Annotated in this window: 117 protein-coding genes and 1 tRNA gene (2 of these 118 running past the window's edge); 50 read left to right on the top strand and 68 right to left on the bottom strand. The window is 67.7% G+C overall.

The window, feature by feature from the left end:
• On the top strand, positions 1-1521 hold the 3' portion of the coding sequence (locus tag EAX62_RS07100; protein ID WP_121900865.1) for an HD domain-containing phosphohydrolase. The gene continues 69 nt to the left of window position 1, outside the view; 1521 of the gene's 1590 nt are visible here — the last part of the coding sequence; its start codon lies beyond the left edge, outside the window; the stop codon is at positions 1519-1521.
• Positions 1522-1792: 271 nt separating this feature from the next.
• On the opposite strand, the gene EAX62_RS07095 is transcribed toward EAX62_RS07100, so the two are convergent.
• Positions 1793-2905: an ROK family protein gene (locus tag EAX62_RS07095; RefSeq protein WP_121900864.1), complete on the bottom strand. Its 1113-nt coding sequence runs from the start codon at positions 2903-2905 to the stop codon at positions 1793-1795.
• A gap of 64 nt (positions 2906-2969) precedes the next feature.
• Here EAX62_RS07095 and EAX62_RS07090 point away from each other — a divergent pair, with 64 nt between their 5' ends.
• From EAX62_RS07090 to EAX62_RS17500, 3 genes are all read left to right on the top strand, one after another.
• On the top strand, positions 2970-5144 hold the full coding sequence (locus tag EAX62_RS07090; RefSeq protein WP_121900863.1) for an alpha-galactosidase: 2175 nt from the start codon (positions 2970-2972) through the stop codon (positions 5142-5144).
• A gap of 466 nt (positions 5145-5610) precedes the next feature.
• Positions 5611-6399: a site-specific integrase gene (locus EAX62_RS07085; protein ID WP_121900862.1), complete on the top strand. Its 789-nt coding sequence runs from the start codon at positions 5611-5613 to the stop codon at positions 6397-6399.
• A gap of 12 nt (positions 6400-6411) precedes the next feature.
• The gene (locus tag EAX62_RS17500; protein WP_121900861.1) at positions 6412-6768 is read left to right on the top strand and encodes a tyrosine-type recombinase/integrase; all 357 of its coding nucleotides are present in this window, start codon (positions 6412-6414) and stop codon (positions 6766-6768) included.
• A 558-nt stretch (positions 6769-7326) separates the two neighbouring features.
• Here the strand turns inward: EAX62_RS17500 and EAX62_RS07075 are convergent.
• The gene (locus tag EAX62_RS07075) at positions 7327-7584 is read right to left on the bottom strand and encodes a hypothetical protein (protein ID WP_121900860.1); all 258 of its coding nucleotides are present in this window, start codon (positions 7582-7584) and stop codon (positions 7327-7329) included.
• A 332-nt stretch (positions 7585-7916) separates the two neighbouring features.
• On the opposite strand from EAX62_RS07075, the gene EAX62_RS07070 reads away from it, so the two are divergent.
• Positions 7917-9260: a hypothetical protein gene (locus EAX62_RS07070; RefSeq protein WP_121900859.1), complete on the top strand. Its 1344-nt coding sequence runs from the start codon at positions 7917-7919 to the stop codon at positions 9258-9260.
• 89 nt (positions 9261-9349) lie between these two features.
• The gene (locus EAX62_RS07065; protein ID WP_147454044.1) at positions 9350-9862 is read left to right on the top strand and encodes a hypothetical protein; all 513 of its coding nucleotides are present in this window, start codon (positions 9350-9352) and stop codon (positions 9860-9862) included.
• Positions 9863-10098: 236 nt separating this feature from the next.
• Here EAX62_RS07065 and EAX62_RS07060 read toward each other — a convergent pair.
• Positions 10099-10180 (bottom strand) — tRNA-Leu (locus tag EAX62_RS07060).
• 529 nt (positions 10181-10709) lie between these two features.
• Between EAX62_RS07060 and EAX62_RS07055 the strand changes: the two genes are divergently transcribed.
• The gene (locus tag EAX62_RS07055) at positions 10710-11333 is read left to right on the top strand and encodes a hypothetical protein (protein ID WP_147454043.1); all 624 of its coding nucleotides are present in this window, start codon (positions 10710-10712) and stop codon (positions 11331-11333) included.
• On the opposite strand, the gene EAX62_RS07050 is transcribed toward EAX62_RS07055, so the two are convergent.
• From EAX62_RS07050 to clpS, 11 genes are all read right to left on the bottom strand, one after another.
• Positions 11330-12640, bottom strand: coding sequence for a DNA polymerase IV (locus EAX62_RS07050; RefSeq protein WP_121900856.1), 1311 nt, complete (start codon positions 12638-12640; stop codon positions 11330-11332). The genes EAX62_RS07055 and EAX62_RS07050 overlap by 4 nt on opposite strands.
• Positions 12641-12650: 10 nt before the next feature.
• Complete coding sequence (locus EAX62_RS07045) at positions 12651-13742, bottom strand: LOG family protein (RefSeq protein ID WP_121901066.1); 1092 nt, start codon at positions 13740-13742, stop codon at positions 12651-12653.
• A gap of 17 nt (positions 13743-13759) precedes the next feature.
• A complete protein-coding gene (locus EAX62_RS07040; RefSeq protein ID WP_121900855.1) occupies positions 13760-14236 on the bottom strand; it encodes a dihydrofolate reductase in 477 nt (158 codons plus the stop codon).
• Between the two features lie 10 nt (positions 14237-14246).
• Positions 14247-15056: a thymidylate synthase gene (locus tag EAX62_RS07035; RefSeq protein ID WP_121900854.1), complete on the bottom strand. Its 810-nt coding sequence runs from the start codon at positions 15054-15056 to the stop codon at positions 14247-14249.
• Position 15057: 1 nt separating this feature from the next.
• Entirely contained in the window at positions 15058-15657 is a 600-nt protein-coding gene (rdgB, locus tag EAX62_RS07030) for an RdgB/HAM1 family non-canonical purine NTP pyrophosphatase (protein WP_121900853.1), read from the bottom strand.
• A complete protein-coding gene (gene rph, locus EAX62_RS07025; protein WP_121900852.1) occupies positions 15654-16394 on the bottom strand; it encodes a ribonuclease PH in 741 nt (246 codons plus the stop codon). Before rph ends, rdgB begins: the two co-directional genes overlap by 4 nt.
• A gap of 146 nt (positions 16395-16540) precedes the next feature.
• Positions 16541-16708 carry a hypothetical protein gene (locus tag EAX62_RS16875; protein WP_199711144.1) on the bottom strand — a complete coding sequence of 56 codons (168 nt, stop codon included), beginning with the start codon at positions 16706-16708 and terminating at the stop codon, positions 16541-16543.
• Between the two features lie 22 nt (positions 16709-16730).
• A complete protein-coding gene (gene murI / locus EAX62_RS07020; RefSeq protein WP_267897967.1) occupies positions 16731-17537 on the bottom strand; it encodes a glutamate racemase in 807 nt (268 codons plus the stop codon).
• 21 nt (positions 17538-17558) lie between these two features.
• Positions 17559-18038 carry a hypothetical protein gene (locus EAX62_RS07015; protein WP_121900851.1) on the bottom strand — a complete coding sequence of 160 codons (480 nt, stop codon included), beginning with the start codon at positions 18036-18038 and terminating at the stop codon, positions 17559-17561.
• Between the two features lie 87 nt (positions 18039-18125).
• Entirely contained in the window at positions 18126-18683 is a 558-nt protein-coding gene (locus EAX62_RS07010) for a DUF2017 family protein (RefSeq protein WP_121900850.1), read from the bottom strand.
• Positions 18680-18940, bottom strand: a complete 261-nt coding sequence (gene clpS / locus EAX62_RS07005; protein ID WP_407703310.1) for an ATP-dependent Clp protease adapter ClpS — start codon at positions 18938-18940, stop codon at positions 18680-18682. The genes EAX62_RS07010 and clpS overlap by 4 nt, the downstream gene beginning before the upstream one ends.
• 121 nt (positions 18941-19061) lie before the next feature.
• Here clpS and EAX62_RS07000 point away from each other — a divergent pair, with 121 nt between their 5' ends.
• The gene (locus EAX62_RS07000; protein WP_121900848.1) at positions 19062-20414 is read left to right on the top strand and encodes a nicotinate phosphoribosyltransferase; all 1353 of its coding nucleotides are present in this window, start codon (positions 19062-19064) and stop codon (positions 20412-20414) included.
• A gap of 14 nt (positions 20415-20428) precedes the next feature.
• On the opposite strand, the gene EAX62_RS06995 is transcribed toward EAX62_RS07000, so the two are convergent.
• The 3 genes from EAX62_RS06995 to EAX62_RS06985 are packed head-to-tail and all read right to left on the bottom strand — an operon-like array spanning position 20429 to position 22209.
• Positions 20429-21313, bottom strand: coding sequence for a hypothetical protein (locus EAX62_RS06995; protein ID WP_121900847.1), 885 nt, complete (start codon positions 21311-21313; stop codon positions 20429-20431).
• A gap of 1 nt (position 21314) precedes the next feature.
• Positions 21315-21635 carry a hypothetical protein gene (locus EAX62_RS06990; RefSeq protein ID WP_147454042.1) on the bottom strand — a complete coding sequence of 107 codons (321 nt, stop codon included), beginning with the start codon at positions 21633-21635 and terminating at the stop codon, positions 21315-21317.
• 58 nt (positions 21636-21693) lie between these two features.
• Positions 21694-22209, bottom strand: a complete 516-nt coding sequence (locus tag EAX62_RS06985) for a hypothetical protein (protein WP_121900845.1) — start codon at positions 22207-22209, stop codon at positions 21694-21696.
• 56 nt (positions 22210-22265) lie between these two features.
• On the opposite strand from EAX62_RS06985, the gene EAX62_RS06980 reads away from it, so the two are divergent.
• On the top strand, positions 22266-22910 hold the full coding sequence (locus EAX62_RS06980; protein WP_121900844.1) for a hypothetical protein: 645 nt from the start codon (positions 22266-22268) through the stop codon (positions 22908-22910).
• A gap of 7 nt (positions 22911-22917) precedes the next feature.
• On the opposite strand, the gene malQ is transcribed toward EAX62_RS06980, so the two are convergent.
• A complete protein-coding gene (gene malQ, locus EAX62_RS06975; RefSeq protein WP_121900843.1) occupies positions 22918-25047 on the bottom strand; it encodes a 4-alpha-glucanotransferase in 2130 nt (709 codons plus the stop codon).
• A 19-nt stretch (positions 25048-25066) separates the two neighbouring features.
• Entirely contained in the window at positions 25067-25771 is a 705-nt protein-coding gene (locus EAX62_RS06970; RefSeq protein ID WP_158600584.1) for an RDD family protein, read from the bottom strand.
• 71 nt (positions 25772-25842) lie between these two features.
• On the opposite strand from EAX62_RS06970, the gene EAX62_RS06965 reads away from it, so the two are divergent.
• Complete coding sequence (locus EAX62_RS06965) at positions 25843-26961, top strand: serine/threonine-protein kinase (protein ID WP_121900841.1); 1119 nt, start codon at positions 25843-25845, stop codon at positions 26959-26961.
• Here EAX62_RS06965 and EAX62_RS06960 read toward each other — a convergent pair.
• A complete protein-coding gene (locus tag EAX62_RS06960) occupies positions 26951-28321 on the bottom strand; it encodes an MFS transporter (RefSeq protein WP_158600581.1) in 1371 nt (456 codons plus the stop codon). The genes EAX62_RS06965 and EAX62_RS06960 overlap by 11 nt on opposite strands.
• Before the next feature lie 26 nt (positions 28322-28347).
• Between EAX62_RS06960 and EAX62_RS06955 the strand changes: the two genes are divergently transcribed.
• Positions 28348-28596: a DUF3039 domain-containing protein gene (locus tag EAX62_RS06955; protein WP_121900839.1), complete on the top strand. Its 249-nt coding sequence runs from the start codon at positions 28348-28350 to the stop codon at positions 28594-28596.
• A 172-nt stretch (positions 28597-28768) separates the two neighbouring features.
• On the opposite strand, the gene ahcY is transcribed toward EAX62_RS06955, so the two are convergent.
• From ahcY to EAX62_RS06920, 7 genes are all read right to left on the bottom strand, one after another.
• The gene (ahcY, locus tag EAX62_RS06950) at positions 28769-30193 is read right to left on the bottom strand and encodes an adenosylhomocysteinase (protein WP_121900838.1); all 1425 of its coding nucleotides are present in this window, start codon (positions 30191-30193) and stop codon (positions 28769-28771) included.
• Between the two features lie 64 nt (positions 30194-30257).
• The gene (aroQ, locus tag EAX62_RS06945) at positions 30258-30692 is read right to left on the bottom strand and encodes a type II 3-dehydroquinate dehydratase (RefSeq protein ID WP_121900837.1); all 435 of its coding nucleotides are present in this window, start codon (positions 30690-30692) and stop codon (positions 30258-30260) included.
• Positions 30689-31669: a cation diffusion facilitator family transporter gene (locus EAX62_RS06940; protein WP_121900836.1), complete on the bottom strand. Its 981-nt coding sequence runs from the start codon at positions 31667-31669 to the stop codon at positions 30689-30691. Before EAX62_RS06940 ends, aroQ begins: the two co-directional genes overlap by 4 nt.
• Positions 31666-32682 (bottom strand): SIS domain-containing protein, encoded by a 1017-nt coding sequence (locus EAX62_RS06935; RefSeq protein WP_121900835.1) that lies wholly within the window; start codon positions 32680-32682, stop codon positions 31666-31668. Before EAX62_RS06935 ends, EAX62_RS06940 begins: the two co-directional genes overlap by 4 nt.
• Before the next feature lie 35 nt (positions 32683-32717).
• Entirely contained in the window at positions 32718-32909 is a 192-nt protein-coding gene (locus tag EAX62_RS06930; RefSeq protein ID WP_121900834.1) for a Trm112 family protein, read from the bottom strand.
• Positions 32906-34288 (bottom strand): phosphohexomutase domain-containing protein, encoded by a 1383-nt coding sequence (gene manB, locus EAX62_RS06925; protein ID WP_233557831.1) that lies wholly within the window; start codon positions 34286-34288, stop codon positions 32906-32908. Before manB ends, EAX62_RS06930 begins: the two co-directional genes overlap by 4 nt.
• A 10-nt stretch (positions 34289-34298) precedes the next feature.
• Positions 34299-34661: a DUF3499 domain-containing protein gene (locus EAX62_RS06920; protein WP_267897966.1), complete on the bottom strand. Its 363-nt coding sequence runs from the start codon at positions 34659-34661 to the stop codon at positions 34299-34301.
• Positions 34662-34699: 38 nt separating this feature from the next.
• On the opposite strand from EAX62_RS06920, the gene EAX62_RS06915 reads away from it, so the two are divergent.
• Positions 34700-35137, top strand: coding sequence for a metallopeptidase family protein (locus EAX62_RS06915; protein WP_121900831.1), 438 nt, complete (start codon positions 34700-34702; stop codon positions 35135-35137).
• A 9-nt stretch (positions 35138-35146) separates the two neighbouring features.
• Here EAX62_RS06915 and EAX62_RS06910 read toward each other — a convergent pair whose 3' ends face one another.
• The 6 genes from EAX62_RS06910 to EAX62_RS06885 all read right to left on the bottom strand — a co-directional run bounded on the left by EAX62_RS06910 (position 35147) and on the right by EAX62_RS06885 (position 42413).
• Positions 35147-35884 (bottom strand): DUF554 domain-containing protein, encoded by a 738-nt coding sequence (locus EAX62_RS06910; RefSeq protein WP_121900830.1) that lies wholly within the window; start codon positions 35882-35884, stop codon positions 35147-35149.
• An 18-nt stretch (positions 35885-35902) separates the two neighbouring features.
• Positions 35903-37168: a DUF5719 family protein gene (locus tag EAX62_RS06905; protein WP_121900829.1), complete on the bottom strand. Its 1266-nt coding sequence runs from the start codon at positions 37166-37168 to the stop codon at positions 35903-35905.
• Positions 37168-40212: a glycosyltransferase family 2 protein gene (locus EAX62_RS06900; RefSeq protein ID WP_121900828.1), complete on the bottom strand. Its 3045-nt coding sequence runs from the start codon at positions 40210-40212 to the stop codon at positions 37168-37170. The genes EAX62_RS06905 and EAX62_RS06900 overlap by 1 nt, the downstream gene beginning before the upstream one ends.
• Positions 40213-40266: 54 nt before the next feature.
• Positions 40267-40524 (bottom strand): WhiB family transcriptional regulator, encoded by a 258-nt coding sequence (locus EAX62_RS06895; RefSeq protein ID WP_121900827.1) that lies wholly within the window; start codon positions 40522-40524, stop codon positions 40267-40269.
• Between the two features lie 102 nt (positions 40525-40626).
• Complete coding sequence (locus tag EAX62_RS06890; RefSeq protein WP_121900826.1) at positions 40627-41286, bottom strand: hypothetical protein; 660 nt, start codon at positions 41284-41286, stop codon at positions 40627-40629.
• A 47-nt stretch (positions 41287-41333) separates the two neighbouring features.
• Positions 41334-42413, bottom strand: a complete 1080-nt coding sequence (locus EAX62_RS06885; RefSeq protein WP_121900825.1) for a mannose-1-phosphate guanylyltransferase — start codon at positions 42411-42413, stop codon at positions 41334-41336.
• Between the two features lie 66 nt (positions 42414-42479).
• Here EAX62_RS06885 and EAX62_RS06880 point away from each other — a divergent pair, with 66 nt between their 5' ends.
• On the top strand, positions 42480-43145 hold the full coding sequence (locus EAX62_RS06880; RefSeq protein WP_121900824.1) for a TIGR03089 family protein: 666 nt from the start codon (positions 42480-42482) through the stop codon (positions 43143-43145).
• A 29-nt stretch (positions 43146-43174) separates the two neighbouring features.
• Here the strand turns inward: EAX62_RS06880 and EAX62_RS06875 are convergent, their stop codons facing one another.
• The gene (locus EAX62_RS06875) at positions 43175-44161 is read right to left on the bottom strand and encodes a glycosyltransferase family 2 protein (protein ID WP_233557830.1); all 987 of its coding nucleotides are present in this window, start codon (positions 44159-44161) and stop codon (positions 43175-43177) included.
• Positions 44162-44198: 37 nt separating this feature from the next.
• Complete coding sequence (locus EAX62_RS17115) at positions 44199-45722, bottom strand: LCP family protein (protein WP_121900822.1); 1524 nt, start codon at positions 45720-45722, stop codon at positions 44199-44201.
• A 131-nt stretch (positions 45723-45853) separates the two neighbouring features.
• Here EAX62_RS17115 and EAX62_RS06865 point away from each other — a divergent pair, with 131 nt between their 5' ends.
• On the top strand, positions 45854-47050 hold the full coding sequence (locus tag EAX62_RS06865) for an LCP family protein (protein ID WP_121900821.1): 1197 nt from the start codon (positions 45854-45856) through the stop codon (positions 47048-47050).
• 61 nt (positions 47051-47111) lie between these two features.
• A complete protein-coding gene (locus tag EAX62_RS16870; protein WP_121900820.1) occupies positions 47112-48827 on the top strand; it encodes a DUF3352 domain-containing protein in 1716 nt (571 codons plus the stop codon).
• Positions 48828-48903: 76 nt separating this feature from the next.
• Here the strand turns inward: EAX62_RS16870 and purE are convergent, their stop codons facing one another.
• Genes purE through EAX62_RS06840 form a run of 4 tightly spaced genes read right to left on the bottom strand, consistent with a single transcriptional unit; the run spans position 48904 to position 51949 of the window.
• Positions 48904-49407, bottom strand: a complete 504-nt coding sequence (purE, locus tag EAX62_RS06855) for a 5-(carboxyamino)imidazole ribonucleotide mutase (protein ID WP_121900819.1) — start codon at positions 49405-49407, stop codon at positions 48904-48906.
• A complete protein-coding gene (locus EAX62_RS06850) occupies positions 49400-50560 on the bottom strand; it encodes a 5-(carboxyamino)imidazole ribonucleotide synthase (protein ID WP_199711196.1) in 1161 nt (386 codons plus the stop codon). Before EAX62_RS06850 ends, purE begins: the two co-directional genes overlap by 8 nt.
• A 26-nt stretch (positions 50561-50586) precedes the next feature.
• Positions 50587-51111 (bottom strand): PH domain-containing protein, encoded by a 525-nt coding sequence (locus tag EAX62_RS06845; RefSeq protein WP_199711143.1) that lies wholly within the window; start codon positions 51109-51111, stop codon positions 50587-50589.
• A 46-nt stretch (positions 51112-51157) separates the two neighbouring features.
• On the bottom strand, positions 51158-51949 hold the full coding sequence (locus EAX62_RS06840) for a biotin--[acetyl-CoA-carboxylase] ligase (protein ID WP_158600580.1): 792 nt from the start codon (positions 51947-51949) through the stop codon (positions 51158-51160).
• Between the two features lie 40 nt (positions 51950-51989).
• Between EAX62_RS06840 and EAX62_RS06835 the strand changes: the two genes are divergently transcribed.
• The 3 genes from EAX62_RS06835 to EAX62_RS06825 are packed head-to-tail and all read left to right on the top strand — an operon-like array spanning position 51990 to position 54414.
• Positions 51990-53564, top strand: coding sequence for an acyl-CoA carboxylase subunit beta (locus EAX62_RS06835; protein ID WP_121900817.1), 1575 nt, complete (start codon positions 51990-51992; stop codon positions 53562-53564).
• Positions 53561-53779, top strand: a complete 219-nt coding sequence (locus EAX62_RS06830; protein WP_121900816.1) for an acyl-CoA carboxylase subunit epsilon — start codon at positions 53561-53563, stop codon at positions 53777-53779. The genes EAX62_RS06835 and EAX62_RS06830 overlap by 4 nt, the downstream gene beginning before the upstream one ends.
• 17 nt (positions 53780-53796) lie before the next feature.
• Positions 53797-54414 (top strand): Maf family protein, encoded by a 618-nt coding sequence (locus EAX62_RS06825; protein ID WP_121900815.1) that lies wholly within the window; start codon positions 53797-53799, stop codon positions 54412-54414.
• Here EAX62_RS06825 and EAX62_RS06820 read toward each other — a convergent pair.
• Positions 54401-55588, bottom strand: coding sequence for a flavin-containing monooxygenase (locus tag EAX62_RS06820; protein WP_233557829.1), 1188 nt, complete (start codon positions 55586-55588; stop codon positions 54401-54403). The genes EAX62_RS06825 and EAX62_RS06820 overlap by 14 nt on opposite strands.
• A 59-nt stretch (positions 55589-55647) precedes the next feature.
• Positions 55648-56196, bottom strand: coding sequence for a type 1 glutamine amidotransferase domain-containing protein (locus EAX62_RS06815; protein WP_121900813.1), 549 nt, complete (start codon positions 56194-56196; stop codon positions 55648-55650).
• Positions 56197-56278: 82 nt separating this feature from the next.
• On the opposite strand from EAX62_RS06815, the gene EAX62_RS06810 reads away from it, so the two are divergent.
• From EAX62_RS06810 to EAX62_RS06795, 4 genes are all read left to right on the top strand, one after another.
• A complete protein-coding gene (locus tag EAX62_RS06810; protein ID WP_121900812.1) occupies positions 56279-56803 on the top strand; it encodes an RNA polymerase sigma factor in 525 nt (174 codons plus the stop codon).
• The gene (locus EAX62_RS16530; RefSeq protein WP_147454040.1) at positions 56796-57845 is read left to right on the top strand and encodes a hypothetical protein; all 1050 of its coding nucleotides are present in this window, start codon (positions 56796-56798) and stop codon (positions 57843-57845) included. The genes EAX62_RS06810 and EAX62_RS16530 overlap by 8 nt, the downstream gene beginning before the upstream one ends.
• 89 nt (positions 57846-57934) lie before the next feature.
• Positions 57935-59131, top strand: coding sequence for a cation:proton antiporter (locus EAX62_RS06800; protein ID WP_121900810.1), 1197 nt, complete (start codon positions 57935-57937; stop codon positions 59129-59131).
• Between the two features lie 4 nt (positions 59132-59135).
• Positions 59136-59684: a hypothetical protein gene (locus EAX62_RS06795; RefSeq protein WP_121900809.1), complete on the top strand. Its 549-nt coding sequence runs from the start codon at positions 59136-59138 to the stop codon at positions 59682-59684.
• Between the two features lie 9 nt (positions 59685-59693).
• Here the strand turns inward: EAX62_RS06795 and EAX62_RS06790 are convergent, their stop codons facing one another.
• Positions 59694-60119 carry a hypothetical protein gene (locus EAX62_RS06790; RefSeq protein WP_121900808.1) on the bottom strand — a complete coding sequence of 142 codons (426 nt, stop codon included), beginning with the start codon at positions 60117-60119 and terminating at the stop codon, positions 59694-59696.
• 34 nt (positions 60120-60153) lie between these two features.
• On the bottom strand, positions 60154-60639 hold the full coding sequence (locus EAX62_RS06785; RefSeq protein ID WP_121900807.1) for an NUDIX hydrolase: 486 nt from the start codon (positions 60637-60639) through the stop codon (positions 60154-60156).
• Between the two features lie 96 nt (positions 60640-60735).
• Between EAX62_RS06785 and EAX62_RS06780 the strand changes: the two genes are divergently transcribed.
• Entirely contained in the window at positions 60736-62505 is a 1770-nt protein-coding gene (locus EAX62_RS06780; RefSeq protein ID WP_199711142.1) for an ATP-binding protein, read from the top strand.
• A 56-nt stretch (positions 62506-62561) separates the two neighbouring features.
• Complete coding sequence (locus EAX62_RS06775; RefSeq protein WP_147454039.1) at positions 62562-63356, top strand: hypothetical protein; 795 nt, start codon at positions 62562-62564, stop codon at positions 63354-63356.
• 15 nt (positions 63357-63371) lie between these two features.
• On the opposite strand, the gene EAX62_RS06770 is transcribed toward EAX62_RS06775, so the two are convergent.
• Positions 63372-64775, bottom strand: coding sequence for an NAD(P)H-quinone dehydrogenase (locus EAX62_RS06770; protein WP_121900805.1), 1404 nt, complete (start codon positions 64773-64775; stop codon positions 63372-63374).
• 104 nt (positions 64776-64879) lie between these two features.
• Between EAX62_RS06770 and EAX62_RS06765 the strand changes: the two genes are divergently transcribed.
• From EAX62_RS06765 to EAX62_RS06750, 4 genes are all read left to right on the top strand, one after another.
• Entirely contained in the window at positions 64880-65680 is an 801-nt protein-coding gene (locus EAX62_RS06765) for a purine-nucleoside phosphorylase (RefSeq protein WP_121900804.1), read from the top strand.
• 14 nt (positions 65681-65694) lie between these two features.
• The gene (locus EAX62_RS06760; protein WP_121900803.1) at positions 65695-67353 is read left to right on the top strand and encodes a phospho-sugar mutase; all 1659 of its coding nucleotides are present in this window, start codon (positions 65695-65697) and stop codon (positions 67351-67353) included.
• 62 nt (positions 67354-67415) lie between these two features.
• The gene (locus tag EAX62_RS06755; protein ID WP_233557828.1) at positions 67416-69248 is read left to right on the top strand and encodes a DUF2207 domain-containing protein; all 1833 of its coding nucleotides are present in this window, start codon (positions 67416-67418) and stop codon (positions 69246-69248) included.
• Between the two features lie 47 nt (positions 69249-69295).
• Entirely contained in the window at positions 69296-69937 is a 642-nt protein-coding gene (locus EAX62_RS06750) for a uridine kinase family protein (RefSeq protein ID WP_121900801.1), read from the top strand.
• A 179-nt stretch (positions 69938-70116) separates the two neighbouring features.
• Here EAX62_RS06750 and metG read toward each other — a convergent pair whose 3' ends face one another.
• From metG to EAX62_RS06725, 5 genes are all read right to left on the bottom strand, one after another.
• Positions 70117-71907, bottom strand: coding sequence for a methionine--tRNA ligase (metG, locus tag EAX62_RS06745; RefSeq protein ID WP_121900800.1), 1791 nt, complete (start codon positions 71905-71907; stop codon positions 70117-70119).
• A 207-nt stretch (positions 71908-72114) separates the two neighbouring features.
• Positions 72115-72660, bottom strand: coding sequence for a hypothetical protein (locus EAX62_RS06740; RefSeq protein ID WP_121900799.1), 546 nt, complete (start codon positions 72658-72660; stop codon positions 72115-72117).
• Positions 72661-72700: 40 nt separating this feature from the next.
• Entirely contained in the window at positions 72701-73603 is a 903-nt protein-coding gene (locus EAX62_RS06735; protein WP_121900798.1) for a ribonuclease H family protein, read from the bottom strand.
• Positions 73604-73633: 30 nt separating this feature from the next.
• A complete protein-coding gene (locus EAX62_RS06730; RefSeq protein ID WP_121900797.1) occupies positions 73634-73969 on the bottom strand; it encodes a hypothetical protein in 336 nt (111 codons plus the stop codon).
• Complete coding sequence (locus EAX62_RS06725) at positions 73966-74181, bottom strand: hypothetical protein (RefSeq protein ID WP_121900796.1); 216 nt, start codon at positions 74179-74181, stop codon at positions 73966-73968. Before EAX62_RS06725 ends, EAX62_RS06730 begins: the two co-directional genes overlap by 4 nt.
• A 114-nt stretch (positions 74182-74295) precedes the next feature.
• Between EAX62_RS06725 and EAX62_RS06720 the strand changes: the two genes are divergently transcribed.
• Together EAX62_RS06720 and EAX62_RS06715 are read left to right on the top strand one after the other, a co-directional pair.
• A complete protein-coding gene (locus tag EAX62_RS06720; RefSeq protein WP_147454038.1) occupies positions 74296-74751 on the top strand; it encodes a hypothetical protein in 456 nt (151 codons plus the stop codon).
• Between the two features lie 50 nt (positions 74752-74801).
• Positions 74802-77327, top strand: coding sequence for a DEAD/DEAH box helicase (locus tag EAX62_RS06715; protein WP_121900794.1), 2526 nt, complete (start codon positions 74802-74804; stop codon positions 77325-77327).
• Positions 77328-77372: 45 nt separating this feature from the next.
• On the opposite strand, the gene EAX62_RS06710 is transcribed toward EAX62_RS06715, so the two are convergent.
• The 3 genes from EAX62_RS06710 to EAX62_RS06700 form a co-directional block, all read right to left on the bottom strand.
• On the bottom strand, positions 77373-77933 hold the full coding sequence (locus EAX62_RS06710; protein WP_121900793.1) for a hypothetical protein: 561 nt from the start codon (positions 77931-77933) through the stop codon (positions 77373-77375).
• Between the two features lie 73 nt (positions 77934-78006).
• The gene (locus EAX62_RS06705; RefSeq protein WP_121901062.1) at positions 78007-78858 is read right to left on the bottom strand and encodes a phosphotransferase; all 852 of its coding nucleotides are present in this window, start codon (positions 78856-78858) and stop codon (positions 78007-78009) included.
• Between the two features lie 57 nt (positions 78859-78915).
• The gene (locus EAX62_RS06700; RefSeq protein ID WP_121900792.1) at positions 78916-79206 is read right to left on the bottom strand and encodes a DUF1905 domain-containing protein; all 291 of its coding nucleotides are present in this window, start codon (positions 79204-79206) and stop codon (positions 78916-78918) included.
• A 95-nt stretch (positions 79207-79301) separates the two neighbouring features.
• Here EAX62_RS06700 and EAX62_RS06695 point away from each other — a divergent pair, with 95 nt between their 5' ends.
• Positions 79302-81218 carry a cation:proton antiporter gene (locus EAX62_RS06695; RefSeq protein ID WP_199711141.1) on the top strand — a complete coding sequence of 639 codons (1917 nt, stop codon included), beginning with the start codon at positions 79302-79304 and terminating at the stop codon, positions 81216-81218.
• Between the two features lie 25 nt (positions 81219-81243).
• Complete coding sequence (locus EAX62_RS06690; RefSeq protein ID WP_158600579.1) at positions 81244-81699, top strand: methyltransferase family protein; 456 nt, start codon at positions 81244-81246, stop codon at positions 81697-81699.
• A gap of 10 nt (positions 81700-81709) precedes the next feature.
• Here the strand turns inward: EAX62_RS06690 and EAX62_RS06685 are convergent, their stop codons facing one another.
• From EAX62_RS06685 to EAX62_RS06675, 3 genes are all read right to left on the bottom strand, one after another.
• Positions 81710-82171: a GNAT family N-acetyltransferase gene (locus tag EAX62_RS06685; protein ID WP_121900790.1), complete on the bottom strand. Its 462-nt coding sequence runs from the start codon at positions 82169-82171 to the stop codon at positions 81710-81712.
• Positions 82168-82458, bottom strand: coding sequence for an antibiotic biosynthesis monooxygenase family protein (locus EAX62_RS06680; protein WP_147454037.1), 291 nt, complete (start codon positions 82456-82458; stop codon positions 82168-82170). The genes EAX62_RS06685 and EAX62_RS06680 overlap by 4 nt, the downstream gene beginning before the upstream one ends.
• Before the next feature lie 168 nt (positions 82459-82626).
• Positions 82627-83493, bottom strand: a complete 867-nt coding sequence (locus EAX62_RS06675; protein WP_121901060.1) for an SDR family NAD(P)-dependent oxidoreductase — start codon at positions 83491-83493, stop codon at positions 82627-82629.
• A gap of 221 nt (positions 83494-83714) precedes the next feature.
• Between EAX62_RS06675 and EAX62_RS06670 the strand changes: the two genes are divergently transcribed.
• From EAX62_RS06670 to arfB, 5 genes are all read left to right on the top strand, one after another.
• A complete protein-coding gene (locus tag EAX62_RS06670) occupies positions 83715-84416 on the top strand; it encodes an SMI1/KNR4 family protein (protein WP_147454036.1) in 702 nt (233 codons plus the stop codon).
• A gap of 84 nt (positions 84417-84500) precedes the next feature.
• On the top strand, positions 84501-84998 hold the full coding sequence (locus EAX62_RS06665; protein ID WP_158600578.1) for a GNAT family N-acetyltransferase: 498 nt from the start codon (positions 84501-84503) through the stop codon (positions 84996-84998).
• A gap of 79 nt (positions 84999-85077) precedes the next feature.
• Positions 85078-85350 carry a hypothetical protein gene (locus EAX62_RS06660; RefSeq protein ID WP_147454035.1) on the top strand — a complete coding sequence of 91 codons (273 nt, stop codon included), beginning with the start codon at positions 85078-85080 and terminating at the stop codon, positions 85348-85350.
• Positions 85347-85844 carry a hypothetical protein gene (locus EAX62_RS06655; protein WP_121900785.1) on the top strand — a complete coding sequence of 166 codons (498 nt, stop codon included), beginning with the start codon at positions 85347-85349 and terminating at the stop codon, positions 85842-85844. The genes EAX62_RS06660 and EAX62_RS06655 overlap by 4 nt, the downstream gene beginning before the upstream one ends.
• Positions 85845-85848: 4 nt before the next feature.
• The gene (gene arfB, locus EAX62_RS06650) at positions 85849-86289 is read left to right on the top strand and encodes an alternative ribosome rescue aminoacyl-tRNA hydrolase ArfB (RefSeq protein WP_121900784.1); all 441 of its coding nucleotides are present in this window, start codon (positions 85849-85851) and stop codon (positions 86287-86289) included.
• A 193-nt stretch (positions 86290-86482) separates the two neighbouring features.
• Here arfB and EAX62_RS06645 read toward each other — a convergent pair whose 3' ends face one another.
• Positions 86483-87157, bottom strand: a complete 675-nt coding sequence (locus tag EAX62_RS06645; RefSeq protein WP_121900783.1) for an SDR family NAD(P)-dependent oxidoreductase — start codon at positions 87155-87157, stop codon at positions 86483-86485.
• Between the two features lie 337 nt (positions 87158-87494).
• Positions 87495-88568, bottom strand: coding sequence for a redox-regulated ATPase YchF (gene ychF, locus EAX62_RS06635; RefSeq protein WP_121900782.1), 1074 nt, complete (start codon positions 88566-88568; stop codon positions 87495-87497).
• Between the two features lie 119 nt (positions 88569-88687).
• On the opposite strand from ychF, the gene EAX62_RS06630 reads away from it, so the two are divergent.
• From EAX62_RS06630 to EAX62_RS06615, 4 genes are read left to right on the top strand one after another with little or no spacing between them, the layout of a single operon-like run.
• Complete coding sequence (locus EAX62_RS06630) at positions 88688-89656, top strand: siderophore ABC transporter substrate-binding protein (protein ID WP_121900781.1); 969 nt, start codon at positions 88688-88690, stop codon at positions 89654-89656.
• Between the two features lie 7 nt (positions 89657-89663).
• The gene (locus EAX62_RS06625; RefSeq protein WP_199711140.1) at positions 89664-90692 is read left to right on the top strand and encodes an ABC transporter permease; all 1029 of its coding nucleotides are present in this window, start codon (positions 89664-89666) and stop codon (positions 90690-90692) included.
• Positions 90689-91687: an iron chelate uptake ABC transporter family permease subunit gene (locus EAX62_RS06620; protein ID WP_121900780.1), complete on the top strand. Its 999-nt coding sequence runs from the start codon at positions 90689-90691 to the stop codon at positions 91685-91687. Before EAX62_RS06625 ends, EAX62_RS06620 begins: the two co-directional genes overlap by 4 nt.
• Entirely contained in the window at positions 91684-92547 is an 864-nt protein-coding gene (locus EAX62_RS06615; RefSeq protein WP_121900779.1) for an iron ABC transporter ATP-binding protein, read from the top strand. Before EAX62_RS06620 ends, EAX62_RS06615 begins: the two co-directional genes overlap by 4 nt.
• A 29-nt stretch (positions 92548-92576) precedes the next feature.
• Here the strand turns inward: EAX62_RS06615 and EAX62_RS06610 are convergent, their stop codons facing one another.
• The 3 genes from EAX62_RS06610 to EAX62_RS06600 form a co-directional block, all read right to left on the bottom strand.
• Complete coding sequence (locus EAX62_RS06610; protein WP_121900778.1) at positions 92577-93419, bottom strand: SDR family oxidoreductase; 843 nt, start codon at positions 93417-93419, stop codon at positions 92577-92579.
• A 3-nt stretch (positions 93420-93422) separates the two neighbouring features.
• The gene (locus EAX62_RS06605) at positions 93423-94229 is read right to left on the bottom strand and encodes an enoyl-CoA hydratase/isomerase family protein (RefSeq protein ID WP_121900777.1); all 807 of its coding nucleotides are present in this window, start codon (positions 94227-94229) and stop codon (positions 93423-93425) included.
• A 75-nt stretch (positions 94230-94304) separates the two neighbouring features.
• Positions 94305-95576 carry a M18 family aminopeptidase gene (locus tag EAX62_RS06600; RefSeq protein WP_407703309.1) on the bottom strand — a complete coding sequence of 424 codons (1272 nt, stop codon included), beginning with the start codon at positions 95574-95576 and terminating at the stop codon, positions 94305-94307.
• Here EAX62_RS06600 and EAX62_RS06595 point away from each other — a divergent pair.
• Together EAX62_RS06595 and rmuC are read left to right on the top strand one after the other, a co-directional pair.
• Positions 95566-96462, top strand: coding sequence for a rhomboid family intramembrane serine protease (locus EAX62_RS06595; protein WP_121900775.1), 897 nt, complete (start codon positions 95566-95568; stop codon positions 96460-96462). The genes EAX62_RS06600 and EAX62_RS06595 overlap by 11 nt on opposite strands.
• 55 nt (positions 96463-96517) lie before the next feature.
• Positions 96518-98053: a DNA recombination protein RmuC gene (rmuC, locus tag EAX62_RS06590; protein WP_121900774.1), complete on the top strand. Its 1536-nt coding sequence runs from the start codon at positions 96518-96520 to the stop codon at positions 98051-98053.
• Positions 98054-98056: 3 nt separating this feature from the next.
• On the opposite strand, the gene EAX62_RS06585 is transcribed toward rmuC, so the two are convergent.
• Genes EAX62_RS06585 through EAX62_RS06575 form a run of 3 tightly spaced genes read right to left on the bottom strand, consistent with a single transcriptional unit; the run spans position 98057 to position 101352 of the window.
• A complete protein-coding gene (locus tag EAX62_RS06585; RefSeq protein ID WP_121900773.1) occupies positions 98057-99424 on the bottom strand; it encodes an ABC transporter permease in 1368 nt (455 codons plus the stop codon).
• 3 nt (positions 99425-99427) lie between these two features.
• Positions 99428-100582: a COG1361 S-layer family protein gene (locus tag EAX62_RS06580; RefSeq protein ID WP_121900772.1), complete on the bottom strand. Its 1155-nt coding sequence runs from the start codon at positions 100580-100582 to the stop codon at positions 99428-99430.
• The gene (locus tag EAX62_RS06575; protein ID WP_121901058.1) at positions 100579-101352 is read right to left on the bottom strand and encodes an ABC transporter ATP-binding protein; all 774 of its coding nucleotides are present in this window, start codon (positions 101350-101352) and stop codon (positions 100579-100581) included. The genes EAX62_RS06580 and EAX62_RS06575 overlap by 4 nt, the downstream gene beginning before the upstream one ends.
• A gap of 216 nt (positions 101353-101568) precedes the next feature.
• On the opposite strand from EAX62_RS06575, the gene ilvA reads away from it, so the two are divergent.
• On the top strand, positions 101569-102837 hold the full coding sequence (ilvA, locus tag EAX62_RS06570) for a threonine ammonia-lyase IlvA (protein ID WP_121900771.1): 1269 nt from the start codon (positions 101569-101571) through the stop codon (positions 102835-102837).
• Positions 102838-102856: 19 nt separating this feature from the next.
• On the opposite strand, the gene EAX62_RS06565 is transcribed toward ilvA, so the two are convergent.
• Entirely contained in the window at positions 102857-103837 is a 981-nt protein-coding gene (locus tag EAX62_RS06565; protein ID WP_121900770.1) for a 4-hydroxy-3-methylbut-2-enyl diphosphate reductase, read from the bottom strand.
• Positions 103838-103872: 35 nt separating this feature from the next.
• A complete protein-coding gene (locus EAX62_RS06560; protein WP_121900769.1) occupies positions 103873-104673 on the bottom strand; it encodes a YwiC-like family protein in 801 nt (266 codons plus the stop codon).
• 50 nt (positions 104674-104723) lie between these two features.
• Here EAX62_RS06560 and xseA point away from each other — a divergent pair, with 50 nt between their 5' ends.
• A complete protein-coding gene (xseA, locus tag EAX62_RS06555) occupies positions 104724-105944 on the top strand; it encodes an exodeoxyribonuclease VII large subunit (protein ID WP_121900768.1) in 1221 nt (406 codons plus the stop codon).
• Complete coding sequence (locus EAX62_RS06550; protein ID WP_121900767.1) at positions 105937-106143, top strand: exodeoxyribonuclease VII small subunit; 207 nt, start codon at positions 105937-105939, stop codon at positions 106141-106143. The genes xseA and EAX62_RS06550 overlap by 8 nt, the downstream gene beginning before the upstream one ends.
• Here the strand turns inward: EAX62_RS06550 and EAX62_RS06545 are convergent, their stop codons facing one another.
• Entirely contained in the window at positions 106144-106695 is a 552-nt protein-coding gene (locus EAX62_RS06545; protein ID WP_158600577.1) for a DUF4245 domain-containing protein, read from the bottom strand.
• A 142-nt stretch (positions 106696-106837) separates the two neighbouring features.
• Between EAX62_RS06545 and EAX62_RS06540 the strand changes: the two genes are divergently transcribed.
• The 4 genes from EAX62_RS06540 (at position 106838) to EAX62_RS16865 (ending at position 109149) form a co-directional block, all read left to right on the top strand.
• Positions 106838-107638: an isoprenyl transferase gene (locus tag EAX62_RS06540; RefSeq protein ID WP_121900765.1), complete on the top strand. Its 801-nt coding sequence runs from the start codon at positions 106838-106840 to the stop codon at positions 107636-107638.
• Between the two features lie 116 nt (positions 107639-107754).
• The gene (trhA, locus tag EAX62_RS06535) at positions 107755-108456 is read left to right on the top strand and encodes a PAQR family membrane homeostasis protein TrhA (RefSeq protein ID WP_233557827.1); all 702 of its coding nucleotides are present in this window, start codon (positions 107755-107757) and stop codon (positions 108454-108456) included.
• Positions 108348-108905 (top strand): PIG-L deacetylase family protein, encoded by a 558-nt coding sequence (locus EAX62_RS17495; protein ID WP_199711138.1) that lies wholly within the window; start codon positions 108348-108350, stop codon positions 108903-108905. Before trhA ends, EAX62_RS17495 begins: the two co-directional genes overlap by 109 nt.
• A complete protein-coding gene (locus EAX62_RS16865) occupies positions 108859-109149 on the top strand; it encodes a hypothetical protein (protein ID WP_121900763.1) in 291 nt (96 codons plus the stop codon). Before EAX62_RS17495 ends, EAX62_RS16865 begins: the two co-directional genes overlap by 47 nt.
• Before the next feature lie 597 nt (positions 109150-109746).
• Here the strand turns inward: EAX62_RS16865 and EAX62_RS06515 are convergent.
• Positions 109747-111168 (bottom strand): sulfatase family protein, encoded by a 1422-nt coding sequence (locus tag EAX62_RS06515; protein ID WP_121900761.1) that lies wholly within the window; start codon positions 111166-111168, stop codon positions 109747-109749.
• On the bottom strand, positions 111165-111756 hold the 3' portion of the coding sequence (locus EAX62_RS06510) for a sulfatase-like hydrolase/transferase (RefSeq protein WP_199711137.1). Its footprint extends 923 nt past the window's final position; the window shows 592 of its 1515 coding nt (coding positions 924-1515); its start codon lies beyond the right edge, outside the window — the gene reads right to left on this strand; the stop codon is at positions 111165-111167. The genes EAX62_RS06515 and EAX62_RS06510 overlap by 4 nt, the downstream gene beginning before the upstream one ends.

Below are 111756 nucleotides of genomic sequence, written 5' to 3'. Positions count from 1 at the left end.
GTCGCGATTGACCTCGGACTCGGTCAACCTGCGGAGCACATGCTCCGATCAGCCACGCTGGCCTGCCGGCTCGCTGATCGTCTCGACCTCAGCTCCGAGCAGCGCGGCACCATCTACTACGCCACCCTGGTGATGTGGATCGGCTGCCACGCAGACTCCCAGGAGTACGCCCGCTGGTTCGGCGACGACATCGCGGTGCGACGGGAGGCCTTCCTGGTGGATTGGAGCGGGGTCCCCTACCTGCGGTTCCTGCTGGGTCACGTCGCCAAGGGCGAACCTCTGCCACATCGGCTGAAGGTGATGACCACGCTGTTCAGGGACGCCCGCGGTCAACTCGGCCACATGATCCATTCCCACTGTGCATCGGCGGCAGCGCTGGCGCACCACATCGGGCTGCCATCAGAGGTGGCGCACGTGTTGGCGTTCACCTTCGAACGCCACGACGGCCAGGGCCTACCCGTTGGTGTGTCCGGGGACAGCATCCCCATCGAGATGCGGGTGGCGCAGCTCGCGGACGTTGCGGAGGTGCACCACAGAATGTTCGGGCTCGACGCAGCCGTCACAATGATCACGAGCAGGCGCGGAGGCCAGTTCGACCCAGCGGTGGTCGACGCGGTGCTGGCCTCCCCCGAGGAAATCTTCGCCCCCGCACGCGATGGGGATGCCTGGAGGGAAGCTCTCGAGAAGGCGCCTGACCACCACGTCCGACTCACCAACGAGAGCTTCGACCACCTGGTCTGCGCGATCGGCGACTTCGTTGACCTCAAGTGCCCGTTCACGCTCGGCCACTCACGGGCCGTGGCGGCACTTGCGTCAGCAGCTGGCGAGTCCCTGGGCGTGGCCGAAGGGGACGTCGACATACTGCGTCGGGCGGGGCACCTGCACGACCTCGGCCGTCTCGGCGTTTCCAATCAGGTGTGGTCCAACCCGGCAGGCTTGAACTCATCAGACTGGGAGCGCGTCCGGATGCATCCCTACCTGACCGAGCGCGTCTTGGACCGCATCCCCGGGCTGGGCGCGGTACGCACCGTAGCCCGTGCCCACCACGAGCACCTCGACGGCACCGGGTACCCGCTCGGCCTCAGCGGATCAATGCTCGGCCGAAGCGAACGCATTCTTGCGGCGGCGGTCGCCTACCAGTCGGCATTGGAACCACGGCCCTACCGTGCGGAACTGGATCCCGAGCAGGCCACGGTGCGGCTGCGAAGCAGGAGCGGTTCCGGGGCACTGGACCCTGAGTGCGTGGAAGCGGTACTCAGCGCCGCCGGACATCGGACGCTGCGCCATCGGCGCGAGGATCTCCTCACACCACGTGAGCGCGAAATCCTCTGCCTGGTCGCTCGAGGACTCACCAACCGGCAGATCGCAGGGCAGCTGGTCCTGAGCGAAAAGACCGTGCGCAACCATGTGGAGCGCACCTACGTGAAGATCGGGGCCTCCAACCGCGTCGGGGCCAGCCTCTACGCCCTCGAGCATGGGTTGGCCTCACCTCCGGTGACCGCGCCGGAAGCTCCTCAGTAGGCATGGGGCCCGCGAGCCGGATCACAGGCCCCACCGTGGCCGGGTCCAACGAAGACCAACGACGGCGGGGTTGAAGGCGTGCCCGTCGCCATGACCTCCGACGACATGGGCGGCAAGCTCCGGCTCGACGTCAACGGGTCGATCATCATGGACGCCGATCGGACTCGCTGATGGCACGTCCCCTCGTGAGGTGAGTTGGGGGGGAATCCGACTGCGTGACAATCGCCCCGGCGGGGAGACCGGGACCCCTGTGGGCAGGCGACACGGTACGTCAGTGCAAGGTGAGGCGCCTGAGCGAGGTCTGGATCGCGACGGCTGCGGCCCCTCGTGCCCACGCCCGGAAGCCGGATCGATCGATGTGCAGGGCCACGGGGCTCGCGAGTGGATCACGGTGGGAGGAAACGGCTCGACGCACGGTCTCCTCCGTGAGGTCGAACAGCGCTATCCCTTCTCCAGCGAGGATGACATCGGACTGCAATGACAGGTTCGCGGCCAGCGCGACAAGCCTTCCAAGCGCTTCGCCGCTGGCATCCATCACGGCGCGTGCCGGTGGCTCATCCTGGGCCACGTGGACGGCTTCCGCCCACGTGAGAGTGCGGCCGATGGCCGACGACACCGACGCGGCGATGAACTCGCTGGTGAGCATCGCCTGCGCACACCCGATGTGTCCCTCGTGGCACGTTGGCCCCATCGATGACAGCGGGATGTGGGCTGCCACACCAATTCCGGAGTCGTGGGAGCGCGACACTGTGCCGTTGCTCACCAGCGCATACCCGACACCCGCGCCCACCGTGACGACCGCAAAACCTTGAAGTCCCTTCCCCAGTCCGAACCACCGTTGAGCCTCGGCCAGCGCCACGAGGTCGTTCTCGAGGGTGACCGGGATGCGCACCACATTCTCCAGCAGTGCGACAAAGGGCAGATTGGTCCATCCAAGGAACGGCGCACGGGCGACAATGCCATCGGCGACCGAGCCGCCCAAGCTGACTCCGAGCCCCGCAATACCGGTGACCCCCAGCCGGTCCACTGCCTCGGCGATGACCGAGATCACCTCGGACGGCGAGGTGTCACGCAGCGGCATCTCGCAGTTGGCGATCTCGTTCACCCGTACGTCGGTGGCCACGACGTGCACCAAGTCCCCGGTGACCTTGACGCCCGCGTAGAAGGGCAGATTGGGGGCTATGTCCAAGGGCTTGGTGGGGCGGCCCACCAAGCCGTCCGGCACCTCCTCGAGCTCAACGAAGAGCCCGCGGGCGAGGAAGGGCTTGGCCAGACGCGTCAGGCTCGCCGCGGACAATCCCAAGCGGCTGGTGAGGGATCGCCGTGAGAGCGGACCGTGCAGGAGCACGGCCTCGGCCAAGGCAGCCTCGCTGTCGGTCAGCATCCTGGTACCTCCTCACAGGGCTGCACCCTTTGCCCCACCATTACTTCCGTGGTAACACTATTACATGCGCACTGAGACCACAGAGACCACGGCGTCGCGACCCACCCCGACACCTTCGTCCCACCCCGTGGTGCATCTCCGCCGCGGCGGCACGAGCGTGGTTGTGGATGTCGATGCGCCGGACGGGCCGGTGATTGTGCACTGGGGCGAGGAACTGGAGCGTGCCAGTGACACAACGCTGTCCTCTCTAGTGGCGGCAACGACCCCGCAGCGGGTCAGCGGGGGGCTGGATCGCACAGGCCGGCTGGGGGTGTTGTCAACACCCGCCCGTGGCTGGCTGGGTACCCCGGGTATCGAGGGTCACGGTGCGCGGGGGTCGAGCCTGAGTTTCCGTGTCACAGGCCTGGAGGTGAGCGAGCACGAGGCGAGTCTGCGCCTCACCGATGAGGAGTCGGGGCTCACAGCGGACCTCGAACTGCGCGTCGGTGCCTCCGGACTGTTCCACCAGCGCATCACCGTGCACAACGCCTCCGAGGACAACTTCACACTCACATCGCTCCACGCCGCGTTCCCCGTCCCGTGGGACGGCTCAGAACTGGTGGAAACCACCGGCCGTCACCTGAGGGAACGCTCCGCGGTCCGCCACGAGTTCTCCTTCGGGACCCACCTGCGTGAGAGCCGACGCGGACGTCCCGGGGCCGACGCGACCTTGCTGCTCGCAACCGGCCGCCCCGGATTCGGGTTCGAGCGGGGTCGTGTTCACGGCATCCACGTGGCGTGGAGCGGGAACCACCGCGTCATCGCCGAGCGGGTCACCACCGGCGAGGCCTTCCTGGCAGGCGGCGAACTGCTGTTGCCGGGCGAGGGCACCCTCGCCCCGGGCGAGTCGCTGTCCACACCGTGGGTCATGGGGTCGTGGGGTGATGGGCTCAGCGAACTCTCACACCGATTCCACGACGAATGGCGTGCTCGCCCCCAGCATCCCCGACGTCCCCGCCCTGTCACTCTCAACACGTGGGAGGCCGTCTACTTCGAGCACGATCTCGACAGGCTGACCGAGTTGGCGGACGTTGCCGCCGCGGTGGGTGTCGAGCGTTTCGTCCTCGACGATGGCTGGTTCACGGGGCGTCGCGACGACACCGCCGGCCTCGGCGACTGGTTCGTCGACGAGCAGGTGTGGCCCGGCGGCCTCCACCCGCTCGTGGAGCATGTGCACACGCTCGGCATGGAGTTCGGTCTGTGGGTGGAACCAGAAATGGTGAACCCGAACAGCAACCTGGCCCGCGACCACCCGCACTGGCTCCTCCAGGGCAGGCAGGACCTTCCCCCCTCCGGCCGCCAGCAGCAGGTACTCAACCTCGCACACCCCGACGCCTACGCATTCATCGCCGGGCGGCTCCACGCCCTCCTCGACGACTACCCCATCAGCTATCTCAAGTGGGACCACAACAGGGACCTCGTCGACGCCGGATCCGGCCCGGGCGGCCGCTCCATGGTCCACGAGCACACCCTGGCCCTCTACGGCCTCCTCGACGAACTCACACAGGCCCACCCCGGGCTGGAGATCGAGAGCTGCGCATCCGGTGGGGCACGGGTCGACCTCGGCATCCTGGATCGCACCGACCGGATCTGGACCAGCGACTGCCTGGACCCCATCGAGCGCCTCGAGAACCAGAAGTACACCAGCCTCGTGGTGCCCCCCGAGATGATGGGCATGCACCTGACCAGCCCTGTGGTGCACTCCACCGGCCGCACCGTCTCGCTGAACCTCAGCGCCGCCGTCGCCCTGTTCGGACACTTCGGCATCGAATGGGACCTCACCCGGGCCAACGACGCCACCCGTGCCCGCATCACCGACTGGGTCACCTTCGCCAAGGACATCCGCGACCTCGTCGCCACCGGCCACATCGTCTTCACCGACGGCACCGACACAGGCCTCGACGTCCGCGGCATCGTCGCGGCCAACCGCTCGCGAGCCATCTACACCGTGACCCAGGCCACCACCACCATCACCTACCCCCCGGCCCCCATCACCCTCCCCGGACTCGACCCGCACACGCACTACCAGGTGCGACTCCTCCACCCGGGCGGGCAGGACCCCCAGCCCGGCCAGTCACCCCTGATCTGGCCCCACCAGGAGACGGTCCTGACCGGACGAGAACTCTCCACCATCGGACTGCGCCCACCAGTGCAGTACCCGCAGCAGGCCACGATCATCGAGGTCCTGCACGCCAGTTGATATACAGCGGGACGCCCGAGCACATGCAGGATTCACACACCGGCGGGGCACCCTGCTGGCCCCCCTTGAATCTCGCGTCATGCGGGTTGTGGCCGGCCCGGGATTGGGTGCAGGGCCGCCTCGAGTCGCCGGTTCACAGGCGACGCTCCCGGCGACGGCGTCAGGAACGGCCGGGTGTTCTCACCGGTGCACGGGCGTCTGGCCCACATGTCGCCCGTGTGACGCGCGGAGCGTGTTCAGAGCAACATCGTGGAGCACACCTTGGAGTCACAGCCCTGTGGGAGGGGTGCCGAAGAAGGGACTTGAACCCTTCCGCATTCGACTCCCAAGTGTCCACTCAGGTCCTCAAAAGTCTTCCTGAGTAGGGCTTTAACGCATCCCCCTTGACCCTTCACGCGTACGTAGAGCCCCCCAAAGGGACTACGATGGGCACGTATTGGGCACGTATTGGGCACGACGGAGGATCATGGCAGGCAAGCGCGGATTCGGATCAATCAGAAGGCTGCCGTCCAAGCGTTATCAGGCCAGATACATGGGGCCAGACGGCAACAGACACCAAGCTACAGTCACCTTCACCAACAAAGCGGATGCCGAGGGATGGCTCGCTCGCGAGCGTGAACTGGTGGAGCGCGGTCTTTGGGCATCCCCTTGGGAACGAGAGCAGGCAGTAGCGGCCAGCCCTTGTGGCGGAGACGGTCCGCTGGCGGGAGGGCCGGTGACGGTCTCGCTGTTCATCAGTGGCTGGCTGCCTTCTGTCGAACTGCGCCCGACCACCCGGCGCGACTATGAGTCACTGCTTCGCAACCATATCGAGCCGCAACTTGGTGAAGTGGTTCTGCAGGAACTGTCCAAGTTGCATGTGAGGACTTGGTGGGAAGCCCTCGATCCGACAAAGCCAAGAGCTAGATCAAAAGCCTTTCAGTTTTTACACACAGCCTTGAACGGTGCAGTTGAACTGGATCTATTGCCGAGTAACCCGGCTGCACTTCCCCGGCGCACACGGATCCGCACGAAGACGGCCCGCAGGATAGAACCACTTTCAGTCGTCGAACTGGAAGCGCTGGCAGACAAGATGCCTGCTCATCTACGTCTGTCCGTCCTGATCGGTGGCTGGTGTGGTCTCCGCTACGGAGAGCTTGCCGAGCTTCGACGAAGGGACATGGACGCTGAAGACGGAACGATCCGGGTCCAGCGGGCCGTGATCAAGGTACCCGGGGGTTTCGAAGTTGGTGCACCCAAGACCGACGCCGGCTAACGTACCGTTCACATGCCACTCAGCCTGCTTCTGGAGCTGCGGCTTCATCTCGATCTGTATGCTTTGCCAGGACCTGACGGCCTACTGATCCATGCGCCTGACGGCCGACACCTTCACTCCTCGGTATTCGCTCGCGCCTTTGCCAAAGCCGCCCGAGCCGTAGGCCGGCCGGATGCGACTCCCCATGTGCTACGACACACCCACGCTTCCTTGGCGGCTGACCTCAGCGCTCCCACACCCGTCACCATGCGCCGCCTCGGGCACACGACTGCCGGGATGACCATGCGATACACTCACGCCCTCGCAGATGCAGACAGGCGACTGGCCGCTGCTTTGGACTGTGTGAGGCGACCATCATCCTCGGATTGACGACCAATAGGCCACGGCCAGCACGCTTCTCACCTTCTTCCGAGAGATTAACAAAAGCGGCGCCATAGGTTCCGAGACATGGTTCTGCAATTATCGGATCGGGCGAGGCATGGTGGCGCGGCGTCACGCTTGGAACCGCAGAGGTAAGTGGCCTCCCGTGACACGTCCAGTGAGACGAACTCTCCACCTTCGATGTGATCAACGGTCAGGAACCGGGCAGCGCTGCCACGGCGAGCGCGCCACATCCGGCTGCTGCCGCGGTTGGTGGCGCTGGCGCCTGATAGATGTCACGCGATCGTTCTGCCTCATGAACCCTGAGAAGCATGATGGCTGAGACGTTCTTTGGCAAGATGACTTTTTACGACAGTTCGTTGTTGTAGACCTAGCGAGGTCCGGTGCGGCCTCGCTAGCAAGCGAAGACGTCTCATCCATCTGTAGATAAACGAGACGCCGCAAAAAGCGGGTGATTAGCTACTTGAGGCGGATGGGTGCGCTTTGACGGCGCTCATCGAATATCCCCGGAGTTGCTCATCGAAGTTCCCGGGTCGCGGGGTCAGGTCAGCGGGTGTTGGTACCGGTTGTGATGCGGCGGAGTTCGTTTGCTTGGGCGTGGTGGTTGCGGAGTCGGTAGGAGGGTCCGTCGGGGATGTCGGGTGCTGCGGTGGCCGAGTACGAAGTGCACCGGTTGTGGAACATCGTGTTCAACGGGAAGGGTGCGTTCCGTCGGATGGCCACCTGTCGCCCGTAGACGAAGCCGTGGCGGTTGTAGCCCTCTTCCGACGGCCGGGCGATCTGTGCCAGCCCGAGTCGCTCCATCGCAAGCACCGGACTCCACGGCTTCGGCGCGCCTTTGGGTGACGGACGCGCGAGGTCGGTCCAGTCGTCACATTCGGAAATCGGCTGGCTGAGCGTCGGCCAGCTCCACAGCACGCGCAGGGACTTTCCTTGGTCCTGTAGCCGCTGTGACACTGGAGTGGTGGCGGGGTCGATGAGAGCTCGGATACATCATGTCGACGAGCGTCGGGCCGGACGCGCATGACCACGTGACGGAAAAGTGGCAACACATTGGCTGGGCCGGGCTGAGCGCTAATGCCTCCGACTCGGACGGATTTCAACGATTGTGTCGGCAAAGATGCGAGAATCCCCGAGTGAAGTTTCCCATCCGCGGCTCGACTGCATCACCACCGACGTGGGATCGGTACAAGAGCGCGGTCCGCAGGGTCGACCGCGACAGTCTCCTCGTCCAGGCTGCAGCAGTTACCGCTCAGATCGCCCTCGAGGAGCTGCCGAAAGAACTGACCCGGATGGGGCTCACTCCCTGGTGCGTCGCTGACGTCGCTCGTACGGCGCTTTCCTGGAGCAGTTTCGAGCGACCGGAAGCCGACCGGCGCACGCTCCTCCGCCTGTGCAACCAGTGCGTCCAACTCGCCGATGAGGGCCTCGTCCGTGATCCGACCTCCACCGAGGGGCTCGGGCAAGTGCTCGCGAGGCACTTCTTCGAACAGTTTCCTAGCCAGCACTCCAACCCCGGCCAGATCGCGCGCACGATCCTTCTGTTCGGGTCCGCAGTCGAGATGCCTCCTGGCTTCGCCCCGGAGGCCATGACACCGGGCTGGTTCGAGACCATCACGGATGGGCTGACGCTGGAGGATTATGTCGAGAGTCTGTTCCTGATCTCCACCATGACGGAGCAACACAACGGTGGCTTCTCCCTCGACTTGTTCAATGGGCCGGGCTGGGACGACCTCATTGAAGCAATCCCTTACGATGCCATCCGCCGCACGTTCACCGAGTATCTCGTCACCACCGCGGCTGACTTCAAGGAGGCGAACCGGCGCTTTCAGGATCCACTGCCGAAGGCGCAGAAGAAGTACGCGTTCAATCCCCTCGACGACAAGCCCTTCATCGATGACGTCGCACCCATCCCGATCGCGCCGTGGGTACAGGCGATCATGCGAAAAGCGGTACCACCGTCGATATACCACATGGGGACTCGCGCGCTGGGCGACAGCTTCACGCGCGACCTTGGTCCGGTCTTCCAACACTACGTCGGACGACAACTCGACCTCGTCGCCGGCGACCGCCAGGTCATCCCAGAACTCCGGTACGGCCCTCGGAAGTCGCAGACCGACTCTTGCGACTGGTTTCTGGACCTTCCGGGAGTGCTGGTGCTCATCGAGTGCAAGGCTCGGCAGCCGGTGGAATCACTGAGGGTAGGGAGCGGCGACTGGATCGACTCGGTCGAAAGCAGCATCGGGAAGGGGATCAGGCAACTCAATCGGTCGCATCGCGATATTGAAGCCATCGCCGAACGCGAACCGTCGATCGGTCCGGCGAAGCCCCGGGTCGGACTGGTCGTGACGCTTGAGCCGTTCTACGCCGATCAGAACTGGATTCTTGCCGAGCGGCTCCCGCAGCGAGATCTGCCGATCGCCGTCATATCAGTCGGCGAACTTGAATCGCTCCGTACAACTGAGGAGGGTATGGCATGACGATGTCGACACGGTTGCAGTTCCATGCGCCTGCCAGTGAAGTCGGAACTCTCCTACGCCGCTGGCTAGCAGGATTGGACTGCCAAGGGGTGGCGCTGACGTTTGATGACCGCAGGATCGTCATGGAGAGGGACAGATGGGACGTGACCCTGTCAAGGGCCAACGTGTACCTAGCCCTCTTCAGGACTGAACCTTTCCTCGACGACCGCCGGTGGACGAACCTAGAGTTCATGGACCAGAACCCGGGTTTCTTGAGCGTCATGATCATGCATCCGTCAGACGGACATCTCAATGAAATGATGATAGGTGCTGTTGCGTCCGAACCGGAAGGATTCAAATGCTGGCAGCGTGTCGTGGCCCGAGCGCGCCGCAGCCTGCTGCGGGGAGCGACTCTTGTGGGAGTAACGGGGGTCGCAAGAGATGATCGCTCGCACAGGTACTCGGCAGGGGCTCTCGCTCTCGCGGAGGAGGGTGTTCTTATGACGACCACCGGCAGGGACGGTCCCGTCTGGATCCTGGATGGGGTAGAAGGTGCTTCATCGCTAGTCTCCGAACTGGGTGCGGAGCGAAGGGCCGCGGCCCAGTCACACGAATTCTACTAGGTGAACGCCCCGAGCTAGGGGCGGCACACTCGAGCGTCGGCTCACGAGGACCCACCTCCGCTCGCTGCAATCGGGTTCGCCATGCCGCTCGCTCTATTCGGGTGAGTCCCCTAGCGTGGTGTCAATTCCTGTGAGGGGGCCCAAACGCCATGCCATTGGGCACGTATTGGGCACACCATGACGCCTCGGTGGATTGCCTGGAAGGAAAACCCCTAGCCAAAGGGCCATAGGTGTCGTGCCGAAGAAGGGACTTGAACCCTCACGCCCGAAGGCACAGGATCCTAAATCCTGCGTGTCTACCAATTCCACCACTTCGGCTGGCTGGCGCAGCGATTCTAGCAGCGGGTCCACCGGCAGCCCCGCGCCTGATGGCCGTGCCCGCCCTTCGGCGCGAATACCAATCAACTTTGGGGGTTTTTGCATCAACTGTTGGCGTCCCGGTTGATTTGCCGCTATGGTTTTGCCAACAGGAACAATCCGGCGAATTGTCGGAAAAGTCTTGAAGCAAATCGTTCCGGCCGGCCAGGTCGGTCCTTCTGGGGGGAAGGTCGACATGGGGTCACTGGCTCGTTTGTCCGGGGGGACGCACTCAGTGCGTCGCCGTGCGGCCTTGGTCGCAGCCGGGACGGTGTTCATCACGGTGAACGGCATGCCGTCGGGGGTGGCTGAAGAGCCCACCCCGGCGGCTCCCGTTTTTCCCACCGAGAGTGCAACATCTGGCAATTTGCCAAAAATATTGAGTACCATTACAGGCTCCCATGTCACCACCAATGCGTGGTCCATCAGGTCCGAGCCAAAGAATGCGCGCGTTGATCTGCGGGGCACAGGCCCCACCAGCGTGGGCTACATGGTGGAGGTTACCCACACGGGTCGTACGCTCACATCATCCGACGTCCGCGGCACCATCAGCGTGACCAACCCGGCGACCACGTCGCGCCTCGCAACCATCAGTGACACCTTCGCCGGGATCACCTGTGTGGTGGCCGACGGCCTGGGGAGGGTCATTCCCGCCGCGAGCAGCACGGACTTCACCTTCACCTGCGACACGGGCACCAACTTCCAGCCCCGAACAACCGACAGCAACGTGGCTGCCGTGACCTGGTCCGACGGCGGGGTGGAGCACACCCTCACCACACCGGCCGAGGAGATCAGCTGGGACGGCCTGTATCTGGACAACACCGTGGACGTCCAGGACATCGACGGTGCCGAACTCTCCGTCCTGGGCTCGTTGACCGTGGGCACCGACGGCTCCCTGCGACTGATGACCCCGGAATCCGGCACGCTCCAGGGCTCCACCGCCCGGTTCGCCTACCGGGTGCAACTCGACGGCCGGGCCGGGAAATGCACCCCGTACAACACGACGGCGGTCGTCGCCGGCGACGAGGGCAAGAACGTCGCCTCCGATGCTGCATCGGTGCAGGTGTGCGCCGCCGCATCCGCCGGCCCGGGCCTGCCCCACACCGGCCACTAGGGCAGCGCCGGCAGCTCCTGGGTGGGCTGCAGCGCGGGATCCTCGGTGGAGAACGTCCGCACCGGGCCCGGTCCTGAATCCCGCGTCTCGAATCGCACTGTCACCCGGCCCAGACCCGACCCCCACACCCATCCCCGGCCGAACTCGGGGTGCTCCACATCCGCGCCGGGGAACCACCCCCGACCGCGCACCCCGGAGGTGTCCACCTCGCTCGTGGTCAGGGTCTCGGCCGGCGGCGGCGCCTCATCCTCGAAGAGTTGTTCCTGTGCCGACTGCACGAAGTTGGATGCCGCCACCCCCAGGAGTCGCACTCCCGCCCGCACGTCCACCTCCGACAGCAGGTCAATGGCGATGGCGGAGATCGCTTCCTCCCGGTCGGTGGCGCCGCCCACGGATCGCGCCTTGGACACCGTGGTGAAGTCTCCCATCCGCACCTTGATGCCGACGGTGCGGGCGAACACACCCGTGGCCCGGATCCGCTTGGCCACGTGTGCTGCGTCCCGCCGGAGGATGACCTCCAGTTCAGCCCGCTCCTTGATGTCGGTGGGGAAGGTGTCCTCCGTCGAGATGGATTTGGCCTCGCGTTCGGCCTGCACGCTCCTGTCGTCCCTGGCGAAGGCCAGCCCCGACAGCCCCTCCCCCGAGGCCTTCCCCAGCTCACGGACGAGTTCGTCCCGGCTCGAGCGCCTCAGGTCTGCGACGGTGTGCATGCCGATGGCCTGCAACCTGGTCTCCGTGACCGGCCCCACCCCGGGGATCGCCCGCACGGGCAGGTCGACGATGAAGTCCAGCTCCTCACCGGGTGCAATGATCCTGGCCCCGTCGGGCTTGGCCGCCTCGGAGGCCACTTTCGCCACGAACTTGCTGGTTCCCACCCCCACGGATGCCGTCAGCCCGCCGGTGCGTCGGGTCAGCTCCGCCCTCAGCTCGGCAACGTTGTGAGCAAGGCGGGCCGGGTCCCAGTGGCTCAGTGCGAGGTCGACGAACGCCTCATCGAGACTCAGGGGCTCGACGGCGGGCGACACCTCCGCCAGAAGCGCCATCACCACCTGCGAGGATTGCCTGTAAGCCTCGAATCGTCCGCCGAGGAACGCTGCATGGGGACACTTGCGTCGTGCCTCCGTGCCCGGCATGGCGGACCTCACCCCGAAGACCCGTGCCTCGTAGCTGGCGGTGGCCACCACGCCGCGTGGGCCTCCACCGCCCACCACCACGGGCTTGCCCCGGAGGCTCGGCTTGTCCCGCTGTTCGACGGCGGCGAAGAATGCGTCGAGGTCCAGGTGCAAAATGGTGGCCGCGGAACGCATGCAGCAGAGGCTACCTCGCAGCCAGCCAGGCGCCAGCCTCCTCGATGGTGTCCACCAGTGCGATGGCATCCCCCATCGCCCTGCCGGTACCCAGCGAGCGCAGCAACGGCCAGGCCGGCAGCACACCACCCCACTGCTGGATGCCGACGAGCACCAGCGGCGTGATGGTGGACGGGTCCGTGGCGTAGTAGTTGGCCGTGACGGCCTGGAACAGCTCCTGGACGGTGCCCGCTGCCCCGGGCAGGAAGATGAGCCCACCCCGGCACAGCTCCAGCAGGGTGGCCTCCCTCACGGCGTTGGAGCAGTACTTCGCGATGCGGGTGGCAAATACGTTCGGCGGCTCGTGCCCGTAGAACCAGGTGGGGACGCCGAGGGTGTCGGCGCCGCCGGCGAAGCGCGCCTTCACATCGAAGGCCACCCTGACCCAGTCGTCGATCGACGGTCTGAAGCTGGGCACGCTGGCCAACATCCCCAGCGCCTCCCCCAGTGCCTCCGGCCCGTGGGGCGAGAGTCGGGCGCCCAGGTTGGCCGCCTCCATGGCGCCCGGTCCGCCGCCGGAGGCCACGAGGAAACCCTCCTGTGCCAGGGTCATTCCCAGGGCCGCCGTGGTTGCATACCCCGACGATCCACGCTCCACGGCGTGGCCTCCCATGACCCCCACCACCTGCTGCTGGCCAAGATCATCGAGGTACTCCTCGAGCGCGTCGGAGATGGCATGGTCGTGGAGTGCCGCCACCAGCGTCTTCTGCAGCGACGGCATGCCGCCGCCCGCCCGCGTCCAGGCGTAGGCGAGAGCGTCGAAGCTGTCGGCGTAGCTGCCTGCCGGCATCGTGTCGTACAGGTTGACAGCCCTGTACAACGACGCCCTGTACGGGTTGAGGGGGGAGTCGGGGATTTTTGGGAACAGCAGGGCGCCCCGGGCGCGGAGGTCCTCCTCGGCCGCGCCCACATCGCAGCCCATGAACAGGGTCGCATCCACGGTGCAGCGCGCCAGCGCATCCTCCCGTGCACGCAGGTCCAACGACTGCACGACGCAATGGTCCAGGCCGTGACCAGCTGCGACCACCTCGTCGAACTGTGCGAGCGTCTCGATCTCGTGCATCACGGGGTCCCGGCCGATCACTGCGGGGTGGGGCGGTACTGCACGAAGTCGAAGCCACCCCTGGGCTCCCGGGAGATTTCCGTCCACTCCCGCACGCGGATGAGCGGGAACGTGGTGTCCCCCTCCGGGGACTGGTGCACGTGCGTGATGTCCAGCTCGGTGAGGTACGGCCACGCCGCCCTGTAGATCTCGCCGCCGCCGCCGACGTAGCACACGCGTTCAGGTGTCTGGGCGGCCATCTCCAGTGCCTCCTCGATGGTGTGTGCCACCTCGACACCGTCGTCGCTCCACGCAGGGTCGCGGGTGACGACGATGACGCGCCTGTTCGGCAGGACGCGGCCAATGCCCTCGTGGGTGCGGCGGCCGAAGATCAGGGTGTTGCCGGTCGTCAGTGCCTTGAACCGTTTGAAGTCCTCGGGGATGTGCCACACCATGTCGCATGCGTCACCGATGACACCGTTGTCGGCCACGCCCGCGATCGCCACGATCCTCATGCCTTGCTCCTCAGACCGCAACGGGTGCCTTGATGGGCGGGGCGGGATGGTAGTCCCGCACGGCGATGTCGTCGAGGCCGAAGGCGTCGATGGCCCTGACCTCGGGGTTGACCCACAGGCTCGGCAGCGCGCCGGGCGTGCGCGAGAGCTGCTCGGCCACCTGGTGGCGGTGGTTGGAGTAGATGTGCGCGTCGCCGAGGGTGTGGACGAAGTCGCCCACGTCGAGGTCGCAGACCTGGGCCACCAGGTGCGTCAGCAGGGCGTAGCTGGCGATGTTGAACGGCACCCCCAGGAACACATCAGCGGAGCGCTGGTAGAGCTGACAGCTCAGCCGCCCCCTGCCCCCCTCCACGGGGGTGACGTAGAACTGGAACAGCGTGTGGCACGGTGGCAGCGCCATGTCCTCGATGTCGGCCACGTTCCATGCTGAGACGATGTGGCGGCGGGAATCCGGGTTGCTGCGCAGGGCAGCGACGACGTCGGCCAACTGGTCGACGTGTCGACCGTCGGGGGTGGGCCAGGACCGCCACTGGTGCCCGTAGATGGGGCCGAGGTCACCGTTCTCGTCCGCCCACTCGTCCCAGATGGAGATCCGGTTCTCGTGCAGCCACGCAATGTTGGTGTCGCCGCGCAGGAACCACAGCAGCTCACCGAAGACGCTGCGGGTGTGGACCTTCTTGGTGGTCAGCAGGGGGAAGCCCTCACGGAGGTCGAAGCGCATCTGGTGGCCGAAGATGCTGCGGGTCCCTGTGCCGGTGCGGTCCGGCTTGTCCACGCCCTCGTCGAGGATCTTGGTGAGGAGGTCAAGGTACTGCTGCACGTCAACCCTCCTTCAACCACTCGACGAAAGTCCGCACCGCGTGGCCGCGGTGGCTGATGGCGTCCTTCTCGTCGGCACCCATCTCCGCGGTGGTCCTGATGCTGCCCTCGGGGATGAAGATGGGGTCGTAGCCGAAGCCGTTCTCCCCACGCGGCGCCGTGGCGACGTGGCCGGACATCTCGCCGCGGAAGACTCGCCGCTTGCCGCCGGGAGTGACGTGCGCGAGAGCGCAGACGAACTGGCCCCCACGGCGGTCGGCGGGGACGCCGTCGAGTTGGGCAAGCAGGAGTTCCAGGTTGGCGACGTCGTCGCAGGCCGGGCCGGCCCAGCGTGCGGAGCGCACCCCCGGCATGCCGTTCAGTTCGTCCACGGCGATGCCGGAATCATCGGCGATTGCCTCCAGCCCCGTGTGGGAGGCCGCGGCAGCCGCCTTGATGAAAGCGTTGCCCTCGAACGTCTTCTCGGTCTCCTCCGGCTCGGGCTGCGGCGGGAAGTCCTCCAGTCCGAGGATCTCGACGTCGACGTCTGCGGCCTCCACGACGCGGCGCAGCTCCAGAAGCTTCTTCGGGTTCCGGGTGGCCAGGACGATGCGGCGCGTCATCGAAGGAGTGCCTTGTTCTGGATCTCGGTGAGGTCCCGGCAGCCCTGGGCCCCCAGCTCGAGCAGCACGTCGAGCTCTGCACGACTGAACGGTTTGCCCTCGGCGGTGCCCTGCACCTCGATGTAGTCACCGGAGCCCGTCATGACGATGTTCATGTCGGTGCCCGCCGTGGAATCCTCCTCATACGCGAGATCCAGCAGCGGGACGCCGCCCACGAATCCGGCGGAGATGGCGGAGACCGAGTCCATGAGCGGCTCGCCCTTGAGACGACCGAGGCCGCGCAGGTGGGAAACGGCGTCGGCCAGCGCCACGTAGGCGCCGGTGATGGCAGCGGTGCGGGTGCCGCCGTCGGCCTGCAGGACGTCGCAGTCCAGCACGATGGTGTTCTCCCCCAGTGCCTTGAAGTCAACGACGGCGCGCAGCGACCGGCCGATGAGGCGTGAGATCTCGTGGGTGCGGCCGCCGATGCGCCCTCGCACGGATTCGCGGTCGGAGCGGGTGTGTGTGGCGCGCGGCAGCATCGCGTACTCGGCCGTGACCCACCCGAGCCCCGAGTCCTTGCGCCAGCGCGGCACACCCGTGGTGACGCTTGCCGCGACGAGCACGCGGGTCCTGCCGTACTCCACGAGGACGGAGCCCTCGGCGTGGTCGAGCCAGCCGCGGGTGATGCCGATGGGGCGGAGCTGGTCGGGCGCGCGGCCATCAATGCGGCTGCCGGGGGTCGAGGGGGTCGTCATGCCGAACAACCTAGCGCGCCCCTGACAGCTGCCTGTCACCGGTTCTCTTTGCGGACCGTGACCCGAATCGCGGCGGCGGGTGCTCACCATGGAGCCGGGCTCCCCGGCAGCCAGCGCGCGGGGCGTCTCCGGTCAGCCGCGGAGGCTCACCAGGAGGAGACGCTGGGCCCCTTGGCCGGCTCGTCGGTGCCCTGGTAGGCCTTGCAGTGGCATCGCTCATCGACGGGAACGCCGGTCAGTGCATGCTCGATGTGGTCGCCGCAGCCTTCCCAGGTGGGCTTGCCGCAGACGTCGCAGGTGACCTTGTGGCACATGGTGGGTTCTCCTTCGTCGATTTCAGTCGAGTGCAACTGTAGTGGCGCCGGTGACGAACTCCCCCAGCAACCGGCGGCCGATCCCATTGAAATCGACGGCGTCGCCGGTGGTGAGGAAGGTGCGGGTGGCCTGCCGGGGCTGGTCGTGCAGGAGGCCTCGCGTGGTCATGCCGGAGTAGACGGACTGCGCGCACGTCTCAGCACTGGAGACCAGTGTGACCTCGTCGCCCATCACGTAGTTGATGACCCCGGCGAGCAGCGGGTAGTGCGTGCACCCGAGGATGAGCGTGTCGATGTCCGCGTCGATGAGCGGACGCAGGTACTCCTCCGCCACGCCCAGCAGTTCCTTGCCGCCGGTGATGCCCTGTTCGACGAACTCCACAAACCGGGGACAGGCCCGGGTGGTCAGCGACAGGTCACCGGCGACGGCGAAGGCGTCGTTGTAGGACCCCGACGTGGCCGTGGCCTGCGTGCACACCACCCCGACGCGGCCGTTGCGCGTGGCTGCGACAGCGCGCTTGGCGGCAGGCAGGATGACCTCGTGGATGGGTATGGAGTACCGCTCACGGGCGTCGCGCAGCACGGCCGCCGACGCCGAGTTGCACGCGATGACCAGCGCCTTCACTCCCATGCCGGCCAGATGGTCGAGCCCCTGCAGCGCATATTCGCGGACCTGGGCGATGGGCAGCGGACCGTAGGGGGCACGGGCAGTGTCGCCCAGGTAGAGAAAGTCCTCGTTCGGGAGCTGGTCCACGAGTGCCCGCATGACGGTCAGGCCTCCGAAGCCGGAGTCGAAGATGCCGATGGGCCTGTTGACGATGTCCTCCACGGGGCGCGAGTCTACGCCGGGTCAGCGGCTCAGTCGCCCCACGAAGGCCAGCGCGACCATGGCAGCACCCACCGCCATGGTGCCCGTCACGATGTTGGAGAGGGCCTGCACGAGGATGGAGGCCGGCATCTGCTGTTGTGCCTGCCACATGAGCGTGAGCGCGACCAGTCCGGCCTGGAGCACCACGGACAGCGCAAGCGCACCAACCCCCCAGAGGGCGAGCGCCTTCGCGCCGCGAGTGCTCACGTGCGCCTGCAGCATCCGGGTGCCCACCAGCATGCCGATCACGCTGCCGGCCGCCAGCATGAGGACGAAGCCCAGCGAGCTGAGGACCCCCAGCACCGCGAGCGGGGCGTCGGCGAACAGGTCCGTGCTCGTGACCGATCCCAGCAGAAGGGCCAGCGCAACGAGGATCAGGGCTGCGAGCACGACCACTCCATTGTGCATGCCCCACTCGTTGCGCACTTCGGGCTGGGTCTCGAATTCAAGGTCGTTCGACACGATGAACCTCCGGTCACTGCCCGCGCGATGCGGATGCCTCCAGAGTAGGCCGCCAAAGGACTGGCCGCCGGGACGAATGCGTGGTGGTCAGGACTGGAACATGTGCGCCTGGAGCGCGTCCTCCAGCACCGCGCCCAGCCAGTCGCAGATCGTGGCGGCCGTGGGGTTGGCCCGGATGTTGGACCGCGACACGGACACCTGCCGCTCGGCGCTGCCCGTCAACTCCACGTTCCACGCGGCACGCAGACCCGCCAGCGTGGTGACCCAGGCATCCACGTGGTCCTTCCTGACCGCCACCATCCCGTCGTCGACACCGTCGTCGACGGCGCAGTCCGCCAGCACCGTGCGTCCGGCCGTCCGGCGGGCACGTGCCTGCTGCCCGATGGCGTCGCGACGGAACTGCTCAGCCTCCTTCGCATCCGCCAGTGCTGGCGGGAAGAGCCTGGCAAGGGCGGGGTTGGAGTCCAGCAGTTCCACGGGACGCTCCGAGAGTTCAGCTGCCAGCCGGGCCATGGGGTCGTCCTCATCCTCCCCCTCGGGCAGGAGGGAGTCCAGGGCGTTGAGCTGCTGCACCACCAGCGCCATGAGCACGTCGGTGCGGCCGTCGCCGCCGTCGAACTCCCAGACGATGTCGTCGTCGCTCATGCGCGCTCCATGGTGGCCCACAGTGTGTAGTTCTGCATGGCCATGACGTCGCGCTCCATGGACTCCCGGTTCCCGGTGGAGACCACCGCCTTGCCGTGCGTGTGCACCTGGAGCATCAGCTTCTCCGCCTTCATGCGCGGGTACTTGAAGTACTCCATGAAGACGTAGGCCACGTAACTCATGAGGTTCACGGGGTCGTCCCACACGATCGTCACCCACTGTGACGCGAGGTCGGTGGCTGCCTCCGGTGCGTCCATCACCGCCACGCCCGTGCCGGTTGACGGCCTGCCCTGCTCGCTCATGCCCCCATTGTTCCAAAGCCTGACAACAATGTGCACACCCCCGCCACGGGGGTCCGGGCGGCTACGCTTGCGGACCATGACGACGGCGCTCCTGACGGACCATTACGAACTCACCATGGTGCAGGCCGCCATGGATGCCGGCACCGCGGACCGGCACAGCCTTTTCGACCTCTTCACGCGGCGCCTGCCCGAGGGTCGTCGCTACGGCGTGCTGGCCGGTCTGGGCCGCGCCCTGCGGGGAATCGAGGCATTCCGGTTCGACGAGGCAGAGGTTGAGTACCTGGCAGGTGCCGGGATCATCAAGGACAATCTCGCCACCTGGCTGGCCAACTACCGCTTCTCCGGTGACATCTGGGGCTACCCGGAGGGGGAGGTCTTCTTCCCCGGCTCCCCCGTGCTGTCCGTCGAGGGCTCGTTCGCGGAGTGCTGTGTGCTGGAGACACTCCTGCTCAGCATCTTCAACCATGACTGCGCCATCGCTTCGGCCGCGTCCCGTATGACGTCGATGGCCGAGGGGCGCCCCTGCTCCGAGATGGGGTCACGCCGGACGCACGAGTGGGCCGCCGTCGGTGCCGCCCGTGCCGCCTACGTGGCCGGGTTCGCCGCGACGTCGAACCTGGAGGCGGGCCGCAGTTGGGGCATCCCCACCATGGGGACCGCCGCCCACTCATTCACTCTCCTGCACGACAGCGAAGAGGACGCCTTCCGCGCCCAGATCGCGGCCTTCGGCACCGGCACGACCCTGTTGGTGGACACCTACGACGAGGAGGCCGCCATCCGCAAGGGCGTTGAACTGACCGATGGGAAGCTGGGTGCCATCCGGCTGGACTCAGGCGACCTCGCCAGCGCCGCCCGCCGCGCCCGCGACCTGCTGGATGACCTGGGGGCCACCGACACCCGCATCGTCGTCACCTCCGACCTGGACGAGTGGCAGATCGCCGCGCTGCGGGGCACACCGGTGGACGGCTACGGCGTGGGCACCTCGCTGGTCACCGGTTCCGGCCACCCCACCGTCGGTTTCGTGTACAAGCTGGTGGCGCGGGCCGAATCCGCCGATCGGAGCGCCCCCATGACCGCGGTGGGCAAGAAGTCGAAGGGGAAGAACACCCTGGGCGGGCGCAAGTTCGCCATGCGGCGCCTCGACGACAACGGCCGGGCGGAGGCCGAGGTCATCGGTCTGGGCACTGCGCCCGCCACAGACGGCAACGACCGCTACCTGCTCGTGGACATCGTCAAGGATGGCGAGGTGGTGGACCACTCAACGCTGGAGGATGCCCGGCAGCGGCACCTGGACTCGCTGGCCGAACTGCCGCCGTCCGCCCTGCGGATCAGCAAGGGCGATCCCGCCATCGAAACCATCATCCTGGACTCGGGCGGCCTGGAGACGACGAACCCCTACCAGGCGGCGCCGAACCCGGCCAACATCTGAGCTACGGGCCGGCGTCAGTCCAGACTGACGCCGGTGTTGGCTCGCGTGGCGCGGTTCGAGGCGCTCACCGCGTCCCAGGCGTCCTCACCCGCCTGGATGACTTCACCCCCACCCCCGGGCATCGACAGACCCGGTATCCCCGTGACGCCGCTCACACCACCAAGTCCGGCATCGGCAGCGAGCTTGATGGGCGTGCGAGCCAGCCCCGTCGCGACGGTGACAACCCCCTTGCCGACCAGGCCCACCTCCTTCTTGAGCTCCGCCAGGAGCTTCAGAAGGGCGCGAAGCTCCTTCAGGACTTCTGCGACCTTCTTCATGATGGTGGCGAGCTTCTCCAGAAGGCTCGCGATCCGCGTCAGGACCTGCGCCACCCGCGCCAGCCCCTGGGAGATCTTGGCGAGTGCGTGCGCGCCCTTGGCGAGATTGGCCGCGACCCAGGCCCCCATGGAGGCGCCGAAGGTGAAGACCGCCAGCGCCCCGGCGATGGCCAGCGATGTCAGCAGGAACTCGATGACGGAACGGATGATCGAGAGGATCATGTTCGCGGCCTCGACGGAGGTCTCGGCTGCAGCCTGCAGGATCTGCTGGGTCTGCTGGATGGCAGGGCCCAGCTTGTCGAAGTTGCCCCGGACCAGCCCCATCTTGGCCATGAAGGCTTCGTGGGCTGCGCCCTCCCACAGCGAGATCCCGTTGGCCGTGTCGCTCAGCTGCTGGCCCACCTGCAGTACCTGCTGGCCCAGCGTCTGGTAGGTGGCGCACTGCCCAGCCACGGTGTTGGGTTCCCCGGTCACCCACTGCAGCCAGCCGGAGACGATGGTGTAGGGGCCATGCAGGACGCTCTGCACCGGCGATGGGCACGACTGGTACCAGGTGTCGAGGGTGTTGTTGTACTCGGCCACCTCAGATCACCTGCCCGTAGAACGCGGAGCTGGCCTGCGCAGCATTCGTCTCGAAGTCCTCGTAGGCGTCGGCGGTGGCGTCAAGCCCCTCGTGGATCTTGCCGAGGGTCTCCGCCAACTCCTGCAGTGCGTCGGCGCAGTCCGCGGTGTGCTCGCAATAGGCCTCCCACACGCGGGTCTGCAGCCAGGGAATACGACCGAAGTCCGACTGCACCAGCGGCACACCCTCCAGTCGGGTCACCAGGCGCTCCCCTGTGGTCTGCATGTTCTCGAACTGGTCCCCGGCACCCCTCAGCTCGGGGTAGCTCACCGTGAAATCCACCAGCACTCCTATCGCAGCGACGTAACCGCATTCTTGAACAGGCTACTTTCCGGGGGGCTCAGCGGCTGGCGGTGCTGACGAACGACGCGACGAAACGGCGTGCCGCCCAGGGCAGCACCCCACACCAGAGCCGGACCATCGATCCATCGGCGCAGTTGACGCGGATCCGACACAGTTCAAGGGGAAAACGTGGGTCGTGGGTGATGGCCTCGATGCTGCTCAGAGGTCCCTCCCAGGCAACCTCGGGCGTCGTGTCCGACGACACGTGCCCGATGACCAGCAGGCGCCGCGTCGTGAGCACCAGGTTGGATCCCGTCATGAACGCACGGGCCAGGCCGACCGCCTGATGTCCCCTGCGCGTGTCAAGCGTCAGGCCACCGACGAGCTGCTCGGCAGAGTCGTTCCACGAGGACACGTTCAGCCCGTTGATGGGATCGAACGTGACGGTGTTCGACTCGTCGGGCTCCCGCTCGAGTCCGGGATGGTACTGGGCGGAAATGACGTCGACGACTTCTTCACCGGCAGGGCAGAGGCGGCCCAGCTCGTCAGCAAAGATCTTGCGGAAGCTGATCATGACCACCCAGTCTGCCAGTGCCCGGCGCCCTCCCGGCGCATGGTTGACTTTGGTGCATGAACGATTCGCCGGACACCCACCCCATCACGGATCCCGCCACGCGCCGGATGGCGGAGGTGGCGGCCACGGAGTTCGACGGTGCATCCGGGGACGGGATCGCGCGGGCCGTGGCGCTGGGTGACCTGACGGTCGCGCGCATCGAGGTCCACGACACCACGTCGGCCCCCGGCATCGTGGGGCAGCGTCTGACGGAGGCACTCAATGCGGCGCTGGCCGCTGCCCGCGTGGGTTCCCGGGCCACCTTCCTGTCCATTCCCGGGCTGGATCCCGCCCTGCGCGCGATGCTGGCGGGCGACGCGGACGTGGAGGTCGGCCAGGGGGAGTCCCCCGTGGATCCCACCTCCCTGGACCGTGATTTCACCGGCACGGACGGTGAGGTCCACGTCACCGTCGCTGGCCGCACCCATGAGGTGCGCAGCGTCCACCTCCCCGACCTCAGCGGGGGCACGCTGGCGCTGGTGCCACGCGCCGCCAATCGTGCGCTGGCCGCGGCGCAGACGGGGCAGGACGGCGCCACGCCCCTGGAGGAGAAGACCGACGACGTCCTGGCAGCGCTCGACGAGAAAATGTCGGCCATCGAGTCACAACTCGACGGCGTCGAGGACACGCTCAACGCCCTGGCCCGCGATCTGGGGTTGTGAGCTCCCCTCAGCGGTCCTCGAGGCCGTTCATCACGGCGGCCAACCGCGTGGGCAACTCCGCTTCGAACACGTCCTCCAGCGTCACGGCCCGCCCCGTGGCGTCCCCCAGCGGCACCCGCCAGTTGGGGTACTCGTTGATGGTGCCGGGCTGGTTCTGCGTCCGCCTCTCGCCGACGGCGTCCCCGAGGCTGGCCAGCAGCACCCGTGAGGGGGTCAGCAGCAGGTAGCGGTGCAGGGCGAGCATCACCTCGACGGGGTCGTCCCGGTGTCCCGCGTCCAGCACCCCGTCGTCGACGAGCTTCGTGAGCCACCCCGACTGCTCGTTGCGCGCCGCCTCCAGTTCCTCCTCCAGCGGCTCGGTCAGGAGCCCCAGCGCGTCGCGCAACCGGACGTGGTCGCCGGCCAGGTAGCCCAGGGTCGGCGGGAGGTCGTGCGTGGTGACCGAGGCAAGGCAGTACTCGCGCCACCGGTGCGCCTCCAACGGGCGGCCGTCGTCGTGCTCGAACCACAGGACGGAGGTCCCGAGGATGCCGCGACGCGACAGGTACTGCCGCACCCATGGCTCGACGGTGCCGAGGTCCTCCCCCACCACCAGTGCCTGGGCGCGGTGCGCCTCCAGCGCCAGGATGCCGATGAGGGCCTCGTGGTTGTTGCGGACGTAGGTGCCGTGGCGCGGCCCCAGCCCCTCGGGTACCCACCAGAGACGGAACAGGCCGATGATGTGGTCGATCCGCACACCGCCGACGCGGCGCATGGCGGCGGCCACCATCTCCCGGAACGGGGCGTAGGCCACCTCCTCGAGCTTGTCGGGGCGCCACGGGGGCTGCCCCCAGTCCTGACCTGCCTGGTTGTAGTCGTCCGGCGGGGCGCCGACGGTGACGCCGTCGGCGAACAGGTCGGGCATGGTCCAGGTCTCGGCGCTGCTGCCGCTGACACCGACGGCCAGGTCGGTGAGGATGCCCACGGGCATGCCCACCTCCTCCGCCACGGTCTGGGCCGCGGAGACCTGCAGACTGGCCACCCACTGCAGCCAGGTGTGGAACGAGACGGAGTCGGCGTTCTCCGCCGCGAAGTCCTTGACGGCGGGCCCGTCGACCCGTTGGTACTCCCGTGGCCACTGCCGCCAGTCGTCGCCCAGTTCCTCCGACAAGGCGCACCACGTGGCGAAGTCCCGCAGCGCGTCGCCCTCGCGTCGGGTGAAGTGCTCCAGGGCGATCTCGCGGGCGGGACGGCGTCCCGCCTCGAACACCAGGCGCAACGCCTCACGCTTGACCCGCCAGGCGCCGTCGCGGTCGATGGCGCGAGCCTCCCCGGCCACGGGGTGCAGCGACTTGCGCAGCCGGCGGACCCGGCTGCGGGTGTGGCGGTCCAGCCCGGCGAACTCCTGAATGGATTCGGGGCGGATGTAGAGGGGGTTGATGAACCGGCGGCTGGCCGGGAGGTACGGCGACGGTTCCATGGGTGCGGTGGGCTGCGCCGCATGGAGCGGGTTGATGAGCACGTGACCGGCGCCCTGCCCGGCTCCGGACCAGGCGACGAGGTCGGCGAGGTCCACGAGGTCCCCCACCCCCCACGACTTCTTCGAGGTGACGCTGTAGAGCTGGGTGGCGTAGCCCCACGTTCGGGCATCGCGCATGGCTGCCGGGAACCCCAGGTGCGGCGGTGTCACCACCAACGTGGCCTCTGAGCGACCCTCCGCCGAGTTCGCCACGAGTTGGTGGTAGCCCAGCGGCAGTTCTCCCCCGAACCAGAAGGTGGCCTCGCCGCGCATGGCGCCGCTGATCCAGCGGTCGGGCTCCCAGTTGTCGATCTGCTGGGCGTCGACCCGCTCCCCCGACTCCAGCACCATCGACAGTTCCACCACCGTGCCGGCCGGCACGTGCACGTCGATGCTGACACCGCTGCCGTGCTCCACGACGGTGCAGGGCGGCAGCACCCGACGCCAGCCACGCTCAGCGACGTCGGCCAGCGCAGCGGCCCTGGCGTCGTCGGTGGAGGCATCCACCCCCAGGGCGTGGAGGACCGCGATCACGGATTCCCGGGATATTTCCAGGTCTCGACCCTTCCAGTCACGGAATTCCAGTGCGATGCCGAAATGCTCGGCAAGCCTGGTGAGGTCGTCGGGGAGCTGGGACACAGGCTCGTCCTTCTTGTGGTTACTTCTTGATGACGACGGTGTGGGCGATCTTGTCGTGCAGCGTCTGCTTCTTGGCAGTGAACAGCATCGACAACGGGTCAATGAGGTTCAGCAACGGAACCTGACCAAACACTACGGCGGTGGCGGCCCGGATGCCGGAGGTGCCCCAGCTCGGGGTGGTCTCGAGCCCACTGCCGTCGGGGACGACCCTCAACCCCGTGATGAGTTGCCCCAGCGTGCCGCCGCGCGTCGCGACCAACACGGTGCGATAGATGATGAGCAGCACCACGGAGACGAACAGGTACAGGTACAGGGGCGGGATCGCGCCCTCCGGCAGGGGTGGGGGTGTCAGACCCTGAGTGACGGCCAGCGTCCAGTCGGCCAACCACAGGCTCAGGGCGTCGATGGCGTCGCCCGCCACCAGACGCTGCACGAGGCCCAGCGGAATGGTGAGAATGATGTTGTCCAGGATGGCCGCCAGCACGCGCCACCAGAAGCCCGCCAGCATCGGCTGGCGCATCACGCCCGCCCCGTAGTAGCCCTGGGAGGCCGGCGTCGCGCCGTAGGGCGACGGCTGCGCCTGCTGCGGCGCCTGCGGGGCACCCAGCCCGCCGGCGGGGCGGGTCACCTGCGACCAGTTGCCGCCGTCCCAGTAGCGTTCGCCACCGGAGCCGGCCGGGTCGGGGTACCAGCCTGGGGGCGGGGATTCTGCGGAAAAACTCATGGCGCACAGCATGCCACGTCGTGGCGCAGGTGATTTCCCGCACGGCACGAGATGGGCAACAATGTTCGGCAATGGAAATGATGGGGCGCTACAGGATCACCGGACGCATAGGTGCCGGATCGTTCGCGACCGTCTACCACGGTCAGGACGACTCCCTCGAGGTCCCCGTGGCCATCAAGGTGCTGGCTGACAACTGGTCCGCCAACGACGACGTGCGCGCCCGCTTCCTCGCGGAGGCGCGCCTCCTGCGCCGACTCAATGACGAACGCATCGTGCGGGTCTACGACATCGGCACCACCGACCGCGGCCAGCCGTACTTCGTGATGGACCTGGCCGACGGGGGCTCGCTGGACCACCTTCGCAAGCATCCCGTCGCCCCCGGGCTGGCGCTGCGGCTGTGCGCCGAGGCCTGCCGTGCACTGGACGTGCTGCACCGCAACCAGCTGGTGCACCGCGATGTGACCCCCGGCAACATTTTGCTGTCCACCAGTTCCACCGGGGTGCGTGTCATGCTGGCGGACCTGGGGGTGGCGAAGTCCCTCCTCGACGAGCAGCGCGACACCATGACGGCAGGCACCCCCGCCTACATGGCCCCGGAGCAGGGCCGCTCCACACAGCTCGACCAGCGCTCCGATGTCTACTCCATGGCGTGCGTCGCCTACGCACTTTTGACGGGTCGGCCACCGTTCCCGGCGCGCACCCTCACAGAACTCGTGGAACGCAACCCCGCCATTGGGCCGGCCCCCGTGGCGCACCTCGTCGACGCGCCCCTGCTGCTGGACGAGGTGTTCGCCTCGGCGCTGGCATGGGACCCGAACCGTCGCCCCCAGACGGCGCTGCAGCTGGCCGCCGCGCTGGACCGGCTGGCGGACGTGATGGTGGGGGGAGACCAGTACCAGCCCCGCCAGTCGTACCACGCACCGGTGACATCGGGTCCCATGGCACCGAGCGCCCCGACGGCGCCCACGCCGTCGGTGATCCTCACCAGCGGCGGTCGGCACGACGCCAGCCTGCGACCCGACGGGCAGAGCCCCCGGGGAATGCTGGACAACTACATTGGCGCCGGCCGGTACCGCCCCGCGGCCACCCGCGAGCGCCAGTCGCCGTGGCTGTGGGTGTGGGTGACCCTGTCGGCGGCCGCGCTGCTCGGCCTGACCATGTGGGCGACCGTGTACTTCCTCAGCCCGTGACCGTCACCAGCGACTCGTTGTCGATGGGCCCGATCCGACGGCTCACCACGAATGCCAACAGGCACACCACGGTGAGGACGGAGAACAACCAGACGAAGCTGGTCTGGGAGGAGACCTGACGCACGGCGCCCGCGTAGATGGCGCCGGCCAGACCGGTCATGAGCGCGTTGCCGAGCCCCTCGGCCACCTGCAGCGCCGAGTTGTTGCGGCCCTGCTCCTGCGCACTGGAGAGCCCCATGATGGCGACGGCGGTGCTGGGCATCATGACCCCCATGCCGAGTCCGGCGATGACCCAGCCGAGCACGCCCAGCCACAGGGGTGACCCGGTCCAGGCGATGAACCCGACCATGGTGACGAGGCCCACGGCGCAGAGCACCGAGCCGAGCGTGATGATCTGGTCGCGGCGCAGCTTCACCCACGGCCTGGCCTGGCTCCACGACCCTGCGGACCAGCCCACGCTGCCGATGGTCAGGGAGATCCCCGCCTCGAACACCGTCAGTCCACGCAGGTTCTGCAGCACGAGCAGGACGAACGCCTCGGCCGCGAAGAAGCACCCGGCCATGAGTCCACGGGTCAGCACGACCGGCCCCAGCCCGGAGCCGAACAGTTTGATGGCCCGCGGCATCACCCGCGGCAGCCCGACGACGAGCGCTACGAGCCCCACCACCCCGGCGACAACACTCCACGCGCCCAGCGGCTCACCGGCCAGTTGCACGAGTGCCGGGGACACCGCCACCAGCACGACAGCCCACCACTGAATCGTCTCGCTCTCCTCCGCGGGGTCGAAGATGGCCTGCACCTGCCGCATGGCCGGCAGCGCGAGCGCTGCGGCCACCACCAGCAGCGGCAACATGGCGCTGAACACCAGGCGCCAGGAGATCAGCGTCATCCAGGCGGCGATGGGTGGGCCGATGAACGCGGGCAGCAGCCAGACGAAACTGAGGGCGCCCAGGACAGTGGCGCGCTGGGCGCCGTCGAACACCAGCGCGATCGTGACGAACAGCGCCAGGCTCAACGCACCCGCGCCGAGCCCCTGCACGAAACGCGCGGCCAGCAACACCCAGACGGTGGGGGCGAGCGCTCCCGCGACCAGCCCCACGGAGAACATCACGTAACCGGCGACCATGGGCGTCAGCGGCCCCACCCTGTCGGTCAACCGGCCGGCGAGCAGCGTGGCCAGGAGCATCCCGGTCACCATGGTGGAGAACGCCCACGCGTACAGGTGCGGGGCGTCGAGATCGCGCATGACGGTGGGCATGGCGGTGGCGACGCCGATGGTCTCGAACGCGATCCCGAAGATGCTCAGGATCAGCCCGATGAGCAGCCGGGAACGTCCCGCTACGTGGCGCCTCGTGCCCACTGTTCCTCCGAAGTTAGAATCAACCCATGAGCGAACTTGCCCCAGGCTCCCAGACAGTCATCGACGAGCGCACGTCCCAGGTGGAGGACGGCGACCACGAACGTTTCTCCCACTACGTCCCCAAGGACAAGCTGATGAAGGCCATGGTGACGGGCACCCCCGTCGTGGCCCTCTGCGGGAAAGTCTGGGTGCCGACACGCAACCCGGAGAAGTTCCCGGTGTGCCCGGAGTGCAAGGAGATCTGGCAGTCCATGAACCCCGGCGACAAGAAGTAGACGGTCAGACTACCTCCTGACCACAGCTCCGCGACGCCACCCGTCGCGGAGCTTGGTGGCCGCACCGCCCACAAGCCACGAGCAGTGGAGTCCGCCACCGATGTATCGGTGGCGGACTCCTCTGGCGGTGGCTCCGTGACGCAGCGGTGGCGCGAGCAGGTCGCGCGGCGGCTCAGTAGCGGTAGTGGTCCGACTTGTAGGGACCCTCGACGGGGATGCCCAGGTAGCCGGCCTGGACCGGTGTCAGCTGCGTCAGGTTCACGCCGAGCGCGGAGAGATGCAGCCGCGCCACTTCCTCGTCGAGGTGCTTGGGCAGCGTGTGGACGCCGATGGGGTACTCACCGGGCTTGGTGACGAGTTCGATCTGGGCCAGCACCTGGTTGGTGAACGAGTTGCTCATGACGAACGACGGGTGGCCCGTGGCGTTGCCGAGGTTCAGCAGGCGCCCCTCGCTGAGGACGATGATGGAGTGGCCGTCAGCGAACTTCCACTCGTCGACCTGCGGCTTGATGTTGTTGCGGACGATGCCCTCGGTGCCCATGAGCCCGGCCATGTCGATCTCGTTGTCGAAGTGGCCGATGTTGCCCACGATGGCCTGGTGCTTCATCTGCGCCATCTGGGCTGCCGTGATGACGTTGAAGCAGCCCGTCGCAGTGATGAAGATGTCGGCGTAGGCGACGACGTCATCCAGCGTGGTGACCTGGTAGCCGTCCATGGCCGCCTGCAGCGCGCAGATGGGGTCGATCTCGGTGACGATGACCCGCGCACCCTGCCCGCGGAGCGACTCGGCGCACCCCTTGCCGACGTCGCCGTAGCCGCACACCACGGCCACCTTGCCGCCGATGAGCACGTCGGTGGCGCGGTTGATGCCGTCGATGAGCGAGTGGCGGCAGCCGTACTTGTTGTCGAACTTGGACTTGGTGACCGCGTCGTTCACGTTGATGGCCGGGAACAGCAGCGAACCGTCGCGGGCCATCTCGTAGAGGCGGTGCACGCCCGTGGTGGTCTCCTCGGTGACGCCGATGAGGGCGTCGGCGATGGCCTCCCAGTCGACCTTGCCGTGCGCCTCGCGCAGCGCAGCCTTGACCACGAGGGACTCCTCGGAGTCCGACGCGTCATCGGCGGGCACCTCGCCTGCGCGCTGGGCAGCGAGACCCTGGTGCACGAGCAGGGTGGCGTCGCCGCCGTCGTCGAGGATGGTGGTGGCGAACTGGCCGTCGGGCCACTGCAGGATCTGACGGGTGCACCACCAGTACTCCTCCAGCGATTCACCCTTCCACGCGAACACCGGCACGCCGGCCGGGTTCTCGGGGGTGCCCTCGGGCCCCACGGCCATGGCGGCGGCCGCGTGGTCCTGGGTGGAGAAGATGTTGCAGGAGGCCCATCGCACCTCGGCGCCCAGCGCCACGAGGGTCTCGATGAGGACGGCGGTCTGCACGGTCATGTGCAGGGAACCGGCGATGCGGGCGCCGGTCAGGGGCTTGGAGACGCCGTAGCGCTCCCGCATGGCCATGAGGCCCGGCATCTCATGTTCGGCAAGGATGATCTCCTTGCGTCCGAACTCGGCCAGGGACAGGTCTGCTACACGGAAATCCACACTGACAGCGTACCCGCCGAAAAAGCGGTTCGTCGCCCACACTCCCCGGGAGGTGGCGCGCGGGTCAGGTCGCTGCGACGGCGGCGATGTGGGTCAGGGCGAGGTCGTAGCCGCCGAGGCCCAGGCCGGCGATGACGCCAGTGGCGTACGGGGAGACCACGAGATGCTTGCGGAACTCCTCGCGTGCGTGGACGTTGCTGATGTGCACCTCCACCACCACGTCCACCTGTGCGACGGCGTCGGCGATGGCAATCGACGTGTGGGACCAGGCGGCCGGGTTCAGCACCACGGGGATGCCCCCGTCGGCGGCCTCGCCGAGCCAGTCGAGCATCTCGCCCTCGTGGTTGGTCTGCCGGACGTCGACGTCGAGGCCCAGCGCACGACCCGTGTCGCGCAGGTGCTGCGCGAGCTCCTCATGGGTGGTGGACCCGTAGATCTCCGGCTGGCGGACACCGAGGCGCCCGAGGTTGGGGCCGTTGAGGACGAGGACTCGGGTCATGGGGTCTCCTGCGCGGGGGGCTGGCGGGGCGTGTGGTGGGGATCGTAGATGTCGGGTTCGATGTAGGACACCGTCACGTGCGGCACCGCGGTGCGCACGGCTGCCTCGGCCCGGTTGATGAGGTCGGCCACCTCGGCGGCGGAGTCGGCGACGTCGACGCCCACCTTCGCGGCCAGCAGGATCTGCTCGGGTCCCAGGTGGAGGGTGCGGAAGTGGATGACGCGCTCCACGCCGTCGGTGGCTTCCAGCGCTTCGCGGATCTTCTGCCGGTCCTCAGGGGAGGCCGACTCCCCCAGCAGCAGGGATCGGGTCTCGATGGCCAGGATGATGGCCACCACCACCAGCAGCACCCCGATCATTGCCGTGCCGAGCACATCGAACAGCAACTGGCCCGTGATGAGCGTGAGTCCCACGCCGGCGAGCGCGAACGTCAGACCCAGGAGGGCGGCGACGTCCTCGAGCATGATGACGGGCAGTTCCGGGGCCTTCGAGGTCCTCACGAAGCTGAACCACCCCTGCGTGCCCTTGATCTTCCCGACCTCCTTGAGGGCGGTCCTCAGGCTCATGCCCTCGGCGCCCATGGCGAACACGAGCACCACGATGGGCACCCACCACCACTGCGAATCGAGGATGCTGCCGGCGGCATGGGATGGGTCGGAGAGGTCCTGGAACTTGTGCCACGCCTCGTACAGGGCGAACAGGCCACCCAGCGAGAACAGCACCACCGACACCAGGAAGCCGGCGAGGTAGCGGGAGCGGCCGTAGCCGAAAGGATGCTCCGGGTCCGCGGCCTTCGACGCGTTGCGCCCCCCGATGAGGAGCAGCGCCTGGTTGCCGGTGTCGGCGATGGAGTGGATGCCTTCGGCCAGCATCGAGGAGGACCCTGTCAGCAGCCACGCGCCAAACTTGGTGATGGCGATGAAGCCGTTGGCAGTGGCGGCGGCGATGACGGCTTTGTTGCCGCCCTCGACGCTCACGGGGTCAGCCCCAGCCGCAGGTACGCGGCTGCGTAGCGCCCGTACTGCAGGAGTGTGACGTAGCGTTCCACGTCGCTGCTCGTCAGGGAGGCCTCCCCCGAGCTGATGCGGCACACCCTCACCCCGACGGCGTCCGCGAGCGACGACAGCCGACGCGGCACCTCCGCCAACCGGGCGGGCACCTTGTCCTCGTCCAGCATCACGAGCACGGGGAAGGAGTCGCCGTCGGACTCGAAGGGATCGCTGAACGGGTCGCGTGGTGTCACGGCCCGCAGCAGGGTGTCCAGTTCGTCGGCATCGGCGGCCAGGGCCGGCCGTCCGCTGGCGCGGCGCAGGGCTTCGGCGATCCGGCGCGACGCCCGCATGGCCAGCGTGGTGCCACCCCACACCAGAGGCACCGCCTCCGCGAGGCCGATGGCAAGATTCTTGGCCGGGTTCTCAGCGAGATTCCTGGCGGGCGAGCACGCCTGCGCCACCAGGTCGGCGGCGTCCGCCACGTGCCCGGGGTTCACCTGGGGCCCCAGCTCGAGGCGCCCCAACAGCTCCAGCACCGCCACGGCCGCCGCCATGGAGTCACCCTGGGGCACCGGCACCAGCGTCGTGGCGTGGGACGACCCGGCCGCGGCCAGCTGCGACGCCTCCGGCGCGGCCACGATGAGCGTGGCCCCGCGACGCGCCGCCTCGTGGGTGCACGCCACCTCCCACTCGTGGGCGTCGTAGCCACCCAGCGACACCACCAGGTCCAGCGGACCCACCCAGGCGGGGAGGGCGGGGCCCGGCCACGCCAGGAACGGCACGGGGCAGACGGGTTCCAGCACCGCCCGCACGAGGCGGGCCTCGGCACCCAGCACCAGGACCCCGCGCGGCCGGTCCGCCCGCTCGAGGCTGCCGACGGGCTCCGACAGGCAGGCACGACGGATGCGCGCCCCCGTCTCCGCCAGCGTGCGCAGCTGCTCGTCGTTGACCACGTCCGCATGGTCGAGTCTGGCGTCGTCGAACTCCGGGGTCCTCATGGGCAATCCGTCCTTGTGATCACAGGGTGCTGTTCCTACAGGGTGCTGCGGGCCTGGTCGATAAGCAGGACGGGGATGCGGTCCTTGACCGGATACGCCAGTCCGCACGCCTGGCTGGTGCACACCAGTTCCGCCGCGTCGTAGTCGACGGCGAACTTGGCGTGGCACGCCGGGCAGGCCGCGATGGCCAGGAATTCCGGGGACAGGTCCATCTGCTGTTCACTCATTGAGCGCTCCTGTTGTCGATCGTTGCTCGTGTCTCGTTCACGATGGCCAGTACCTCGTCGCGCAGGGCTGCCATGGTGTCGGCGTCGCGGGCCTCCACATTGAGCCGCAACAGCGGCTCTGTGTTGCTGGCACGCAGGTTCACCCACCACTCCTGCTCGTGGTTGGCCACGGTCAGGCCGTCCATCCGGTCCTGCACGCCACGGCCCTCGAATGCGGCGGCGACCGCGTCCTGGCAGGCGGCAGCGTCCGCCACCTCGGAGTTCAGTTCCCCGGAGCGGTGGTACGTGTCGTACTGGGCGGCGAGCTGGGACAGCGGCTTCCCGGCGGCGCGGACCATTTCCAGGATGTGCAGCGCCGCCAGCATCCCCGTGTCAGCGAACCAGAAGTCGCGGAAGTAGTAATGGGCGGAGTGTTCGCCGCCGAAGATGGCGTTGTGCTGCGCCATGAGGGCCTTCACGAACGTGTGGCCCACGCGTGAGGTGATGACCTCGCCGGCGTCGCCGACGGCATCGGTGACGCCCCAGGAGGTGATCTTGTTGATGACGATCGTGGCGCCGGGCTCCTTGGCCAGTTCCGCCAGCGCGATCATGGCGGTCACCACGGAGGGGTCCACCACCTCGCCGCGCTCGTCGATGATGAAGCAGCGGTCGGCGTCGCCGTCGAACACCAGGCCCAGGTCGGCGTCGTGGCCCATGACGGCGGCGCGCGCGTCCAGAAGGTTCTCCGGCACCAGAGGGTTGGCGGGATGGTTGGGGAAGGTGCCGTCGAGGTCCATGTAGAGGCCGATGACCTCGAGCCCCCGGCCCGCGAGCGCCTGGGCGGCGGTGTGCCCGGCCATGCCGTTGCCGGCGTCGATCACCACCTTGAGGTCCCGCCCCGCACCCACGGGGACGAGGTCGGACAGCTTGGCGGCGTACGCCTCCAGTGTGTCGAGGATGCGCAGCGACCCGGTCGCGGTCTGACCCAGTTCGATGGTGCCGGCCAGGTCGCGGATGCGGGCCGTGAAGTCGGGCGCGACGGGACGGGCATCGGCCAGACAGAATTTGATGCCGTTGTACTCGGCCGGGTTGTGGCTGGCAGTGAACTGCACGCCCGGCAGGGACAGCCAACCGGAGGCGAACCACAACTGGTCCGTGGAGGTCAGGCCGACCTCCACCACGTTGGCGCCGGCCCTTCGTGCGCCGTCGGCGAAGGCCTGGGAGAGCTCCTCACCACCCGAGCGCATGTCGCGGCCCATCACGAACTCGCGGCCGCCCAGGTCCAGAAGCTCCACGAAGGCTGCACCGAGGTGCCGGGCGCCGTCGGTGTCCCATTCGGGCGAGTCGCCCGTGACGACACCACGGATGTCGTTGGCCTTGAAAATTCCGGGTGTGAGCACGTGTGTGAGCCTAGTCGACAGTCCCCAGCAGGCGCAGGTGTCCGGCCGTGCGCAGGACCGCCGGTTCGTGGGGCAGGTGGACGGCGGCGGGCTCGGGATCGTCATGCCGCAGACCGATCTCCCGGACGGCGTCAGCGAGCGCCAGCAGGTCATCCGAGGGCATGCGCACGGGGGCCGCATCCTCCAGTGGAAGGCGGATCACTTCCCAGCCGCGAGGGACGCTGGTACGCCGCGCGTGTTCGATGCACAGGTGGAGTGCGCCGGGAATGTGGACGATGGCAAGCGGACCCAGCACCGCGGTGGAGTCCGCATAGTCATAGGTCATCGTTGCCATGGCAGGTGACAGGCAGGCTGTCCGGGTACATCGACGCACGCGATGAGGTTACCCCCCTTCTTGGCTAGAGTTGTGGCATGCCACGCAGCAGGGATCGACACGGCCGCGGGATCCGCGGACCCCTGGCGCTCCCCCACACCTGGTCCTCGCGACCGGTGCCGCTGCGCCACCCGAGCCGGACCGACTTCTTCACCGACTGCGTCACCGACGCCATGAGTGCCATCGCCGCCGTGAACCCTACGGCGCTCGACGGGGTTCTCGTGGGTGTGGAGGACGTACCGCAGTGGTCCCCCACATGGTCGGCGGACCGCGTCCCCATGTCCGCGGCGCTCGAGGGAACGGGCGATTCCAAGGCGCAGGTGGTCCTCTATGAACGCCCCCTGGAGCACCGCGCCGTCACACGTGCCCAACTGCGACGACTCGTGTACCGCACCATCGTGGAGCAGTTGAGTGCGTTGACCGGTACCCCTTTGGCGGAGCTCACCGGCATCGACGACGCGGACTGGGACCTCTGAGCCCAGCCGCTACCCCAGTACTGGCGCCAGCACCCAGGTGAGCACGGGCGCGATGACCAGGGCAGGCAGCATGTCCGCCACCCGGATCTTCCGCAGGTCCAGCAGGCGCAGGCCCAGCCCGATGAGGATGACACCGCCGGTGGCCTCCAGCAGGTCCACCTGGGCGGGGGCCAGGAAACCGCCGAGCAGGAACGCGGCCAGCGTCATCCCACCCTGGATGACGCCGACGGCGCCCGCGGAGAACAGCACACCCACGCCGAGGCTTGCGGCGAAGGCGATGGAGGCGAAGCCGTCGAGGACGGATTTCACGAGCAACTGCTGCGAGCCCAGGCCGAGGCCGTCGGAAATGGAGCCCATGATGGTGAGAGGGCCGACGCAGAACACCAGGACTGGTGTGATGATGCCCTCCACGAAGTGCTGCGAACCGGTGGCGGCGAACCGGCCACGAAGCTTCTCAGCGCCCCCTTCGAGCCGTTCCGTGAGCCGCAGCCACGACCCCAGCAGCGCGCCCGGCAGCAGGGAACCCAGCACCACGAGCAGGCCCACCCCGGCACCCAGCTGCGCGGTCACGGCGTCGCTGGTCATGGAGAGGCAGGCGAAGATGCCAATGACGATGGTGACAAGGCCCAGGCAGTCGGTCACCAGCGTGCGCGTGCGCTCGGGCAGTCGGTTGCCGATGAGCAGGCCCAGGGAGGCACCGGCCAGCACGGTGAGCACGTTGACGACCGTGCCGAATCCAATGAACACGTGGCTGCTCTCAGATCCTCATCGCAGGGTGGGCACGATCTCGGCGTCCACGGGCGAGACCTCCGGTGCCGCCCTGGATGACAACGGAACGATGCTGACACCGGTGTCGGACCCGACGACGGCACCGAACAGCGGCCTGTTGGCGGTGATGGTCACCACCTGCCCGCGCGGGGCGCTGGATTCCAGGGGCAGGGCCAGGGTGCTGCCCGCCGGCACCGTGTGCTCCGTGGTGGTACTCCGGCCGTCGACGACATCGTCCACGAGGGAGACCTCCAGGTCCGTCTCACCGGGGTTGGACACTTGCAGCACCCCGCCGGCGGGGGCGTAGGCGCCCAATCGGTTCGACGTCGTCACGGGAGCGGTGAAGGCGAGGTCCGACCCGTTTCCGGTGGAGAGGCTGACCGCCACGTCGATGTCGGCGGTGACGTGCAGGCCCGTGGCCTCGCCCGCCAGCGACGGGGCGAGGTCGACGGCGATGCTGCTGTGCGCCGGCACCGACACCCCGGCACCACCCTCGGGCTGGTAGGCCACGGAGGCACCGTGGGCTGTGACGTCGACGACGGCGCGTTCATTGCCGGGGTTGGTCACCAGCAGGCTGGCGACGGTGGCACCGGCCTGCACGCCCGGGAGCCAGTGATCGGTGCCCTGGGTGGAGGCCGTGGCGGTCTCGAGCACGCCGCGCGCGGTGGTGGTGCGGGCCACGACGGTGGCGCGTCCCCGGCTGGCGCTGAAGCTGACGCCGATGGGCCCGTCCTGCTCCACGAGCACCGACAGCGCGATGGCGCGGGTGGAGTGAGGCCCGAGCGCGATGCCGCGTGCCCCGAGCGCCACGATTTCTCCGTTGGTGCCGTACAGGGACAGGTCCACGACGGCCTCGGAGGAATCGGGGTTGACCACCAGCAGGTCGGTGTCGGCGGCGCCGGGCACCACGATGGTGCCCTGGGAGGTGGGCGCGGTGCACGGCGTCCAACCGCCGGTGCCGTCGCCGAGCGTGAGCATCCCTCCCACCAGGGCCGACCCTCCGAGGATCACGGACGCTCCGCTCTGGTCCGGGACCTGGGTGGGCCCCACCGCCACAATGCCGTCGCCACCGAGGGGCGTGATGGTGTCCGCCCCGTCGACGAAGAGCGTCCCCGCCTGCGCCATGGGTGCGCAGACGAGCTTCGTCGTCGCGGGCGGCACCACCTCGATGGTGCGTGGCAGGGGTGTGGGGCGCAGCAGGGAGAGCCCCAGCCCGGCACCCACGAGGACCAGGAGGGTCACGAGCGTGATCACGTTGCGCATCACTCACGCACCCTTCGTGCCGACGTGGTGGAACCCAGTGTGGGTGCCATCAGGACGAGGATGAGCACTGCCAGGGCGCCCTGCCAGCCCAGCGCAGCCCAGGAGGGCTTCATGCCCCACTCCAGGTGACCGCCGGCACCCCCGGGCACCGTGAAGGTGACGGGCGGCCGGTCGGGGCTGCGCTGCAGTGCGGTGCCACCCACGCTGGCCTGCCAGCGCGGGTCGTCGTCCTCGGCGAGCACGATGTGGCGGGTGGCGTCGGAGGGCGCGATGGTGCCGTCGACCACGGGTTCGCTGGTCTGCGACGCCACGAGCCGGATGCGGCTGGGCAGTGCCGCCACCGTCCAGACCACGGCGTCGTCCGTGACGGCGGCCCGGGTCAGGCCGGGCGCGTTGCCGACGCTGGCCAGGGACTCCTCGCTGAACCCGCCCATGTAGATGTGGCTGACACCCAGGGCCGTGAGGGTGCTCGCCAGGTCCTCGGGGACCACGGCGACACCCAGTGACTGCACGAGCGTGCCGAACTCGTCCGCATACGCGCCGGCCGGGTTCCGTTCTCCCGTCCCCCATTGCGGCTGGGAGGCATCCACGGCGTTCCAGTCCAGTGTGCCGTCGGGGCGCTGCTGCAGCATCAGCACGCGACTCTGGCGCTCCGAGGTCATGACGTCGCGCACGTATCCGGGCAGCACGCTCGGAGAGGGTCCCACCGGGCCCTGGAAACCCACCCAGGCCCACGCACCGGCCGCGAGCACGCCGAGCAGCGCCAGAACCGACGTCGCTGCGCGGCTACGGCGCCCGGCGGGGGCGTCACCATGGCCGGTGCGGCGCAGCCCCACCATGACGGGCACCAGCAGTGCCGCCACCACCAGCAGGGCCCACCCGGACAGCAGCGCCCGCGCCTGGCCGCCGTGGGTGGCCAGTGCCACCTTCGAGGACAGTGCCCCGGCGAGCAGCGGCACTGCCACGCCTGCGAGCACCAGCATGCGATGGCGCTGGCGGGGCATGGCCAGTAGTCCTGCGGCCGCCGCTACGGCCAGGCCGGCGAAGAACACCATGTTGACCCACGGCGGGATGCCCGAGGGCAGGATGCGGCCGGCCAGAAGGGCAAAGGTGGCGGGCGGGAAGTCGGGCCACGCCAGCGGGTCCGCACCCATCAGCGCCCGGGCCGGCCAGCGCACCAGCGTGGGGAGCCACGGCGCCAGGAAAAGCCACGGCAGACCCACGCCGATGGCGACGTCGCCCCAGCGTCGCCGGTCCAGGACCATCCACACGAGGGCGGCAATGCTCAGCAGGGGCAGCACCACGGGCCATGCAGCCGCGCTCAGGAGGAGCCAGAGAGCAACGCCTGCAGGGCTGCGGAGTCGCTCCGCGCCCACGGACTCGTCGAGCGCCACGCGGTGAATGCTGCGGGCCAGCATGGGCCCGGTGATGGACAGCGCCATGCCGGAGAGGTCGCCGGCACCCACGATCCCCAGCAGCAGGACCGCCCCCGCCCAGAGGGCCGCGCCGGCTGCGGCTGCACCGATCCTGAGCCCCAGCCGCCGCAGGAGGAGCAGCGCGGCGCCCGCGGCCAACGCCGGTGCCAGCACCAGGGCGGCGACGGCGAACGCCTCCGGTGAGGCGAAGACGAAGGTGGAGAAGAATGCGGCCAGCAGCAGCCATGGGGCGTTGGCGCCGCCCACCCCGACGTCGGGCTGCAGGTAGGCCTGCCAGGCGGCCGACAACGACGGCGGGGCCGGGAGCATGCCACCGCCGGCGACACCCACGGCACCCAGCAGGGATCGGCCCGCCACGAGACCCACGATCACGAGCCCCACAAGCACCAGCAGGGCTGGTGACAGCCACGTGCGTCGCCTGGTCTGGCCCCCGGCGAAGTCATCACCGGTCATCTCATCGATGCTGGTGCTGCTGTCGGTGACGACGAGGTCGCGGTAGCGATCGGCGACGCCTGCCCCGAATCGGTCCACACCGTCGCGCACCGACCAGAAGCGTGCCGGCAGCAGTGGAGTGACCCGTGCGCTCGCGTCGGGGGCGGGGGTGGTGCGGGCAGCGAGCGCCGTGGTGGCCTCAGGTGTGGCGGCGAAGGTACGTGCGGCTCCGAGTTCTGCCCGGGCCAGTGCCGGTGACTTGCCCAGAAGGAATCCCAGGGCGCGCAGACCGCTGCCACCGAGCAGGGCAAGTGTGCCGGTGGGACGGTTGCCCCGAGCGGCGACGACACGCAGCGCTGCCAGACGGTCGGAGCGGTGCCACGGCACGGGGGGTGAGGACACCCGTTCGCCGGTGCGGCCCGCCTGCCGGTGCGTGAGTGCCGCCCGGGGCCACGTGGTGACCAGGTGCCCCGCCTCGTTGGCTCGCCAGCCGAGGTCGACGCCGTCGCGGTGGAGGGGGATCTCGGGCGCGAGACCGCCCAGCTCCTGCCAGGCGTGGCCGGCCACGAGCATCCCGGCCGTGGATCCGCCCAGGACGGGCTCAGGTGTCAGTTGCTGCTGGTCGATGTCCCCCTCGTCCACGAACGACATGCGGCGCCCGCTGCGGGTGATCGACGCCCCCGCCTCGGACAGCGTCTCGGGGTAGTTGCGGCGTCGGGGCTGCAGCAACGTGGGAACGACCACGGCGGCCCCGGTCTGCGCGGCGCCGTCGAGGAGTGAGCCGAGGGTGTCGGGGAAGGGGGCGGAGTCGTCGTGCAGGAGCCAGATCCACTCCGGTGCAGCGCCGGCCAATCCCGCCTCCACGGCCGCGCCGAAGCCCTTGTTGTGGGACTGGGTGACCACCGCGTCGAGGACACCCTCATCGGCGGCGCGCGCCAGGAGGGCGGGGCTGTCATCGGTGGAGGCGTTGTCCACGGCCACGATGCGGCCCGGGCGCGGATCGAGCCTGGCCAATGACAGCAGCTGTCGTGCCAGCCAGGCCCGGGAGTTGTGGACCACCATGACGGCGGTCACAGTTCCCGGGTCGATGGCACGGTGGTCGCTCTCGGGGGTCTCGGGGTCGAGCCATGCCCAGAGATCGTCGACGGGTCGCGCCTCTTGCGGTTCCTCCGTCAACGTGGGGCCCTCCTGTGCTTCGCCGGTGCAGTGTCCGACGATATCGCTAAGGCGTCAGATGGCCGCTTGCCGCAGCTTTCGCCGCTCGCGTTCCGACAGACCGCCCCAGATGCCGAACCGCTCATCGTTGCCGAGTGCGTACTCCAGGCACTCGGTCCTGACGCTGCACCCCTGGCAGACGCGCTTGGCCTCGCGGGTGGAGCCCCCCTTTTCGGGGAAGAAAGCCTCCGGGTCGGTCTGGGCGCACAGCGCTTCTTCCTGCCACGCGAACGCGCCGTCGAGTTCCGAGATCAGTGTCCAGCTGTTGTCCATGCCGCCTCCCTTCTGCAGGGAATTACACACGTGCAATTCATCTGACGTCAAGCCCCACGGCGAGTCGGACTCATTTTGTCGGTGGTATGTGCTCTGGATGGGCTAACTGTGCTGTCCGTGCCGAAGAGGCGGACGGATGAGTGTCCCGTCCGGGTCGGCCTCGTCGCGTCGCGGCCACGGGGTCGACACCGATTGCCACACGGGTGGCTGTCGAACCGGCATGACAGGCTCCCCGCCGGCGAGGGGCGCGGTGGGTGAGGTGGGCCGCGCCGGCGTGGTGGGCGAGCCCGGCAGCGTGGTATCGGCAACCCTGGCCGTCTGGGCCGTGGCGGGCATAGCGGTCGACGGGGTGGCGGTGGTCTCCGCGAGGGCCCCACGTGTGGCGAGCGCATCGACGATGGCCCACACGGTGAGTGCGGCCCCCATCGCACTACCCGCGAGTGCCAGGGTGCCCGTGCTCCACCCCATGCCGGGCGAGTCACGCCACCAGAGCGTCGTCAGCCCCACCCTGGCCGCGGCGAACAGGACGGCACCCGCCGCCGTGGCGGCCTTCACGGCAAGGGCGAACCCGCTGGGCGGCAGCAGTGCAGCCCACACCACGGCAAGCGACAACGGCAGGAAGGAACTGGGGCCGAGCATGGCGGCCGTGCCGCCGACGTCGAGCGTGTCGAACGCCACGGGGATGAGCGCCGCCAACTCCAGGAAGCCGACGGCCAGCAAAATGATGGGCAGCAGGTGTTGCAGTGTTCGGGCGATGCGCACTGGTGTGTCCCCTCGAGGTCCGGCCTCCGTGGGGGCAGGCTGGGTGGTCAGGCGAATTCTGCCCCATGGGTGGTTCGCACCAGGTCGACGAGTTCCTTGACCCGCTCGGTGGCGTGCAGCGGCGCCACCAGTGTGGAGGTGTCGGTGTGCACCACCAGCGTGTCCCGCAGACCGAGTCCCGCCACCAGGTGGTTGTCGTCGGCCATGTTGATGAGGATGCAGCCCTGCGAGTCCAGCGCCATGGCCAGACCCTCCACCGCGTTGCCGTCGGCGTCCCTGCTGAACTGTTCGGCCAGGCTGAGGTAGCCGCCCACGTCACGCCAGTCGACGTCGAGCCCCACGGACACCACCCGTGCATCCGTGCGCCCCGCCGAGACCGGCTCCATGATGGCGTAGTCCACAGACGTCTTCTCCAACGTCGGGAACACAGCATCCAGCGTGGTGGGGTCCTCGACGATCCGGGCGATCTTGGCGGCGGTGTCCGGGACGAGTATCGCCAGCTGGTCCAGCAGGGTCTGGGCCCGCCACACGAACATGCCGGCGTTCCACCAGTACTCGCCGCTGGCGAGGTAGCGCTCCGCCACCTCGAGGGCTGGCTTCTCCTTGAACTCGGCGAGCGCGTGCACCCCCTCGAAGTCGTCGAGTTCCTCGGCCCGGTGGAGGTAGCCGTAGCCGGTGTGCGCTGAGGTGGGCACCACACCCAGGGTGACGAGCGCATCGGGGTGCGCCTCCACCACGTCGAAGGCCCGGGCCAGGCTGCGCTGGAACTCGTCGATGGGTTCGATGACCTGGTCGGCCGTGACCATGGCCACCACGGCGTCCGGGTCCCGGTCCGCCAGCACCCCCGCGGACCAGGCGACCGCGTTGAGCGAGTCCCGTCCCACGGGCTCGCCGAGGATGTTCTCCAGCGGCAGCTCGGGTAGCTGCGACGCGACGACGTCAGCGTAGGCGCGGGAGGTGCAGGTCAGGATCTGGGCATCCGGGAACATTCCTGCCACCCGTTCGTAGGCCAACCGCAGGAGGCTGCGGCCGCCGAAGATCTCCAGCAACTGCTTGGGGGTGCCCTGTCGGGACAACGGCCACAACCTGGTGCCGGACCCGCCGGCCATGATGACGACGTAACGCATGGCAGACACCGTATCCCGCCGCCCGCCCTGTGGGTGGTGCCCGCCCCGGAAGCCTAGGATCGGGGGATGGCCATCTCCGCACTCCGCCGTCGTCTGGACGCGCTGCCGTCGCAGCCCTTCTACACCCACTACGAGGGGGACGCCCGGATTGAGCTGTCGGCCGTCACGTTCGCCAACTGGGTGGACAAGACGTGCAACATGCTGGAGGACATGGGGGTGGACCCCACCGAGGTGGTGCAGCTCGACCTCGCCCGTTCACATCCCGGCCACTGGGTCACCATGGTGTGGGTGGCTGCCTGCTGGCAGCGGGGATGCACCGTGTCCCTCGATGCCGACCCCACCGCCGTGATGGTTGTGACCGGTCCCGACGCCGTCGCCGACACCAGGATGACGGTGGCCTGCTCGCTCCATCCCCTGGGCCTGGGTTTCCCCGTGGCACCCGTGGGCTGCACCGATTACGCAGAGGTCCTGTCCCAGCCCGACTCCCACGTGGCCGAGCCCCTGTCGCCCCATGACGTGGCCGTGGCCCCGGACACGACGTTCCAGCATCTCCGTGAGGTTGCGCCCAGATCCGGGCGCCTGCTGGCCGCCGACCCCGTCCCGGGGTGGGAGAGCATTCGAGACCTTCTCGTGGCCCCGCTGCTGGGCAACGGCTCGACGGTGGTCGTGGTGGGCGCCGACGAGGACGCCGTGGAGCGGATCCGCACGCAGGAGCGCGTCGAGGCTGGCTGAGTCAGGCGTCCGCAACACCCGGAGGGGTCTCAGCCCTCCGGCTTGCCCTTGATGAATCCGGCGCCCCAGCAGAGGTGCATGACGGCCAGCACCAGCGGGAACCGCAGGCGGGCGGCGGGCGGCAGGTTGCGCATGCTGGCGGTGGCGCCCAGCAGGAACACCATGTAGATGGCGGGCGCCAGCAGCAGGAAGCTCAGGAGCCTGCTGCGCAGCAGCAGACCGAGCAGTCCCCCGGCCGTACCGACGGCCAGGCCGGCCACCGCGACCGGCGGTGCCAGGTAGCGCAGCGACAACGTCTCCGGGTGGCGGCGCGCCACCTCCCGGCGCCAGCGCCCCGTCAGGTGGAACTGGCTGGCCAGCGCCCGGATCGAGGAGCGTGGCCTGTAGACCACGCGCAGGTCGGGGGTGAACCACACCATGTGGCCCGCCAGGCGCAGGCGGTGGTTGAGTTCCCAGTCCTGGGCGCGGTGCAGGGTCTCGTCGAAGCCCCCCACGGAGGCGAGCGCGTCGCGGCGGAACACTCCCAGGAAGACGGTCTTCGCGGGGCCGGCAGGCGTGTCGGACAGATGGAAGCCGCCACCCCCCAGCCCCACGCGGGAGTTGTAGGCGGTGGCGATGGCCTGCTCGAGGGGCGTGGACCCCTGGGCGTCCATGAGCCCTCCCACGTTCGCGGCGCCCGTGCTCTCGAGGAGGTCGACGGCGCGTGTGATGTAGCCGGGGCTGAGCTCGCCGTGCCCGTCGACGCGGACGATGATGTCGTGGCTGGCCACGGCGATGGCAATGTTCAGCCCGGCCGGTGTGTACCCCGTGGGATTGTCCACCACCGTGATGCGCAGATCCTCCTCGGCGAGCCCGTGGGCCACGGCGAGGGTGGCGTCCTGGCTGGGTGCGACGCTCAGCACCACCTCGAGTTCACCGGGGTAGTGCTGCTCGAGCACGCGTTCCACGGCCGCGCGGAGGTGTCGTTCCTCGTTGCGGATGGGCATGACGACGCTCACGCTCGGGTGACCTGCCACCTGGGGGCTCCTCTCGGCCGAAACTGTGTCCGCCAACCTAGCTGACGGTGCAGATGGGCGGCGCCTCGGCAGTCTCTGCACTGACCTCGACGCCCTCCGTCGGCGCGGACTCCGCCGCGGTGGGGACCGTGGGGCTGCTGGCGGAGTCGGACGGTTCCGGGCCTGCGCTCCTGTCGGCCTGCGGGGACGCTGCGGACACCTCGGGTGTGGAGTCGGGATGATCCAGTGCCTCGGCTGCGTTGATGGCATCCACCACCGTGGAGCGGATCAACGGCAGGTCAGGGTGGGCCGTCACGATGAGTGGCGGTGTGAAATCCACGCTCGTCAGTTCCAGGGCCTTGGCCTTCAGCGCCAACTCGGCCAACTCCGCGACGTGGCCGGCGCCGACGTCGGTGAGGACAATGTCCTTGCCTGCCTCGGAGAGTTCCACGAATTTCGTGGCCACCACGGCGGGGTCCAACTGCTTGGCCATGGCCGACATCACGCACTTCTGCCGGTTCATGCGTTCGTAGTCACTGGAGCCGTGGCGTGACCGTGCGAACCACAGGGCGTGGTAGCCGTCGAGGTGGACGCCCTCCCCCGCCTCGATGTAGCCGCTCACGGCGCTGCCGCCGCCGCCGATGGCGACGTCGCGCCCCACGTTGAGAGTGATGCCGCCCATGGCGTTGATGAGGGACTGGAAGCCGCCCATGTCCACCATGGCGTAGTAGTTGATGTCCAGCCCCAGCGTCTCCGACACCACCTCACGGGTGGCCATCAGACCGGCATTCCCGGAGGGGTACAGCTCGGCATTGCCCTCCGCCAGCGTGTACACGCCGTTCAGCATGCACGCAGCGTCCTCGCAGCGGAAGCCGTCGGGGTACTGCTCGTGCAGCGGCGAACTGGCGGGGAACGGGGCTCCCTGCAGGTTGCGGGGTAGGCCGAACACCACGGTGCGTCCCGTCCTGGCGTCGATGGAGGCCACATTGATGGAGTCGGGACGGACGCCGTCGCGACTCGCCGCAGCATCCACACCCAGCAGCAGGATGTTGTAGCGCCCGTCCTTCTGACTGCTGTCACCGCCGCCGCGCAACACCTCGGAGACGTTGTTGGCCGCAGTGAAGGCGCTGGCTGCCACGCTGGTGGCGAATCCGGCCGCGATGACGAGGACGAGGGTGGACGCCGTGAGGGTCAACCGTGTGGGGCGCAGCAGCCGGGTGGGACGCGCCAGCCGCCACGCGTCGAGCAGCAGTATTGCCCATCCGGCGAACGCCAACCATGCACCCACCCGCAGTCCCGAGGTGACCGGCCCGTTCAACAGCACTGCCAGCGTGGGTCCGCGCAGGAGCCACAGGCCCAGCAGCACCACCAGCGCCACCGCCCAGATGGCCGCCCAGGCGCGCATGGCGAGGCGACCCACGGCCCGGTTCCCTGCGACGAACTGCGCCGAGCCGGGCACGGCCGCCGACATGAGCAGCAAACCCAGCGCCCGTCTGGTGCGGACACTGCGCGCCTCTGTCGAACGGTCAACCTTCACGGGCGAATCTCCTGCAAGTCGGTGGTCCTCCAGCGTGCCTGCCATCGACGCGAATATTGGAGGTGACGCGCCGACGAACCCTGATTTCTCCCGGACCCGAGTGCTTCGACGGCCCTGCTGGGCGAGCTCCCAGGACGCCCGCAGGTAGCATTACCCGCTCACGACGAGGGAGACACATGTCGAACGGACGCCGGGACGACGACCTGGAATGGCTGTACCGACGCGAGGAGGAAAGCTCGGAACAGACCCGCGTTCTCCCCGCGGACGAGGTGGCAGCCCTGCAGGGCGCACCCCGCTCCGGCCGGGGGCGCCCGGCAAGGCCGACCCAGTCCGCTCCACCCCCACCCCCACCCCCCCGGCAGCCGGAGCGCACCAGGGGACGCGATGATGGCGTCCCACCGCCCAACCGTCGCCGCAAGCGGCGTCACCCGCTCCGCAGGATCGTGCTGGTCCTGGCGCTGGCCTGGGTGGTCTTCATGGTGGGCACCCCCGTCTTCGCGCTCGTCCGCGGCACCGTCGTCGACGCGGCACCCTCGGGCGACCGGCCGGCGGAGCAGCCGGGCCGCACCATCCTGCTGGTGGGCTCGGACGCCCGCGAGGACATGACGCCGGAGGAACGCTCCAAGCTGAGGACCGGCAGCACTGAGGGCCGTCGCACCGACACCATGCTGCTGCTGTACGTGCCCCCCTCGGGCAACTCGGCGCTGGTGTCCCTGCCCCGCGATTCACTGGTGTCCATCCCCGGACACGGGAAGAACAAACTGAACGCTGCCTACTCCTTCGGAGGGGCGCCCCTTCTGGTGGAGACCGTGGAACAGAACACCGGCGTCCGCGTGGACGGGTACCTGGAGATCGGTTTCCTCGGACTCGTGGATATGGTGGATGCCGTCGGGGGTATCGAGGTGTGCCCCACCAAGCCCATGAAGGACAAGGACGCCCACATCGACATCGCTGCAGGTTGCCAGAACCTCGACGGTGTCACGGCGCTGGGCTACGTCCGCATGCGCAAGGCGGATCCCCGCGGCGACCTCGGGCGGATCGAGCGCCAGCGCGAAGTCATCGGCAAGGTCATGAAAAAGGCCGTCAGCCCGCTCAGCATCCTCAACCCCATCACCTACTGGAAGCTCAACATGGCCGTCTCCCGGTCCGTGGCACGCAGCGACGAGACCGGCCCGGCCGCTCTGGCGTCGATCGTCTCGGGGCTGTTCCAGAGCGCCACGGGCGCCGGGCTCAGCCTCACGGTTCCGATCGGGAACGCGAACTACAACAGCAGCGTCGGCTCTGCGGTCCTGTGGGACGAGAAGGCCAGTCGCGAGATGTTCACGGCCATCGCCACAGGGGATGTCAAGGCACTGGAGAAGTTCCAGGGTTAGGGGGTGGCCTGCGGCCCCGATAGCCTTGCCGCTCACTCGTGAACACTTTTGTGGAGGGCCCGTGAGCCAGAACGACCAGACGCCCCCCTGGGGCAACAACCCCAATGGACCCCAGGGACAGGGACCCAACCCCGGAGGCTCGGGACCGGCCGGGCAGCAGGGATACCCCCAGCAGGGCCAGCCGTACCCCCAGCAGGGCCAGCCGTACCCCCAGCAGGGATACCAGCAGCAGGGCCAGCCGTACCCCCAGCAGGGCCAGCCGTACCCCCAGCAGGGACAGCCGTACCCCCAGCAGGGATACCAGCAGCAGGGCCAGCCGTACCCCCAGCAGGGTTACGCCCAGCAGGGACAGACGCAGCAGATGGCCCCCGGCACCAAGAAGAAGTCCAAGGCCCCCGTGATCGTCGCAGGCGCGCTGGCGCTGGCGTTGGTGGTGGGCGGCATCGTCTTCGCCATGAACTTCCTGGGCGGCGCCACCCCGGCTGCATCCCAGGGCATCCCCGCCAACGCGCTCGCCGTCCTTGAGGTGAACCTGAACCCGTCCGTGGCCGACAAGCTGGCGGTGAAGGGCTTCGCCGAGAAGTTCCCCGCCATGGCCGAGAGTGTCACAGACGTCGACGGCGACTACAAGAAGGCCATGTACCAGGCCATCTTCTCCGACGTCGACGAGGCGCCCGACTACAGCGAACTTGAGCCATGGCTGGGAGACTCCATGGCCATCGCCGTGCTGTCGTCCCCCACCGCCTCGGAGGACATCCTCAGCTCGGATCCTGACGTGCTCATGTCCATCCAGGTCACCGACGCCGGCAAGGCGGAAGCCTTCATGTCCAAGCACGGCGACGGCGCGCAGGTGTCGTTCCTCGACGACCTGATGCTGGTCACGGACAAGGACAAGCCCGCCCCCGACGTCGCTGCCATCAAGGACTCGTCGTTGGCCGAGAACGAGGACTACAAGGCTGACATGGCCAAGCTCGGCGGCTCCTGGCTCGCCACGGGCTGGGTCGGCACCGAACTGTTCAAGCAGGCAGTGGACGCAAGCTCAGAGTCCACAGGCGTGAACGCCGATGTGCCCAACGCCCGCGTCGCCATGGGCCTGAAGATCGAGGACGGGTCAGCCGTCATGCGCGCCGTCTCCTGGAGCGACCAGGTCGTCACGGAGGGTCCCGCCACCACGTTCCTCGGATCACTGCCCTCCAGTGCGCTCGGCGCCATGAGCTTCTCCCTGTCCGACTCCGTCCACGACCTGCTCTGGGAGCAGCTGGAGCCGCTGATCGCCGACAGCCCTGAGTTCGGGGACCAGCTGGGCATCACGTCCAAGGACGACCTCAAGGCCATCCTTGGCTCCGAGATGGCCATCGCCGTGGGCATGGACGAGTTCAACTCGCCCATCGTCGGACTCAAGGTGCGCACCGACGACGTGGCCAAGCACGAGTCGTTCATGGACACCATCGGCTCGACCATGGGTCTCGAGGGGATCGCGCACGTCGCAAACGGCGACGTGGTCACCACCACCTTCGGCCAGTCCCCTGACGAGTTCGCGAACCCGGCGGGCACGCTGGGCGACAACGAGACCGCGCAGAAGCTGACGAAGGGCAGCGGCGACCCACAGGCCGTGATGTGGGTGGACCTGCCCGCCATCCTTGCCATCCCCGACCTCGGTCTGGGCAGCGATGACGAGATGATGCAGAACCTGGAGCCGCTCAGCGGCATCGGGATGTCCAGCTCGATCCTCGGCGACGACTACGCCGAAACCTTCATCCGGGTGGGCACCAAGTAGCTCACCCTCCCACCACAGACGACAGCTCCCCGCCCGGTTGGGCGGGGAGCTGTTGTCGTTGTACTGGCTGGTCGCGTCAGTCGCGGCGGGCGGCGTCGCGGACCACGGCACCCTTGGCGTGAGCGGCGTCGCGCAGGGAGTCCTGGAACGCCAGCATGCGGTCGCGCAGCTTCTCGTCGGAGGCTGCCAGGATTCTCACGGCCAGCAGGCCGGCGTTGCGTGCGTTGTCGATGGCGACGGTGGCCACCGGCACACCAGCGGGCATCTGCACGATCGACAGCAGCGAGTCCAGGCCGTCCAGGCGCTTCAGCGCCACGGGGACGCCGATCACGGGCAGCGGGGTCAGGGCTGCCAGCATGCCCGGCAGGTGCGCGGCGCCGCCGGCGCCCGCGATGATCACCCGGATGCCGCGAGCGTGGGCGCCGTGGCCGAAGTCCACCATCTCCTGCGGCATGCGGTGCGCGGAGACGACGTCGGCCTCGAAGGCGACGTCGAACTCGGCGAGCGCGTCGGCGGCGGCCTGCATGACGGGCCAGTCGGAGTCCGACCCCATCACGATCGACACGAGTGGTTCAGGCATTCGGGTCCCCCATCAGGTAACGGGCAGCATGCCGGGCGCGGCGCAGGGCTGCCTCAAGGTCGTTGTCGCAGGCGGTGACGTGACCCACCTTCCGGCCGGCGCGCACCTCCTTGCCGTACAGGTGCACGCGGATGGCACGGTCGCGCGCGAAAACGTGCTGCAGGGCACCCGTCAGATCCGGTTCCGCACCACCCAGGACGTTGGTCATGACCACGTGGGGGGCGCGGAGATCCGGTGCTCCGAGCGGCAGGTCAAGCACCGCCCGCAGGTGGTTCTCGAACTGGCTGGTGAGGGCGCCGTCGATGCTCCAGTGGCCGGTGTTGTGGGGGCGCATGGCGAGCTCATTGACCACCACGCGGCCCGAATCCTCGGCCATCAACTCCACGGCCAACACGCCGACCACGCCCAACTCCCCCGCGATCCGCAGCGCCATGGCCTGCAGTTCCGCGGCCGCATGGCCGTCCAGGCCGGGTGCCGGGGTGATGGTTTCCACACAGACGCCGTCGGTCTGCGTCGTTTCGCTGATGGGGTATGCCACGGCCTGCCCGGAAGGCGAGCGGACCACGATGGCGGAGAGTTCGCGGGTGAAGTCGATGAACTCCTCGGCAACGATGACCACCTCCTCACCGGCGGAGGTCTCGGGTTTGGCGGCGAACGGTTCCCCCACCTGGTCGGGGCCGTTCAGTTTCCAGACGCCCTTGCCGTCGTAGCCGCCACGCGAGGTTTTGGCGATGACGGGCCATCCCATTCGCTCGCCGAAGGCCGCGAGATCCTCCGGTGTGCGGCAGACGGAGAACTGTGGGCAGGGGATGCCCATGCTCGTCAGCCGCTCACGCATGAGGGCCTTGTCCTGGGCATGGGCCAGTGCGTCGGGGCCGGGCCGCACCTCGACGCCGTCGCCCAGTTGGCGCAGGTGGCGGGTGGGGACGTGCTCGTGGTCGAAGGTGAGGACGTCGACGTCCTGCGCGAAGCGCGCCAATGTGTCGAACTCGGTGTAGTCCCCGACGACGGTGTTGGCGATGACCTGGGCCGCGGACGTCCCCTGCGCCTCCGCCAACAGGTGCACATCAATGCCGAGGCCGACACCTGCCTGGTGCATCATGCGGGCAAGCTGCCCGCCTCCGACAATTCCCACGCTGTAGCGACGATCCACGGCGCTCAGCGTACCGGCTGGTACCGCTAGTCGTCGTTGCTCTCCCCCCAGGCATCGTCGCCCCGGTCGCCGTTGCCCCGGAAGAGCAGGTTGTTGATGACCACGTGCACCCGCTCCACGCGGGGCAGGTCGTGCAGGACGAGCGGTTGGGCCGCCGCGGTCTCGAGCACCAGCGTGCCGCATCCGAGGATGCGATCGGTGAGGCTGCGCTCGTAGTTGACGTTGTTGATGCGGCGCAGAGGCAGGTCGTGGCCCGTCTTGTTGAGGATGCCGCGGCGAGTGATGATGCGCCTGTCCGTGACGGTGTAGGTGGAGGTGATCCATCGCAGGAACGGCAGGAGCGTCACCCAGATCACCAGCAGGATGAACACGCCGACCGCCACCCAGGTGCCCCACGGCTGGGTGCTGGCGGGAAGCAGTGCGATCCCCACGCCCAGCGCGGCGCTGAAGACGATGAGAGCCGCCACAGGCCAGATGAGGGCCTTGCCGTGCGTGTGCATGTGCAGCACGACTTCTTCGCCGTCACCCAGGGTGTCCTTGCTGATTGCCATGGGGTGAAGTGTGGCACGCGGCGGGCCGTTGAGGCGGCTGCCCCGCTCAGCGGTGCAGCCGGGCGTGCACCACGTCCCCGACGGCGAACGTCTCCAGTCCCGTGGCCGTGGCCACCTGCAGCCGCCCGAATTCGTCGACGCCGTACCCGCGGCCCCGGACCACGACGTCGGGCGCGACCGTGATGGTCAGCTCGGAGCCCACCGAGGAGCACCGGGCCCTGTACTCCCCCGCCAGTGAGCCGGAGCGCTGCCAGAGCCGGTAGTAGCGCTCCATGTGCCCCAGCACACCCGCCACGATCGCCTCCGGGTCCACGGGGAATCCCTCCATCGACAGGGACGTGGCCGTCGGGACCGGCAACTCCTGCGGCGTGAGTTCCAGGTTGAGCCCCACCCCCACCACGGCCCGCGCCCCGGTGGGGTGCTCGATGCGTTCGGACAGGATGCCGCACACCTTGCCGCCGTCGATGAGGACGTCGTTGGGCCACTTCAGCTGTACCAGTGACGGGTCGGGCGCGATGTCGCCGAGGGCGGACGCCACGGCCATGCCCGTCAGCAGTGACAGCCAGCCCCAGCGCGGGAACTCGTGCACGGGTTTCAGCAGCATCGACAGGGACAGCGACGCACCGCGGGGGCTCACCCACGTCCGGTCCAGGCGGCCCCGGCCAGCCGTCTGCTCGGACGCCACCAGCACACGCCCCTCCGGTTCCCCCAGCCGTGCCAGCGCTGCGAGGTCGGCATTCGTTGAACCCGTCGACGTGACGGACTCCACCCTCTCCCACAGGCTGCGCTCCCCCAGGAGGGCGGTAATGCGGACTGGGTCAAGGGCGTTGCTGCTCACCGCGCCACAGTAGTGCCGCCCCGGGGATAGGGTGACGCCCATGGAGATCGACATCCACACGACTGCCGGAAAGCTCGCCGACCTGGGTCGCCGCATCGACGAGGCCGTCAACGCGGGTTCCGCCGATGCGGTGGAGAAGCAGCACGCCAAGGGCAAGATGACGGCCCGTGAGCGGGTCCTGGCGTTACTCGACGACGGCTCCTTCGCCGAGTTCGACGAGTTCGCCCGCCACCGCTCCACAAGCTTCGGCATGCAGGCCCGCCGACCCTACGGCGACGGTGTGGTGACAGGCACCGGTTCCATCCACGGCCGCCCCGTCTGCATCTTCAGCCAGGACGTCACCATCTTCGGGGGCGCGCTGGGCCAGGTCTACGGCGAGAAGATCGTCAAGATCATCGACTTCGCCATGAAGACCGGTGTCCCGCTCGTCGGCATCAACGAGGGCGGTGGCGCTCGCATCCAGGAGGGTGTGGTGTCGCTGGCCCTCTACGGCGAGATCTTCCACCTCCACACCCGCGCCTCCGGCGTCATCCCGCAGATCTCGCTGGTCATGGGTGCCGCAGCCGGTGGCCACGTGTACGGTCCCGCACTCACCGATTTCGTCGTCATGGTGGACAAGACGTCGCAGATGTTCATCACCGGACCCGAGGTCATCAAGACCGTCACGGGCGAGGACGTCACCATGGAGGAGTTGGGCGGTGGACGCACCCACAGCACCAAGTCGGGCAACTCCCACTACTTGGCCGCCGACGAGACCGACGCGCTCGAGTACGTGCGGGACCTTCTGACCTACCTGCCGCAGAACAACCTGGAGGACCCCCCTGTCTACGATGACGAGGAGGTGGACCTCACCATCACCGACCACGACCGCTTCCTGGACACCCTCATCCCCGACTCCGCGAACCAGCCCTACGACGTGCGGGAGATCATCCGCAACGTCCTGGACGACGACGAGTTCCTCGAGGTCTCCGAACTGTTCGCCGGCAACATCATCACCGGCTACGGTCGCATCGAGGGACGCTCCATCGGCATCGTCGCGAACCAGCCCATGGTGCTGGCGGGCTGCCTCGACATCGATGCCGCCGAGAAGGCGGCCCGCTTCGTGCGCACCTGCGACGCCTTCAACATTCCCGTCCTGACGTTCGTCGACGTGCCCGGCTTCCTGCCGGGCGTGGACCAGGAGCACCAGGGCATCATCCGGCGTGGCGCCAAGCTGATCTACGCCTACTCGGAGGCCACCGTGCCCCTGCTGACGGTCATCACCCGCAAGGCCTACGGCGGCGCCTACCTGGTGATGGGCTCCAAACATCTGGGCGCCGACATCAACTTCGCGTGGCCCACGGCCCAGGTGGCCGTCATGGGCGCGCAGGGTGCCGTCAACATCCTGCACCGCAAGGCGCTGTCCGCCGCCGAGAACCCTGACGAACTCCGCCAGCAACTCATCACCGAGTACGACGACGAGCTCACCAACCCCTACGTGGCGGCCGAACGCGGCTATGTGGACCAGGTGATCTATCCCCACGAGACGCGTGCCCAGGTGATCCGGGCGCTCCGGCTGCTGCGCACCAAGCGCGAACAGTTGCCGCCCAAGAAGCACGGGAACATTCCGCTGTGACGGCCGACGAACCGCTGTACGCGGTCTCCAGGACGCAGGCCACCGACGAGGAACTGGCGGCCGTGTTCGCCGTGCTCCAGGCCCGGGCCTCCACGGACACACTCAAGGCCGGCACCGACCGGCCCCTGGCAGGCGGGTGGAAGTCCTACTACCGCACCGTCCGCCAGTCGACGTCGCCAGGTCGTGAGGCGTGGCGCACCTCCATCCGGTTCTAGAGTCTGGTCCCCCCTCCATGACACATCGTCTGATCCTGGCCTCGGCCTCCCCTGCGCGACTCCAGTCGCTCCGCAACGCCGGGCTGGACCCTGAGGTCATCGTCTCCGGCGTGGACGAGGATGCCATCACCCATGCGCGCCCCGACCTGCTGGCCCACGCGCTTGCCGGTGCCAAGGGTGAGGCGGTGGCCGCACGGGTGGACGGCGACGCCGTCATCGTGGCCTGCGATTCGGTGCTGGAGTTCGAGGGACGCGCGCACGGAAAGCCCGGCGGACCCGACCAGGCCATCGCCCAGTGGCGACGGATCCGCGGCGGCCAGGGTGTCCTGCACACGGGTCATTTCGTCAGGGTGCGCGAGTCCGGGCCCGAGGTCACGCAGTGCCGTGTGGCCAGCACCGTGGTGAAGTTCGCCGACCTCACCGACTCCGAGATCGAGGCGTACGTCGCCACCGGTGAGCCACTCGTGGTGGCGGGCGGCTTCACCCTCGACGGGTTCGGCGGGGCGTTCGTCACGGGCGTCGAGGGTGACCCGCACAACGTCATCGGCATCTCGCTGCCCCTGCTGCGGCAGATGATGCTCGACCTGGGCGTCGAGTGGCAGTCGCTGTGGCGCCCCGGCCTCACCGTCGACTGAGGTCCCGCTTCACCGCTCGGGCGATCCTTCCGGCCTCGAGGCCCATTTCGCGCATGGCCCCGCTCATGGGGTTGGTGAAGCCGGTGAAGTACAGCCCGGGCAGCCCGGGCACTGTGCCACCACCGCCCGCCAGTGGTGCGCCGTCGTTGCCCAGCACGTTGAGATGCCCCACCAGGGAGGCGAGTCCGTTGGTGTAGCCGGTGGCCGCGACCACCACGTCGGGCTCGAGGGAGGTGCCGTCGGAGAGCAGCACGACGGGCCCGTCGAAGCCCGAGACGGCCGCCACCGGCTCCACGGTCCCCGCGCGCAACGCCCCCACCAGGCCGACGTCCAGCACAGGGATGGATCCGGCACGGCCCCGGCTGTAGAGGCCCCTGCCCGGATCGCGCCACCCGCGGCGGGTGAGCTCAGCGATGGGCACGAACGCGTGCCGCACCGGCTCAGCAATGGCATCGGCGACTGCTGTCGGGATGTGGCGCATCAGAATCGCGACCAGTTGCGTCGGCACGCCCAGCATGCTGCGGGGCATGACGTAGGGCGCTCCGCGCACGGAGATGCGAACGCGCGACGCGCCCTGCTCCACGAGGTCGACGGCGATCTCGGCGCCGCTGTTGCCCGCTCCCACCACCAAAACATCCCTGCCTGCATACGCGGCCCCGGTGCGGTAGGTGCCGGCATGCAGCACCTGCCCCGAGAACCCACTCCTCCCGGGCCAGTCGGGCATGACCGGTCGGTCGTTGAACCCGGTGGCCACCACGACGGCCCTCGCTGCCACGTCGCCTCCCGCCGTGTGGAGAATCCATCCCGACGCGCTCGGGTCGATCCGTGTCACGGTGGTCCGGAGACGGACGTCGATCCCGTGGATGTCGGCGTAGTCCTCGAGGTAGGTGACGACGTCGTCGCGTGCAACCCACCGGCCACGTGAGCGTGGGATCGGGCACCCGGGCAGCCCCGAGAGCCACCGGATGGTGTGCAGGCGGAGCCGGTCGTAGCGATTGCGCCAACTGGTCCCGATGGCCTCCGAGCGCTCCAGCACCACGGCTGGGACCCCAGCCCGCTGCAGCTCGGCGGCGACCGCCAGCCCTGCAGGGCCCGCCCCGATGACGGCGACGCCCACCGGGGTCGAACCCTGAGCCCCGCATGATGGTGTGACGTCAGAACCTACGTCTCGCACGTTCCCAACGATAATCCGAAGTCACGCAGATTGACCCGAAGATTTCCGACGCATCACCCTCATTCGGCCTGGATGTGGTGCCTTCCTTCGCCGATCTCCTCGACGAGCTTGGCATTGAATGCGGGGAGGTCGTCGGGGGTGCGGCTGGAGACCAGGCCCTGGTCGACGACGACTTCCTCGTCCACCCAGTGGGCGCCTGCATTCTTCAGGTCGGTGCGCAGGCTCGGGTACGAGGTCAGCGTGCGACCATCCATCACGCCCGCCTCGATGAGGATCCACGCGCCGTGGCAGATGACGCCCACGGGCTTGCCCGCGTCGAAGAACGCCCTGGTGAACTGCACGGAGCGCTCATCCATGCGCAGGTGGTCGGCGTTGACGACGCCGCCGGGCAGCATGAGGGCGTCGAAGTCAGCGGCATCCGCCGATGCCACGTCGAGGTCGACGGGCGCCCGGTGGCCCTTCTTGCCGGTCAGGTCGTCATCGGCCGGCGACACGAGCGTCGCGTGTGCGCCAGCGCCGATGATCGCGTCCCACGGGGAGGTCAATTCGCTGTCCTCGTACCCGTTGGTGAGGAGGAAGGCCACCTTCTTGCCACTCAGATCCGCCATGATGAGTTTCCTTTCGTTGCGTGTGCCCCCACGGTAGTCGGGCGTGTCAGTAACATTCGTGCCGCCCGCGACACTAAGGGGTATGGAGCACCAGCGACGGGCCCGATTCGTGGCCCTGTACGAGGATCACGTGGACGCCGTCATGCTGCACTGTCTGCGACATCTGGCCCCCGCAGTAGCCGAGGACGCCGTCAGTGACACGTTCATGACCGCGTGGCGGAAGCTCGACGACGTGCCACCGGAGCCCCGGGGCTGGCTCATCGTCACGGCGCGCAACACCATCCGCAACCGGTACCGCACCCAGGCCCGCGCAGTGGCGTTGGAGACCCGACTGCAGCAGATCACGCAGTTGGCGGCGGACCCGGCCGACGTCACGGCCGAACGCCGGGCCGACCTCCTCACCGCACTGGGCGCCCTCACCGAGGATGAACGGGAAGCCATCCTGCTCGTCTCCTGGGACGGCCTCACCGGCGCCGAGGCGGCCAGTGCACTGAAATGCAGCCACGGCGCCCTGCGAGTGCGCGTCCACCGTGCTCGTACGAAGATGGCCGCCGCCCTGGGCGATGCGGCCCCCACCTCAGTTCACCTCGGGAGTTCCCATGTCTGACGACCTCTCCAAGCTCACACCCACGACCCCGGCCGCCGTCGCTCCCGAGTGGGACGACAAGCGCCAGGGCATCCTTGACGGAATCCTCGACGCCGACGCGCCGCCTCACCGCGGTCGCTGGATTGCCGCAGCCGTGGCAGCCGCAGTCGCCGTTCTGGCCGTCGGCGGCATCGTGCAGCAGCTCCGTCCCGTCCAGGAGGCCACCCCGGCATCCCCCACACCGTCGGCACCTTCCAGTGCCAGCGCATCCCCGATACCCTCGCCGTCCCCCACACCCTCCACCCCGTCCGCACCCACCCCCATCGGTGCGCGAAGCGACCTTGTGGCGGTCAACACCCTCCTCGTGATGGAGGGTGACGCAGCAACGTTGTGCAACAGCGCCATCACCTACACCGATCCACCCAGTGTCACACCTCAGTGTGAGGGCATTCCGGTCGTCGGCGTCTCGCGCGAGGACCTCCCCCAAAGAACTGTGCAGCACGCCGGCGAGTTCTCCTGGGACAACGTCATCGTCACCGGCACCTTCGACGGCACCACCATGACGGCAGTGGACGTGTACGGGATGTTCGACCCCAAGGCCCCCCAGGATCCTTCCGAGACCGGCGACGCCGAGGACGCCTACAAAGATTTGTGCAGCGATCCCATCCAGGGCACCGGGCCCGGTGACCGCTCCATGGAAGAGGTCGCCAGAGCGCTTCCCGGCTACCAGATGGACTGGCCGGGCGGACCGAACTTCAACGTGGCCGTCACCGGTGACCTGGTGGCCGCACGCAGGGCCCTGGCCCCGTATGTGGAGCGTGTCTTCTGCGTGGCAACGGTGCCCGGGCCGTCGAGGGCCGACGGCGAGCCCGTGGCGAAGGCGGTCTCAGCCATCGCCGGGGTCGAGGATTCCTACTACGCGGCCAACGCCCAGGGCGCCTGGATCACCGTGGTCACCCTCACGGACGACCAATCGGTGAAGGCCGAGGTGGAGAAGGTGGTGGGTGCATCGATGTGGCCCCGGATTCTCTTCAGCTCGTTCTTCTACCCCGTCAAGGACTGACGCTCTGGCATTCGGGCAGTGCAGGGGATCATTCCCCTGCACTGCTCGTCGCACTACCGTGAGCAGCACGCAACCGAAAGGACCCGCGCGTGCTGCTCCTCTGCTTTGCCGGCCTGCTGCTGGTGGCCGCCCTGGTGTCCAACCGAGCGGACCGCACGATCCTGTCCACCTCCGTGCTGTTCCTCGTCGGCGGCATCGTGCTGGGCTCCGGGGCGCTCGGCGTCATCGACATCTCGCCGGAGGACCCCACCGTCGGCCTCCTGGCGGAACTGGCTCTGTTCGCGGTGCTCTTCACCGACGGGATGAAGGCCGGCTGGCGGGACCTGCGCTCCGCATGGCAGCTCCCCGGGCGCGCGCTGCTGCTCGGTCTGCCGATAACACTCATCCTCACGGCACTGTTGGCCCGCTTCGTGGTGGGTCTCGACTGGCCCACCTCGTTGCTCGTCGGCGCCATCCTGTCCCCCACAGACCCGGTCTTCGCCTCCGCGCTCGTGGGCAACAAGAAAGTGCCGGAGCGACTTCGTCACCTGCTCAACGTGGAGTCCGGCATCAACGACGGGCTGGCCCTGCCGTTCGTCATCATCCTGCTCACCATCGCCCAGCGCAGCGGTGAAGTGGACGCCACCGAGGTTCTCGTCGAGTTGGGGATCGGCATTGCCATCGGCGTCGTCGTGCCACTCGTGGCGTTGGCGCTGGAACGCCTGCCGTTCTTCCAGGCCTCCCACCACTACGAGCCGTTGACGGCGTTGGCCATCGGCCTGCTGGTCCTGGCGCTGGGACAGGTCACCCATGGCAACCTCTTCCTGGCGGCCTTCGCGGCGGGCATCACCGTGGCCACGGCAGGCCCCCACCAGCGGGAGAGCTTCGAGCAGTTCGGCGAGCTCATTGCGGAGCTCCTCAAACTGGGGGCGCTGCTCGTGTTCGGGGCCCTCATCACCATCACGGTCATCGCCGACAACGGCTGGGCCGGCGTGGCCTTCGCTGTCCTGGCGCTCATCCTGCCCCGCTCCATCGCGCTGGCACTGTCCTTCATCGGCACCGGGCTGAGCACCAAGGAACAGGTGGCCGCCGCGTGGTTCGGCCCCAAGGGCTTCGCCTCCGTGGTCTATGCCCTCTACGTCCTGACCTCGGGCCTCGACAACGGCATGCAGGTGTTCGACCTCATCGCCGGCACCGTCGTGCTGTCCATCCTGCTGCACTCCTCCACTGACGTGGTTGTGGCACGGTGGTTCGACGACGCGTGGGAGGTCCCCCACTGGTACGGACGACTCAGGAATGGCAGGTAGCGGGATGGACGAGCATTTGACGCGCGATCTCCTCATGACAACGGCGATCTTCGGGCTCTTCGCCTTCGTGTGGTTCGGTTGGGCTCAGGAGAACCCGCCACCCCGGGCGAGGGTGGCCCTGGGTATTGGCGCAGGCCTCGGCGGTGTCCTGGCAATCATCTTCGGCATACTCAGTGGACTCAATTGGGGTGCCCCCACAGCCCTGGACACGTCCGGTCCAGCGTTTCGCACCTACCTGATCCTCGTGGGGGTGGAGGTCGTCCTCGCCGCGGCCGGGGGCATCGGCCTGGGGGTGTCCAGGTGGAGCAGATTCGTGCCGGTGTGGGTCCTGCTCGTGGTCGGCGTCCACTTCTACTTCCTGGCGCCCGTCATGGACATGCCGGCACTCAACGTCCTGGCGACACTGCTGGTGGCCGCCGTGGTGGTGACGATGGCGCTGGCGAGGTCCGACTGGCAACCCAGCTTCATCGCCGGGGCCCAGGCGGGCGTCATCCTGCTGGTGTTCGCCGGGATCGCAGCAGTGACGTGGCTGACGTCACGCACCGCGGTGTGACGTCAGTGGTCAGGACTGCTCGTCGTAGCGGATGGACAGGGCCGCGAACGCGCCCGTCACCGTGAAGGCACCCCGTGCATCGCCGCGCTCGAACAACAACGAATTGTTCCCGTCCGCGGTGATGTCCCATCCCTGCTCCGTCACGGTGCGACGCAGGTAGCTGGCGATGTCCAGCCCGCTGGGGGCCGTGAACACCGCCACCACCGTGTTCTCCTGGTCGACCCGTTCCGTGATGGTGGAGGTGGACGGCACGGAGAAGTCCGCAGGCGCATGCGCAAACCCGAGCGCGCTCATCAGCACACCGTCGGCGGGGATGCTGGCCGCTGCAGAGGTGGTGGGCGGCGGCGCCGTCGGTTCAGGGGACGCCGCACTGCACCCCGCCATGCCCCCCACGGCAGCGAGGCAGCACAGGACGGCAAGCAGTCGACGGATCACAGCGCGCAACTCTACCCAGAGTCAGGAGGTGCGCTCACTCCAACGCGAACAGCAGGTCGCCGGGTGGATCGGCGGCGATGGCCACCATCTTTTCCAGGTCATGTCGCTGCGGCGTCGGTAGCGAGCCGACGGGGAACCAACCCACCTCCGAGGACTCCTCGTCGCCGACGTGCGCCTCACCGGAGGTGCAGCGGGCCAGGAAGCCATGGTTGAGGTACTGGCACTGATCGCCATTGGGGTAGGTGATGGGGGCATCCACCACCAGCCACAGCATTCGTTCCACCTCGATGACCACGCCCGCCTCCTCCATGGCTTCGCGCACAATGGTGTCGGCCGGGTGCTCCCCCGGGTCCACGATCCCTGACACGAGCGACCATTCACCGGTGTCGGATCTGCGGACCAGCAGCACTTCGGGGCCGCCATCACCGGCGCGCAGGATGGCGGCAGCCGTGCCGACCAGCCACAGCGGTGAGTGGCCGACGTGGCGTCGCAGTTCAGTGATGAAATCCGGAGTGGGCACCTGCCCAACCTAGCGGTGCTGCCCCACTCCAACCGGCGGGGGCCAACGCCACTACAGTGAGCGTGGCAACCCCTTTTCACGCCAGGAGGAAATCCAGTGGGCACTCGATCCATCTCCAAGGTTCTGATCGCCAATCGTGGCGAGATCGCGGTCCGGGTGATCCGGGCGGCCCGTGACGCCGGCATCATCTCTGTGGCGGTCTACGCCGACTCCGACGCAGACTCCCTGTTCGTGAAGCTCGCTGACGAGGCCTTCAGTCTGAACGGGGCCACACCCGCCGACACGTACCTGAACGTGGAGAAGCTGCTGGCTGTCGCGGAACGCACCGGCGCCGATGCCGTCCATCCCGGCTACGGCTTCCTTGCTGAGAACGCCCAGTTCGCGCAGTCGATCATTGACGCCGGGCTGATCTGGATAGGCCCCCCACCTTCGGCCATTGAGGAGCTGGGCGACAAGGTCCGCGCCCGCCACATCGCGCAGCGCGTCGGCGCCCCCCAGGTCCCCGGCACCCCGGACCCTGTCTCCGGGCCCGACGAGGTGGTGGCCTTCGCGCGCGAACACGGCCTGCCCGTCGCCATCAAGGCAGCGTTCGGTGGCGGTGGGCGCGGGTTGAAGGTGGCCCACACCATCGAGGACATCCCCGAGTTGTTCGAGTCAGCCACCCGGGAGGCCGTGACGGCATTCGGTCGCGGCGAGTGCTTCGTGGAGCTGTACCTCGACAAGCCCCGCCACGTCGAAACACAGTGCCTCGCCGACCAGCACGGCAACGTCGTGGTGGTCTCCACGCGCGACTGCTCGCTGCAGCGCCGCCACCAAAAGCTGGTGGAGGAGGCCCCTGCACCGTTCCTCAGCGAGGACCAGGTGGACCAGCTCTACAGCTCCAGCAAGGCGATCCTCAAGGAGGCGGGGTACGTCGGTGCAGGCACCTGCGAGTTCCTCGTGGGCCAGAACGGCGCCATCTCCTTCCTCGAGGTCAACACCCGGCTGCAGGTGGAGCACCCCGTGTCCGAGGAGGTCACCGGCCTGGACCTGGTGCGGGAGATGTTCCGGATCGCCAGCGGCGAGGAGCTCGGCTACGACGACCCCGTGGCGCGCGGCCACTCCATCGAGTTCCGCATCAACGCCGAGGACGCCGGCCGCAACTTCATGCCAGCCCCCGGCACGCTCGTGAGGTGGCACGCCCCCAGCGGGCCGGGCGTCCGCGTCGATGAGGGGTACCACGCAGGAATGACCGTCCCGGGGGCATTCGACTCGCTCGTGGCCAAGGTGATCGTGACGGGCGCCGACCGGCAGCAGGCCATCGCCCGCTCCCGCCGCGCGCTGGCCGAACTGCAGGTGGACGGCATGCCCACCGTCGTCCCGTTCCACGAGGCGGTCCTCAACGAACCCGCGTTCGTGGCCCCCGACGGCAACTTCCTGGTGCACACACGCTGGATCGAGACCGAGTTCACCGGCGAAATCGCCCCCTACGCCGGCACGATCGGCGAGCCGGACGACGAGGGTGAACCCGAGGTCATCGCCGTGGAGGTCAACGGCCGCCGTATGGAGGTCAAGCTCCCCGCCGGTTTCGGGGCCCGCCCGTCCACCGCGGCGAAGTCGGCCCGCCCCACGAAACGAGCCCGGGGCGGCGCCAAGGTCTCCGCCCCGTCCGGGAACGCGTTGACCGCACCCATGCAGGGCACCATCGTGAAGGTGAACGTCGTGGAGGGCGACTCCGTCGAGGAGGGCCAGGCCGTGGCCGTCATCGAGGCCATGAAGATGGAGCAGCCACTGGTGGCGCACCGCTCCGGCACCATCTCCGCCCTCGCCATGGAGACAGGTGCCAGTGTCACCGCCGGACAGGTGCTCTGCGACATCATCGACTGAGCAGTCAGTCACTCACGGCGGCCCCCGTCCTTGGGGACGCGACGTACCCTGAATGCATGACGATGCTCGGGCTGATGCTCTTGGTGACTGTCATGACCATGCTCCTTTCGGGCATGGCCGACGGTCGCCGTCGTTCGCTGGGCGCACCCGGCGGACCCACCACCGCGGCCCCGCCGCACCTCCAGTGGGGTGGGCCGGGCGGCCAGCCCTCCCCGTACGGTTTCTCCCGGGGCGCATGGGGTCTTCCCACTGATGTGCCCCTCAGCGTGGCCTCCCGCGCGGCCATCGACTCCGACATCACCCACTTCGGCATCGAGCTGCGGGAGCTGGACTTCGACGTGGTTGGCTACGTCCTGACAGACGATGCGCGCGGCGATTACACGCGGGCGCTCGACGCCTACGAGAACGCCAAACTGGCGCTGCAGGGTGCACGGGCCGACTCCGAGGCCACCCACATCACCCACATCCTCGAGGAGGGTCGCTACGCCATGGCGTGCGTGCGGGCCCGGGCCCTCGGCAAGCCACTGCCCACACGTCGCCCGCCCTGCTTCTTCGATCCCGCCCACGGCCCCTCCGTCGAGGACGTCGCATGGGCCCCCGCCGGGGGCGTGGCACGACAGGTGCCTGCGTGTGCCGTCGACGCCTCCCGCATCAGCCTCGGCGCCGACCCCAGGATACGGATGGTCAACGCCGGGCAGACCGCGGTGCCGTACTGGGAGGACCGCAACCACGCCGCGTGGGCGCGCGGCTACTACGGCCCCTGGATGCACGACCCCAGCATGCGACGCATGACGCAGGGGGCCATGATGATCGGTGGCTTCAGCCTGCTGATGGGGATGCTGGACGACTGAGCCGTCCCCGATTGATCACGAGGTGAGGAACTCTCCCCCGGTGTGGTGCAGTCTGCGAGCGGCCTCCGCGAGCGAACCCGTCATGGACGGGTAGACCGTGAAGCTGGCGCTGAACTCGTCCACGGTGACCCGCTGCCCCACGCACACGGCCACGGAGTGGATGAGCTCGGAGGCGTTGGGTGCCACCACCACGCCGCCCACGATGATGCCCGTGGTGGGCAGGCAGAAGAGTTTGACGAACCCGTCGGTGAAACCCTGCATCTTGGCGCGCGCGTTGCTGGCCAGCGGCAACAGCACCGAGGCGACCCGCACCTCGCCGGAATCCACCTGCTTCTGGCTGGTGCCGACGGTGGCGATCTCGGGGGAGGTGAAGACGTTGGAGCTGACCTTGCGGAGGTCCAGCGGGCTGACGGCGTCGCCCAGCGCGTGCCACATGGCAATACGGCCCTGCATGGCCGCCACCGAAGCGAGCGGGAATACTCCCGTGACGTCCCCGGCGGCGTAGATGTTGCGGACGCTGGTCCGGGACACACGGTCCACCAGCACGTGGCCTCCGGGGGTCAGCGTCACGCCGGCCTCCTCCATCCCCAGTCCGGCGGAGTTGGGGATGGAGCCCACCGCCATCAGGCAATGCGAACCCCGCACCTCGCGGCCGTCGGTCAGACCCACCACCACTTCGTCGCCCTCGACGCGGGCGGATTCGGCACGCGCCTCGCTCATGACTTCCATGCCGCGCCTCGTGAACGCGCGCTGGAGCACGTTGGCGGCGTCCTGGTCCTCACCGGGCAGCACTTGCTGGCGGGAGGACACCAGCACCACGTCGCAGCCCAGGGCGTCGTAGGCGGAGGCGAACTCAGCCCCCGTGACGCCGGAGCCGACGACGATGAGCCGCTCGGGGATGGCGTCGAGCTGGTAGAGCTGCTTCCAGTTGAGGATGCGGGTCCCGTCGCAGCGCGCCTCGGGGAGTTCACGAGGGGTGGTGCCGGTGGCCAGCAGGATGATGTCGGCGTCCAACTCCTCGGTGCCTTCAGTGGTGGTGACGTCGACCCGGTTGGGGCCCTGCAAAATGCCGCCGCCGACGATGATGCGCACACCCTCGTGCCGCAGGCGGGCGTCGATGTCGCGCGACTGGGCGTGGGCGAGGTCGAGGACGCGCTTGTTGAGCTCGGTCATGTTGACCTCGATGGCGTCAGCGCCGTCGTCGCCCGGGAAGTGCAGCCCCAGTTCCGCAGCGCGTTCCATGGTGCTCATCACCTCGGCCGTGGCGATCAGGGTCTTGGAAGGCACGCAGTCGGTCAGCACGGCCGCTCCGCCGAGGCCGTCCCGTTCCACCAGGGTCACATCACCGCCCAGTTGGCTGCCCACCAGGGCCGCCTCGTAGCCGCCGGGACCGCCTCCGATGATCACTACCTTCGTCACGGCCCTCATCCTTTCACAGACCCCCACCACGGGGGCTGACCGGAGGTGCCGCCACTTCCCCGGGTGCCCCCACCCGTGCCGGGGGCAGCCGATAGTGTGCAGGGATGAGTGAAGATCCCACAATTCTGGCCCGGACAGCAGCGGAACACGTGGCCAAGGCCCTGTCCGTCCCCCGCATCGACATCGCCCTGGTCCTGGGCTCCGGCTGGTCCAGCGGCGCCGACGATCTGGGTGAGAGCCTGGGCGAACTGGAGCTCGGCGACGTCCCCGGCTTCTCCAAGCCCGTGGTGAGCGGGCACGGCGGTCGACTCCTGGCCATCCGCACCGCATCCGGCAAGGTCGCTGCCGTCTTCACCGGCCGCACCCACTACTACGAGGGCCGGGGGGCCGATCCCGTGGTGCACGGCGTCCGCACCGCCGCTGCCTGGGGCGCCTCGACGCTCGTCCTCACCAATGGCTGCGGCGGGCTCAACCCTGCCTGGGCACCCGGCACCCCAGTCCTCATCCGCGACCACATCAACCTCACGGGCGACACCCCCCTGCACGGCGCCACGTTCATCGACCTGACAGAGGCATACTCCCAGCGGCTGCGGGACCTGGCGCACACCGTCGACCCCGACCTGCCGGAAGGCGTCTACGTCCAGTTCCGCGGGCCCCAGTACGAGACGCCCGCCGAGGTCAGGATGGCGGGGATCCTGGGCGGCGACCTGGTGGGCATGTCCACCACGCTCGAGACCATCGCGGCCCGCGAGGCAGGGCTCGAGGTGCTGGGCATCTCGCTGGTCACCAACGCCGCCGCCGGCATGGGTGACTCCGACCTCAACCACGCCGAAGTGCTCGAGGCAGGCAAGCAGGCCGGGCCCCGCCTGGCCGCCCTGCTGTCCGACATCGTGAAGACCCTCTGAAAACGGGAGCGAGAATGACCGACAAGACCCTCATCACACAGGCACGCGCCTGGCTGGCCGCCGACCCGGACCCCGACACCCGCGCCCACCTCGGGCAGCAGATGCGCCAACTGGAGGATCCGTCGCTGCGGGAGGACGCCCTGCAGCAGTTGCGTTCGCAGTTCGACGGCTTCCTGCAGTTCGGGACGGCCGGGCTGCGCGGCAGGACCGGGCCCGGTCCCAGCCGCATGAACGCGCTCGTGGTGGGCGCCGCCGCGGCCGGCATCGGGGCCTGGCTGGACGCGAACGACCACGCCGGCGGCAAGGTGCTCATCGGCTACGACGCGCGCTGGAAGTCCGACGAGTTCGCCCGCGAGTCCGCAAGGATTCTGGCCGGTCAGGGCTATCGCGTGCTGCTGACGTCCGAGCCCACCCCCACTCCTCTTGTCGCGTTCGGCGTCCGCCACTTCGGGTGCGTGGCCGGGATCGTCGTCACGGCGTCCCACAACCCGCCGCAGGACAACGGCTACAAGGTGTACCTGGGCGACGGGTCGCAGATCATTCCCCCCACTGACGCGGAGATCGCCTCGCACATCGAGAACTTCCCGCCGGAGACGCTGCAGAAGGTCGACCGCAGCGACGAGTACGTGGTGGTTCATGGCGAGCTGCAGGAGGCCTACACGGCCCACGCCGCCACCCTGGTGCCCGCAGACGCTCCCCGCGACGTGACGTGGGTGCACACCGCCATGCACGGCGTCGGCAGCAAGCCGATGCGCGACGTCGCCGCCGCAGCCGGGTTCCCGGCTGGCATCGAAGTGGCCGAACAGGCCGAACCCGATGCCGACTTCCCCACCGTCGCGTTCCCGAACCCGGAGGAGAAGGGCGCCATCGACCTCGCCCTGGCACTGGCCGAGGAGAAGGGCGCCGACGTCGTCATCGCCAACGACCCGGACGCCGACAGGTGCGCCGTCGCCAGCAGGATTGACGGCGCATGGCGGATGCTCACCGGCGACGAACTCGGCGGGCTGTTGGGCGATGCCATCATCCGCTCCGGCGCCCCCGGTGTGCTGGCCAACTCCGTGGTGTCCTCGACGTTGCTGCGCAAGATCGCTCATGCGGCCGGCAGGCAGCACGTCATCACGCTCACGGGCTTCAAGTGGATCGGTCGGGTGCCGGACATGGCATTCGGGTACGAGGAGGCCATCGGCTACTGCTGCGACCCCCACTCCGTGCCCGACAAGGACGGACTCACCGCTGCCCTGACCGTGCTGCGGCTCGTGGCCGAACTGAAGGCCGAGGGCAAGACGCTCGAGGACCGCCTCAACGAGATCGCCGCCACGTACGGGCTCCACGCCACCAGCCAGCTGTCGGTGAGGGTGGAGAACCTCTCCGAGATCACCGACGCCATGGCTCGGCTGCGCGCCAACCCGCCGACGGAGTTGCTCGACGAGCCCGTCGCGTACCGCGACCTGCTGGAGGGCGGGGAAGGCCTGCCCCCCACCGACGGTGTGGAACTCACGGGCGAGAGCATCCACGTGGTGGCCCGGCCCTCCGGCACCGAACCCAAGCTGAAGTGCTACCTGGAGGTGGTGCTGTCGCCGGCCGACTCCTCCACCGGCACCGCCGCACGAACACTGGCAGCCGGGTTGCTCAAGGGGCTACGCGAGCAGATGGCCACGGCCCTGGGCGTCTGATCGACGACGGGTACGGGAGGCCTGGCGCCATCGTCCTTGTGTCATGACTACCCTTGGGAAGCATGAGGACGATGCGCATGGGCCTGGCCGTACTGCTGTTGGCAGTCGTGGGGATGCTGGGGGTGGCCTCACCTGCCAGCGCCGACCAGTCAGCACCCATCACCAAGTACCACATCGATGCCACCCTGACTCCGGGGGGCGACACCCAGGTGACCATCGACATGGTCATGGACTTCAGCCAGTTCCGGGGTCGCGGACCCACGTTCGTGTTCCCCGAACGGCAGGAGGACGGCCAGAACCCGGACGAGTGGTTCTCGTTCCCCATCTCCGACATCCAGGTGTCGTCCCCCTCCGGGGCCCGCAGTGACACGTCGTTGGAGCGTCAGGACGGGAACGTGCTGCTCCGCGTGGGGCAGGAGGACACGTTCTACACCACCCCGCAGAGCTACATCGTCTCGTACACCGTCAAGGGCCTGATCGTGTCCAACCAGGCGCAGAGCGGCCTGGATGAGTTCAGCTGGAACGCGATCGGCGGCGGCACCACGTCCCGCATGAGCGACGTCCAGGTGAGCATCAACGGCCCCGCCGACGTCTCCCGGACCGCCTGCTTCTACGGCACCGACTTCCAGGAGAAGTGCACGAACAGCGCCACGGGCAGCTCCGCCACCTACACCATCGCCACGCTGGATCCCGGAAACCCTGTGCAGGTGGTGGCCGGCTTCCCCGCCGGCACCTTCGGGGGCGTGCAGCAGATCAAGACCAGGCGCGTCACCGCCACCAACATGTTCGAAGTGAACGCCGGGACCGGCGCAACCGCCGGACTCCTGGGCCTGGGGGCCGTGGTGGCGCTGGTCACCATCTTCCGCCGCCACGCCCGCGACGACGTTTTCGTGGGGCTGACCCCCGGCCTCACCCCCGGCAAGGGTGACAACGTCCGGATCGGCAAGAGGTCCGGCAAGCAGAACGTTGCGGTCGCGTTCCGGCCCCCGAAGAGCACCCGCCCCGGGGAGATCGGAACCCTCGTGGACGCGACCGCGGACACCGTCGACGTTTCCGCCACCCTCGTGGACCTGGCAGTGCGCGGGCACCTGAGGATCAGCGATGCCGGCAACAACGACCACCTCCTGACGCGAACCCGCCGCGAGGCGGACGAGCTGGTCAAGTACGAGAGCAAACTGCTGGAGCGCATCTTCAAGACTGGCGACGAAGTGCGGGTCAGCGAGTTGAAGGACGCCAGCTACGCAGGACTCCAGGACAAGGCCAAGGCCGACCTGTACGCCCGCGTGGTCAGCCGGAAGTGGTTCAAGCGGAATCCCGCCACCTCCCAGCTGGCACCCATAGCGCTGGGAGTCGTGATCCTCGCGGTCGCGGGGGTCGCAGGCTTCGGCCTCGCCCAGATCGGCTGGGGCCTGGCCGCCATCCCCGTTGCGGTCCTCGGCATTGGCCTCATCGTGATGTCCGGCCGGTTCCGCACCCGCACCGCGCTCGGCTCGGCGGTCCTGGCGGAGACCAAGGGCTTCGAGTTGTACCTGCGCACCGCCGAGGCTGACCAGATCAAGTTCGAGGAGGGGGTCGACGTCTTCAGCCGGTACCTCCCCTACGCCATGATCTTCGGCGTGGCGGACCGGTGGGCCAAGGTGTTCGCCGACCTCGGGGCCGCTGGGCGTTACGAGGCCGACCTGTCCTGGTACTACGGCGCGAACCTGTACAACAGCTACATCTTCGCCACGATGCTGGGCAACCTGACCCACGGCTTCAACAACGCCATGGCCGAGGCCTCGGCAGCGGCGGCGGCCGCCAACGTGCAGGGCGCCTCCGGAAGCTCCTCGGGCTTCTCCGGCTTCAGTGGCGGCGGCGGCTTCGGCGGTGGAGGCGGCAGCGTCGGCTCCTGGTGACGACCGACCTTGAGTCTGTCGCCCTTCAGGACCGGTAGGCTGCCCTGGTGACTTCAAGGACACTGCTGCTGGTGGCGGGACCCTCAGGTTGTGGCAAGTCTCGGCTCAGCCGGGCGGCCACGGATTCCGGCGGCGTCGCGTCGCTGTCGTTGGATGAGTTCTATCGCGATCTGGACCACCCAGGCCTGCCCCGCACCCTCGGGATCGTCGACTGGGACGACGCAGCGTCGTGGGATTGCGATCTGGCCCTTGAGACGATCGCCCGGCTGCTGCGGGACGGCAGCACGGAGGTGCCCCAGTACGACATCTCCCAGTCGAAGCGCGTCGGGTCACGCGTGCTGGACCTGGGTGATGCACGAGTCCTGATGGTCGAAGGCATCTTTGCGCCCCCGCTCCTTGCAGCGGCGCACGCAGCCGGACTACCCGTCGAGGCACTGTGGTTGGCCCGTCACCGCTCGACCAACTTCGCCCGCCGCCTGGCGCGGGACCTGAAGGAGAAGCGGAAGACGCCGGCGGTGCTGCTGCGCCGTGGCATCGCCATCCACCGCAGCGAACCCCAGTTGACCCGCGACGCCATGACTGCGGGCTTCCGACCCGTGGGCATGCGGGAGGCGACGCGCATCGTCGCCGAGTTGGCTGGTCAGAAGCGCACCGCGGGCTCACCGCGCCCATCCGCGACGGTTGCGTAGACCGAGCAACGACGGACACCGGGCACCACAATGTGTAGAACGAGCAGGGCTTATCGAAGGACGCCCACCCCCTCACCAGCCCTTCGCTACACCGCCATTGGTCCCTCATGGGCGGCACTCAGGCAACAGAGAAAGTCGACACCTGAGCAGCCCTCACTACGCCGTCGCCCCGGAAGGGATCAGTCCGTGGCGATGGGGGCCCAGCTGGGGCCGGTCTGGCCAAGGGTCTCGTCGAGCTTGGTGAACAGCGGTGTCGGCTTCTGCAACGGGGTTCCGGCGACGATCATGCGGGGCGCCCAGCGGGCCTGCTCCGAGGCGTAGTCACCCTGCAGGATCGGGTACGTGAGGTCTCCGTCGGTGACCTCCACCAGTTCCGGCTGCGCGGCCCAGACACCCTCGCCACCCAGCGCCTCGAAGATCTTCTGGGCGGAGTGCGGGAGGAAGGGCGTCAGCAGGGTGTTGCAGTCGCTGATGGCCTGTAGCGCCACGTGCAGCACGGTGTCGCGTCGCTCGGGGTCCTCCTTCAGCTTCCAGGGCTCCTGGTCGCTGAGGTACTTGTTGGCCAGACCGACGATGCGCATGGCCTCGGTGATGCCTGCCTTGAACCGGCGGGCGGCGATGTGTTCTCCGACCGTGGTGAAGGCGTTCGAGGATGCGTCGAGCAGCTGGCCGTCCTCGAAGGTCAGTTCCCCACGCTCCGGGATGGCACCCACCTGCTTGTGCGCCATGGAGATGGACCGGTTGACGAGGTTGCCCCACTCGTTGGCGAGCTCGTAGTTGATCCGTCGGATGAACTCGTCCCACGTGAAGTCAGTGTCCTGGTTCTCCGGGCCGGCGACTGCGATGTAGAACCGCAGCGCGTCGGGACCGAACTCCTTGAGGAAGTCACCCACGAAGATCGAGGCCCCGCGGGAACTGGCAACCTTGGAGCCCTTCATGGTGAGGAACTCGCTGGAGACCACCTCGGTGGGCAGTTGCAGTTCACCCAGGGCCTCGTGCACTTCGCCACCGACGGCGCCCTGGCCGTTGGCGCCCAGCATGATGCCGGGCCAGATGACGGAGTGGAAGACGATGTTGTCCTTGCCCATGAAGTAGTAGGACTCGGCCGTCTCGGAGTTCCAGAATGTGCGCCACGACTCGGGGTCACCGTTGCGCCTGGCCCATTCGATCGACGCGGACAGGTAGCCGATGACGGCGTCGAACCAGACGTAGATGCGCTTCATGGGCGCATCCCGCCAGCCGTCGAGGGGTACGGGGACGCCCCAGTCGAGGTCGCGGGTGATGGCGCGCGGACGCAGGTCGGCCAGAAGGTTGTGGCTGAACTTCAAGACGTTGGGGCGCCAGTCCTCGCGAGTGTCCAGCCAGGCGCCCAGCGCGTCGGCCAGTTTCGGCAGGTCGAGGAAGAAGTGCTCCGTCTCGACGAAGTTCGGCGCCTCCCCGTTGATGCGCGAGCGCGGGTTGATGAGGTCGGCGGGATCCAACTGGTTGCCGCAGTTGTCGCACTGGTCGCCCCGGGCGCCGTCGAAGCCGCAGATGGGGCAGATACCCTCGATGAAGCGGTCGGGCAAGGTGCGGCCCGTCGACGGGGACAGCGCCCCCATCTGCGTCTGGGCAACGACGTAGCCGTTGTCGTGGAGCGCCGTGAACACCTCCTGCACCACCGCGTAGTGGTTGGGTGTGGTGGTGCGGGTGTAGAGGTCGTAGGACAGGCCCAGTCCCTGCAGGTCCGTGGCGATGATGCGGTGGTACTTGTCGGCGCATTCGCGTGCCGTCAGCCCCTCCTGCTCCGCTTTCACCTGGATGGCGGTGCCGTGCTCGTCCGTTCCGGAGACCATGAGCACGTTGTGCCCGGTCATCCGCTTGAAGCGGGAGAACACGTCAGAGGGAACACCGAACCCCGAGACGTGTCCGATGTGACGGGGGCCATTCGCGTAGGGCCACGCGACGGCGGCAAGAACATCAGCACACATGGGCGTCATCCTATAGCCGTGGCTCCAACGCAGATCACACCATCTGCAGAGGGCGGGCTGGTTCGTGCCAACCCGAGGTCAGACTTGAGGGAGTGGAGATGACGAGGCGATGGATCTCCACCGGGGTGCTGCTGACCGCGGCCCTGTCCGCGTGCTCGGGAACCAACCAGCAACCCGGCTGCATCACTGTTCCCGTGGGAGTGCGCGTCAGTGGGCCTTTCCACCCACGCCCGCCCTGCCGACCAGGAACCAACAGATGACGGCGATCACGGCGAGGATTTGGACGCCGTGGTCGAGGTACAGGTTCTCGGTGAGGCCGATGAACTGAGTGTGATCCTCCCCCTTGCCGGAGCCGGTGATGAAGATCCTTGCGTTGTCGTTGCCGACGATGGTGGCCTCAAGGACCCGGGCCACCGCCCCCACCGCGATGCCCACGCCACTGACCACGACCGTGGTCACGGTCGCGATCATCCGGACGAGGGTTCTGTTGTGGCCATGTTTGATGGCGGAACCGGCACCCATCACCCAGATGAGGACCGCCGTGATGAGGCCACCGAGGAGCAGAGGGATGGGCGCCTCGGTGGAAGCGCCGGGTCGAAACGTGGCGATGGACGCAGCACTCAGCGCCCACAGCCCCAGTGGCCACCAGAAACGCCAGGCCCACTTTCCCCCGAGCTCTCGGATGATCCCCCTGTCGGGTCCCTCGAGGGTCATTTCCGCGCGTGGCTGGTCATCCGTGGTGGGCGTGTCCATGCCCCATGGTCCCATCGGCGCTCCGCGGAGCTGCGTCGGGTCAGGGTTGCCGGGTCACCTGGGCGAATCGCAGCTTCCAGCCCGCGGGCAGCTTCTGCCAGAGCGAGAACCTCAGTCGGTCACCGTCGGCGTGGTGAATCCATCGCATGCCGACGAGTCCGTCGGCGTATTCATCAATGCCGAGGACCTCGAAGTCTGGTGACGTCGGTTCCCATGCGCCGTGGGCGGCCGTGACAATCTCGCCGTCCACGGAGTGGGACACGAATTCGTGGTGCAGGAGCTCCCGCAGCTTCTTCGGATCAGTTCGAACCTCTTCGCTGAGAATCTCACGGGTCAGACGGATCAGCCACGCCTTCGTACGGGGGCTCGCGTTGCCAGGGGTCGTTGACTCCGGCTCGGCGGGGGCGTCAAAACTGAAGAGGTCGGGCTCCTCGTCCACCGTCTTGGGTGCGAACTCCTGCCGCCTGGCGGGCTGCGTGGTGGACTCGGGAAACCCGGGCCCCTCGTCGGCGGGGACCCCCTGCTGGAAGGCGGTGGCCGCTGCGCGCGCGCGGACGTCGGCGGCCTCATTCATGGCGTGACCGGCGTGACCCTTGACCCACTCGAACTCCACCTCGCGGTCCTGAAGCGCGACGTCGAGTTCCTTCATGAGGTCGACGTTGAGCACTGGTTTGCCGTCGCCCTTCTTCCACCCGCGGCGCTTCCATCCCGGCATCCACTTGGTCAGCGAATTGATGACGTACTGGGAGTCGCACAGGATCCTGATGGGCTCCTCCACATGCGCCGTCGACTGGAGGAGGTCGAGCACTGCCATCAGTTCGCCCATGTTGTTCGTGCCGTGGGGCCATCCGCCCGCTGCCCAGATGTCGTCACTCACGTACCAGGCCCAGCCTGCGGGACCGGGGTTGGACAGCGACGAACCGTCAGCAGCAGCAATGATCACGACACGAAGGCTAGCGTCCGCCGCCTTCGACTACTCCAACGCGACGGTGCGCTCCGGCGTGACGAGGTACTCAAACCCCAGCGGACTGGTCCACACGATCTCCCCGGCAGCCCGGTGCAGCGCACGCCAGGCCCCCGCCGTCCTCGCGCGGTGGACCTTCCTGCCCAACGGTGCCAGCAACCCGATCCCTGTCTGGGGGTCACGACACGAGGGCCGGTACGCCTCGCTGTGATCCAGGTCCAGACCCCGACTCGGGGTGTGGGAGTAGGGGAACATTTCGGTGGGGTAGAGCAACTGGGTTGCCTCCCGCATCCGGGCGGAGGGCCGGTACTGGTGTTCCGCCGGGAGAGTGTTCAGGTCGATCACCGGTTGGATCGTGACGTTGCTGCCCGCGGGGTGCCCTCACCACCACCAGGAACGGTCGACGTCACCAACACATCAATCAGGTCATCATCAATGATGATGTCGTAGTCCACCACCAGGTCCACCAACGCCTGCAGCTCATCAGCGGCGCCGCGACGCTGCGCCACCACGGCGGCCTTCAGCCGCTCCGCCGCCGACCCTCCCGTCGCTCCCATGCCTCCATAATACGCTCACGCGTTCGATAATGGAACCCCGGGGAGCACCTTTTCTTCCGACTTCAGCCCAACGTCGAGGTGGTGACCGCCTACCCTGAACGCCAGGAGGCCCCCATGAAACCGAGCCGCGGTGTCATCGCAGTGTCAGTGACTGCTCTGCTGCTGCTGACTGGATGCACAACACCGAGCGTGGGAACGGTGGTGATCAGTTGGCACGAGGAGTCGAAGGATCCGGTCGGCCAGCAGGTCCTCATGCAGGGAGCCACACTGCTCGCCGATCAGGGGGCGTGGGATCAATGGGTGAAGGATCTGCCGGCGGACATGCGACAGGCCCGTACCGGCGAACTGGGAGACGTCACACTCACCGACGGCGTTGCGGTGGTGGCGGTCTGGAATCGGTGCACCGAGTCGTCTGAGATCCTGCACACGGGGCACGGCACGCTGGAGTTCCACGTGATCGAAGATGAAGCGCAGACGATGTGCGCCTGGTCCCCACGGCGCGTGGAGGTCTGGAACGTCCCCCTGGAGTCGCTGGGAGTGGGGCGCGAGGACGTCACGCTGGCTGACTGATTCTCCGCTCCATGGCAGGCAACTCCTCGACCATGACACCATGGTGAGCGATGACGCTCACCGAAGTACTCAATGGCCCCAAGGATTCCGACTCCCTCTACGAGGGCTTCGTGGCATGGGCTGAGGCCGACGGGCTGCCGCTCTACCCGCACCAGGACGAGGCGCTTCTGGAGATCCTGACGGGCGCAAACGTCATCGTCACAACCCCCACCGGCTCCGGGAAGTCACTCATCGCACTGGGCGCCCACTTCGTGACGCTGGCCCAGCGGGGGCGCACCTACTACACGGCCCCCATCAAGGCCCTCGTCAGCGAGAAGTTCTTCGCCCTGTGCGGAGTGTTCGGGGCCGACCAGGTGGGCATGGTCACCGGTGACGCCTCCGTCAACCCCGACGCACCCATCATCTGCTGCACCGCGGAGATACTGGCCAACATCGCCCTGCGCGAGGGCGCCGACGCCGACGTCGACCAGGTGGTGATGGACGAGTTCCACTTCATCGCCGACCGCGACCGCGGGTGGGCCTGGCAGGTACCGCTCGTGGAGCTTCCGCAGGCGCAGTTCATCATCATGTCCGCGACGCTCGGCGACGTGACCAAGCTCGCGGGCGACCTCGAGAAGCGCACGAGTCGTCCGACGTCGATCATCGGTGGGGCTGAGCGTCCAGTCCCGCTGGTCTACCGCTGGTCGCTCGACCCCATCCACGACACCATTGCCACGCTCGTGGAGAACCAGCAGGCGCCCGTCTACATCGTCCACTCCACGCAGGCGGCCGCCGTCGAGCGGGCACAGGCGTTGCTGAGCCAGGGCGTGGTGAAACGTGCCAGCAAGGCCGTCCCGGAGGACCTCAAGGAGGCACTGGCCGGCTTCAAGTTCTCCAGTGGCTTCGGCACAACACTCGTGAAGCTGCTGCGCTCCGGCATCGCCGTCCACCACGCCGGGATGCTGCCCCGCTACCGCCGCCTCGTGGAGCAATTGGCTCAACGTGGCCTGCTCACGGTGATCTGCGGCACCGACACCCTGGGAGTAGGCATCAACGTCCCCATCCGGACCGTGTTGTTCAGCTCCCTCACCAAGTTCGACGGCCGCCGCCAGCGACACCTCCGGAGCCGCGAGTTCCACCAGATCGCGGGCAGGGCCGGCCGGGCCGGCTTCGACACCATCGGCTACGTCGTCGCGCAGGCCGCCGACCACGACGTGGAGAACGCCAAGATCCTCGCCAAACACGCAGGCGACGAGAAGAAGCTGAAGTCCGTCCGCCGCAAAAAGCCACCCGAGGGTTTCGTCAACTACGCAGAGGCCACGTTCCTCAAGCTCATCGACAGCCAGCCCGAGGAACTGCAGGGCCGGATGCGCGTCACCCACGCCATGCTCCTGAACCTCCTCCAGCGCGACGGTGACGTCGCGGCCGCGCTCGTCCGTCTGGTCGACAGCTGCGTCGAGCCCGGTCGCGCACGCCGCCAACTCCTCACCCGCGCCTCCGCCCTGGGTCGCTCGCTCATCCGCTCCGGCGTCGTGACCCGGCTGCCGCAGCCCACCCCCACCGGTCGCCGCTACGCCATGGACGTGGACCTGCAGCGCGACTTCGCCCTCAACCAGCCCCTGTCGGCCTTCGCCCTGGCGGTCATCGAGACCCTCGACGAGGAGTCCCCGGACTACGCCCTGGACGTCGTCAGCGTCATCGAGGGCACCATCGAGGACCCCCGCACCATCCTCATGGCGCAGCAGTTCAGGGCCCGCGGAGAGACGGTCCAGGAGCTCAAGGCCGACGGCTACGAGTACGAGGAGCGGATGCAGATCCTCGACGACGTGACCTGGGAGAAGCCTCTGGAGGAGAAGCTCACCAATGCGCACATCGAAATGGCGGCGCAGGCGCCGTGGTTGCTGGAGACCCCTGTCTCCCCGAAGTCCGTTGTCCGTGACATGTTCACCTCCGCCATGACCTTCGGTGAGTACGTGGCGCACCTGAAGATCCAACGCAGTGAGGGTCTCCTGCTGCGCTACCTCTCCGACGCCTACCGCGCGCTGCGGCAGACGGTCCCGGAGGGCTTCCGGACCGAGGAACTCGGGGACCTCATCGCCTGGCTCGGCGAGGTCACTCGCCTGGTCGACTCCTCCCTGCTCGACGAGTGGGCAGCACTCAGTGCCATGGGGGCCGACATCGTTGTGGACCACGACGAGATCCCCCCGCCGGCCCGCCCCGTCACGGGCAACCAGCGCGCCTTCCGCGTCATGGTGCGCAACGCGCTGTGGCGTCGGGTCGACCTGGCTTCGCGCGACGACATCGACGCCCTGGCGGTACTCGACTCAGGCTCCGCCATGACCCGGCAGCGCTGGGACGACGCACTGGGCGACTACTGGGATGAGCACGACGACATGCGGACGGGCTCGGATTCCCGGGGTCCGTCGTTCTTCGACGTCGAGTCTCAGCAGGGCGGCACGAAGTGGCTGGTGCGCCAGGTGATCGATGATCCCGCCGGCAACCGTGACTGGGCCATTCACGCCACCGTCGACCTCACGGCCTCCGACGAGGCGGGCGAATTGGTGATGCAGACGCTGAGCTTCGCGCGCCACGACTGACACGTGGACCGCGCGCCCCGGAGCTGACCCCGGCGGGGCGTGTCCTCAGATGCCCCGCCGGGGCCTGATCCACCAGATGGTCAGGACCCCGCCCAACAGCAACACAGCAGCACCAGCGGAGACCAGGGGCCACAGCCAGTCCCCCGGCCGGTCCTCGGGGTCCGCGTCCACCGCGACGCCCGGACCCACAACCTCCAGCAGTTCCGCCACGAGGGCCTTGGTTGCGGGTGCCGTCCCGCCACACAGGTTGGCTGTCCAGCCGTCATCCACCTTGTTGGCGAACACCACCAGGTCCTGCCCCTGCGTGATGCCCTCCAGTCCGCACGCTGCACCGTTCGGGTCGGACGTGACCTTGAACTGCGAGATCACATCTCCCTGCCAGACGTGGGTGGGGCGCATGGTGTACGCAGCCAGTTGACCGTCAGTGGCGCCGGTCTCCGGAATGTTGACGCGCTCGACGATGACGCGCGCCACCACGTCGGCGTCGGCGGCGTGCTCCGCCGTACTCAACTCCGCGCAACTGCACGCCGCTGCCACGGAGGTCCACATCAGCAGGGACAGCATCCCCGCGAGGGAACTCAGGAGAAGGCGTGCGAGGGTGGTCATGCCACCATTGTGCTGCACCGCGCCGGAGGACCGGCCACGGTCGCGGGTGCCGGATGCCCCCCACAAGCCGTGGTCAGGATGAGGATTTCTCTTCGGACTCGTCAACCAGTGACTCCCGGAGCGCACGGCGGAGCGACTTCTGCTCCGCCACCAGCCAGTGCTCACGTCGCCGGATCTGATCGCCCACGCCCGCATCCCACATGCGGCGCCAGCCACCGCCCAACTCCTCGGCCCGGTGCGACATGGTGTGCCACGACTGCTGCGCCGCTGAGACGGACACCGGCACCACCCAGTCGACGTCTTCGTCGGAGAGCCCGTAGGCGTCGACGAGCAGTCGGCCACGTTCGCCGGGGTCGACGCCGTCGAACACCGGATCCCTGTCCTCGGGAGCCATCCAACCGGCCCACCACAACAGCAGGTTCGCCACTTCGTCGACCCTCGATGACGGGCGGAGCAGATCGAAGTCGATGAGCGCCACGGCCTCGCCGTCGCGGAAGACAGTGTTCTCCGGGGTCACGTCGCGATGTCCGAGGAAGGTGGCCGTCGGCCCCACCGGCTCGGGTGCCCCGGATGGCCAGGACCGCACAGCGCTGTGTTCCGGGAGACCCAACAGGACGAGGGAGTCATCCAGTCGACGGAGCAGCCGTGCCACGGAGGCCCCCCGCGCGGGGTCCGCCACCCAGGCCGGCCAGGGCCGTCCCGCCACGTCACCATCGATGAACGACAGCACCTCGCGCCCTTGGTCGTCGGTTCCGAGGAACCGGGGGGCGCCGTCGAATCCGGCGGCCTCCAAGTGTTCCAACGCCCGATGCACGAGCCCGGAGTGCTCGCCAACAGGACGACGCACGGTGTCTCCCACACGGACGATGCCGTCAGTCACGTCGCCGCCCGGAAGTGGCTGCTCATGGGTGTCGCTGTCTGTCATGCCCACAGCATGTCACCAGGAGGGTCGAATTGTTTCCGTTCAACCAGACGCTCACCCTCAACGCGGGGTGAGCATGAGCCTCCCTGTGACCACGTCCCCGAGCCCGACCCCCTCTGCGCGTTGAACCACCACCTTGAGGGGGAGGAGGTACCCCTCCTCGCGTGGGAACAGGGACGTCGTGAACGCGGTGGAGCCGATCACCGCCCGTGCAGGGATGCAGCCCCAGCCGTACGTGAGGAGCGCAGCCGATTCGAGGATCACCTCAGACACGTCATCCGGAAGGCGGACGAACAGGAAGGGCGCTGGCCCCCGCCACTCGATGACCTCGCCCTCGAACTCGAACTCCATGGCGTCATTCAACATCCTTGGGGTTGCCGAGCGGAAGAGCCCCGGGTTGGGTGTTGTCGTCGGACTCTGCACCGCAGGGCTGCAAGGCTGAACCGGTGCAACAGATCTGGGAGAGAATAACCGAGGCCTTCGCCAACCTTGATCCGACGGGATACCTCGCCCTGGTGGCAGTGGTGGCCATCTTTGCGCAATGGCTGGCGTGGAGGGTGAAGGTGCCCTCCATCCTGCTGCTGCTGGTCATCGGTTTCGGGATGGGGCAGCTCGCCAACCCCGACGACGTGCTGGGCCGCGAGGTTCTCTTCAGCGGGGTGACGCTGGCCGTCGGCGTCATCCTGTTCGAGGGGGCGCTCACACTGCGTTTCCGGGATGTGCGGGATCTGGGGCGTCCCGTCTTCCGTCTCTGCACCGTGACCGTTGCCATCACCTGGGCCCTCATCACCGTCGCTGCGTGGCTGGTCGGGTTCGAGTGGGAGATCGCCCTGCTGGTGGGTGCCATCCTCGTGGTCACGGGTCCCACCGTCATCGGCCCCATCCTGCGCACACTGAGACCCACCCGGCGCGTGGCCTCCCTGCTCACGTGGGAGGGGATCGTGGTGGACCCCATCGGCGCCGTGCTGGCGGTGCTCGTGTTCCAGGGCGTACTACTGGGCAGGGGCGGCGACAGGCTCACCACGCTGCTGGGCACGCTCGGCCTCACCATCCTGGTGGCGGCCGTCCTGGGACTCGGCCTGGGGGTGGGCCTGGAACTGGTGGTCAAGCACAACAAGATTCCCGACTTCCTCCTCGGTGTCTCCTTCGTGGGCACCGCCGTGGCAGCGCTGGTCGTCTCCAACGCCATTCAGTCCGAGAGCGGGCTGCTCACTGTGACGGTCCTCGGGATCTATCTCGGGAACAGGAAGGACCTTCACCTGCGCCCCGTGGAGGAGTTCTCCGAGCACCTCCAGGTGCTGTTCGTGGGCGTCCTGTTCGTCATCCTGGCGGGCCGTGTTGCACCGGCCGACGTGGTGGCTGTGGCACCCACGGGGCTGTTGTTCGTCCTGATCCTCGTGGTGGTGGTGCGCCCCGCCGGCGTCCTCCTGGGGCTCATCGGCACCAAGGTCTCCAAGGAGGAACGCCACCTCCTGGCCTTCATGGCGCCCCGCGGTATCGTGGCCGCGGCCGTCACCAGTATCTTCGGGCTGGAGTTCACCAGCGCCGCCGACAAGGCCCGCGAGGCCGCAATCCTTGCCACGGGTGACGAGGCCGACGCCCTGTCCGGCAGGGCGGACAACCTTTTCCAGTTGGCGGGTCAGGCCACCGAGCTGGTGCCGCTCGTGTTCCTCGTCATCGTCTGCACCGTCGCGCTCTACGGGCTGGGAGTGGGGAGGCTGGCGGAGCGTCTGGGCCTGGCCACGACATCGCCGCAGGGTGTGTTGTTCGTCGGGGGCCAGAAGTGGGTACTCGAGGTGGCGCTGGCCCTCAAGGGTGCAGGTGTCCCCGTCACCGTGGTGACCAGCGAATACGAGAAGACAGCCCAGGCGCGTCGCGTCGGGGTGGACGCTGTCCTGGCCAACATTCTCAGCGAATTCGCCGTGAAGGACCTGGACCTGGCCGGCACCAGGACCCTCATCGCTGCCACGTCCGAGGACGAGGTGAACTTCACGGCCGCCAGGGAATTCTCCCAGGTGCTGGGACGGGCCAACGTGTTCCAGCTGCCGCGCGACGACAACCCCGGCGGCACGGCGTCGCTCCGCACGGAAGCCGCACCGCACCTCACGGCGCGCGCCTGCTTCGAGCCGCCCCGCACCAATACGCAGCTGAAGGAACTCGTGGCCGCCGGCCACCAGGTCAAGCACACGAAACTGACCCCCAGGTTCACCCTTGACGACTTCCGCCGCACCTGGGGTCAGGAGACGGTGCTGCTCTTCGTCCTCGACGGCGGCGAGGTCAATGTGGTCACCGATCGGATCAGGGTGCCCCAGCACGGCGTGTCCGTCATCGCGCTGGTGCCCCCCGAATCAGTCGCCGTGTGAGCCTCATCGGGCTAGCGTGGGCAACATGTCCCAGCTCCCGGATCTTGATGCAAAAGTGCCGCCCGTCGTGTGGGCCATCGGCGGTCTCCTCGCCCAGTTGACCCTTCGGCGGCGTCGTCCTGCCACGTGGGCGCGCGCCCTGTCGCTGCTGGTCCTCGTGGCGGCTGCCGCGTTCGGGGCCTGGGGCGTGCGGGGTTTCCAACGGGAGGCCACCACCATCGACCCGCACCGCATCACCGAGGTGACGTCGCTGGTCACGGTGGGAGCCCACTCGGTCTCGCGGAACCCCATGTACACAGCGCTGCTCGGCGGACTGGTCAGCGTCGCCCTGTGGCGGGGCCGTGCGGCCGCACTGCTTCCCGTCGTCGCGGTCTGGGCTGCACTGTCCACGTTCCAGGTGCCGGCCGAGGAGGCCGCACTGGCGTCCGCGTTCGGCAGCGAGTTCGCGCGGTACCGGGACGCCGTCCCGCGCTGGCTCTGACGCTTCGCCGTCAGCGCGCGGGGCGCACCATGGTGCGATGCGGCAGACCCGCCTCCACGAACGGCTCCCCCACAACGGTGAACCCGAAGTCCTCGTAGAGGCGCACCACATAGGTTTGGGCATGGATGGTGAGAGGGGCATGGCCGCAACGCTCCACCACCTCCCGGACAAGGCGCCTCGCAAGGCCACCACCTCGCCTGTTGATACGCACTGCCACCCGCCCAAACGTCCTGTCCGCACCGAATTCCGGAACGCCCAACGCGGCAACCCGCAGGTAGGCCGCGATGCCGTCGTCATCGGCGATCCACAGATGCAGTGTCCGATCGTCCCTGTCCGCAGCATCGAAGTCCTGCTCGTCGATCCTTTGCTCAACGAAGAACACCTCCGTGCGCAGCAACATCATCTCGAAGACCTCGTCGCGGGACATTTCCGACCAACGCCGGGCAACGATGACGGGCTTGGAGGCGTTCACGTGCTGACCTCGATGGTGAACAGGTCGTGGGAGTGGGTGGCGCCCACCCGGTCCAGCAGCATGAGCGCCGCGGGCGTCTTCCCTTGTGCACGGAGCGCGGACATGGCCTCCCGGTCCCGCCACACACTGTGGATCAGCCAGAGGCCGTCGCGGCCCCGCAACACCTCGTAGCGCAGGAATCCGTCGGGCTTCTCGCCCGCGAGGATCTCGCGGATCCCCGCCAAGAACTCTTCTTCCCGTTCCGGTGCCACGTGCGCGGTCACCACACCCATGATCCTCTGTCCCATGTGGTCCACCTTCCGGCTCCAGAATAGTCCCGTCGACGCCGGCAGAAGCGGTCACACCGGGCCGAAACTCCCCGGTCGCCCTCGTGGTCCAGCCACGCGCTCGTCACCATCGTGTCGTCGTCAACGACACAACGTTGTTGTTCAGCTCCGGCAATGTCCCCGCGTGTCTCAGACGTCAGTGCCTGCTTCCCGGACGCCCATCTCCCACAGCCTGTCCGCGCCCCGCATGTCGGAGGCCTCGGCTGATCGGCCGATGAGGCTGGGCCAGCCCCGCAGCGCCCGCAGTCCGTCAGGCCCGACGTAGGAGCACTCGGGCAGGTCCGCCGTCGCTGCGAACAGCGTGCACAGGGCGCTCTTCTCCGCCGATTGCGCGATGGGCCTGGAGATGGTGGTGATGACCTTCTCCACCCTCGGATTGCCGACGGCGCTCTGGAGATTGCTGAGCACCCAGCCGGGATGGACGAGCTGGACGCCGATGCCCCGACCGCGGAGTCGCTTCGACAGGCCCAGCCCCCACAGCATGTCCGCCAGCTTGGACTCGCCATAGCTGGGAAAGATGCCCCAGCGGCGGTTGCGGAAGTGCGGGTCCTCGTGATCGAAGTGCGCAGACAGGTGTGCATCGGAGCCGAGGATGACGACCCGCTCCCGCACCTGCGGCAGCAGGAGGTTGGTGAGGGCGAAGGGCCCCAGGAAGTTGGTGCCCAACGTCTTCTCGAAACCGTCGACGGTTTCCTCGCGGTGGCGCGCCACCATGCCGGCATTGTTGACGAGCACGTCGATGTCACCGCTGATGGCGGCAGCCGCGTCGCGGACGGACTGGAGGGAGGCCAGATCCAGGTGAACCACCTCGTGCCGGCCGCCCCACTCGCGGTTGAGTTCCTCGGCGCGGTCGACGCGCCTGGCAGGCAGGACCAGCGTCGCGCCGGCGCCAGCCGCCGCCCGCGCCGTCGCCTCCCCCAGTCCGTTGGTCGCACCGGTGATGAGCCAGCGCTTCCCGGTCTGGTCCGGCATGTCCGCGAGCGTCCAATGTGTCATGCCCGCAATGAAACCACCGCCCACCAAGTGCGCCCGTCGCGCTCCCGTGCCCCACCGAATGCCCCCGGTCACGTCTGCCCGGCGCCAAACCCCGGACTCGCCGGACACGCCGCGACCACTGCTCACCATGGACGTATACGTCGCGGGCACCGTCGACTGCGGCATGTCCGGTCAGTCTCTCGACCTCCGCGATTCACTCACCGACGTCACCCTCGACCACCGTGAAGCGATCGGCCGTGATCTCACCGCTGGGAATCGTCAACGACTGGACCTGTTGGCATCGCATGATCCTGACACAACGGCCCCTCGAACGAGTCCTCTTCCGGACGCCAGCACATCCATCACCGATCCTCGAGGCCACCCAGGAGCGCTACCTCCTCGAACACCTCTTCACGCGTGGGTTTGATGTGGATCACGGCACTGTCCGATCCGATGCGGATCCCGCCCCCCGTGCACTCGGCATCTTCTGGTCGGTCATCGCGCAAGAATGTCCCATGGTCAACGAGAGCATCGAACCGGCCCGATGGGGAGAACCCGTGAGTGACAGGGCCATCGCCACGACCGAGGGACACCTGCACGCGCAACTCCCGCCCGCGTGGCGCGCATACCTGCAGAGCCAGCGATGGCTTCGACGCGGTTGGCTGGAATCGGGTGACTACATCCATCTGTACGACCCCGAGGAATCACTTGAAATCATGGACGCGTGGGGAGATTCGACAGCGCTGCACCCCGGCATCTACTTCCTGGGCGGCGACGGCAGCCGCAGCATCTACTGCGTCGACCTCCGAGATGCGGAGCCTGCGGTCCAACTCACCGACATCGTGGGAGGCGGCTGGATGGACGCGGAGCCGTTGCTGGACAGTGTTGAGCAATTTGTCGCCGCGATCTCTGATGGGACGTTCCGCGCCTTTCAGGAGGGGTGAGTCAGCACCGGCCGCAAGTCCGCGACAACTGACGTTCTCTTCCGCCCAGCTCCCAGATCAATGTCCGGGGAGGATAGTGAGTGCATGGAACGCAAAAAGGTGTACGTGGCCAGGGATCTGTCCAACCTCCGGGTCGTGGACTTCCCGCTCTGGAAGATCCAGACCCTAGCCCAGTTGGGCGACGAGGCATTCGCCGCGAAAATGCTCGTGGCGAGCGCCGGAGATCCGTTCGACACGTCGACGCCCGAGTCAGCACTCGGGGACCTGCACGAGTTGGAAGAGGAGGCAGGCGCCGCCTTCGACCCGAGCCAGTGGGTGCTTCTCAGCGACGAGTCGGGCGAGATCGGAGTCGTTTTGCCGCAGGTGTCCGACGCTGATCCACGCAGCGGCATCCTGTCCTACCTTGCAGTGATGCCCGCCCGACGCGGACACGGCCTCGGCCGTCAGCTGCATCAGTTCGGCCTCCAACGACTCAAGGAACTCGGGGCCGTGAACTACCGCGGCTCCACGGACGCGGAAAACGCTGCCATGCTCGCAATTTTCAGGGCAAACAGCTGCAGAGTTGATCCAGTACACGGCTGATCCGGCCCTCCCATGCCTCGCGCATGGTCCTGACATCTGGCAGTCTGACTGACTGTCCGGCCGTCGGACACTGTGTGAGATGAAGGGAGACAACTTGTTCGGAATAGGTGCGCTGAACGCACGTATCGCGCGACTCGAGTTGCAGGTGCAGGCGCAGGGCCAGGCCATCAACGCCATGGCAGAAAAGCTGGGGATCGATCCCGTCGTGGTCGATCCGATGCGATTGGACGCCGAGGAGATCCGCCTGATCCAGGGAGGCAAGGCGATCGCCGCAATGAAGCACCACCGCGAGCGCACCGGGTCCTCACTGATCCAGTCAAAGGAAGCCGTGGATCGGGTTCGCCACTCTTGACCAGTCCCACAGCCGGCGGGCATTCCACGCATGCCCGCCTGCGCAGAGCCGCCCAGCTCCTCCCGCTCATCGCGATGGCGGCGTGGGTGGTCACCCTCGCGTTGCCCGTCCTTGACAGTGGCGACGCAGCGGGACCGAGAATCATGGTGACCAGCCTCGGTGGCCAGCCATTCAACCTCACGGAGACGCACCCGGCGTTCCTCCTCGCGTGGATCGGCGTCCTCGGCTGCGCCGCGTCCGTGTGGTTGTTGCGCTCCCTCAGGTGGTGGTCGGTCGCCACAATGCTGGTTGCGCTGATGTTGGGCGTCCTGCTTCTGACGACGCTCGTCGATCCCCCATCACTCCTGTGGGACGGTGTCGACGAGCAGGGCCGACCCACCGGCGGGTACGTCATCGGTCAACCTGCAGCCGGCGCGGTCGCTTGGGCTCTCGGGATCGGCGCACTCTTCGCAGCAGGCCTCTGCGCATTCGTCACCCGCACGCGGCAGACTTGATCCCGTGGACGACCTGCACGTGCCGCCGGGACCCGGTGCACCCCGCGGCCTCCGGGTCCCGGCGGGAGAATTGATTGAGCAGTTCTCCCGGTCCTCCGGGCCTGGTGGCCAGGGCGTCAACACCGCAGACTCACGTGTGCAGCTCAGCTTGGACGTGCGCACGACCACAGCGCTGAACGACGTCCAACGGGAACGCGTCCTCGAACGGCTCGCCGAGCGACTCTCCGGGACAGTACTCACCATCAGCGCCTCCGAATACCGTTCCCAACGACGCAACCGGACTGCGGCGCGGCAACGTCTCGCGGTCCTCCTGCGTGACGCCGTGGTTCCACCCACCATCCGACGAGCAACCCGCCCCACGAGCGGTTCTCGGCGACGACGGCTCGAGGGAAAGCGAAGGCGCTCGGAGACAAAGTGCAGCCGTCAACCTCCCGGTCCCGAATGAGCACAACCCCATGCCCCACAGACAATCGACGGGGCGCCCACATATTCAGCGAGCGCTTGGAGAAGTAGCCCTCAGCGGCGCAGTCCCGCACGGCCGCAAGCGCTGGGTGCACCCGAGGTCACCCTACGACGAGGTTGGAAGTCGGAAGCCGAGGACAGAGGCGGCTCGTCAGGGCCGCCTCGCCCACGGAGCGCTACTCCCTACCATCCTCGAGCGGGATGAGCATGGTGCGGAAAGGACCCGCTGCGGAGTGGATCTCCCAGATACGAGCAGCGACGTCGTCGATTCCGTTGGGCAGCTGAAGCTTCGGAATGCCTCCCGGGATGACGAGCTGACGAACGCGGACACCCTCGTCCTCCAGCGCGTCGTGGAGCATCTCGCCGTAGGCGCTCTCGGCTGGGAAGGCGAGAGAGGTTCCCGCGAAGCCGGCGCGTGCCTTCACCGAGGTCCCGCCGTTGATCAGGATGATGCTGCCCTCGCCCATCTCACGCATTGCCGGCAGCACCGCGCGTACCGCATGGATGAGACCGAGTGCTGAGAACTGCAGCGCTTCGAGCGCCAACTCGGGCGTCAAATCGAGCACGGGCTTCAGGTAGTCGCGTGACGGCAGAGGGCTGTACTGAAGCGTGGTGATCGGACCCAGATCGGCGGCGGCACGCGCCAGCGCACCCTCGAGCGCCGCTGGCTCCAGCACATCTGCGGCGTAACCTCGGGCGCTCACGCCATCAGCTTCGAGTTCGGCGGCCACAGCGTCGAGCTTCGACTGGTCTCTCGATATCAGGGCGACCGAGAAGCCCTGACGTCCGAACTTTCGGGCAACCGCCGCGCCCAGTCCTGGTCCAGCTCCGATGATGGCGATGACTGGCATGGTGATTCCTTCGGCGATGAGGGTAGCTCGAAACTCTACCGGGTACTGAACCGGCGATTGCCGTCACAGAGATCATCGCCGCCTGAATGCGGTCTCCGCCCCCAAGGCCCTTGCCCCCCGACGCTGAGGTGGTGATGGTGTGCAGTCGGTAACCCCATGCGCTCGGTCCACTTCTGACCATCCCAGCAGCGCTTCTGCCCTGGACCGTCGTCACACGACCCTGCCTGGGCATTCATGACCGTTTCCTCGTTCTGTGGTGGCGCCACTGACTCGCACCACTGTGCCCCACTCGCCCTTTGTTGGGGCGACGAGCGGGCACTGCGTCGAGAGGACGTGCTCACACGTTGAAGCGGAACTCCACGACGTCGCCGTCCTTCATCACGTATTCCTTGCCCTCCAGGCGCACCTTGCCGGCGGCCTTGGCTGCGGCCATCGAGCCGGTGGCCACCAGGTCCTCGAAGCCGACGATCTCCGCCTTGATGAAGCCCTTCTGGAAGTCCGTGTGGATCACACCAGCAGCCTCGGGTGCCGTGGCGCCCTTGGGAATGGTCCAGCCGCGCGACTCCTTGGGGCCGGCGGTCAGGTAGCTCTGCAGGCCCAGGGTGTCGTAGCCGACGCGCGCCAGGACGTCGAGGCCCGGCTCGTCGACGCCCATGTCCGCGAGGAACTCCAGCGCCTCCTCCTCGGTCATTTCGACCAACTCGGACTCAAACTTCGCATCGAGGAACACCGCCTCGGCCGGCGCCACGAGGGCGCGCATCTCCTGCTTGAGCGCCTCGTCGGCGAGTTCGTCCGAGTCGCAATTGAAGACGTAAATGTTCGGCTTGGCAGTCAGCAGGAAGAGGTCGCGCAACTCATCCAGGTCGAGACCCGCGGCGCGGACGCCGACGCCCCGCTCCAGCGTGTCCTTCGCTGCCGTGTACGCCTCCAGTTTCGGCAGCCCCTCCTTGCGGACGCGTGCCTCCTTCTCGGCCCGCGGGATCGCCTTCTCGACGGTGGCCAGGTCGGCGAGGATCAGCTCGGTGTTGATGGTGTCCAGGTCGTTGCCCGGGTCAACACGACCGTCGACGTGCGTGACGTCCTCGTCGCGGAACACGCGGGTGACCTGACAGATGGCGTCGGCCTCACGGATGTTGGCGAGGAATGCGTTGCCCATCCCCTCCCCCTGGGATGCACCCTTCACGATGCCGGCGATGTCGACGAAGCTGACCGTCGCGGGGATGATCTTCTCCGAACCGAAAATCTTCGCCAGCACGGGGAGCCGGGAGTCCGGGACACCGACGACACCGACGTTGGGCTCGATGGTCGCGAACGGGTAGTTCGCGGCGAGGACGTCGTTGCGGGTGAGCGCGTTGAACAGGGTTGACTTGCCGGCGTTGGGGAGGCCGACGATTCCAATGGTGAGTGCCACGCTGCGTCATCATACGGCGTCGGGGAGAGTCATGGATTATCGGCAGAGTTGCATGTCCAATATGTCCCTAGTTAGGCTTACCTAAGTCGCGACACGCACGGCCCCGTCCCCTCGAAGAAATGAACCTCATGAACTTCATCACCCGGTCACTCGGCGCCCTCACCGCCGGTCTCCTGGCGCTCGGTCTCGCTGCCTGCGGCGGCACGGCCGCTCCCGCAGACGACGCTCCCGCCACCAATTCCGAGCCCATCGTCCTCCAGCACGCGCAGGGTGAGACCACCATCGACGCCCCCGCGCAACGCATCGTCGTCCTCGACCTCGGCGCGCTCGACACCCTGGCAGCGCTCGGCGTCGCGGACTCCGTCGTCGGCATCACCAGGGGCAACGTCCTCCCAGAAAGCCTGAGCCAGTTCGACGACGAGAAGTTCGCGCCTGTCGGCTCGGTCAAGGAACCTGACCTGGAGGCTGTCGCCGCACTGGATCCTGACCTGGTGATCGCCGGGTTCCGCTCCGCTGCGCTGGTGGAGGAATTGTCGAAGAACTTCAAGACCATCGACGTCACCTTCGACTACGCCGACGGCTTCTACGAGGGCATCGAGTTCTCCACCCACCTCATCGCGAAGGCAGTGGGCAAGGAGGCCGAGGCCGAGGTGCAGCTCAAGGAGGTCGCCGACGCCATGGCGACCGCCAAGGAGCAGGCGCCCACCGACAAGACGGCGCTGATCCTCATGACGAGCGGCGGCAAGGTTTCCGCGCAGGGCGCGGATTCCCGCTTCGGACTCGTCCACACCGAGCTGGGTATCCAGCCGGCCATCTCCGACGTCGAGGCCGAGGCCCACGGCGACGCGATCTCCTTCGAGGCGATCTCCGAGACGAACCCCGACATCCTCTACGTCGTCGACCGTGACGCCGCCATCGGCCAGGACGGCGAAGCGGCGGAGCAGGTCCTCGACAACGAACTCGTGGCCACCACCAACGCCTGGAAGAACGACAAGGTCGTCTACCTCGATGGTGGCCGCTGGTACATCATGATCCACGGCGTGGACAACGCCGTCGAGATGCTGAACGAAGCAACCAGGGGACTCTGATCCACCCGTGAGCGCCCACGCACCGAGCGTCGCACCAGCGGCGACTGACAAGCCCGCCGGCCGGCCCCTGAGCAGGGGCTGGTTCGGCGGGCTTGCCGTGCTCCTGGTCCTTGCAATCGTCTCGGTGTTCACCGGCGTGTCCGACCTCTCCCCCGTCGATTTCCTGACGGGCACCGCCACCGACAGGCAGTGGCTGCACCTCCTGGCATCCCGCGTGCCCCGGACGGTCGCCGTGCTGCTGGCCGGCGCTTCCCTGGCCCTGTCGGGACTGTTGATGCAACTCCTTGTGCGCAACCGGTTCGTGGAGCCGGGCACCGTCGGCACGTCCGAATCCGCCGGGGTGGGCATCCTGATCGCCGTCATGGTGTTCCCCACGGCGCCCCTGGTGGTCAAAATGGTCATCGCCATCGTGACGGCCCTCATCGGCACCGCCCTGTTCCTGCGCCTCGTGCGTTCACTCCCACCGAAGGCCCCCGTGGTGGCGGTACCGCTCATCGGCATCATGCTGGCGGGGGTCATCGCAGCCGGGACCACGTTCGTGGCCTACCGCTTCGACCTCATGCAGACCATCGGCATCTGGATGCAGGGCGACTTCTCCGGCGTACTGCGTGGACGCTACGAAATGCTGTGGCTGCTCGCGGGCATGGGGTTGCTGCTGTGGCTCTTCGCCGACCGCTTCACACTCGCGTCACTCGGCCAGGACCACGCCCGGGCTTTGGGGCTGTCCTACAAGGCGACCCTCAACCTGGGGCTGGCGCTCGTTGCCACCTCCAGCGCCATCACGCTGGTGGTGGTGGGCGGCATCGGGTTCGTGGGCCTCGTGGTCCCCAACCTCATCACGTTGTGGCGTGGCGACAACCTTCGCCGCAACATCGGCTGGACCGCGTTGGCCGGGTCCGGGTTCGTGCTGGTCTGCGACCTAATGTCCCGCACCCTGAACGCACCCTACGAGGTCCCCGTCGGCACTGTCTCCGGCGTCCTCGGCGGCATCGTGTTCCTGGGGCTCCTGCTCACCGGAAGGATGCGTACCCAGTGAGCGCCACCTCACCACCCACGTCCACGGTCACGAGCCGCAGCCGCAGCCTCACCCCGAACAAGCGGCTGGTCCTCGGGTTGGCGGTGTGCCTGCTGGCAGCGGGCGTGTTCATGCTGGCGAACCTGTCCGGGAACCTCGGGTTCGTGCTCGAACTCCGTGGCCGCAAGCTGGCCGCCATGGTGCTGGTCGGCTGGTCCACCGGCGTGGCCACAGTCGCGTTCCAGACCGTCACGAACAACCGTCTGCTCACGCCGTCGATCATGGGGCTGGACGCGCTCTACGTCTTCATCCAGTCGATCCTGGTCCTGGTCCTCGGCATCGCCCTGGTGGGGCAGGTGGGCGCCTACCCCATGTTCTTCCTCAACGTCGGCCTCATGCTGCTGGCGGCCAGCGCTCTGACGTCGGTGCTGTTCGGGAAGCGCAGCAGGTCCGTCTACGTGGTGGTCCTCGCAGGCCTGGTCCTGGGCTCGGTGCTGCGGGCGCTGTCCTCGCTCATCGCCCGGGTCCTGGACCCGAGCAGCTTCATGGTGCTCCAGGACAACCTGTTCGCCAGCTTCACGGCGGTCAACCCCCAGCTGATCTGGCTATGCGCCGTGATCGTGGCACTGGCCAGTGGGTACCTCTGGTCGATGCGGGCCACGCTCGACGTCCTGACGCTGGGCAGGGATGCTGCCGTCAGCCTCGGCGTGCCGTACCAACGCACCATGCGACGCGTGCTGCTCGTGGCCACGCTCCTGGTGTGCGTCTCGACGGCGCTGGTCGGCCCCATCACGTTCCTCGGCCTCATCGTGGCCGCCATCGCCTACCAGGTCAGCGGCACCGGACGGCACACCGTGACCATGCCCATGGCAGGGCTGCTGGGCGTCGCGGTCCTCGTCGGCGGCCAGGCAATCCTCGAACAGATCCTCGGCCAGGCCACGGTGCTCTCGGTCGTCATCGAATTCATCGGTGGCATCGCGTTCATCTGGCTCGTCATCAGGAAGGCAAGCTCATGATCCTCGTTTCAGGCGTCACGAAGCGCTACGGCAAGACGGCGGTCGTCGACGACGTGTCGCTGCAACTGCCGCGTGGCGGTGTCACCGCGATCGTGGGCGCCAACGGCGCCGGCAAGTCGACGCTGCTGTCCATGATCGCGCGACTCCTTGACAGTGATGCGGGCAGCATCACCGTCGGCGATCTCGACGTCGCAACGTGCGACTCGCGTGAGTTGGCCCGGCGTCTCGCCATTCTGCGTCAGACCAATGACCTCCAGTCGCGTCTCACGGTGGCCGACCTCGTCGGTTTCGGCCGCTTCCCCCACTCCGGTGGGAGGCACACCGCCACCGACCGGGCCGCCATCGAGCAGGCCATCTCGTGGATGAACCTGCATGACCTGCGCGACCGCTTCCTCGACGAGATGAGCGGCGGCCAGCGACAGCGCGCCTTCGTCGCCATGGTGCTGGCGCAGGACACCGAATACCTTCTGCTCGACGAGCCGCTCAACAACCTGGACGTCGCCCACGCCCACGCCATGCTGACGACGCTGCGCCGCGCCGCGGACGAGCTGAACAAGACCGTGGTGATCGTGGTGCACGACATCAACTACGCGTCGTGCTGGGCCGACCAGATCGTGGCCATGAAAAATGGCGTGATTCGCGCCGTCGGGTCGCCGCGGGAGATCATGCGCCGGCCGCTGCTGAAGGACGTCTTCGAGCTCGACATCGAGGTGGTGGAGCTCCGGGGTCACCGCATCGCGCACTTCTACCTGCCCGTGCCCATTTGCGCGAACTGCAACTCCGCCAACGAGGCCTGCTGCCTCAACCGCGGCGTCAGCGAGCCCGTACCCCTGACCCTGCGGCCACAGGTCGCTTCCTGACCCCTGGCCACGTCATGGCGGCGCGTCCATCAGAGGAAGATGTCGGGGAACAACCGATCGTCCGGGGTGCCCGGGACGGCCGCGTAGCCGGAGAAGTCCGTCACGCCGGCTTCAGCCAGCACGTCCTCGACGATGAGGCTCTGCCCACTCCGTTCGCCCGCCGGCCGTGTCACCACGTGCCAGGCCGCGTCGGCGTAGATCTGGGGGGTGCGGCTGACAGCCATGAGCCTGTCCCCGCCCAGCAGGTTCTGCACCGCCGCCGTGGCGATGGTGGTGCGTGGCCACAGCGTGTTGGCGGCGATCGTGGTGAACTCTGCCGCCAATCCCAGGGTGGCCATGGTCATGCCGTACTTGGCCAGGGTGTAGCCGGTGTGGGCCCCCAACCACTTCGGGTCCAGGTTCAGCGGTGGCGACAGGGACAAGATGTGCGGATCGCTGCTGACCAGCAGGTGCGGGACGGCGGCACGCGACAGCATGAAGGTGCCACGCACGTTCACATCAGCCATGAGGTCGTACTTCTTCGGCTGCAGCTCCAGGCTCCGCGACAAGTCGATGGCGCTGGCGTTGTTCACGACAATGTCGATGCCACCGAACGCCTCCACCGTCAGTGCGACGGCGCGGGCGATGTCCTCATCGCTGCGGATGTCCCCCACGATCGGCAGGGCACGTCCCCCCGCCGAGCGGATCTCGTCGGCGGCGGTGTGGACGGTGCCCGGCAGCTTCGGATGCGGCGCGTCGGTCTTCGCCACAATGGCAACATTGGCACCGTCGGCGGCTGCCCGCAGCGCGATGGCCAGGCCGATGCCGCGACTGCCGCCCGACATCAGGATGGTGCGTCCCTTCAGCGTCCCGCCCGTGGTCTCGTGAGCCATGTCTCAGCCCGACCTGCGTGCAGAGGCGGCGGCGAAGGCAGCCACCCGGGCTCGTGCGTCGTCGGTGTCGAACATGGCGCCGATGGTGCGTGCCTCGTCGTCGAGCTGGTCGGCATAGGAGGACTCCGCGGAGGACCTCACCAGTCGTTTCGCCTGGCCGTAGGCGCCGTGGGCACCGCCCAGCCAGAACCTGGCCACGTCCTCGGCGCGTGCCCGCACGGCATCGGCGAGCACGGCCGCGTCAGGAGCGTCCGCGCCGGCGACCACCTCCGCCACCAGACCCCAGTCGAGTGCCTCTCTTGCGGTGAGGAGGCGGTCCTGCAACACCAGTTGCAGGGCGCGACGCTCCCCCACGGCCCGGGCCAGCTGCGCGGTGACGGTGAGGTCGGGTGTCAACCCGATGTTGGCATACAGGCTGCCGATACGGGAATCCGCACCGACCACGGCGTAGTCGGAGCTGAGCAGCACACCCAGCCCACCACCGGCCGTGGTCCCGTGCGCGGCGGCCACGACGGGGATGCTCGACTGCGTCAACGCCGACAGGCCGGTGTTGATGACCTTGGCGAGTGCCTCCAGCTGTGACCCGGTCCGCATGGCCGTCGCCATGTCGAGGACGTCCCCGCCCGCACAGAAGGCGGGCCCGGTGGCGTCGATGAGGATGGCACCCACGTCGTCGCGGGATGTCACCGAAACAGCGGCTGTGGTGAAGGCTTCGGACAGGTCCTTGTTGAAGGCGTTGAGGCGCTGCGGCCGGTTCAGGGTGAGGCGGGCGAGCCCGTCGCGGATGTCCAGCAGGATCGGATCGGACACTGAAGTGACGCTCCCTTGCGTTGTCGTGCGGCTTCCTGTCCGCGACGATGCCAGAGACACGGGTCGGTGCGCCAGTCAGCCGGCCCAGTAGGCGCGCAGTGCCCGCGCCAAGAGCAGGGGGTCCTCGACCCCGCACATCTCGCGTGCCGAGTGCATGCTCAACAGCCCGATGCCCACGTCGACGGTGGTGATGCCCAGCCGCGTGGCGGTGATGGGACCGATGGTGGAGCCGCAGGGCATGGCGTTGTTCGACACGAACACCTGCGTCGGCACCCCGGCGTCGTTGCAGGCCTTCAGCCAGATGGCGCCGCCCACGGCGTCGGTGGCGTAGCGCTGGTTGGCGTTGAGCTTGATGAGCGGTCCCCTGTTGGGCAGCGGAGCCACGACGGGGTCGTGGTGGTTGGGATAGTTGGGGTGGACGACGTGCCCCGTGTCGGCGGAGACGCAGGACGAGCGGGCCAGCATGGCGCGGGTGCCGTCCATGTCAAGTCCCAGGGTGGAGGCGATGCGGTAGACCACATCCTCCAGCAGGGGTCCGGCGGCACCGGAGCTGGTGGCCGAGCCCACCTCCTCATGGTCGAACGCGGCGAACACGGCGACGTCCCCGGCCCCCTCGAAGTCCTCGATGGCGCTCAGCGCAGCATGGGTGCTGGAGAGATTGTCGAGCCGCCCCGAGGCGAAGAACTCGTCGTGCAGCCCGAAGCGCGCGGGAGCGGCGACGTCGAACGTGAACAGGTCGTGCAGCGCCACATCGTCGACGCTGATGCCCGCCAGCTCGCACAGGTACGGCAACAGCCCTCCCCGCGGTGCCATCGCCAGGACCGGCTGCATGCTGGTCTGCCGGTCCAGCTTCAGGCCCTCGTTGACCTGCCTGTCGAGGTGGATGGCCAGTTGCGGGATGCGGGCGATGGCGCCGGTGCGCACCAGGTGTTGCGCGCCGTCGCGGGTGACGATGCGGCCTGCGATGCCCAACTCTCGGTCCAGCCACGAGTTCAGCAGCATGCCGCCGTAGATCTCCACACCCACTTGGCTCCAGCCTGCGCTGGTCAGCAGTGCCCCTGGCTTGACCTTGAACGCCGGGGAGTCGGTGTGGGTGCCCACCACACGGAACCCCGCCCGGGGTGTCACGTCGTCTGGCTGCACCCACGCCACGACTGCGCCGTGACGCACCAGGAACCGGCGTCCGGGCCCCTTCGGGAAGGGTTGGGTTTCCGCCACCCGCTCGAACCCGGCAGCCTCCAGTCGGGTCGCGGCAACGTCCGCGGCATGGTACGAACTGGGCGAAGCAGTGACGTAGGCCGACAGATCATCGAGGTGATCGCTGGAAGTTGTGAACATGACCACCAGTAAACACTGGTCACAGTTGGAGCGGCATGACACCCTTGGGGATGTGAGTGCACACTTCTCTTCCCGGCCGCGCGAGGACTACTGGTTCAGCATCGGTCGGCTACAGGTCACCTCGACGCTGGTTGCGGTGCTGGTCGGCGCTGTCGGGATGCTGGCCTGGGTGTTCACCGGCGGCCTCTCCCAGGCACTGACCGCCTTCATCCCCGAAGCCATCTTCAGCGGCCAGGTGTGGCGCATCTTCACGTGGCCCGTCGCCGAGTTCCTGAACCTGTGGCAGGTCCTGATGCTCGTGATGCTGTGGTATTTCGGGCGCGACATCGAGAGCACCATCGGTCGCAACCAGATGGCGAAGCTGTTCTTCGGGATCTGGGTGTCCCTGACCGCGTCCGCCCTCATCATCGGGGTCCTGCTTCCGGGAGTTGCCCTGGCAGGCCTCCGCGAGGCCCAGTTCGCCATCCTCCTGCTGTGGATTGCCGAATACCCCACCCGCAAATTCTTCTTCGGCATACCGGCCTGGGTGCTGGGCTCGGTCCTGCTGGGCATCCAGATCCTCCAGATGATCGGCGGAAGGCAGTGGGGCGAGCTGTTCGTCCTGCTGTTCGGCCTGCTGGGCGTGGCCATCGCTGCGCGCCGAGTGGGGTTGCTGTCCAATGCATCGTTCATCCCCGGAGGTGGCCACACCCGAAAAGGGACCGCACACGGGTCGGGCAGGAAGGCCTCGCAGCACGCCAGGTCCCACACGCCCACGCGCCACGAACGCCGCCACACCTCTGACGAGGACCGGATGGATGACCTTCTGGGCAAGATCAGCGCCGAGGGGATCCACAGCCTCACCAAGGGCGAGCGTGCCGAGTTGGAGAAGCTGCGTCAGAGACGACGCCGCTGACCGCGCAGGCGGGTCGCTGATCAGAATTGTCTGCCGCCACTGAAATAGTGGGGGTATGACCATCACCGATGTGTTCGTAATGCTCCTGGTCCTCGGTGCGGGAGCGTTCCTGGGCTGGTTCCTGACCCGCCGCTGGTCCGCCGCACGGGCTGCCGGCGAGGAGTCCCGGGCCATCACTGATGCCAGGTTGGATGCCCAGACCGCACGCGCTGAAGCCAGCCGCGCGCGTGAGGAGGCGGCGGCCAGTAGGACCGAGGTGGCGCAGCGAATCGCAGAACAGGCCAACATGCGCGCCGCCGTGGCGGAGGCGCAGAGGCAGGTGGCCGACGAGCGCACCGCCACTGCCCTGGCCACCTCAGCCACCTCGGAGGCACTCTCCCAGCTCGCGAGCGCCCGTGCGCAGCGAGATGCAGCCATCCAGCGGGCCGGTGAGCTCGCCGCGGACCGGGACACCATGATGAACCAGTTCAAGGTGCTGTCCGAGGAGTCCCTCGAGAGGCAGGGCAGGAAGGCTGAGAAGACGGCCACGGACAGGATGGCCGCCACCCAGCAGCTCGTGACCCCGCTGGCGGAGGGGCTGCGCCAGCTCAATGACCGCCTCAATGACGTGGAGAAGGAGCGCTCGCGGCTCGCCGCTGAGTTGGGCGAGCAGGTCCGGGCCGTGAAGGACTCGGGTGAAACCATCCGCCGCGAGGCCCTCAACCTCAGCAATGCTCTCCGCACACCCCAGGTCAGGGGCGCCTGGGGGGAGCAGAGCCTCCGCCGCATCGTCGAGATCTCTGGGCTGACGAGCCGTTGCGACTTCGACGACCAATTCACCTACACCACCACGGAGGGCGACCGCTTCCGCCCCGACATGCGCATCAACCTCTCCGACGGCAAGATCATCTTCGTTGACTCCAAGGTTCCACTCTCCGCGGTGCTCGAGGCCTACAACACCGAGGACGAGGCTGAGCAGAAGAGGCACCTCGGCAGGTTCTCCGGACACGTGCGCAAACACATCGAGGACCTGAGCGGCAAGAACTACTGGCAGCTGGACTCCGGCTCCCCCGAGTTCGTGGTGTTGTTCCTGGGCAGCGACGAGTTCTACAGGCTCGCCCAGGAGCAGATGCCCGACCTGCACGAGTTCGCGGCGCGCCGCAACATCATGCTGGCCTGTCCCGGCACGCTCATCCCCATGCTCCACATCGTCGCCCACGGCTGGAAACAGGCAGGGCTGGCCGAGTCCGCTGCAGAGGTGACGAGGCTGGGGCGGGAGCTCCACGAACGCATCTCCACCATGGGTGAGCACTTCGACAAGCTGGGCAGGTCCATCAACTCCACCGTCGGCCACTTCAACAAGGCCGTGGGAACGCTGGAGAGCCGCGTCATGGTGACGGCGCGCAAGTTCCGTGACCTGCAGGTGACGGATTCGGACCTGCAGCAGTTGACTGCCGTGGACACGAGCACCCGCGACGTGGTGGTGCCCGAGATGTTGGAGTACCACGACCCCCGTACGGAGCTGTCGCTGCTCGACGACGGCGACGATGTCCTGGAGACCCGCGCCACCGTGCGCCGGCTCACCCGACGCACGGGCACCAACGACGACTGACACCTACTGGGCGCGGATGGCCTCCAGCGGGCTCAGCCGCATGGCTCGATGGGCCGGCAGCAGGCCGGCCAGGGTGCCGATGCTGGTGGCGAAAACCACTGCGCCCAGCATGAGCCACACGGGAATCACGGAGATCGTGCTGTCCAGGCCGCCCCCCATCTCAGCGCCGGAGGAGGCTGCCACCACCGCGTTGATGAGCGCCGAGATTGCGAGACTCAGCAGCAGGCCCAGCAGTCCGCCGAAGAACCCGATGGCTGCCGACTCGATGAGGAACAGTTTGCGAATGTCGGAGAGGGCGGCACCCAGGACCTTCATGACGCCGATTTCCTTGGTGCGCTCGTACACCGACATCATCATCGTGTTGGCGATGCCGATGGCCGCCACAAAAAGCGAGACGAACCCGATGCCACCGAGGACTGCCTGAACGAGCACGGCAGTGTTCTGCGCCTCACGGATCCATTCGATATCGCTGTGGGCCTCGTATCCCTGCTCCTGCAGGCCGGTGTACAACAGCTCGGCGGCTTGCGTGTCCGCGGCCAGCAGGCGGAACTCGCTGTAGATGAATCCTCGCTTTGGCTTGCCGGCCGCCGTGGCGGGCTGGCTGGGCAGCGCCTTCCCCGGGAATGCCTTTTCCAGTGCATCGACGAGCGACGTCTGGTCCGCCGCGACCATGTAGGAGTAGGGACCCCATTCCTGTCCCTGCCCGGACAGGATGCCCGCCGCCGGAACGATGAATTTCTTGGGAGGCTTGGGCGGTGCGGTCGGCTCCTCTTCCCCGCCATCCCCGTTCCCGGGCATGGGCACCTGATCGTAGGGGTCGTTCTCCGGGAAAGTGACGAACATGGGTTGCGACATCAAGTCGATGTCCGCGGGCTCGCCCGTCATCGGGTCGTAGAAGTTCTGGCTCACCATGTTGCCCAGCACCAGCGACAGTGGGGCTCCCTTCTCGGGCATCGCACCGGATTCAAACGGCACGTTGAGTGCCTCGATGGCATCCAGCGGCACCCCCTCAACCTCCAACCATGTGGTGTAGGCGCCCACCCGGATCTCCATCTGGACCCTGTAGACAGGCCAGACCACCTCCACTCCCGGCAGTGTCTCCAACGCCGTCAGCATTTTCTCGTCCATGGCTGTGGGAAGACTCGCACCCGTCGATGCCTCCTTGGGTGGAGGCGCGGTCACGGTCACCTGACGCAGCGACAGGTTGGTCTCCATCGACCCCGTCATCGACGAGGACAACCCGACGCCGATCGACACCATGACGATGACCGAGGTGGTGCCGATCACCACGCCGAGCACCGTCAGCAGGGTGCGGAAGAACCGCTGGCGCAGGCTCGAGAGGCTGGCGCCGATGAGGTCCGACCAGCGCACGGCTCAGCCCCGCAGGTGGTCGGCAGGCATCAGCGGATCGTCGCCGATCATTGCCAGGGATTCCATGTCTCGTTGCTCACGCCGGCGCCGCCGCGAGCGGCCGACGAGCAGGACGATCACGATGACGAGCAGCACGAGGAGCGTGAATCCGATGATGAGGGGAAGCCACGGGAAAACCATCCCCGTGTCCGTGGGGAGTTCCTCCGTGGGGTAGGGCTCCTCCATGTTCATGGGCATCACGGACAGCGGTACCTCCTTGCTGAGGGCCGTCACCTTGCCGTCAACGTCCTCGTAGGTGACCTCGATCACGAGCGGCTGCGTGGCCTCGTCGTCGGCGTGGATGAGCATGTCAACGGCGCCGGAGGTACCGGGCTCGATGGTGCCGATGAACATCTCCTCACCGGAGACGGGTTGCCCCTCCTTGACCACGGCCTTGGCGTTGTACAGCTTGGTCTTTCCCTGGTTGTGAATGTTGAAGGTGACAGAGGCATCCTGGCCCACCTCGATCGCCTCCGGCATGACCTGTGGCGCCGACGTGTCGGCACGAATGCCCTGCTTGACCTGCACCGACACGGTCTCCTGTGACTGGTAGGCGTTGGCCACCGTGTCCTCGTATTCCACGAGCAACGTCATCTGGTACGGCTTTTCCTCCAGCGACGGCAGGGAGTGGAATGCCATGGTTTCGATGGACTCCTCCCCCGCCCTGATCCGCTCGATGAACATCGACGAGGACCCGTTGGCGGGCAGGAAGGCTGCCCCCTCGCCGGAGGACAGGCTCACCTTGATGTTCTGCACGCGGGTGGCCCTCGACGTGTTCTTGAGGGTGAACGAGACGCTGAAGTCCTGCCCCGCCACCACCTCCGCGGGTGCTGTTGTGAATCCGGACAGCATCACACGTGGCACGGAGATGCCGGGCGGCGCAGCGACGGGATCGCCGGATCCGGGATCACTGCCGCCGCCGGTGCCCGGAGTACTCCCACTCCCGTCGCCGTTGCCGCCCGCGTCCCCACCGCCGGGGCCCCCACCGGCGCCATTTTCCGACGGTCCGATCTGGTCGCCCAGGGGAGCATCACCCGGGGAGGCGTGCGCCGCGAGCGCCGTGCCGCTCAGGCAGAGCACCATCAGTACGGTCATGACCGATGCAGCGAACTTCTTCATGTGGACACCTTTGTTCCAGTGCGTGTGGGGTTGTGCAGCTCGTTGTGGTCGGTGTGGGTGACGTCGGTGATGCGTCCGTCCCCGATGGAGACGATCGTGTCGGCAAAGCTGGCCAGGTGGTGGTCGTGCGTGACCATGATCCAGGTCTGCCCGAAGCGTCGGATCACGGCCCGGAACAGGGACAGCGTCTCCTCCGACGTCTTCGAGTCCAGGTTGCCGGTGGGCTCATCGGCGAACACCAGCGTCGGCTGCACGGCCATGGCGCGCGCGATGCCCACCCGCTGCTGCTGGCCGCCGGAGAGCTGGTTGGGTTTGTGGTGCATGTGGTGTTCCAGCCCCAGTTGTGTGAGGACCACGCGGGCGCGTGCCAGCCGCGTGCTCTTGCTGGTGCCGCGGAAGGACAGTGGCAGCGCCACGTTCTCCAGCGCGGTCATGGACTGCAGGAGGTTGAAGGACTGGAAGATGAAGCCCACCTGCTCCCGTCGGTACTTGACGAGCTGCGACTCGGAGAACTTGTGGAGGGGCTGCCCGGCCACGTGGATCTCACCACCCGTTGGTTTCTCCAAGCCTGCGAGCATGTTCAGCAGCGTGGATTTGCCGGAGCCTGAGGTCCCGACGACAGCCGTGAAGGAGCCCCGCTGGATCCGGAGGTTGACGTGGTTGAGCGCAACCACCCGGGAGTCCCCCACCCGGTACACCTTGCTGAGGTCACGCGTCTCCACGAGGGTCTCCCCGACTTCCGGGAGTCCCACGGGTGCAGCGAGTTGCATCGAGGCCACGTTGCCTTCCTTCACTGTCGTGCGCTGAGGGTGAGACTAGGGCGCTTCGGATCATCCCGTCCCCCGCGACACGCAGCCATGGACCGTGGTCTGACAACCGTGGCCGCAGGTCTGACGAGTGGCCGGAGCACTCCTTCGGCCCGTTGCACGGCTGGGGCATCCTGCCAAGGTCGCGTCCCGGCACGCGGCGGGGACACAATGGGGCCCATGAGTGCGCTGACTGACCTGGCCGAGATGATCCCCGCAGCCGCCGACCGGCTTTTCGGGGTCGCGACGCGCACCCCCGTCCAGCCGAGCATTCGCCTGTCGGAGGCGACGGGGTGTGATGTCTGGTTGAAGAGGGAGGACCTCCAGCCGGTCCGCTCGTACAAGTTGCGCGGCGCGTACAACCTCATCAGTCAACTCTCCGAGGAGGAGAAGGCCGCGGGCGTGGTGTGCGCATCCGCCGGCAACCATGGACAGGGACTGGCCTACAGCTGCGCCGCCCTCGGCATCTCCGGCACCGTGATCGTCCCCACCACCACGCCGCGGCAGAAGCGTCAACGGATCATCAACCTGGGTCGCGGGCACGTCGAACTCGTCATGCAGGGCGCGAACTACGACGAGGCCGGCACCGCCGCAGCCGCCCATGTCACCCAGCACGGTGGCACCCTGGTCCCTGCGTTCAACGACCCCCGCACCGCCGCAGGGCAGGCCACCGCCATCGTGGAGGCCTTCGAGCAGCTGGGCTTCGTGCCCGACGTCGTCGTCCTGCCCGTTGGGGGTGGCGGGTTGTTGGCGGGCGTCGCCGCATGGCTGCAGACAACGCACCCACAGGTCCGGCTCGTGGGCGTCGAGCCGGAAGGCGCGGCCTGCGTGGCCGCCGCGCTGTCGGCCGGCCACCCCGTGACACTGCATGACATCGACACCTTCGTCGACGGCGCCGCCGTCAGCCGCATGGGTGACTACACCTACTCCGTCATCGTGGACGCTGACATCGAGCTCACCTCCGTCCCGGAGGGGCAGGTGTGCTCCGAGATGCTGGAGATGTACCAGGTGGACGGCATCATCGCGGAACCTGCCGCGGCGCTGGCGTCCGCCTCGTTGCCGACGGGGGGCGTCGGCCCCCGGATCACCCTGGAGCCGGGTTCACGCGTCCTGGTGCTGGTCTCCGGCGGCAACAACGACGTGGCCCGCTACGCCGAAGTGGTGGAACGCTCACTCGTCCACGAGGGGCGCAAACGCTACTTCATGGTGGAGTTCCCGCAGGAACCGGGCGCGCTGCGACGCTTCCTCAACGACGTCCTGGGCCCGGAGGACGACATCACGTACTTCGAGTACATCAAGCGCAGCAGCCGCGACACCGGCCCGGCCGTGGTGGGAATCGAGCTGGGGCACCCGAGCGCCTACCCGTTCCTGCTCCAGCGGATCACCGAATCGGGGTTCTGGGTGGAGGAGATCCTCTCCACCAGCCCCTTCTTCCGTTTCCTCATCTGAGGCAAACCGGGCGAGCGGCTCAGTACTTGTGGGCTGACGCCTTCAGGTCGCGGCGCAGCTCGGGAGGCAGCGAGAACGTGAGGTTCTCCTCGGTCAGCCGCTCCTCCTCCGCCACGGGGTAGCCCCGCTCCAGCAGGAACTCCAGAACACCCTCCACCAGTTCCTCCGGTACGGAGGCACCACTGGTGACCCCGACGGTGGACACGCCGTCGAGCCATTCAGGCTTGATCTCGGTGTTGTAGTCCACGAGGTAGGAGGCCTTGGCGCCCGCTTCGAGCGCCACCTCCACGAGGCGAACCGAGTTGGACGAGTTGACGGAGCCCACCACGATCACGAGGTCGCAGCGCGGCGCGATCTGCTTGACCGCCTGCTGGCGGTTCTGGGTGGCGTAACAGATGTCGTCCGACGGCGGGTCCATGAGCATGGGGTACTTCTCACGAAGCCGATCCACGGTCTCCATGGTCTCGTCGACGCTGAGCGTGGTCTGGCTGATCCATGCCATCGAGGCGTCACCGTCCAAATCGAGCGCGTCCACGTCCTCGGGGCGCTGCACCAGGGTGGTCCGCTCCGGCGCCTGCCCCATGGTCCCCTCGACCTCCTCGTGGCCGGCGTGGCCGATGAGCAGGATCTGGACGTCCTTGGCTGCGAAACGTTGCGCCTCGCGGTGCACCTTGGTCACGAGTGGGCAGGTGGCGTCGATGGTTTTGAGTTCCCGTACGGCCGCTTCATCATGGACGGCCGGCGAGACGCCGTGGGCCGAGAACACCACGCGGGCGCCCGTGGGCACTGAGTCGAGTTCGTCCACGAAGATGGCGCCGCGCTCCTCGAGCGTCCGGACCACGTGCTTGTTGTGGACGATCTGTTTCCGCACGTAGACGGGGGCACCATAGGTCTCGAGCGCCCGCTCCACGGTCACAACGGCGCGATCGACACCCGCGCAGTACCCGCGCGGGGCGGCGAGGATGACTCGCTTGGGCGTCTGGTCAACTGTTGAGGACATGCCCCCAGTCTAGGAGACGCGGCCAGAGGCGGCCATCAGCTGCACAGGAGGACAGCCACGAGGGCACCGGTGGCCACGAACTCGCCGATGCCGGCCGCTGCGGCCGTGACGTTGCGTCCCCGCAGCGGACCGAGGCCGGGCACCACCAGGGCCCTCAGTGCCATGACCACGAAGAAGCCTGCAAGCAGTCCACGCGGCATCGCTTCCGGAAGAAAGTACGTGCCAAGCACGCACCCCACGTGCCACACCACGGAGGCCACCACCCAGCCGGGGCTCCCCCGTTTTCTGATGAGGGTCTTGACGTAGAGCACCGTGCCGAAGAAGTACGCGAAGCACACCAGTGCCACACCCAGCAGTGCGGGCGCAACCGTCCACGGCCACAGGGCGTCGCTGCCCAACACCAGGGGCAGAAGGCTCGCGGCTGCCACCGTCGCCGCACCGGAGCGAAGGCTACGCTCAGCACGGCGCCATGCCAGCCAGAGCGACGTGCCCACCAGAGGCGCGAACACAGCAGCCCAGGTCCACCACTGCGGCCGCAGCGCCAGCGCGCCGAGACCCAGCACCACCGTGGCGATGGCATACGTGGCAACGGCAGGCAGGTAGCGCGGCTTGAGCCGTGAGCGCAGCCACTGCGACGTGGCGAAGAAGGCGAAGTAGCCCGTCAACCAGCATGCCAGGAGCATCAGACCAGAGGCGATGTCACCACCGTCGCGCAGCGCCAGCACGAACCCCAGCAGCCACGGCACCGTCACCATGGCCCAGGCCCCGTGCTGGTTGGGCATCCAGCCCTGCGCGCCCCGCCGCTTCCGGGCGGGGCGGGTGGCAGTGGCGGTCATGCCGTCATCCTACGAAGCCGCTGGCGGGGCCCCGCACTAGGGTGGCGTCCATGGCATTGGAGAGCTCCCAGGAACAGCCGCAGCCGCTCGGCAGGGTGGTGATGGCGGTCAAGGACTGGGTGGGGCGGTGCAACGAGATCTGGGTGGACGCGCAGGTCATCGAGATCAAGCGCCGCAGCGGACCTACGCAGTTCCTGACGTTCCGGGACCGCATCGCCGACATGTCCGCCTCCGTCACGGTCTCGGCCATGGTGCTGGACGCCGCCGGGCCGTTGCCCGAGGGCTCCCGGGTCACGGCCCGCGTCCGGCCCCGCGTCTGGGAACGCAACACCTCACTGAGCTTTGAGTGTCTGGAACTGGTGGTGGCCGGGGAGGGCAAACTGCTGGCCCGCCTTGAGCAACTCAAGCGCACGCTGCAGGCCGAAGGACTCTTCGAGGCACACCGCAAGAAGCGGCTGCCGTTCATCCCCCGTCGCATCGGGCTGGTCACCGGTAAGGGATCCGATGCCGAACACGACGTCCTCAGCAACGTGGCGCGGCGCTGGCCCGCCGTGTTCACCGTGGCCCACTGCCTCGTGCAGGGTCCGAACTCCGCGGAATCCGTCATCACGGCCATCCAGCGCCTGGACCGCGACAAGGAGGTCAACGTCATCATCGTCGCGCGTGGCGGCGGCCGCCTCGAGGATCTGCTGTCCTTCTCCGACGAGGGTGTGGTGCGGGCCGTCGCCAACTGCAGCACGCCTGTGATCTCCGCCATCGGGCATGAGCAGGACGTGCCCCTCCTGGACTTCGTGGCCGACATCCGCGCCTCCACCCCCACCGATGCGGCCAAGCGCGTGGTGCCCGACTTCGACGCCGAGGTGGCGCTCATGGGGCAGGCCAGGGATCGGCTCGACGATGCCATCGCGCACCGCCTGGACCTCGCCCAGCGCAGCCTTGATGACCTCCGCTCCCGACCTGTGCTGCGGGACCCCGGCAGCGCCTTCTCGGCACACGGCGACCGCCTGGACCTGCTGCGCCACCGCCTCGCCTCCGGCATCGACGCCGCACTGCGGACCGAGGAGGGCAGCCTCCGTACCGCGCTGGCCGGGGTGCGTGCCATGTCTCCCAAAGCCACCCTGGAGCGGGGCTACGCCGTCCTGTTCGACGGCGATTCCACCATCTCCTCCATCCACGACACCTCACCGGGCACCGCCATCCGTGCCCACCTGGCCGATGGCCAGCTGGACCTTCAGGTCACCGGAACCCACGAACAGGAGAACCATGGCTGAGAAGCCCTCTGCGGAGACACCCACCTACGAAGCGGCGCGCGAGGAACTCGGGGAGGTGGTGCGCAAGCTCGAGTCCGGCGGGGTTCCGCTGGCAGAGTCGATGGCGCTGTGGCAGCGCGGCGAGGAGCTGGCCTCCCTGTGCCAGAAGCACCTGGAGGACGCGAGGGCCCAGGTCTCCAAGGCCCGCGAGAACGACTGATCAGTGTGTGGTCAGGGTGCCCGCGAAGGCATCGAGCTGCTCGAAGGTGGTGTCGCCTGAGACCACGGCCACCATGTCGCCGTCGCGCCACACCAGGCTGCGGGTGCGGTCGCCGTCGGAGATCCAGTGCTCCCAGGAACGCCCGGCGATCTCACTGGTCTCCGGCTTCCTCCGGCCGTCCTGCGTGACGTCCGACACGAAGGTGGCGGTGCCGCGGTCGCGCTGCTGAACGGCCACGTAGATCTGGTTGGGCGCCAGGTAGCCCAGCTGCCACGAGTTGCCCACGGCGGGCTCGTTCGTGATCCAGGCGTCCCCGTCAGCGGCCCAGGCCACACGCACCGGCACCCAGTCGGCAGGCAGGTTCGTTGCCCGCAGAACGGGGTAGGGCGACTGTTCCTCCGCCTTGGCCAGCACGGATGCCACGTCCACCGACTCCACCTCGGGTGCGGGATCGCTCGTGAACAACCACGTGATGAGCGCCAGGGGGACCAGCAGCACCAACATCGAGAGGACCATGTCACGCGCCCGCGCGTTCGAATTTCTGCCAGCCATGCCCCCATGGTTCCACGGACCATGAAAGGCACCACATCCGTGCCGCTCCGTGGCCACGTCCCACCGGACACCCCACGCAGGAATGTCGACCATCGCACCGCAGGGGGCTCCCCCATCCGCGCGAAGGTCCTAGGCTGCTCCCATGTCCGCACTCCGACGATTCGTCGACCGCTTCTGGCCTCCGAAGTGGCTGTACGCGACATACGTGTCGCAGTTGCGCGGCCAACTGGACATGGAGCGCCTCCCCCAGCACGTGGCAGTGCTGGCCGACGGCAACCGTCGGTGGGCCCGGCTCAACGCCCCCGGCGAGCCGCTCGAGGTGGGCTATCGCGCCGGCGCCGACAAGCTGCTGGAGTTCGTCGAGTGGTGCGACGAGGCCAACCTGCAGGTGGTGACGCTGTGGGTGCTCAGCACCGACAATCTGGACCGGTCCTCCGATGACGAACTCGGCCCCCTTCTCAAGGTCATCGAGGATCTCGTGGCCCAGCTGGCCGCCACCCAGCGGTGGCGGGTGCAGGCAGTCGGCGCCCTGGACCTCTTGCCCGAGGAGTGTTCCCGGTCGCTCATCGCGTGCGCCAACTCCACCATCGGGCACACCGGCATGCACGTCAACGTGGCCGTGTCCTACGGGGGCCGCCATGAGATGCGTGACGCCGTGCGGTCCCTGCTCGCATCCCGGCTGGAACAGGGCGCCTCCCTCGAGGACGTCGCCACCACCCTGGAGGTGGAGGAGATCGCGGAGCACCTCTACACCAAGGGGCAGCCCGACCCGGACCTCATCATCCGCACCTCCGGCGAGCAGCGCCTCTCCGGATTCCTGATGTGGCAGTCGGCGCACAGCGAGTTCTACTTCTGCGAGGCCCTGTGGCCGGATTTCCGCAAAGTGGACTTCATGCGGGCCCTCCGCGACTACACCCTCCGCGAACGACGGTTCGGCCGCTGACACCCTGCCAGCCGGGCCGAGGTCCAACGTCGACGCATCGGGGCCCCGTGCGGGGATTGGCTGGCACTGGGGAGTAACCTACGATTGCGTAGGTTACTTCAAGCGTAGGTATGAGAATGAGCCAGATCACCACTATGAGCCCCTCCCCCATGGACCCCAGCGTGGACACACCCGCCAAACCCGTCATGCGCGGCTGGCTGCACCTGGGCTTCGCGCCCGTGGCACTCATCGTGGGTGTGATCTTCACAGCGTTGGCCCCCACCCTGCTCGGCCGCGTCGGCTGTGGCGTCTACACCCTGGCGGCCGTGCAACTCTTCGGCACCAGCGCCGCCTACCACCGCGGCACCTGGAGCCCGACCACACTGGCGATTTTCCGCCGCATCGACCACTCCAACATTTTCGTCTTCATCGCGGGCACCTACACACCACTGTCCCTCGTGATGCTGGAGGGCCCCACCCGCATCACGGTCCTGGTGCTCGTCTGGGTCATTGCCATCCTCGGAATCGCGTTCCGTGTTCTGTGGCTCGATGCCCCCCGCTGGCTCTACACCTTCCTCTATGTCGCCATGGGCTTCGCCGCAGTGGGCTGGTTCCCACAGTTCTGGGAAGCAGGGGGCCCGGCAGTCGTTGTCCTCATCGTCACGGGCGGCCTCATCTACACGCTCGGCGCCGTGGCATACGCCACGAAGCGGCCCAACCCCAGCCAGAAGTGGTTCGGCTTCCACGAGGTGTTCCACAGCGCCACGATCCTGGCGGCGCTCTGCCACCTCATCGCCATCGGGCTCACAGTCTTTTCTGTCGGCGCCGGGGCTGCATAGCAGGACCCATCACTGACCTCCCCACCGACTGGCCCCCCCGGACGACCCCGAGTACGGCATGTCCGCGGCCGTGCACCGCTGGACTCGCGGGGGAAAGAAAGGTTATCTACACGCTGGTCACCAGCGGCGAGGCCGGTATTGAGGGCATGCCACCGAAGGAGTGTGGACACGTCCGCGAGGACGAGCAGCGACGCTCGGCAGCTCGCGTCGGGGTCAATGTTGTCGAGTTCCTGGGGTTCCCCGACAGCCAACTTGCCAAGGACGAGCCGTTGAGAGCCGCCATCGCCGCGGCAATCGGGCGGCATCGTCCCGATGTCAGTATCACCACTTCACCGGAGACAAGTACGGCCCCAGCATGGCGAACCAAGCCGACCACGTCTCTTCGGCCAGGCGGTTGCACACATGGACGGCGAGCAGGGTGGCTGGCTGTTCGAGACTGGCCCTGGTGACGGCCACGTGGTGCAGTTGGACAACCAGGACGTGGAGGCCGCCGTCGTCTCACTGTCCGAGCACGAGCAGTACCTCGGTGCTGGATTCAGCAACACCGGTGCCGGTGCAGGCGAGGCGCCAGGTGGACATGACTACGCAAGCCAACGACGGCACCCGCCGATCCCTGTTCATCGAGAGGGTTCTGAGTTCGAGTGGGGCGGTGTCCGGTGGCGATCCTCGCCGTGGGCGAGCCACAGACGGTGATCGATGATGTGGCATGGGAGCAGATGATTTTTGACTGGTGGACCAGCGTGGTGCTTGCCCCCGAGACTCCGTTGGCGATCATTCCATGTATAGCTGTTCAAATTGCGCACACCTCCAGTCGCGGTGATGCGCTGGGCGGTGTGCGTGTGGGTACTAACCACCGTCGCCGTGCTCTCTACTGGCTGGAGGCGGCACAGCAAGGACGGTGCTCGAACCCGCCTGGCGACCGGCGCAGCGACGGGACTAGTCGGCGGCGCGACGGGTCTCACCGGACCCTTGGCGGTGCTCCTTCACCTCTCAGGTCGGGACGGCGCCGAACGTACCCGAGCCAACATCGCAGTGTTCCTCAGCTTGTTATCTGTCCTGATGCCGCCGCTGCGGGTTCTGAGCGAAGTGCTCGGCCCCCTGCAAGCCTCGATCGGTCTAGCCCTCCTCCCCGGGTACGCCTTGACAACTGCAGTAAGACAAGCGCTGTTCCGGCCGGGCAACGAGAGGTTCTTTCGCGTCGTTGCCCACGTCGCCGTGGCAGCCGCGGGAGTTGCGGGGATGCCAGTGCGGCAATAGAGCACTACAACACAAACGCCACCCGCCTGCGACTCACTTGCCAGGAGGTCGGGGCTGCGAGGAGTGAGGTTCGTCTTTCACGGCTGCCTGCAACTCCCACAGACGGACCGTGAGTTCTTCACGAGTGCTGGCGTAGGCGGGATCGTGATAGACGTTGCGGATCTCCCCGGGATCATTCTCCAAATCATAGAGTTCCCATTCGGGCGTCCACGTTCTTGACGTCGTCCCGGCAATCCCCATCCCGTCGTTGTAGAAGTAGATGAGCTTGTGGCGGGTCGTGCGGATTCCATAGTGGGCGGCGGTGTGATGGTTCTCCTCGTCGTTCTCCCAGTACCTGTAGTAGAACTCGCCGCCTTCGACGTCGGGGCGCACCTCAGTCAGGTCCGGGTAGAAGCTCTCCCCCTGCATGCGCGCGTGTGGCTCAACGCGTCCACACTCCAAAACTGTGCGGGCGATGTCCACGTTCGTGACCATCCGGCGAAGCGGCTCAGGATTTGCTGGGATGGAGGCGGGATGGGACACAACGAACGGCATCTGGATCGACTGCTCGTACATGAATCGCTTGTCGAACCAGCCGTGTTCACCCAGGAAGAAGCCTTGGTCAGACAGGTAGATGACGAGAGTGTCCTCGAATAGTCCACGCTCGACGAGTGAGTCGAGCACCCGCCCAACGTTGTCGTCCACCGAGGCGACACACGCCAAATAGTCCTCCATGTAGCGCTGATACTTCCAGCGTGCCAACTGGTCGTAGGTGAGGCCCTGCGGCGGGTCAACCTTGAGGTCCTCAGTCGTCAGGTCGTCAGCGATGCGCATCATCGCCCGGTGGGCTGCCGAAGATCGGGTGGCGTAGTCATCCCCAAAGGTGTCGGGCACCGGAATCGCGACATCTGCGTACATCCCGGCGTGCTTGTCATCAGGAAGCCAGTTGCGATGCGGAGCCTTGTGGTGGATCAGCAGGCAGAAGGGCTTCTGGGGTGTGCGCTGGTCGAGCCATTGCAGGGACATGTCGGTGATGACATCGGTGGCGTAGCCCTTCACTACCTTCTCACCGTCAGGAGTGATGAACAGCGGGTCGAAGTACTCGCCCTGTCCCCTGAGGACGGCCCAATCATCGAAGCCTTCTGGGTCGTGCCCCTGACCTTCCCCCATGTGCCACTTGCCGAACACGGCCGTGGCGTAGCCTGCATCGTGAAGCGCCGACACGAACGTCGGCTGTGACGAGTCAATGGGCGTCTCCAACCCGTAAACGCCGTTCACGTGGCTGTAGGTCCCGGTGAGAATGGTCGCCCGGCTCGGTGTGCAGATCGAATTTGTGCAGTAACACTGCTCCAGTCGCCTTCCCGCCGCCGCGATCCGATCAATGTTGGGCGTCGTATTCACCTTGGATCCGTATGCACTGATCGCGTGGGCAGCGTGGTCATCGGTGAGGATCATCACGATGTTCGGTCGTGTCATTGCCCGCCTCCCTCGTCCGAGCTGTACGCGGCCTCGTCAAAACCACTGAGGCTCGGATCGTAGTCAAGGCCTCCGACGTCGTACATCGTGGCCATCCAGTGGTGAAAGTTGTCACCGCGTTCCCTCAACCGGTGGTACAGCCGTGCCATCAACCCGGTTCGGATCGCGACCAGTTCCGGGTGGTTGTAGCGGTTCTGCAGCTCATCAGGATCGGTCTTGAGGTCGTACAACTCGTTGACGCTCTCCGGGTTTATCACCAGCTTGTACCGGGCGTCTCGGATCATGCGCTGCGGGTACGGGAAATGGTGTCCGTGGAACTCACAGACAATATGGTCATCCCATTCGGGCGTTTCCCCCATGACGAGGGGCATGAGCGAGCGCGAGTCGACGGCGGGTGCCGGATCAAGTCCGCACCATTGCAAAATGGTAGCCGTGCAATCCATGAGACTGACGAACTCTTGCCGTTCCTGACCCTCCGGCCCACCCGGCATCCGCACGATTCCTGCGGTGCTGTAGATGTCTTCATACATTGCCGGCCCCTTGTCATGGAGTCGGTGCGCACCAGTGAACTCCCCATGGTCCGAGCTG

It is taken from the genome of Tessaracoccus antarcticus, from assembly GCF_003688855.1.
In the GTDB taxonomy this organism is placed as follows: Bacteria; Actinomycetota; Actinomycetes; order Propionibacteriales; family Propionibacteriaceae; genus Arachnia; species Arachnia antarctica.
Note: the sequence above shows the minus strand (reverse complement) of the source record. Positions and strands in the feature narration are given on the sequence as shown.

What these genes read in the sequence shown, in the direction of transcription:
- EAX62_RS07095 (WP_121900864.1), bottom strand. Translation starts at nt 2,905, where the DNA reads ATGCTGACCGACAGCGAGGCTGCCTTGGCCGAGGCCGTGCTCCTGCAC.
- EAX62_RS07090 (WP_121900863.1), top strand. Translation starts at nt 2,970, where the DNA reads ATGCGCACTGAGACCACAGAGACCACGGCGTCGCGACCCACCCCGACA.
- EAX62_RS07085 (WP_121900862.1), top strand. Translation starts at nt 5,611, where the DNA reads ATGGCAGGCAAGCGCGGATTCGGATCAATCAGAAGGCTGCCGTCCAAG.
- EAX62_RS17500 (WP_121900861.1), top strand. Translation starts at nt 6,412, where the DNA reads ATGCCACTCAGCCTGCTTCTGGAGCTGCGGCTTCATCTCGATCTGTAT.
- EAX62_RS07075 (WP_121900860.1), bottom strand. Translation starts at nt 7,584, where the DNA reads ATGGAGCGACTCGGGCTGGCACAGATCGCCCGGCCGTCGGAAGAGGGC.
- EAX62_RS07055 (WP_147454043.1), top strand. Translation starts at nt 10,710, where the DNA reads ATGGTGGAGGTTACCCACACGGGTCGTACGCTCACATCATCCGACGTC.
- EAX62_RS07050 (WP_121900856.1), bottom strand. Translation starts at nt 12,640, where the DNA reads ATGCGTTCCGCGGCCACCATTTTGCACCTGGACCTCGACGCATTCTTC.
- EAX62_RS07045 (WP_121901066.1), bottom strand. Translation starts at nt 13,742, where the DNA reads ATGCACGAGATCGAGACGCTCGCACAGTTCGACGAGGTGGTCGCAGCT.
- EAX62_RS07040 (WP_121900855.1), bottom strand. Translation starts at nt 14,236, where the DNA reads ATGAGGATCGTGGCGATCGCGGGCGTGGCCGACAACGGTGTCATCGGT.
- rdgB (WP_121900853.1), bottom strand. Translation starts at nt 15,657, where the DNA reads ATGACGCGCCGCATCGTCCTGGCCACCCGGAACCCGAAGAAGCTTCTG.
- rph (WP_121900852.1), bottom strand. Translation starts at nt 16,394, where the DNA reads ATGACGACCCCCTCGACCCCCGGCAGCCGCATTGATGGCCGCGCGCCC.
- EAX62_RS16875 (WP_199711144.1), bottom strand. Translation starts at nt 16,708, where the DNA reads ATGTGCCACAAGGTCACCTGCGACGTCTGCGGCAAGCCCACCTGGGAA.
- EAX62_RS07010 (WP_121900850.1), bottom strand. Translation starts at nt 18,683, where the DNA reads ATGAGCGACGACGACATCGTCTGGGAGTTCGACGGCGGCGACGGCCGC.
- clpS (WP_407703310.1), bottom strand. Translation starts at nt 18,940, where the DNA reads ATGGACGCACCGGAGGCAGCCACCGACCTCGCGTCACAGTGGGTGACG.
- EAX62_RS07000 (WP_121900848.1), top strand. Translation starts at nt 19,062, where the DNA reads ATGACGACGGCGCTCCTGACGGACCATTACGAACTCACCATGGTGCAG.
- EAX62_RS06985 (WP_121900845.1), bottom strand. Translation starts at nt 22,209, where the DNA reads ATGATCAGCTTCCGCAAGATCTTTGCTGACGAGCTGGGCCGCCTCTGC.
- EAX62_RS06980 (WP_121900844.1), top strand. Translation starts at nt 22,266, where the DNA reads ATGAACGATTCGCCGGACACCCACCCCATCACGGATCCCGCCACGCGC.
- EAX62_RS06970 (WP_158600584.1), bottom strand. Translation starts at nt 25,771, where the DNA reads ATGAGTTTTTCCGCAGAATCCCCGCCCCCAGGCTGGTACCCCGACCCG.
- EAX62_RS06965 (WP_121900841.1), top strand. Translation starts at nt 25,843, where the DNA reads ATGGAAATGATGGGGCGCTACAGGATCACCGGACGCATAGGTGCCGGA.
- EAX62_RS06955 (WP_121900839.1), top strand. Translation starts at nt 28,348, where the DNA reads ATGAGCGAACTTGCCCCAGGCTCCCAGACAGTCATCGACGAGCGCACG.
- aroQ (WP_121900837.1), bottom strand. Translation starts at nt 30,692, where the DNA reads ATGACCCGAGTCCTCGTCCTCAACGGCCCCAACCTCGGGCGCCTCGGT.
- EAX62_RS06935 (WP_121900835.1), bottom strand. Translation starts at nt 32,682, where the DNA reads ATGAGGACCCCGGAGTTCGACGACGCCAGACTCGACCATGCGGACGTG.
- EAX62_RS06930 (WP_121900834.1), bottom strand. Translation starts at nt 32,909, where the DNA reads ATGAGTGAACAGCAGATGGACCTGTCCCCGGAATTCCTGGCCATCGCG.
- EAX62_RS06915 (WP_121900831.1), top strand. Translation starts at nt 34,700, where the DNA reads ATGCCACGCAGCAGGGATCGACACGGCCGCGGGATCCGCGGACCCCTG.
- EAX62_RS06905 (WP_121900829.1), bottom strand. Translation starts at nt 37,168, where the DNA reads ATGCGCAACGTGATCACGCTCGTGACCCTCCTGGTCCTCGTGGGTGCC.
- EAX62_RS06895 (WP_121900827.1), bottom strand. Translation starts at nt 40,524, where the DNA reads ATGGACAACAGCTGGACACTGATCTCGGAACTCGACGGCGCGTTCGCG.
- EAX62_RS06885 (WP_121900825.1), bottom strand. Translation starts at nt 42,413, where the DNA reads ATGCGTTACGTCGTCATCATGGCCGGCGGGTCCGGCACCAGGTTGTGG.
- EAX62_RS06880 (WP_121900824.1), top strand. Translation starts at nt 42,480, where the DNA reads ATGGCCATCTCCGCACTCCGCCGTCGTCTGGACGCGCTGCCGTCGCAG.
- EAX62_RS17115 (WP_121900822.1), bottom strand. Translation starts at nt 45,722, where the DNA reads ATGGCAGGCACGCTGGAGGACCACCGACTTGCAGGAGATTCGCCCGTG.
- EAX62_RS06865 (WP_121900821.1), top strand. Translation starts at nt 45,854, where the DNA reads ATGTCGAACGGACGCCGGGACGACGACCTGGAATGGCTGTACCGACGC.
- purE (WP_121900819.1), bottom strand. Translation starts at nt 49,407, where the DNA reads ATGCCTGAACCACTCGTGTCGATCGTGATGGGGTCGGACTCCGACTGG.
- EAX62_RS06845 (WP_199711143.1), bottom strand. Translation starts at nt 51,111, where the DNA reads ATGGCAATCAGCAAGGACACCCTGGGTGACGGCGAAGAAGTCGTGCTG.
- EAX62_RS06835 (WP_121900817.1), top strand. Translation starts at nt 51,990, where the DNA reads ATGGAGATCGACATCCACACGACTGCCGGAAAGCTCGCCGACCTGGGT.
- EAX62_RS06825 (WP_121900815.1), top strand. Translation starts at nt 53,797, where the DNA reads ATGACACATCGTCTGATCCTGGCCTCGGCCTCCCCTGCGCGACTCCAG.
- EAX62_RS06815 (WP_121900813.1), bottom strand. Translation starts at nt 56,196, where the DNA reads ATGGCGGATCTGAGTGGCAAGAAGGTGGCCTTCCTCCTCACCAACGGG.
- EAX62_RS06810 (WP_121900812.1), top strand. Translation starts at nt 56,279, where the DNA reads ATGGAGCACCAGCGACGGGCCCGATTCGTGGCCCTGTACGAGGATCAC.
- EAX62_RS16530 (WP_147454040.1), top strand. Translation starts at nt 56,796, where the DNA reads ATGTCTGACGACCTCTCCAAGCTCACACCCACGACCCCGGCCGCCGTC.
- EAX62_RS06795 (WP_121900809.1), top strand. Translation starts at nt 59,136, where the DNA reads ATGGACGAGCATTTGACGCGCGATCTCCTCATGACAACGGCGATCTTC.
- EAX62_RS06775 (WP_147454039.1), top strand. Translation starts at nt 62,562, where the DNA reads ATGACGATGCTCGGGCTGATGCTCTTGGTGACTGTCATGACCATGCTC.
- EAX62_RS06765 (WP_121900804.1), top strand. Translation starts at nt 64,880, where the DNA reads ATGAGTGAAGATCCCACAATTCTGGCCCGGACAGCAGCGGAACACGTG.
- EAX62_RS06760 (WP_121900803.1), top strand. Translation starts at nt 65,695, where the DNA reads ATGACCGACAAGACCCTCATCACACAGGCACGCGCCTGGCTGGCCGCC.
- EAX62_RS06755 (WP_233557828.1), top strand. Translation starts at nt 67,416, where the DNA reads ATGAGGACGATGCGCATGGGCCTGGCCGTACTGCTGTTGGCAGTCGTG.
- metG (WP_121900800.1), bottom strand. Translation starts at nt 71,907, where the DNA reads ATGTGTGCTGATGTTCTTGCCGCCGTCGCGTGGCCCTACGCGAATGGC.
- EAX62_RS06740 (WP_121900799.1), bottom strand. Translation starts at nt 72,660, where the DNA reads ATGGACACGCCCACCACGGATGACCAGCCACGCGCGGAAATGACCCTC.
- EAX62_RS06725 (WP_121900796.1), bottom strand. Translation starts at nt 74,181, where the DNA reads ATGGGAGCGACGGGAGGGTCGGCGGCGGAGCGGCTGAAGGCCGCCGTG.
- EAX62_RS06720 (WP_147454038.1), top strand. Translation starts at nt 74,296, where the DNA reads ATGAAACCGAGCCGCGGTGTCATCGCAGTGTCAGTGACTGCTCTGCTG.
- EAX62_RS06715 (WP_121900794.1), top strand. Translation starts at nt 74,802, where the DNA reads ATGACGCTCACCGAAGTACTCAATGGCCCCAAGGATTCCGACTCCCTC.
- EAX62_RS06710 (WP_121900793.1), bottom strand. Translation starts at nt 77,933, where the DNA reads ATGACCACCCTCGCACGCCTTCTCCTGAGTTCCCTCGCGGGGATGCTG.
- EAX62_RS06705 (WP_121901062.1), bottom strand. Translation starts at nt 78,858, where the DNA reads ATGACAGACAGCGACACCCATGAGCAGCCACTTCCGGGCGGCGACGTG.
- EAX62_RS06700 (WP_121900792.1), bottom strand. Translation starts at nt 79,206, where the DNA reads ATGGAGTTCGAGTTCGAGGGCGAGGTCATCGAGTGGCGGGGGCCAGCG.
- EAX62_RS06690 (WP_158600579.1), top strand. Translation starts at nt 81,244, where the DNA reads ATGTCCCAGCTCCCGGATCTTGATGCAAAAGTGCCGCCCGTCGTGTGG.
- EAX62_RS06680 (WP_147454037.1), bottom strand. Translation starts at nt 82,458, where the DNA reads ATGGGACAGAGGATCATGGGTGTGGTGACCGCGCACGTGGCACCGGAA.
- EAX62_RS06675 (WP_121901060.1), bottom strand. Translation starts at nt 83,493, where the DNA reads ATGACACATTGGACGCTCGCGGACATGCCGGACCAGACCGGGAAGCGC.
- EAX62_RS06665 (WP_158600578.1), top strand. Translation starts at nt 84,501, where the DNA reads ATGGAACGCAAAAAGGTGTACGTGGCCAGGGATCTGTCCAACCTCCGG.
- EAX62_RS06660 (WP_147454035.1), top strand. Translation starts at nt 85,078, where the DNA reads ATGAAGGGAGACAACTTGTTCGGAATAGGTGCGCTGAACGCACGTATC.
- EAX62_RS06645 (WP_121900783.1), bottom strand. Translation starts at nt 87,157, where the DNA reads ATGCCAGTCATCGCCATCATCGGAGCTGGACCAGGACTGGGCGCGGCG.
- EAX62_RS06630 (WP_121900781.1), top strand. Translation starts at nt 88,688, where the DNA reads ATGAACCTCATGAACTTCATCACCCGGTCACTCGGCGCCCTCACCGCC.
- EAX62_RS06615 (WP_121900779.1), top strand. Translation starts at nt 91,684, where the DNA reads ATGATCCTCGTTTCAGGCGTCACGAAGCGCTACGGCAAGACGGCGGTC.
- EAX62_RS06610 (WP_121900778.1), bottom strand. Translation starts at nt 93,419, where the DNA reads ATGGCTCACGAGACCACGGGCGGGACGCTGAAGGGACGCACCATCCTG.
- EAX62_RS06595 (WP_121900775.1), top strand. Translation starts at nt 95,566, where the DNA reads ATGACCACCAGTAAACACTGGTCACAGTTGGAGCGGCATGACACCCTT.
- rmuC (WP_121900774.1), top strand. Translation starts at nt 96,518, where the DNA reads ATGACCATCACCGATGTGTTCGTAATGCTCCTGGTCCTCGGTGCGGGA.
- EAX62_RS06580 (WP_121900772.1), bottom strand. Translation starts at nt 100,582, where the DNA reads ATGAAGAAGTTCGCTGCATCGGTCATGACCGTACTGATGGTGCTCTGC.
- EAX62_RS06575 (WP_121901058.1), bottom strand. Translation starts at nt 101,352, where the DNA reads ATGCAACTCGCTGCACCCGTGGGACTCCCGGAAGTCGGGGAGACCCTC.
- ilvA (WP_121900771.1), top strand. Translation starts at nt 101,569, where the DNA reads ATGAGTGCGCTGACTGACCTGGCCGAGATGATCCCCGCAGCCGCCGAC.
- EAX62_RS06565 (WP_121900770.1), bottom strand. Translation starts at nt 103,837, where the DNA reads ATGTCCTCAACAGTTGACCAGACGCCCAAGCGAGTCATCCTCGCCGCC.
- EAX62_RS06560 (WP_121900769.1), bottom strand. Translation starts at nt 104,673, where the DNA reads ATGACCGCCACTGCCACCCGCCCCGCCCGGAAGCGGCGGGGCGCGCAG.
- xseA (WP_121900768.1), top strand. Translation starts at nt 104,724, where the DNA reads ATGGCATTGGAGAGCTCCCAGGAACAGCCGCAGCCGCTCGGCAGGGTG.
- EAX62_RS06550 (WP_121900767.1), top strand. Translation starts at nt 105,937, where the DNA reads ATGGCTGAGAAGCCCTCTGCGGAGACACCCACCTACGAAGCGGCGCGC.
- EAX62_RS06545 (WP_158600577.1), bottom strand. Translation starts at nt 106,695, where the DNA reads ATGGCTGGCAGAAATTCGAACGCGCGGGCGCGTGACATGGTCCTCTCG.
- EAX62_RS06540 (WP_121900765.1), top strand. Translation starts at nt 106,838, where the DNA reads ATGTCCGCACTCCGACGATTCGTCGACCGCTTCTGGCCTCCGAAGTGG.
- trhA (WP_233557827.1), top strand. Translation starts at nt 107,755, where the DNA reads ATGAGCCAGATCACCACTATGAGCCCCTCCCCCATGGACCCCAGCGTG.
- EAX62_RS16865 (WP_121900763.1), top strand. Translation starts at nt 108,859, where the DNA reads ATGGACGGCGAGCAGGGTGGCTGGCTGTTCGAGACTGGCCCTGGTGAC.
- EAX62_RS06515 (WP_121900761.1), bottom strand. Translation starts at nt 111,168, where the DNA reads ATGACACGACCGAACATCGTGATGATCCTCACCGATGACCACGCTGCC.